121 protein-coding genes and 2 tRNA genes (1 of these 123 cut by a window edge) are annotated in these 108,622 nt (G+C 64.9%); 40 read left to right on the top strand and 83 right to left on the bottom strand.

Annotated elements, in window-relative coordinates:
* The first annotated feature begins 506 nt into the window (after positions 1-506).
* Positions 507-1,769, top strand: a complete 1,263-nt coding sequence (locus ACQR10_RS04835) for a methyl-accepting chemotaxis protein (protein WP_315799938.1) — start codon at positions 507-509, stop codon at positions 1,767-1,769.
* A gap of 351 nt (positions 1,770-2,120) precedes the next feature.
* Here the strand turns inward: ACQR10_RS04835 and ACQR10_RS04830 are convergent, their stop codons facing one another.
* Positions 2,121-2,594, bottom strand: coding sequence for a type II toxin-antitoxin system RatA family toxin (locus ACQR10_RS04830; protein WP_316236459.1), 474 nt, complete (start codon positions 2,592-2,594; stop codon positions 2,121-2,123).
* A 10-nt stretch (positions 2,595-2,604) separates the two neighbouring features.
* Positions 2,605-3,564: a lipoyl synthase gene (gene lipA, locus ACQR10_RS04825; RefSeq protein ID WP_434911870.1), complete on the bottom strand. Its 960-nt coding sequence runs from the start codon at positions 3,562-3,564 to the stop codon at positions 2,605-2,607.
* Between the two features lie 135 nt (positions 3,565-3,699).
* On the opposite strand from lipA, the gene ACQR10_RS04820 reads away from it, so the two are divergent.
* Entirely contained in the window at positions 3,700-4,338 is a 639-nt protein-coding gene (locus ACQR10_RS04820; protein WP_316215836.1) for a DNA-3-methyladenine glycosylase, read from the top strand.
* 80 nt (positions 4,339-4,418) lie between these two features.
* Here ACQR10_RS04820 and ACQR10_RS04815 read toward each other — a convergent pair whose 3' ends face one another.
* The 5 genes from ACQR10_RS04815 to ACQR10_RS04795 form a co-directional block, all read right to left on the bottom strand.
* The gene (locus ACQR10_RS04815; RefSeq protein ID WP_316215837.1) at positions 4,419-7,283 is read right to left on the bottom strand and encodes a valine--tRNA ligase; all 2,865 of its coding nucleotides are present in this window, start codon (positions 7,281-7,283) and stop codon (positions 4,419-4,421) included.
* A gap of 311 nt (positions 7,284-7,594) precedes the next feature.
* On the bottom strand, positions 7,595-8,350 hold the full coding sequence (locus ACQR10_RS04810; RefSeq protein WP_316215838.1) for a PopZ family protein: 756 nt from the start codon (positions 8,348-8,350) through the stop codon (positions 7,595-7,597).
* A 379-nt stretch (positions 8,351-8,729) separates the two neighbouring features.
* Positions 8,730-10,115 carry a TolC family outer membrane protein gene (locus ACQR10_RS04805; protein WP_315799932.1) on the bottom strand — a complete coding sequence of 462 codons (1,386 nt, stop codon included), beginning with the start codon at positions 10,113-10,115 and terminating at the stop codon, positions 8,730-8,732.
* A 281-nt stretch (positions 10,116-10,396) separates the two neighbouring features.
* Entirely contained in the window at positions 10,397-11,062 is a 666-nt protein-coding gene (locus ACQR10_RS04800; RefSeq protein ID WP_316215839.1) for a protein-L-isoaspartate O-methyltransferase family protein, read from the bottom strand.
* A 133-nt stretch (positions 11,063-11,195) separates the two neighbouring features.
* Positions 11,196-11,381, bottom strand: coding sequence for a hypothetical protein (locus tag ACQR10_RS04795; protein WP_315799930.1), 186 nt, complete (start codon positions 11,379-11,381; stop codon positions 11,196-11,198).
* 258 nt (positions 11,382-11,639) lie between these two features.
* Between ACQR10_RS04795 and ACQR10_RS04790 the strand changes: the two genes are divergently transcribed.
* From ACQR10_RS04790 to ACQR10_RS04765, 6 genes are all read left to right on the top strand, one after another.
* Positions 11,640-11,714, top strand: a tRNA-Asn gene (locus tag ACQR10_RS04790).
* A gap of 164 nt (positions 11,715-11,878) precedes the next feature.
* Positions 11,879-12,382 carry an NUDIX domain-containing protein gene (locus ACQR10_RS04785; RefSeq protein ID WP_315799929.1) on the top strand — a complete coding sequence of 168 codons (504 nt, stop codon included), beginning with the start codon at positions 11,879-11,881 and terminating at the stop codon, positions 12,380-12,382.
* A gap of 15 nt (positions 12,383-12,397) precedes the next feature.
* Positions 12,398-13,243: an EamA family transporter gene (locus tag ACQR10_RS04780; RefSeq protein ID WP_316215840.1), complete on the top strand. Its 846-nt coding sequence runs from the start codon at positions 12,398-12,400 to the stop codon at positions 13,241-13,243.
* Positions 13,244-13,471: 228 nt separating this feature from the next.
* Complete coding sequence (locus ACQR10_RS04775; RefSeq protein ID WP_315799927.1) at positions 13,472-13,936, top strand: response regulator; 465 nt, start codon at positions 13,472-13,474, stop codon at positions 13,934-13,936.
* Positions 13,914-14,318 (top strand): response regulator, encoded by a 405-nt coding sequence (locus tag ACQR10_RS04770; RefSeq protein ID WP_315799926.1) that lies wholly within the window; start codon positions 13,914-13,916, stop codon positions 14,316-14,318. Before ACQR10_RS04775 ends, ACQR10_RS04770 begins: the two co-directional genes overlap by 23 nt.
* A gap of 371 nt (positions 14,319-14,689) precedes the next feature.
* Positions 14,690-14,869 carry a hypothetical protein gene (locus tag ACQR10_RS04765; RefSeq protein ID WP_316178689.1) on the top strand — a complete coding sequence of 60 codons (180 nt, stop codon included), beginning with the start codon at positions 14,690-14,692 and terminating at the stop codon, positions 14,867-14,869.
* Positions 14,870-14,989: 120 nt separating this feature from the next.
* On the opposite strand, the gene ACQR10_RS04760 is transcribed toward ACQR10_RS04765, so the two are convergent.
* Complete coding sequence (locus ACQR10_RS04760) at positions 14,990-16,732, bottom strand: methanol/ethanol family PQQ-dependent dehydrogenase (protein ID WP_316215841.1); 1,743 nt, start codon at positions 16,730-16,732, stop codon at positions 14,990-14,992.
* Positions 16,733-16,823: 91 nt separating this feature from the next.
* Positions 16,824-17,399, bottom strand: coding sequence for a ubiquinol-cytochrome c reductase iron-sulfur subunit (locus tag ACQR10_RS04755; RefSeq protein WP_316178685.1), 576 nt, complete (start codon positions 17,397-17,399; stop codon positions 16,824-16,826).
* A gap of 606 nt (positions 17,400-18,005) precedes the next feature.
* Between ACQR10_RS04755 and ACQR10_RS04750 the strand changes: the two genes are divergently transcribed.
* The 3 genes from ACQR10_RS04750 (at position 18,006) to ACQR10_RS04740 (ending at position 19,858) form a co-directional block, all read left to right on the top strand.
* On the top strand, positions 18,006-18,269 hold the full coding sequence (locus tag ACQR10_RS04750; protein ID WP_434911869.1) for a hypothetical protein: 264 nt from the start codon (positions 18,006-18,008) through the stop codon (positions 18,267-18,269).
* Between the two features lie 82 nt (positions 18,270-18,351).
* The gene (locus ACQR10_RS04745; protein ID WP_434911868.1) at positions 18,352-18,837 is read left to right on the top strand and encodes a hypothetical protein; all 486 of its coding nucleotides are present in this window, start codon (positions 18,352-18,354) and stop codon (positions 18,835-18,837) included.
* A gap of 283 nt (positions 18,838-19,120) precedes the next feature.
* A complete protein-coding gene (locus tag ACQR10_RS04740; RefSeq protein ID WP_434911867.1) occupies positions 19,121-19,858 on the top strand; it encodes an SOS response-associated peptidase in 738 nt (245 codons plus the stop codon).
* A gap of 30 nt (positions 19,859-19,888) precedes the next feature.
* Here ACQR10_RS04740 and ACQR10_RS04735 read toward each other — a convergent pair whose 3' ends face one another.
* The 3 genes from ACQR10_RS04735 to ACQR10_RS04725 form a co-directional block, all read right to left on the bottom strand.
* Positions 19,889-22,183 carry an AAA family ATPase gene (locus ACQR10_RS04735; protein WP_434911866.1) on the bottom strand — a complete coding sequence of 765 codons (2,295 nt, stop codon included), beginning with the start codon at positions 22,181-22,183 and terminating at the stop codon, positions 19,889-19,891.
* Positions 22,184-22,358: 175 nt separating this feature from the next.
* Positions 22,359-22,742, bottom strand: coding sequence for a hypothetical protein (locus tag ACQR10_RS04730; protein WP_434911865.1), 384 nt, complete (start codon positions 22,740-22,742; stop codon positions 22,359-22,361).
* An 87-nt stretch (positions 22,743-22,829) separates the two neighbouring features.
* Positions 22,830-23,078 (bottom strand): hypothetical protein, encoded by a 249-nt coding sequence (locus ACQR10_RS04725; protein ID WP_434911864.1) that lies wholly within the window; start codon positions 23,076-23,078, stop codon positions 22,830-22,832.
* On the opposite strand from ACQR10_RS04725, the gene ACQR10_RS04720 reads away from it, so the two are divergent.
* From ACQR10_RS04720 to ACQR10_RS04705, 4 genes are all read left to right on the top strand, one after another.
* Positions 22,971-23,342: a helix-turn-helix domain-containing protein gene (locus tag ACQR10_RS04720; protein WP_434848905.1), complete on the top strand. Its 372-nt coding sequence runs from the start codon at positions 22,971-22,973 to the stop codon at positions 23,340-23,342. The genes ACQR10_RS04725 and ACQR10_RS04720 overlap by 108 nt on opposite strands.
* Positions 23,343-23,485: 143 nt before the next feature.
* Positions 23,486-23,782: a hypothetical protein gene (locus ACQR10_RS04715; protein ID WP_434841068.1), complete on the top strand. Its 297-nt coding sequence runs from the start codon at positions 23,486-23,488 to the stop codon at positions 23,780-23,782.
* Complete coding sequence (locus ACQR10_RS04710; RefSeq protein ID WP_434841069.1) at positions 23,779-24,006, top strand: hypothetical protein; 228 nt, start codon at positions 23,779-23,781, stop codon at positions 24,004-24,006. Before ACQR10_RS04715 ends, ACQR10_RS04710 begins: the two co-directional genes overlap by 4 nt.
* On the top strand, positions 24,006-24,221 hold the full coding sequence (locus ACQR10_RS04705; RefSeq protein WP_434841070.1) for a hypothetical protein: 216 nt from the start codon (positions 24,006-24,008) through the stop codon (positions 24,219-24,221). Before ACQR10_RS04710 ends, ACQR10_RS04705 begins: the two co-directional genes overlap by 1 nt.
* A 3-nt stretch (positions 24,222-24,224) precedes the next feature.
* On the opposite strand, the gene ACQR10_RS04700 is transcribed toward ACQR10_RS04705, so the two are convergent.
* Complete coding sequence (locus tag ACQR10_RS04700; RefSeq protein WP_434911863.1) at positions 24,225-24,557, bottom strand: HigA family addiction module antitoxin; 333 nt, start codon at positions 24,555-24,557, stop codon at positions 24,225-24,227.
* Between the two features lie 31 nt (positions 24,558-24,588).
* Positions 24,589-24,867, bottom strand: a complete 279-nt coding sequence (locus ACQR10_RS04695) for a type II toxin-antitoxin system RelE/ParE family toxin (protein ID WP_434911862.1) — start codon at positions 24,865-24,867, stop codon at positions 24,589-24,591.
* Between the two features lie 306 nt (positions 24,868-25,173).
* Between ACQR10_RS04695 and ACQR10_RS04690 the strand changes: the two genes are divergently transcribed.
* Positions 25,174-25,380, top strand: a complete 207-nt coding sequence (locus ACQR10_RS04690; protein ID WP_434844260.1) for a hypothetical protein — start codon at positions 25,174-25,176, stop codon at positions 25,378-25,380.
* Between the two features lie 113 nt (positions 25,381-25,493).
* On the opposite strand, the gene ACQR10_RS04685 is transcribed toward ACQR10_RS04690, so the two are convergent.
* The 8 genes from ACQR10_RS04685 to ACQR10_RS04650 form a co-directional block, all read right to left on the bottom strand.
* A complete protein-coding gene (locus ACQR10_RS04685) occupies positions 25,494-25,694 on the bottom strand; it encodes a hypothetical protein (RefSeq protein ID WP_434911861.1) in 201 nt (66 codons plus the stop codon).
* A 2-nt stretch (positions 25,695-25,696) separates the two neighbouring features.
* Positions 25,697-26,227, bottom strand: coding sequence for a hypothetical protein (locus ACQR10_RS04680; protein WP_434911860.1), 531 nt, complete (start codon positions 26,225-26,227; stop codon positions 25,697-25,699).
* 14 nt (positions 26,228-26,241) lie between these two features.
* Positions 26,242-26,418: a hypothetical protein gene (locus ACQR10_RS04675; protein ID WP_434911859.1), complete on the bottom strand. Its 177-nt coding sequence runs from the start codon at positions 26,416-26,418 to the stop codon at positions 26,242-26,244.
* A 60-nt stretch (positions 26,419-26,478) separates the two neighbouring features.
* Complete coding sequence (locus tag ACQR10_RS04670; RefSeq protein WP_434911858.1) at positions 26,479-26,883, bottom strand: hypothetical protein; 405 nt, start codon at positions 26,881-26,883, stop codon at positions 26,479-26,481.
* A 98-nt stretch (positions 26,884-26,981) separates the two neighbouring features.
* A complete protein-coding gene (locus ACQR10_RS04665; protein ID WP_434911857.1) occupies positions 26,982-27,467 on the bottom strand; it encodes a hypothetical protein in 486 nt (161 codons plus the stop codon).
* The gene (locus ACQR10_RS04660) at positions 27,467-27,856 is read right to left on the bottom strand and encodes a hypothetical protein (protein ID WP_434911856.1); all 390 of its coding nucleotides are present in this window, start codon (positions 27,854-27,856) and stop codon (positions 27,467-27,469) included. The genes ACQR10_RS04665 and ACQR10_RS04660 overlap by 1 nt, the downstream gene beginning before the upstream one ends.
* Positions 27,857-27,858: 2 nt before the next feature.
* Complete coding sequence (locus ACQR10_RS04655) at positions 27,859-28,059, bottom strand: hypothetical protein (protein WP_434911855.1); 201 nt, start codon at positions 28,057-28,059, stop codon at positions 27,859-27,861.
* 20 nt (positions 28,060-28,079) lie between these two features.
* Positions 28,080-29,030, bottom strand: a complete 951-nt coding sequence (locus ACQR10_RS04650) for a glycoside hydrolase family 19 protein (RefSeq protein WP_434911854.1) — start codon at positions 29,028-29,030, stop codon at positions 28,080-28,082.
* A gap of 27 nt (positions 29,031-29,057) precedes the next feature.
* On the opposite strand from ACQR10_RS04650, the gene ACQR10_RS04645 reads away from it, so the two are divergent.
* Positions 29,058-31,223, top strand: a complete 2,166-nt coding sequence (locus tag ACQR10_RS04645; protein ID WP_434911853.1) for an acyltransferase family protein — start codon at positions 29,058-29,060, stop codon at positions 31,221-31,223.
* Positions 31,224-31,229: 6 nt separating this feature from the next.
* Here ACQR10_RS04645 and ACQR10_RS04640 read toward each other — a convergent pair whose 3' ends face one another.
* From ACQR10_RS04640 to ACQR10_RS04620, 5 genes are all read right to left on the bottom strand, one after another.
* Positions 31,230-32,672: a hypothetical protein gene (locus ACQR10_RS04640; protein WP_434911852.1), complete on the bottom strand. Its 1,443-nt coding sequence runs from the start codon at positions 32,670-32,672 to the stop codon at positions 31,230-31,232.
* Positions 32,672-33,055 (bottom strand): hypothetical protein, encoded by a 384-nt coding sequence (locus ACQR10_RS04635; RefSeq protein WP_315774851.1) that lies wholly within the window; start codon positions 33,053-33,055, stop codon positions 32,672-32,674. Before ACQR10_RS04635 ends, ACQR10_RS04640 begins: the two co-directional genes overlap by 1 nt.
* A gap of 88 nt (positions 33,056-33,143) precedes the next feature.
* On the bottom strand, positions 33,144-33,377 hold the full coding sequence (locus ACQR10_RS04630; RefSeq protein WP_434841085.1) for a hypothetical protein: 234 nt from the start codon (positions 33,375-33,377) through the stop codon (positions 33,144-33,146).
* Positions 33,374-34,405 carry a hypothetical protein gene (locus ACQR10_RS04625; protein ID WP_434911851.1) on the bottom strand — a complete coding sequence of 344 codons (1,032 nt, stop codon included), beginning with the start codon at positions 34,403-34,405 and terminating at the stop codon, positions 33,374-33,376. Before ACQR10_RS04625 ends, ACQR10_RS04630 begins: the two co-directional genes overlap by 4 nt.
* Positions 34,406-34,411: 6 nt before the next feature.
* Complete coding sequence (locus ACQR10_RS04620; RefSeq protein WP_434911850.1) at positions 34,412-38,269, bottom strand: host specificity factor TipJ family phage tail protein; 3,858 nt, start codon at positions 38,267-38,269, stop codon at positions 34,412-34,414.
* Between the two features lie 98 nt (positions 38,270-38,367).
* Here ACQR10_RS04620 and ACQR10_RS04615 point away from each other — a divergent pair, with 98 nt between their 5' ends.
* The gene (locus ACQR10_RS04615) at positions 38,368-38,604 is read left to right on the top strand and encodes a hypothetical protein (protein ID WP_434911849.1); all 237 of its coding nucleotides are present in this window, start codon (positions 38,368-38,370) and stop codon (positions 38,602-38,604) included.
* A 9-nt stretch (positions 38,605-38,613) separates the two neighbouring features.
* Here the strand turns inward: ACQR10_RS04615 and ACQR10_RS04610 are convergent, their stop codons facing one another.
* The 18 genes from ACQR10_RS04610 to ACQR10_RS04525 all read right to left on the bottom strand — a co-directional run bounded on the left by ACQR10_RS04610 (position 38,614) and on the right by ACQR10_RS04525 (position 51,309).
* On the bottom strand, positions 38,614-39,036 hold the full coding sequence (locus ACQR10_RS04610; RefSeq protein ID WP_434911848.1) for a hypothetical protein: 423 nt from the start codon (positions 39,034-39,036) through the stop codon (positions 38,614-38,616).
* Positions 39,023-39,235, bottom strand: coding sequence for a DUF7336 domain-containing protein (locus ACQR10_RS04605; RefSeq protein ID WP_434911847.1), 213 nt, complete (start codon positions 39,233-39,235; stop codon positions 39,023-39,025). The genes ACQR10_RS04610 and ACQR10_RS04605 overlap by 14 nt, the downstream gene beginning before the upstream one ends.
* Positions 39,236-39,243: 8 nt before the next feature.
* On the bottom strand, positions 39,244-39,768 hold the full coding sequence (locus ACQR10_RS04600) for a DUF1833 family protein (protein WP_434911846.1): 525 nt from the start codon (positions 39,766-39,768) through the stop codon (positions 39,244-39,246).
* A 66-nt stretch (positions 39,769-39,834) separates the two neighbouring features.
* Positions 39,835-40,209: a hypothetical protein gene (locus ACQR10_RS04595; protein WP_434911845.1), complete on the bottom strand. Its 375-nt coding sequence runs from the start codon at positions 40,207-40,209 to the stop codon at positions 39,835-39,837.
* A gap of 10 nt (positions 40,210-40,219) precedes the next feature.
* Positions 40,220-42,343 carry a phage tail tape measure protein gene (locus ACQR10_RS04590; protein ID WP_434911844.1) on the bottom strand — a complete coding sequence of 708 codons (2,124 nt, stop codon included), beginning with the start codon at positions 42,341-42,343 and terminating at the stop codon, positions 40,220-40,222.
* A gap of 3 nt (positions 42,344-42,346) precedes the next feature.
* Complete coding sequence (locus ACQR10_RS04585) at positions 42,347-42,658, bottom strand: phage tail assembly chaperone (protein ID WP_434911843.1); 312 nt, start codon at positions 42,656-42,658, stop codon at positions 42,347-42,349.
* Between the two features lie 50 nt (positions 42,659-42,708).
* Complete coding sequence (locus ACQR10_RS04580) at positions 42,709-43,155, bottom strand: branched-chain amino acid ABC transporter (RefSeq protein WP_434911842.1); 447 nt, start codon at positions 43,153-43,155, stop codon at positions 42,709-42,711.
* A gap of 10 nt (positions 43,156-43,165) precedes the next feature.
* Positions 43,166-44,392 carry a phage tail tube protein gene (locus ACQR10_RS04575; RefSeq protein WP_434911841.1) on the bottom strand — a complete coding sequence of 409 codons (1,227 nt, stop codon included), beginning with the start codon at positions 44,390-44,392 and terminating at the stop codon, positions 43,166-43,168.
* A 12-nt stretch (positions 44,393-44,404) separates the two neighbouring features.
* Positions 44,405-44,890: a hypothetical protein gene (locus ACQR10_RS04570; protein WP_434911840.1), complete on the bottom strand. Its 486-nt coding sequence runs from the start codon at positions 44,888-44,890 to the stop codon at positions 44,405-44,407.
* A 1-nt stretch (position 44,891) separates the two neighbouring features.
* Positions 44,892-45,362: a hypothetical protein gene (locus ACQR10_RS04565; protein ID WP_434841096.1), complete on the bottom strand. Its 471-nt coding sequence runs from the start codon at positions 45,360-45,362 to the stop codon at positions 44,892-44,894.
* On the bottom strand, positions 45,362-45,661 hold the full coding sequence (locus ACQR10_RS04560; protein WP_434911839.1) for a hypothetical protein: 300 nt from the start codon (positions 45,659-45,661) through the stop codon (positions 45,362-45,364). The genes ACQR10_RS04565 and ACQR10_RS04560 overlap by 1 nt, the downstream gene beginning before the upstream one ends.
* The gene (locus ACQR10_RS04555; RefSeq protein ID WP_434911838.1) at positions 45,661-46,050 is read right to left on the bottom strand and encodes a hypothetical protein; all 390 of its coding nucleotides are present in this window, start codon (positions 46,048-46,050) and stop codon (positions 45,661-45,663) included. Before ACQR10_RS04555 ends, ACQR10_RS04560 begins: the two co-directional genes overlap by 1 nt.
* A 3-nt stretch (positions 46,051-46,053) precedes the next feature.
* A complete protein-coding gene (locus ACQR10_RS04550) occupies positions 46,054-46,329 on the bottom strand; it encodes a hypothetical protein (protein ID WP_434911837.1) in 276 nt (91 codons plus the stop codon).
* Between the two features lie 13 nt (positions 46,330-46,342).
* Entirely contained in the window at positions 46,343-47,017 is a 675-nt protein-coding gene (locus tag ACQR10_RS04545; RefSeq protein WP_434841100.1) for a hypothetical protein, read from the bottom strand.
* 3 nt (positions 47,018-47,020) lie between these two features.
* Positions 47,021-47,422: a hypothetical protein gene (locus tag ACQR10_RS04540; protein ID WP_434841101.1), complete on the bottom strand. Its 402-nt coding sequence runs from the start codon at positions 47,420-47,422 to the stop codon at positions 47,021-47,023.
* 103 nt (positions 47,423-47,525) lie between these two features.
* The gene (locus tag ACQR10_RS04535; protein ID WP_434911836.1) at positions 47,526-47,951 is read right to left on the bottom strand and encodes a hypothetical protein; all 426 of its coding nucleotides are present in this window, start codon (positions 47,949-47,951) and stop codon (positions 47,526-47,528) included.
* A 181-nt stretch (positions 47,952-48,132) separates the two neighbouring features.
* Positions 48,133-49,512 (bottom strand): phage major capsid protein, encoded by a 1,380-nt coding sequence (locus tag ACQR10_RS04530; RefSeq protein ID WP_434911835.1) that lies wholly within the window; start codon positions 49,510-49,512, stop codon positions 48,133-48,135.
* Positions 49,513-50,589: 1,077 nt separating this feature from the next.
* A complete protein-coding gene (locus tag ACQR10_RS04525) occupies positions 50,590-51,309 on the bottom strand; it encodes an HK97 family phage prohead protease (RefSeq protein WP_434911834.1) in 720 nt (239 codons plus the stop codon).
* A gap of 112 nt (positions 51,310-51,421) precedes the next feature.
* On the opposite strand from ACQR10_RS04525, the gene ACQR10_RS04520 reads away from it, so the two are divergent.
* Positions 51,422-51,835 carry a hypothetical protein gene (locus ACQR10_RS04520; RefSeq protein ID WP_434911833.1) on the top strand — a complete coding sequence of 138 codons (414 nt, stop codon included), beginning with the start codon at positions 51,422-51,424 and terminating at the stop codon, positions 51,833-51,835.
* A gap of 17 nt (positions 51,836-51,852) precedes the next feature.
* Here the strand turns inward: ACQR10_RS04520 and ACQR10_RS04515 are convergent, their stop codons facing one another.
* The 16 genes from ACQR10_RS04515 to ACQR10_RS04440 all read right to left on the bottom strand — a co-directional run bounded on the left by ACQR10_RS04515 (position 51,853) and on the right by ACQR10_RS04440 (position 67,348).
* Positions 51,853-53,124 (bottom strand): phage portal protein, encoded by a 1,272-nt coding sequence (locus ACQR10_RS04515; RefSeq protein WP_434911832.1) that lies wholly within the window; start codon positions 53,122-53,124, stop codon positions 51,853-51,855.
* Complete coding sequence (locus tag ACQR10_RS04510; RefSeq protein WP_434911831.1) at positions 53,121-53,327, bottom strand: hypothetical protein; 207 nt, start codon at positions 53,325-53,327, stop codon at positions 53,121-53,123. Before ACQR10_RS04510 ends, ACQR10_RS04515 begins: the two co-directional genes overlap by 4 nt.
* Positions 53,305-55,119 carry a terminase large subunit gene (locus ACQR10_RS04505; protein ID WP_434911830.1) on the bottom strand — a complete coding sequence of 605 codons (1,815 nt, stop codon included), beginning with the start codon at positions 55,117-55,119 and terminating at the stop codon, positions 53,305-53,307. The genes ACQR10_RS04510 and ACQR10_RS04505 overlap by 23 nt, the downstream gene beginning before the upstream one ends.
* Positions 55,119-55,613, bottom strand: coding sequence for a hypothetical protein (locus ACQR10_RS04500; protein WP_434911829.1), 495 nt, complete (start codon positions 55,611-55,613; stop codon positions 55,119-55,121). Before ACQR10_RS04500 ends, ACQR10_RS04505 begins: the two co-directional genes overlap by 1 nt.
* 68 nt (positions 55,614-55,681) lie before the next feature.
* Positions 55,682-55,810 carry a hypothetical protein gene (locus ACQR10_RS04495; protein ID WP_434911828.1) on the bottom strand — a complete coding sequence of 43 codons (129 nt, stop codon included), beginning with the start codon at positions 55,808-55,810 and terminating at the stop codon, positions 55,682-55,684.
* A gap of 409 nt (positions 55,811-56,219) precedes the next feature.
* Positions 56,220-56,897 (bottom strand): transcription termination/antitermination NusG family protein, encoded by a 678-nt coding sequence (locus tag ACQR10_RS04490; RefSeq protein ID WP_434911827.1) that lies wholly within the window; start codon positions 56,895-56,897, stop codon positions 56,220-56,222.
* A 17-nt stretch (positions 56,898-56,914) separates the two neighbouring features.
* Complete coding sequence (locus ACQR10_RS04485; protein WP_434911826.1) at positions 56,915-58,084, bottom strand: hypothetical protein; 1,170 nt, start codon at positions 58,082-58,084, stop codon at positions 56,915-56,917.
* Positions 58,085-58,222: 138 nt separating this feature from the next.
* Positions 58,223-58,618, bottom strand: coding sequence for a hypothetical protein (locus ACQR10_RS04480; RefSeq protein ID WP_434911825.1), 396 nt, complete (start codon positions 58,616-58,618; stop codon positions 58,223-58,225).
* Positions 58,615-60,354, bottom strand: coding sequence for an SNF2-related protein (locus ACQR10_RS04475; RefSeq protein ID WP_434911824.1), 1,740 nt, complete (start codon positions 60,352-60,354; stop codon positions 58,615-58,617). Before ACQR10_RS04475 ends, ACQR10_RS04480 begins: the two co-directional genes overlap by 4 nt.
* On the bottom strand, positions 60,354-60,734 hold the full coding sequence (locus tag ACQR10_RS04470) for a hypothetical protein (protein ID WP_434911823.1): 381 nt from the start codon (positions 60,732-60,734) through the stop codon (positions 60,354-60,356). The genes ACQR10_RS04475 and ACQR10_RS04470 overlap by 1 nt, the downstream gene beginning before the upstream one ends.
* Positions 60,734-61,060: a DUF2312 domain-containing protein gene (locus tag ACQR10_RS04465; protein WP_434911910.1), complete on the bottom strand. Its 327-nt coding sequence runs from the start codon at positions 61,058-61,060 to the stop codon at positions 60,734-60,736. Before ACQR10_RS04465 ends, ACQR10_RS04470 begins: the two co-directional genes overlap by 1 nt.
* Positions 61,061-61,107: 47 nt before the next feature.
* Positions 61,108-61,494, bottom strand: coding sequence for a hypothetical protein (locus ACQR10_RS04460; protein ID WP_434911822.1), 387 nt, complete (start codon positions 61,492-61,494; stop codon positions 61,108-61,110).
* Entirely contained in the window at positions 61,491-61,910 is a 420-nt protein-coding gene (locus ACQR10_RS04455; RefSeq protein ID WP_434911821.1) for a LuxR C-terminal-related transcriptional regulator, read from the bottom strand. The genes ACQR10_RS04460 and ACQR10_RS04455 overlap by 4 nt, the downstream gene beginning before the upstream one ends.
* Positions 61,907-62,380, bottom strand: a complete 474-nt coding sequence (locus ACQR10_RS04450; protein WP_434911820.1) for a hypothetical protein — start codon at positions 62,378-62,380, stop codon at positions 61,907-61,909. The genes ACQR10_RS04455 and ACQR10_RS04450 overlap by 4 nt, the downstream gene beginning before the upstream one ends.
* Positions 62,381-62,585: 205 nt before the next feature.
* Positions 62,586-63,284 carry a hypothetical protein gene (locus ACQR10_RS04445; RefSeq protein WP_434911819.1) on the bottom strand — a complete coding sequence of 233 codons (699 nt, stop codon included), beginning with the start codon at positions 63,282-63,284 and terminating at the stop codon, positions 62,586-62,588.
* Positions 63,281-67,348, bottom strand: coding sequence for a DNA methyltransferase (locus ACQR10_RS04440; protein WP_434911818.1), 4,068 nt, complete (start codon positions 67,346-67,348; stop codon positions 63,281-63,283). The genes ACQR10_RS04445 and ACQR10_RS04440 overlap by 4 nt, the downstream gene beginning before the upstream one ends.
* A gap of 47 nt (positions 67,349-67,395) precedes the next feature.
* On the opposite strand from ACQR10_RS04440, the gene ACQR10_RS04435 reads away from it, so the two are divergent.
* Positions 67,396-68,079, top strand: coding sequence for a hypothetical protein (locus ACQR10_RS04435; protein WP_434911817.1), 684 nt, complete (start codon positions 67,396-67,398; stop codon positions 68,077-68,079).
* Between the two features lie 2 nt (positions 68,080-68,081).
* Here the strand turns inward: ACQR10_RS04435 and ACQR10_RS04430 are convergent, their stop codons facing one another.
* The 7 genes from ACQR10_RS04430 to ACQR10_RS04400 form a co-directional block, all read right to left on the bottom strand.
* A complete protein-coding gene (locus ACQR10_RS04430) occupies positions 68,082-70,025 on the bottom strand; it encodes a DNA cytosine methyltransferase (RefSeq protein ID WP_434911816.1) in 1,944 nt (647 codons plus the stop codon).
* Between the two features lie 67 nt (positions 70,026-70,092).
* Positions 70,093-70,605, bottom strand: coding sequence for a DUF7220 family protein (locus ACQR10_RS04425; RefSeq protein ID WP_434911815.1), 513 nt, complete (start codon positions 70,603-70,605; stop codon positions 70,093-70,095).
* Positions 70,602-72,023 carry an MT-A70 family methyltransferase gene (locus ACQR10_RS04420; protein ID WP_434911814.1) on the bottom strand — a complete coding sequence of 474 codons (1,422 nt, stop codon included), beginning with the start codon at positions 72,021-72,023 and terminating at the stop codon, positions 70,602-70,604. The genes ACQR10_RS04425 and ACQR10_RS04420 overlap by 4 nt, the downstream gene beginning before the upstream one ends.
* Before the next feature lie 10 nt (positions 72,024-72,033).
* Positions 72,034-72,510 (bottom strand): HNH endonuclease, encoded by a 477-nt coding sequence (locus ACQR10_RS04415; RefSeq protein WP_434911813.1) that lies wholly within the window; start codon positions 72,508-72,510, stop codon positions 72,034-72,036.
* A gap of 15 nt (positions 72,511-72,525) precedes the next feature.
* Entirely contained in the window at positions 72,526-72,753 is a 228-nt protein-coding gene (locus ACQR10_RS04410; protein ID WP_434911812.1) for a hypothetical protein, read from the bottom strand.
* 26 nt (positions 72,754-72,779) lie between these two features.
* Positions 72,780-73,169 (bottom strand): hypothetical protein, encoded by a 390-nt coding sequence (locus ACQR10_RS04405; protein ID WP_434911811.1) that lies wholly within the window; start codon positions 73,167-73,169, stop codon positions 72,780-72,782.
* Entirely contained in the window at positions 73,166-73,378 is a 213-nt protein-coding gene (locus ACQR10_RS04400) for a helix-turn-helix domain-containing protein (RefSeq protein ID WP_434911810.1), read from the bottom strand. The genes ACQR10_RS04405 and ACQR10_RS04400 overlap by 4 nt, the downstream gene beginning before the upstream one ends.
* On the opposite strand from ACQR10_RS04400, the gene ACQR10_RS04395 reads away from it, so the two are divergent.
* The 11 genes from ACQR10_RS04395 (at position 73,377) to ACQR10_RS04345 (ending at position 78,640) form a co-directional block, all read left to right on the top strand.
* Positions 73,377-74,096: a S24 family peptidase gene (locus tag ACQR10_RS04395; RefSeq protein WP_434911809.1), complete on the top strand. Its 720-nt coding sequence runs from the start codon at positions 73,377-73,379 to the stop codon at positions 74,094-74,096. The genes ACQR10_RS04400 and ACQR10_RS04395 overlap by 2 nt on opposite strands.
* An 8-nt stretch (positions 74,097-74,104) precedes the next feature.
* Positions 74,105-74,812 (top strand): type VI secretion system-associated protein TagO, encoded by a 708-nt coding sequence (locus tag ACQR10_RS04390; RefSeq protein ID WP_434911808.1) that lies wholly within the window; start codon positions 74,105-74,107, stop codon positions 74,810-74,812.
* A 74-nt stretch (positions 74,813-74,886) separates the two neighbouring features.
* Complete coding sequence (locus ACQR10_RS04385; RefSeq protein ID WP_434911807.1) at positions 74,887-75,009, top strand: hypothetical protein; 123 nt, start codon at positions 74,887-74,889, stop codon at positions 75,007-75,009.
* 43 nt (positions 75,010-75,052) lie between these two features.
* Positions 75,053-75,298: a hypothetical protein gene (locus ACQR10_RS04380; protein ID WP_434911806.1), complete on the top strand. Its 246-nt coding sequence runs from the start codon at positions 75,053-75,055 to the stop codon at positions 75,296-75,298.
* Positions 75,295-75,516, top strand: a complete 222-nt coding sequence (locus ACQR10_RS04375) for a hypothetical protein (protein WP_434911805.1) — start codon at positions 75,295-75,297, stop codon at positions 75,514-75,516. The genes ACQR10_RS04380 and ACQR10_RS04375 overlap by 4 nt, the downstream gene beginning before the upstream one ends.
* A 70-nt stretch (positions 75,517-75,586) precedes the next feature.
* The gene (locus ACQR10_RS04370) at positions 75,587-75,973 is read left to right on the top strand and encodes a hypothetical protein (RefSeq protein ID WP_434911804.1); all 387 of its coding nucleotides are present in this window, start codon (positions 75,587-75,589) and stop codon (positions 75,971-75,973) included.
* A gap of 43 nt (positions 75,974-76,016) precedes the next feature.
* The gene (locus ACQR10_RS04365) at positions 76,017-76,451 is read left to right on the top strand and encodes a hypothetical protein (protein ID WP_434911803.1); all 435 of its coding nucleotides are present in this window, start codon (positions 76,017-76,019) and stop codon (positions 76,449-76,451) included.
* Positions 76,448-76,657, top strand: coding sequence for a hypothetical protein (locus ACQR10_RS04360; protein WP_434911802.1), 210 nt, complete (start codon positions 76,448-76,450; stop codon positions 76,655-76,657). Before ACQR10_RS04365 ends, ACQR10_RS04360 begins: the two co-directional genes overlap by 4 nt.
* A gap of 117 nt (positions 76,658-76,774) precedes the next feature.
* Positions 76,775-77,104, top strand: a complete 330-nt coding sequence (locus tag ACQR10_RS04355) for a hypothetical protein (protein ID WP_434911801.1) — start codon at positions 76,775-76,777, stop codon at positions 77,102-77,104.
* A 70-nt stretch (positions 77,105-77,174) separates the two neighbouring features.
* Complete coding sequence (locus tag ACQR10_RS04350; protein ID WP_434911800.1) at positions 77,175-77,417, top strand: hypothetical protein; 243 nt, start codon at positions 77,175-77,177, stop codon at positions 77,415-77,417.
* A complete protein-coding gene (locus ACQR10_RS04345) occupies positions 77,417-78,640 on the top strand; it encodes a hypothetical protein (protein WP_434911799.1) in 1,224 nt (407 codons plus the stop codon). The genes ACQR10_RS04350 and ACQR10_RS04345 overlap by 1 nt, the downstream gene beginning before the upstream one ends.
* A gap of 115 nt (positions 78,641-78,755) precedes the next feature.
* Here the strand turns inward: ACQR10_RS04345 and ACQR10_RS04340 are convergent, their stop codons facing one another.
* A complete protein-coding gene (locus ACQR10_RS04340) occupies positions 78,756-79,778 on the bottom strand; it encodes a P63C domain-containing protein (protein ID WP_434911798.1) in 1,023 nt (340 codons plus the stop codon).
* Positions 79,779-80,006: 228 nt separating this feature from the next.
* Here ACQR10_RS04340 and ACQR10_RS04335 point away from each other — a divergent pair, with 228 nt between their 5' ends.
* From ACQR10_RS04335 to ACQR10_RS04325, 3 genes are all read left to right on the top strand, one after another.
* Positions 80,007-80,294, top strand: a complete 288-nt coding sequence (locus ACQR10_RS04335; RefSeq protein WP_434911797.1) for a hypothetical protein — start codon at positions 80,007-80,009, stop codon at positions 80,292-80,294.
* A gap of 138 nt (positions 80,295-80,432) precedes the next feature.
* The gene (locus tag ACQR10_RS04330; protein WP_434911796.1) at positions 80,433-81,242 is read left to right on the top strand and encodes a DUF3800 domain-containing protein; all 810 of its coding nucleotides are present in this window, start codon (positions 80,433-80,435) and stop codon (positions 81,240-81,242) included.
* A 448-nt stretch (positions 81,243-81,690) separates the two neighbouring features.
* A tRNA-Cys gene (locus ACQR10_RS04325) sits at positions 81,691-81,764 on the top strand.
* 48 nt (positions 81,765-81,812) lie between these two features.
* On the opposite strand, the gene ACQR10_RS04320 is transcribed toward ACQR10_RS04325, so the two are convergent.
* Genes ACQR10_RS04320 through ACQR10_RS04295 form a run of 6 tightly spaced genes read right to left on the bottom strand, consistent with a single transcriptional unit; the run spans position 81,813 to position 91,986 of the window.
* A complete protein-coding gene (locus tag ACQR10_RS04320) occupies positions 81,813-81,986 on the bottom strand; it encodes a hypothetical protein (RefSeq protein WP_315799923.1) in 174 nt (57 codons plus the stop codon).
* Positions 81,987-82,036: 50 nt separating this feature from the next.
* Positions 82,037-82,774: a tRNA-uridine aminocarboxypropyltransferase gene (locus ACQR10_RS04315; RefSeq protein ID WP_315799922.1), complete on the bottom strand. Its 738-nt coding sequence runs from the start codon at positions 82,772-82,774 to the stop codon at positions 82,037-82,039.
* Positions 82,775-82,813: 39 nt separating this feature from the next.
* Complete coding sequence (locus ACQR10_RS04310; RefSeq protein WP_316215842.1) at positions 82,814-85,918, bottom strand: efflux RND transporter permease subunit; 3,105 nt, start codon at positions 85,916-85,918, stop codon at positions 82,814-82,816.
* A complete protein-coding gene (locus tag ACQR10_RS04305) occupies positions 85,918-89,046 on the bottom strand; it encodes an efflux RND transporter permease subunit (RefSeq protein ID WP_434885608.1) in 3,129 nt (1,042 codons plus the stop codon). The genes ACQR10_RS04310 and ACQR10_RS04305 overlap by 1 nt, the downstream gene beginning before the upstream one ends.
* 29 nt (positions 89,047-89,075) lie before the next feature.
* A complete protein-coding gene (locus tag ACQR10_RS04300; RefSeq protein ID WP_316178679.1) occupies positions 89,076-90,473 on the bottom strand; it encodes an efflux RND transporter periplasmic adaptor subunit in 1,398 nt (465 codons plus the stop codon).
* Positions 90,463-91,986, bottom strand: a complete 1,524-nt coding sequence (locus tag ACQR10_RS04295) for an efflux transporter outer membrane subunit (RefSeq protein WP_434863643.1) — start codon at positions 91,984-91,986, stop codon at positions 90,463-90,465. The genes ACQR10_RS04300 and ACQR10_RS04295 overlap by 11 nt, the downstream gene beginning before the upstream one ends.
* 295 nt (positions 91,987-92,281) lie before the next feature.
* Here ACQR10_RS04295 and ACQR10_RS04290 point away from each other — a divergent pair, with 295 nt between their 5' ends.
* From ACQR10_RS04290 to ACQR10_RS04275, 4 genes are all read left to right on the top strand, one after another.
* Positions 92,282-93,595 carry an NAD(P)/FAD-dependent oxidoreductase gene (locus tag ACQR10_RS04290; RefSeq protein WP_434911795.1) on the top strand — a complete coding sequence of 438 codons (1,314 nt, stop codon included), beginning with the start codon at positions 92,282-92,284 and terminating at the stop codon, positions 93,593-93,595.
* Between the two features lie 7 nt (positions 93,596-93,602).
* Complete coding sequence (locus ACQR10_RS04285; protein WP_434911794.1) at positions 93,603-94,448, top strand: DUF1365 domain-containing protein; 846 nt, start codon at positions 93,603-93,605, stop codon at positions 94,446-94,448.
* Positions 94,449-94,557: 109 nt separating this feature from the next.
* A complete protein-coding gene (locus ACQR10_RS04280; protein WP_316178952.1) occupies positions 94,558-95,790 on the top strand; it encodes a cyclopropane-fatty-acyl-phospholipid synthase family protein in 1,233 nt (410 codons plus the stop codon).
* A gap of 81 nt (positions 95,791-95,871) precedes the next feature.
* A complete protein-coding gene (locus ACQR10_RS04275) occupies positions 95,872-96,906 on the top strand; it encodes a cysteine synthase A (protein WP_316178672.1) in 1,035 nt (344 codons plus the stop codon).
* A 68-nt stretch (positions 96,907-96,974) separates the two neighbouring features.
* On the opposite strand, the gene ACQR10_RS04270 is transcribed toward ACQR10_RS04275, so the two are convergent.
* From ACQR10_RS04270 to ACQR10_RS04255, 4 genes are read right to left on the bottom strand one after another with little or no spacing between them, the layout of a single operon-like run.
* Positions 96,975-97,718: an amino acid ABC transporter ATP-binding protein gene (locus ACQR10_RS04270; RefSeq protein WP_315799914.1), complete on the bottom strand. Its 744-nt coding sequence runs from the start codon at positions 97,716-97,718 to the stop codon at positions 96,975-96,977.
* A 22-nt stretch (positions 97,719-97,740) separates the two neighbouring features.
* Entirely contained in the window at positions 97,741-99,261 is a 1,521-nt protein-coding gene (locus tag ACQR10_RS04265; RefSeq protein ID WP_315799913.1) for an amino acid ABC transporter permease, read from the bottom strand.
* Positions 99,258-100,463, bottom strand: coding sequence for an amino acid ABC transporter permease (locus tag ACQR10_RS04260; protein WP_434886140.1), 1,206 nt, complete (start codon positions 100,461-100,463; stop codon positions 99,258-99,260). Before ACQR10_RS04260 ends, ACQR10_RS04265 begins: the two co-directional genes overlap by 4 nt.
* A gap of 28 nt (positions 100,464-100,491) precedes the next feature.
* A complete protein-coding gene (locus ACQR10_RS04255) occupies positions 100,492-101,508 on the bottom strand; it encodes an amino acid ABC transporter substrate-binding protein (protein ID WP_434911793.1) in 1,017 nt (338 codons plus the stop codon).
* Between the two features lie 316 nt (positions 101,509-101,824).
* Here ACQR10_RS04255 and metC point away from each other — a divergent pair, with 316 nt between their 5' ends.
* Positions 101,825-103,018, top strand: coding sequence for a cystathionine beta-lyase (gene metC, locus ACQR10_RS04250; protein ID WP_316215847.1), 1,194 nt, complete (start codon positions 101,825-101,827; stop codon positions 103,016-103,018).
* Between the two features lie 123 nt (positions 103,019-103,141).
* Positions 103,142-104,836, top strand: coding sequence for a Na/Pi cotransporter family protein (locus ACQR10_RS04245; RefSeq protein WP_316215848.1), 1,695 nt, complete (start codon positions 103,142-103,144; stop codon positions 104,834-104,836).
* 156 nt (positions 104,837-104,992) lie between these two features.
* Here ACQR10_RS04245 and ACQR10_RS04240 read toward each other — a convergent pair whose 3' ends face one another.
* The 4 genes from ACQR10_RS04240 to ACQR10_RS04225 all read right to left on the bottom strand — a co-directional run.
* Entirely contained in the window at positions 104,993-105,331 is a 339-nt protein-coding gene (locus ACQR10_RS04240) for a lipid-A-disaccharide synthase N-terminal domain-containing protein (RefSeq protein ID WP_315799908.1), read from the bottom strand.
* Positions 105,325-106,068 (bottom strand): glycosyltransferase family 2 protein, encoded by a 744-nt coding sequence (locus ACQR10_RS04235; protein ID WP_315799907.1) that lies wholly within the window; start codon positions 106,066-106,068, stop codon positions 105,325-105,327. Before ACQR10_RS04235 ends, ACQR10_RS04240 begins: the two co-directional genes overlap by 7 nt.
* A 94-nt stretch (positions 106,069-106,162) precedes the next feature.
* Positions 106,163-106,954, bottom strand: a complete 792-nt coding sequence (locus ACQR10_RS04230) for a phosphatase PAP2 family protein (RefSeq protein ID WP_315799906.1) — start codon at positions 106,952-106,954, stop codon at positions 106,163-106,165.
* Positions 106,955-108,622: the 3' portion of an ArnT family glycosyltransferase gene (locus ACQR10_RS04225; RefSeq protein WP_316215849.1), read on the bottom strand. Its footprint extends 75 nt past the window's final position; only the last 1,668 of its 1,743 coding nucleotides appear in the window; the start codon falls outside the window, past its right edge; its stop codon occupies positions 106,955-106,957.

Raw genomic sequence — 108,622 nt, 5'->3', positions numbered from 1 at the left:
GGTGGGGAGGCGATGGCCGCTGGTTGCCGCAGCGCGTCTTGGACGTGCGGACGAACGGCAGTTGGCGGACGTGAAGTCGCAGCGTCCTGACACCCCGACGCTGGTGTCACGCCGGTGGAGATGATGATCCGCCGGTCACGGGGGCAAGACAGCCGGTCCCCGGGGAGACTGCGTATAAGCGTGAAGACCGTCGCGCGGGGAATGCCGGGATGTCTCGGCTGCACCTGTGGTACCTGCCGCCTGCATTTTTTTCCGCAGGCGGGCCATGGGGGCGGCGAGCTCCCGGCATTCCCTGCGCCCTCGTGATGTCAGAGGGCCCGTCGAGATGCACAGCCCGGGCGTGATCGCGCCGCGGAGGATGCGGCTGCCTGTCCGCTGGATGCCGCTGGCCGTCCGGATCGCGTTCGCCGACGATTATCGTCCGCGCCGCGACGGCCTAAAGGTTTTGGTTAATTTTGTCCTGCTACGTCTCGCGCATTCTTCTCTGACAGTGGATTCGGGACCCCATGGCTTTCTTCTCCGGCAAGTCGGCTGATCGCACGCATAACCTGTTGATGACCGAGCTGTTCGAACGCCATCGCGACGCCATCCTGGTGATGTCCGACGGCAAGATCATCGCCTGCAACGAGACCGCGGTCCGCTTCGGCGGCTTCCGCAGCAAGCAGGACCTGCTGTCGCGTTCGCCGGCGACCATGGCGCCGGAGTTCCAGCCCAGTGGCAAGCGCTCCGCCGACGTCGTGAAGGAGATGGATGCCAAGGCGAGGCGCGAGGGCCACGCGACGTTCGAGTGGACCACCAAGCGCGCCGACGGCAGCCCGGCGCTGGTGCAGATCACGCTGGTGCCGACCCAGGTCGAGGGCCAGACCTACGTCATCAGCTTCCGCCGCGATCTCTCCGACCTCATTGCCGCGCGCGAGGAGAAGAAGCGCGCGCTCGACCGGATCGCCAAGGATTTCGAGACCTCGGTCGGCGCCATCGCCAATGCGATCTCCGGCGCCTCGCGCGAGGTCGAGACCACGGCGGCCTCGCTGACCACGACCGCGGATCAGGCCGCGCAACGCGTGGCGCTGGTGGCATCGGCGTCCAACTCCGCCTCCTCCAACGTGCAGTCGGTGGCTGGCGCGACCGAGGAGCTCTCGACCTCGGTCAGCGAGATCAACCGCCAGGTCGCAACCTCCTCCACCATCGCCGCCGAGGCCGTCGAGGCGTCCTCGCGCACCAACGACCTCGTCAACAGCCTGGCGGACGCTGCGGCCAAGATCGGCGCCGTCACCGACATGATCAACGCGATCGCGAGCCAGACCAACCTGCTGGCGCTGAACGCAACCATCGAGGCCGCCCGCGCCGGCGATGCCGGCCGCGGCTTCGCCGTGGTCGCCTCGGAGGTGAAGAGCCTGTCGAGCCAGACCGCGAAAGCGACCGACGAGATCAGCGCCCACATCAGCGCGATGCAGCGCGCCACCAGCGATACGGTGGCGGCGATCCAGGGCATCGGCGGCACCATCGGCCAGATCAGCGAGATCGCCAAGACCATCGCGACCGCGGTCGACCAGCAGGGCCACGCCACGCAGGAAATCGCGCGCTCGGTCAGCCAGGCCGCCAGCGGCACCCGCGAGGTCGCCACCAACATCGGCTCGGTCAGCCAGACGGTGGAATCGGCCGGCGGCGCCGCGCGGCAGATGCTGGGTGCAGCCGGCCAGCTCGCCAAGCATGCCGACGAGCTGCGCGGCAAGGTGAAGGACTTTTTGACCGCCGTGCAGGCGGCGTAGGTTCGATCGCAGCAGTTGACGCCGGCGATCAGGACGGCTCCGCGACCATGTCGCGGAGCAGCTGTTTGAAGACGTGGATAGGAAGGAACTTGCACGCTGCCGTCTCTGCGGTGAGAGGCACGCGGCCAACCGCGCCCTCCGCTGTCGTCCCGGGCAAGCCGGAGCGGCGCGGAGCGCCGTGGAGGCGCCGACCCGGGACCCATACCCCGCAGCAGATGTGGTGAAACGAGATCGGAGTGGCGCGCGTGCGGCCACACGGCCCTCTGTGGCTATGGGTCCCCGCGTTCGCGGGGACGACAGCGGAGAGTGGAGCGCCGTCAGTGGTTGATCATTGGCGTGATCAAAAAAGCGCTATGTCGACGACACCGCGGGCTTGCGGCCGTAGATCGCGTCGGCGCGCTTCTCGAACGCCGCCGACATGCGCGCGAAGATCGTGTCGAACATCGAGCCCATCAGCATCGCCAGCATGCGGCTCTTGAACTCGTAGGCGATGAAGAACGTCACCTCGCAGGCGCCCTGCTCGCGTGACTCGAAGCTCCAGCGGTTCTCCAGGCTTGAGAACGGTCCGCTGACATATTCGACCAGGATCTTGCGCCCGGCGCGGTCGAGCGTGACGCGGCTGGTGAATGTCTCCTTGACCAGCTTGAACGAGACCGTCATGTCGGCGACGACGACCTCGGTGCCGTCAGGCTTCGGATTGCGCTGGCGCACCACCAGCTTCTCGCACAGCGGCACGAACTCCGGATAGCGCTCGACATCGGCGACGAGGTCGAACATCTGGTCGGCCGTGTGCGCGACGCGGCGCTTGTTGGAAAATCTCGGCATCTGGTCTCGATCAGCGCGCGAGCGCGTCGCGCGCGGCCTTCAGTCTGGCGAAATCCTCGCCGGCATGGTGCGAGGAGCGCGTGAGCGGGCTCGCCGACACCATCAGGAAGCCCTTGGTGTAGGCGACGGTCTCATAGCCGGAGAATTCCTCCGGCGTGACGAAGCGCATCACGGCGTGATGCTTCCTGGTCGGCTGCAGATACTGGCCGATGGTGAGGAAATCGACCTCGGCCGAACGCAGGTCGTCCATCACCTGCAGCACCTCGTGGCGCTCCTCGCCGAGGCCGACCATGATGCCGGACTTGGTGAAGATGGTGGGATCGATCTCCTTGACCCGCTGCAGCAGCCGGATCGAGTGGAAGTAGCGCGCGCCGGGGCGGACCGAGAGGTAGCGCGACGGCACGGTCTCGAGATTGTGGTTGAAGACGTCGGGCTTGGCCGCGACGACCTGCTCCAGCGCGCCGTCCTTGCGCAGGAAGTCGGGCGTCAGCACCTCGATCGTGGTGGTCGGGCATTTCGCGCGGATGGCGCGGATGGTCGCGGCGATATGGGCGGCGCCGCCGTCGGCGAGATCGTCGCGATCGACCGAGGTGACCACGACATGGGTCAGGCCGAGCTTGAAGGTCGCCTCCGCCACGTGCTCGGGCTCGCCGGCGTCGAGGGCGGCGGGAAGGCCGGTCTTGACGTTGCAGAAGGCGCAGGCCCGCGTGCAGGTGTCGCCCATGATCATGAAGGTGGCGTGCTTCTTGTCCCAGCACTCGCCGATGTTCGGGCAGCCGGCCTCCTCGCATACGGTGACGAGGCCGTTCTCGCGCACGATGTTGCGGGTGTCGGCATAGCCGCGGGTGGTCGGCGCCTTGACCCGGATCCAAGCCGGCTTGGCCGGCGAGACGGAATCCGGCCGGTTCGCCTTTTCGGGGTGGCGGGGGCGCAGCGGCGTGTTCGCGTTGATGTCGACGATGGTGACCATGGGATTCGCACAAACCTCTGTTGCGCCCTAGCTATTCCGTGCCGCGGCGCACCGCAACCGGCTGGCCGAGGATACCAGGGCATGGCAGATATGGGCAGCGCGGAACAGCGCTCACCACGGCGGATTTCCTCGAGAATGGCGCAAAAACCGGCAAAAATCCCCGGGGTTTCACGGCTCCGGCGCAATGCTGCGGCCAAGCGGCTGACGCGGGCGTTCTTTGCCCGCGAGGTGCTCGCGGTGGCGCCGGAGCTGATCGGGGCGACGTTTCTGGTCGACGGCGTCGGCGGGATCATCGTCGAGGTCGAGGCGTATCACCACACCGATCCGGCGGCACATTCCTTCCGGGGACCGACACCGCGCAACCAGGTGATGTTCGGCCCGCCCGGCTTCGCCTATGTCTACCGCTCCTACGGCATTCATTGGTGCGTGAACTTCGTCTGCGAGGCCGAGGGCTCGGCCAGCGCTGTGCTGATCCGGGCGATCGAGCCGACGATGGGGATGGAGGAGATGCAGCGGCGGCGTGGGCTCGAGGACGTCCGTGCACTGTGCTCGGGGCCAGGCAAGCTGACGGAGGCGATGGGCATCACGATCGCGCATAACGCGCTGCCGCTCGATGCTCCGCCGATCGAGCTGTTCGCGCGGACAGGCGATGTCGAGGTCGTCACAGGCATCCGCATCGGCATCACCAAGGCCGTCGAGCTGCCGTGGCGTTTCGGCCTGAAGGGCTCGCGGTTCCTGAGCAAGCCATTTCCGCCGTCATCGCGAGGAACGTAAGCGGCGAAGCGATCCAGGGCTGCGCGTGAGACTCGGGATTGCTTCGCTTCGCTCGCAATGACGGAGGAGAGAGCGTCGTGTCAGACGCCCTGCAGCCGCGACAGCGCCTCTTGGAACTTGGCCTTGCGCGCCAGCGCCGCCTCGCGCTTCTCCTTCTCCTCCTCGACGAGCTCCTCCGGTGCGTTGGCGACGAACTTCTCGTTGCCGAGCTTCTTGTCGACGCGCTCGATGTCGGCCTCGGCCTTGGCGATCTCCTTGCCCAGGCGGGTGCGCTCGGCGGCGAGATCGACGACGCCCTTGAGCGGCAGCGCGGCGACCTCGCCGCGCACGACGAGCTGGGCGGAGCCGTCAGGCGCGGCGTCGGCGAAGCTGATGTCGGAGAGCCGCGCGAGGCGCTTGATGACCTCGGTCCAGCGCGGTGCGCGCTCCCTCGTCTCGGCGGAGGCCCCGACCAGCGCGAGCGGCATCAGAGTCGCCGGCGGAATGTTCATCTCGGCGCGGACCGAGCGGATCGCGGTAACGAGATCGACCACCCAGCCGATCTCGGCCTCGGCCGCCTCGTCCTTGAAGCTGGCGGCGTCGAACGAGATCAGCAGCGGCGGCACCAGGGGATCGCCGAAGCTGGCCGCGGACAGCGCGGCGATCTCGGCCACCGTCGGCCTGTCGGTGCGGTGCGGCCAGGGTGACAGGGTCAGCAGACTGTCGCGCTTGGCGGTGGACTCCCACAGCGCCTCGGTGATGAAGGGCATGAAGGGATGCAGGAGCTTGAGGATCTCGTCGCGCGCCCAGGCCACCATCGCGCGGGTCTCGGCCTTGGCGGGGCCGTCCTCGCCGAGCAGGGTCGGCTTGGAGAGCTCGACATACCAGTCGCAATAGACGTCCCAGACGAAACGGTAGATCGCGTTGGCCGCGTCGTTGAAGCGATAGGCCTCGAGCGCCTCGGTGACCTCGCGCGTCGCCGCGGCCGCCTCATGCGCGATCCAGCGGTTGAGCGTCTCCTTGGCGGAGGCCGGGTCGAAGCCATCCGGCACGGTGCAACCGTTCATCTCGGCGAAGCGGCTGGCGTTCCAGAGCTTGTTGGCGAACTTGCGGTAGCCGTCGACGCGCTGCGTAGACAGCTTGATGTCGCGGCCTTGGGCTGCCATCGCCGCCAGGGTGAAGCGCAGCGCGTCGGCGCCGTGCTCGTCGATCAGCGCGAGGGGATCGATGACGTTGCCCTTCGACTTCGACATCTTGGCGCCCTTCTCGTCGCGGACGAGCGCATGGATGTAGACGGTCGAGAACGGCACCTCCTTCATGAAGTGCAGGCCCATCATCATCATGCGGGCGACCCAGAAGAAGATGATGTCGAAGCCGGTGACCAGCACGTTGGTTGGATAGTAGCGCTTCACCTCGGGTGTATCGTCGGGCCAGCCGAGCGTGGAGAACGGCCACAGCGCCGAGGAGAACCAGGTGTCGAGCACGTCCTCGTCACGCGTGATGAAGCCTTCGCGCTTGTTGCGGTCGAGCGCCATCTCGCGCCCCTGCTCCGCCGTGATGACCTCCTGCTCGACGTAGTAGCCGATGGCGTGGCCGACGGCCTCCTCCTCGGTTTCGGCGACGAAGACCTTGCCGTCAGGGCCGTACCAGGCGGGAATCTGATGGCCCCACCACAGCTGGCGCGAGATGCACCAGGGCTGGATGTTCTCCATCCAGTCGAAATAGGTCTTCTCCCAGTTGCGCGGCACGAACGTCGTCGCGCCCGACCTGACCGCCGCGATCGCGGGCTGCGCCAGGGTCTTGGCGTCGACATACCACTGGTCGGTCAGATAGGGCTCGATCACGACGCCGGAGCGGTCGCCATGCGGCACCATGTGCGTGTTCGGCTCGACCCGCTCGAGGAAGCCGAAGGATTCCAGCCGCTCCAGGATCTTCTTGCGCGCAGCAAAACGCTCGATGCCGTGGAACTCCCTGGCAAACTCCTCGGAGCCCTCGGGAAGGCCGCGCAGATAGTCCTCGTTGTCGACCAGCGCAATGCAGCCTTCGCGATCAAGAATGCTGATCTGCGGCAGGCCGTGGCGGCGGCCGACCTCGAAGTCGTTGAAGTCGTGGGCCGGCGTGATCTTGACCGCGCCGGTGCCCTTCTCCGGATCGGAATAGGTATCGGCGACGATCGGAATCTCCCGGCCGACCAGCGGCAGGATCACGCGCTTGCCGACGAGATGCTGGTAGCGCTCGTCATCCGGATGCACGGCGACTGCGCTGTCGCCGAGCATGGTTTCGGGACGCGTGGTCGCGACGACGATGAAACTCGTGGGATCCTCGGGGCTGAACGTCTTGCCTTCGATCGGATAGCGCAGGTACCAGAGGTTGCCCTTGACCTCGATCTGCTGGACCTCGAGGTCCGAGATCGCCGTCAGCAGCTTCGGGTCCCAGTTGACCAGCCGCTTGTCCTTGTAGATCAGGCCGGCGCGATGCAGCTCGACAAACACCTTGACGACGGCCTTGGACAGGCCCTCGTCCATCGTGAAGCGCTCGCGGCCCCAGTCGCAGGAGGCGCCGAGACGCTTCAACTGGTTGATGATGGTGCCGCCGCTCTCGTCCTTCCACTGCCAGACGCGCGCGAGGAACTTCTCGCGGCCCATCTCGCGGCGACCGGGCTGCTGGCGCTCCATCAGTTGGCGCTCGACCACCATCTGCGTGGCGATGCCGGCATGGTCGGTGCCGGGCTGCCACAGCACGTCGCGGCCGCGCATGCGCTCGAACCGGCACAGGATGTCCTGAAGCGTGTTGTTGAGCGCGTGCCCCATGTGCAGCGATCCGGTCACGTTCGGCGGCGGGATCACGATGGTGAAAGGATCGGCATCGCGGCGATCGGGGCGACCGGCGGAGAACGCCCGGGCATCCTCCCAGACCAGGGACATGCGACCTTCGAGATCGGTGGGCTGATAATTCTTATCGATCATGGCATTTCCAGCGGCGTGGGGCCGGCTGTCCAATTCGGGATGTCGCGGAACTCGTCCGGGCCTTTTGTGACATGACCTGAAAAAGCTCACGCAAGCTGTTGGTGCTTGGGCTGTTTTCGGACTGATGTCCGACCGCGGACCGTGCTCCCGGAGGAGCCCTCTCGATCCGTCCGGCAGGGATCAGCTTGACAGGGCTAGAAAGCCGCCGCGGCGCGCCAAGTCAACAGCAGCGGCGAACATTGACGGAAAGGGCCTACCGCCCGCCGCGGCTCGCTCCAGAACGGAATGCGAGTTCGTGCCCCCTCTCGGCGTCAGCGGCCGCGCGAGACGCGCTCGATCTCGGCCTTGACGATGCGCTCCACCAGGGCCGGAAGATTGTCATCCAACCACGATTTCAGCATCGGACGCAGCATCTCCTTGACGAGGTCCTCAAGCGTCCGGGCGTTGTTGCTCAGCACGGTGTTGGCCAGCGCATTGAATGCCGATTCGACGGCGTTGACCGTGGACGGCGCCAGGATCGGCTGTTTCGGCGTGGCCTGCTCGAAAGACGACTCGAAGTTCGCGGCCTTATGGTTGAGCCGCCCGGACTCGATGAACTCGATATCGTTCTGCGGATCCACCTTTCGGAAGGATGCCGCGGCGGGGGCTGGCGCTGGAGCGGGAGTCGGTGGGGCCACTGCCATGTCGTCCGTCAACTCAAGTACTTCAGGTTCTGGATCCGGCTCGGGTTCGGCCGGCCGGACCTCTGCCGCCGGAGTCGTTTCATCCAAACCCGCCAGCAATGCGTCAATGTCATCCTGACTGTTGGGCGCCGCAGCCGCCGCGGGCGGCGGCGCAGATGGTGGTGGCGCGGGCTTGGCGGGGGCCGCAGCAGCGATCTTCGAAGGCGGGATGTCGTTCATCACCGGCTTCGCGGCCGGGGCCGCCGGCTTCTCGGCCTTCACCGGCTCCGGCGCGGCAGCCTTGTCCGCCGCCGGCGGCTTGCCCTCGTCGTCGGCAATGATACGCCGGATCGACGCCAGAATCTCCTCCATGGAGGGTTCTTGGACCTTCGCAGGCTGCGTCATTTCCGACTCCAAATCAGCAACGCCGCCCTACGTATCGGCGCGGCGCAAAAGTCCCGGGCGCCGGATCCAAGAGGCTCGGACTTCTCAACGGACATGCCAACTTGTCTCCGGACAAGGCCTGATCGATGCAAAACAACAGAACGATACTGCCCATGTCGGAGACTATTCTTGGAAGAACTTCCGACGCAGTCCGAATCGTTCGGCGGCCATTTTGAGGCTATGTCATGGCAACAAATGAATGCAAGCAACGCCGGCCGCGAACCCGGTGGAGCACGGAGGTCGCCTGTCAAGCGTCGCCCATTCGTCACAACCACAGCATGTGCCACAAAAAAATCCCCCGGCCAAGGACCGAGGGATCAGGGTCGATATTAAGAATGTACTAACGACCATCCGGCGTCCGTACACCCGCCCAGTTATCCCGGACCTGCTGGTAGTGAACGCTGGGATCGTAGGTGGTCGTCGGCAGGTTCAGCACCTGCGGCGACAGCCGACCGACGGTCTGAAGCACCGAGTAGGACGCCACCACACGATCGTGCTGTGCGTTCACCAGCGAGTTCCGCGCATTGACCAGCGCCTGCTGAGCGTTGAGGACATCCAGCGTGGTCCGCTGGCCCGCCTTGGCTTCCTCGCGCACGCCGTTCAAGGCGATCTCGGAGGCCGCCACCTGGGCCTGCGCCGACTGCACCTGAGCCTTGCCCGCGAGCAGCTTGCCCCAGGCAGATACCACGTCGGAGCGAGCCTGATCACGCGTCTGCTCCAGGACCAGACGCTGCTGTGCCAGCGACTCCTTGGACTGCCGGATCAGCGAATATTCCGCCCCTCCGTTGTAGATCGGAACGTTCAGCGAGGCGACAGCCGACGCGCTGAACCCACGATAGGATTGCAGGCTCGACTCATAACCCTGCTGAGCCTGAGCCTGGACGTTTACGGACGGCAGCAGCGCACCTTCCTTGATCTTCGTGTCAAGATACTGGACGTCGATGCCGTACATCGCCGCGGTCACGCTCGGGTTTTCCGTCAGGGCCGTTTCGACCGACTGCTGGAGGCTCGGCGGCAAGTAACGATCAACAGGAGAGCCCGGCGCCAGATTCTGGGGATCGTTGCCGATGATTCGGCGGAAGTTCGAGCGGGTCGCCGTCAGCTGGGCCTCTGCTGTGAGCTGCTGCGTGCGGCCGGCGGCGAGCTGAGCCTCGGATTGCGCGACGTCGGTGCGGGTGACCTCGCCGACGTTGAACCGATCCCGAGTCTGCTTGAGCGTCTGCTCCAGCACTCGCGTGTTGCTGCGCTGGACCTCGACGATCGCCGCATCGCGCAGATAGTCCATATAGATCGTGGCCGCGGCTAGCAGCACCTGCTGCTCGAGAATACGGAGAGCCTCTCGTTGCGCCGAGACGTTCGCCTCGGCCTTGCGCACGCCGTTTGCCGTCTGCTGACCGTTATACAGATTCTGGTTGACCGTCAGGCCGACGCTTCGCGGCCTCTGCACGCCGCTGACGGCCGGCGTCGCGGGTGCCGCTTGCAAATCCGTATACTGAATGCCCGCCGTCGCAGTCAGATTGACCTTCGGCCGATACCCCGAGAGTGCCTGCGGAACGCCTTCGTCGACCGCACGAGCCTGGGCCCGCGACGCGTTCAGTTGCGGGTTGTTCTGATAGGCGCGCACCAGCGCAGCCTCGATCGTGTCGGCCAGCGCAGGCGTCGGGCCTGCACAAGCCATCACGAGGACCACAGCCGCCGCTGCGGTGACGAGCTTCACCCCAAACATCCCTGTTCCATTCATTTGTTACCGGCTCGAACGCCAGAGCCGGGCCGTAACCTGTTGAAGAGACTCCCGCGCACCTCGCACCTTATTCCCCATGCAAGCGCAACGGAACCACCCAAGCCTGGAACCCGTATCGAAAACTGTCAACGTGCAGCATCCAGGCCACACTTCTGATTTAAAACAGAATTTTGCCCGCCCGCAGCCGCGAAGACAACGCACCAAGCCGTACTGCGCGACGGGATGCCGGCAGTTCAGAGGGGTCGCCAAGAACTTCGTCTGACGACTTAAAAAACGAACTCGGGGACCCGTTCGAGGCCGGAAATGACCGGCGCCGCGGCATCGAACAGAACCCTGCTGCCGATATCACCATGCGATCGCGTAAAGATCATGGCGCGGGCGGGTCGCGAGGTGGCGAAGACGCCGACCAGGCGGCCGCCCTCTTTCAATTGACGGCAAAGACCGTCAACAGCGACCTCGGTCGCTCCATTGAGGAGAATCACGTCGAAGCGGCCGTCCGCCGGATCACCCTCCGCAGCCGGCGCGACTCGAATCGTAACCGGGCAGCCATCGACGGCGGCAAGCAGATGCTTGGCGCGACCTTCGACCGCCGAATCGACCTCGGTCGCCGTCACGTTGCCCGCAAGCCGGGCGGCCAACGCAGCGAGATAGCCCGTCGCACATCCGACCACCAGCACGCTGTCGGTCGGCTTGATCTCGGCAGCCTGCAGCAGTTTTCCCGTCAGCATCGGTTTGATCAGATACCGCTTGGTCGAAGCGGATTCGGAGACGTCGAGATCCAGGTCGAGATAGGCCAGCGCCTGCCGATCTGTGGGAACGTAGACTTCCCGCGGCACGGTCAACAACGCATCCAGCACGCGGTGATCGGTGACGTCGTTGGTCCGGACCTGACCATCGACCATTTTCTGGCGCGCCGTCGCGAATGAAGACATGAGCAGACCTGCAAGCAAAGCGGATGGACCGCGGACGATCTGCGCAATCTTTTGGTACAAGGCCCTCGAAAAGGCAACATGCGGGTTTCAACGGAGCCGCTGGGACACCGCCTGTGAGGACGCCGACCGCCGGCTACTCGATCACCACGGCCAGTCGCCCGAGCAACTGCACGATCTCGTCAATATGTTCAGAATCACCGCGCGTCATCATGTCGGCCAACCGCGTGAGACATTCGTCGTCGCTGAGACGCTCGACCTGGTCGGGAATCAACGAGGGCGCGGAGACTTCTTCAGCGAATGGGATGACGGTGTTTGGCATCTACGACACTCCATGACCGCGGGGGACTGGCCGGTTCCAGCAAACTATCGGGGCCGGTTTGCTCCCCTCCAAGTGAATTTCCTGTCATCGAACTGTGGGCGGCCGCTGCCCAGCAAGCGTTCAAAATCAATCTAACCATATGAAATTTCGGTATTTTATTCCTGAGCCCGCAATCGTCGCAAAGATGCGATTTCGTTCTATGCAAGGCGAAACGGCTTTGTTATACGCAGCCGCATTCGCGAACATTGCTTCGCCTGTTCCTCGGTAGCTCAGCGGTAGAGCATTCGACTGTTAATCGAATGGTCGCTGGTTCGAATCCAGCCCGGGGAGCCATTCTGGCCATGCCGAATGGTTCTTTATCCTCCCAATCCTTCTTTCTTGTGACGCGGGACATCCGCCGATTGGCGGCGAACGTTCGCCGATCTTCACTGTCTTCCCTTGACCGCGCATGGGGCGTCGGGCAAGCGGGGGCACTCCTTCTGCAGTGACGACCAGCGATGCCGATTTCCGATCATCTGAGAGCCGTCCGCAGCAAGATCGGCCATGATCTGTTGGCGACCACGGCGGTTTCCATCTCCGTGTTCGACGACCAGGGCCGCATTCTGCTCGGGCGCGACGCGGAGACGGGCCTCTGGACGTTGCCCGGCGGCGCCATCGATCCGAATGAGCATCCGGCCGACGCCGCCACCCGCGAATGCTTTGAGGAGACCGGCCTCGTGGTCCGCCCGAAACGTCTGCTCGGGGTGTTCGGCGGCCCGGAGTTCCTCATCCGCTATCCCAACGGTGATCTGACCTACTATACGGTCATCGCCTTCGAAGCCGTCATCGAAGGCGGCGCGCTTGCGCCTGACGGCGAGGAGATCGCGAGCCTCCGATTCGTCGATCGTGGGGAATGGGACCAGCTCCCGGTGTCGCCATCGAGCCGGATCATCTCGCGTCAGGCGCTCCAGCACGACCCGGTCCCCTACTTCGCTGCCGCGAGCTGGCGGCCCGAGAGCTGAACCGGACTCGAGTCCTTGGATCCTGTCGCCGCAATTCTCATGCTGATGGCCGGTCTGCTTCATGCGAGCTGGCATGCCATCGTCAAGACCGGCAGCAGCCTCTCCCTTCTGGCTGGCATGGGTCTGGTGAGCAGCGCCCTGATCCTGCCCTTCATGTTTCTCGTTCCCGTTCCGGCGCTCTCGACCTGGCCGCTCATCGTGGCCTCGCTGGTCTTGCACGCGGGCTACAAGGCGAGCCTCGCAATGGCCTACCGTTCAGCCGAGCTTGGACGTACCTACCCGATCGCGCGTGGCACCGTTCCGCTGTTCGCAACGCTATTTGCCTCGCTGGGTCTGCAGCAACTGCCACGGAGCGGGCAGTTGATCGGAATCGCCGTCATCGTCCTCGGAATCACCGGCCTGGCACGCGACCGCATCCACGGTCCGATCGACCGCCGCGCGTTCTGGGCTGCGGTCTGCGCCGCCGCACTGGTCGCCGGCTATTCGGTCGTCGATGCGGCAGGCACTCGGCAGACCGAAGGCTGGGCTTCGTTCACGGTCTGGATGATCGTGCTCGACAATGTCGTGTTCTTTCTCGTCGCAATGATGTTGCGAGGACCTGCGCTGGTGTTGGAGATCCGAGACGCCCGGACTCCGGTGCTGATCGCAGGCACCCTGGGGCTGACGTCATTCGTGGTATTCCTTTGGGCCTTGAGCCGCAATCCGATCGCCAATGTGGTCGCGTTTCGCGAATGCAGCGTCCTGTTTGCGACGCTGATCGGCGTGCTGTTCCTGAAAGAGCGTGCAACGCCGCAACGGCTTTGCTGCGCGGCGCTGATCGCAGTCGGGCTGGTCATCGTCGCCTTGCTCAAGCCGGATTGAGATTCGTCAAACAGCCGGAGCCATCGACCCGGACATCATAGTTCCATCTTCATCGCATGATGCACAACAGAAGATCTGCCTGCGGTCCGGACAGGGAAGTTCCGTAAAACTCCTGGTTGCAGAATCGCAGTAACTAATTCAGTGTTAACTACTTTGCCATTTTTGAGCCTCAGCCTATTGTCCTTGTAGCGTGAGAGTCCTTCAGTCCCGCTGATACTGAGGTGGCCCATGCCTACTGTCCTCATTATTGACGATGATTGTGCCACGCGCGCTGCGCTGGAAACATTATTGAAGAAGAAGCGGTTCTGCGTGTTTCTCGCGCCGGATGGTCCGACCGGCATTCGATTGATCGGCAGCGTGTCCTTCGATGCCGTCGTGATCGACATGTTCATGCCGGGCATGGACGGCATCGCAACCATTCGCGAGCTCATCAAGCTCGATCCCACGGTCCCGTTCATCGCAATCTCCGGCTACGCGTTCACCGATAAGAAACTGGGAGCTCCAGACTTCCTCGGTATGGCAATCAAGCTCGGAGCAACGGCAGCGTTGCAGAAGCCGTTCGACATCCTCGATCTGCTCGAAGCGGTCGATCGTGCGATCGAGGTGCGGCAACGACTTCTGACCGAGGCGCGGCGCGTGGCTCCTCATCCACGTCTGTCAGGAAGGGCTCATGATGAACATCCTGGTCGTTGATGACGAAGTCGGCGTTTGCTGTGTCATCCAGCATCTTCTGGTTCGCGAGGGCTACGCGGTCACGGCCGTCACCGACGGTCGGCTGGCCATGGATGCCGTGTCCCGCGACGATTTCGCTGCGGCCCTGATCGATCTCAACCTGGCCGACATGGACGGCAACGACGTCATCCGGGCTGCGCGCGCGGCCCGGCCCACGATGCCCATCGTGATGATGTCGGGCATGGTGCTCGAGTCAGGACAGGGGGCGCCTGACTTGCTCTCCCCCTCGCCCAAAGTGGTCGGCCTTCATCGTTTGGCGAAGCCGTTCAAGCCGAAAGACCTGTCGCAGCTGATGCGTGACATTCTGGCGCAGGACACCGAGCTTCTCGCCGTGGCGGTCTGACTGCCAGCGATTCTGCTGCTTGCGTCGAGCCGGGCGTTTGGAGCGGGTCGCCTCTCTGGCCTTTGCCGGCAAGGCAGCCTGCGACGCGCGGCAGACGTTCTGGATCTCTTGCTCACGGTCGGCTACGGGCGGACTCGTGATCGCTGCAGGGCATCACCTGCCGCACGGGCAGACGGGTCGACGGACGACGAGAAGCCTTGGGATGTGAGCCCGTTCACACTGGAACGGCGCGGACCGCGGTATCTTTTGGAACGAAGGGCACCGGTAACCAATTAGGTCCTTCGTGCCCGATCGTTAGAATTTGAGCGATCCGCTCAATTTGAACAAAGTGGAATTTTGCCATCGTGGCTCGCAGTTTGTGCGAGGGCGAGATGAGCGAAGCCGAATACGAGTTGTTGATGGATGTTGTGAGAACCGCTATTGCGCCCGAGACCGAGACCGATTCCATGGCCCGTTTGTTCGCGATTCTGCATTTCCCCGCGGCAGCCAACGACAACCAGGGCGCCTGGCCGCTGATCCCGTTTCCGGACGGCTGGTTCGCGGCCTGTTGACGCGCGATCTTCTGTCGTCATGCAAGCCAGTGGATCGGCACGTCTTTGCCGGAACACTGCTGCGGTCTTCATTTTCTGAGATGGCGACGGCGGAGGCCGCCGCCCCTCAGATCGCCGGCGCTACTTCTTGACTGCGAACACCCAGACGACGCCGCCTTGCGGGACGTTGTCCTCCAGACCGATGTTGCCTTTCGAGAGCGCATCCTGGATGCGTTGCGCATCGACGCCCCAGCCGGACTGCACGGCGATGTACTGCGTGCCATCGACCTCATAGGCGACGGGCATGCCCATGATCCCCGAGTTCGTCTTCTGCTCCCACAGCAGCTCGCCGGTCTTGGCATGGAAGGCCCGGAACATCCGGTCGTTGGTGCCGCCGACCAGAACGAGATCGCCCGCCGTCGCGGTCACCGACCCGAACAGCTGGGATTTCGGGAAATTGTGCGACCACACCTTCTTGCCTGTCGCGGGATCCCAGGCCTGCAGCTCCCCGAAATGGTCGGCACCGGGCCGCACCGTGAGCCCGATGTCCTCGGCCTTGGTGCCGAGCCAGAGCTGGCCGGGAACGAGCGGCAGCTTTTCCCCGGTGAAGCCGCCGCAGAAATTCTCGTTCGCCGGCACGTAGACGAAGCGCGTCTTCTGGCTGTAGGCCGCGGACGGCCAGTCCTTGCCGCCCCACAACGAGGGACAGAAGTCGACACGCTTGCCGAGCGTCGGCTTGTGCGCGGGATCGACGATCGGCCGTCCCGTCTCGGGCTCGATGCCCTTCCAGACATCGGTGTGGACGAAGTTCCAGCCATTGACGTAGTTGATGCGCTCCGGCGTGCGCTCGAGCACCCAGAAGATGGCGTCGCGTCCGGGATGGATCAGGCTCTTGAAGCTGCGGCCGTCGCGCTGCAGGTCGACCAGCATCGGCGCATCGACCTCGTCCCAGTCCCACGAGTCGTTCTGGTGATACTGGAAATGCGTCTTGATCTTTCCGGTCGCAGGATCCAGCGCGATCACCGAGCTGGTGTAGAGATTGTCGCCGGGGTGCAGGCCCCCTGGCCAGGGCGCGGCGTTGCCGACGCCCCAATACACCGTCTTGGTGTCCTTGTCGTAGGTGCCGGTCATCCAGGCCGAGCCGCCGCCGTTCTTCCAGTCGTCGCCGCTCCAGGTGTCATGCCCGGGCTCGCCTTCGGCCGGGATCGTGAAGGTGCGCCAAAGCTCCTTGCCGTCCTCGGCGTCATAAGCGGCAACGTAGCCGCGGACGCCGAACTCGCCGCCGGAGCCGCCGACCATCACCTTGCCGTCGACGATCAGCGGCATCAGCGTGAGATATTGTCCCTTCCTGTAGTCCTGGACCTTCTTGTCCCACAGCACCTTGCCGGTCTTGGCGTCGAGCGCGACCAGATGATCGTCCGTCGTGGCGAGGTAGAGCTTGTCCTGCCAGAGGCCGACGCCACGATTGGTCGGATGCAGCTGGAACAGATCCTCGGGGAGCTCGCGCTTGTAGCGCCAGTACTGATCGCCGGTCTTGGCATTCAGCGCGATCACCTGCCCCATCGGCGTCGTGATGAACATGACGCCGTTGTTGACCAGCGGCGGTGCCTCGTGCCCCTCGACCACGCCGGTGGCAAAGGTCCAGACCGGCACCATGTCCTTGACATTCGTGGTGTTGATCTGGTCGAGCGGACTATACCCCTGGCCATCATAGGTCCGGCGGTAGAGCATCCAGTTGCCCGGTTCGGGATTTTCGAGCCGCGTGGGCGTGACGGGACTATAGTTGTCGATCGGGCCGGCCACGGCTGCCGGTGCGGCGAGACAGGTGAACGCCACGGTGCTCGATAGCAGCCATTGCTTGATCGCGGTGGACGTGATGGACATGGACAAACCTCCCCTGCTTCGTTTTTCGATTCACTTGTTGTCGTGACGGGTGTCGAGACGATGCGAGTTCCGATAGGGACATGGGATCTCATCAGCCCTGTTGGCCACCTACCTTCCCAATGAAGGGCCCGGCGATCAGGAGCGTGCCGTCCTTGATCGCGAGGGGAAGCGCGGCAAGCCGCCGCGGCGCGGGGCCGAACACGACCTGCGCCCCGCGCCTCGGGTCGTACTCGGAATTGTGGCACATGCATTTGAAGACATCGTCGTTGCCCTCGGTCGCCTTGATCCAGGCCGTGACCGGGCATCCCGCATGCGAGCAGATGGCCGAATAGGCCACGATTCCTTCGGCTGCGCGCTGACGCGTGTCGTCGTCCAGTTCGTTTGGATCGAGCCTGACGAGCACCACCTCGTTCAATCGCGATCCGTCACGCACGATCGCATTCGCTGGATCCTTCGGCCACGCGTGAACCGGTGGCTCGCCGAGCTTCAAGTCGTCAGGCGTGATCGTCTGCCCTTCGCGCTCCCCTTCCGAGAACACGATCAGGTCGCCTTTCTGCGGCCGCTTCTCCTTGCGAGGATCATCGTCGTCGGCCGCTGCGCTGGCGACTGTTGCGCATGCGGCAAGCGTGCCGAAAACCACCGAGCGGCGTGTCGGGTGATCATCCATGACAGATCTTTGCGTGTGAAGTTGTGTGCTTGAGTCGTGGGAATGCTGCTCTAAAGTCCGGCGTCCCGCAGCGCACCCTGACATAGAACAATTAGAACAACACAACCTGACGAAATCAAGGCGCGTTGCGCGATTTCGCCGCGATGTTTTCAACTATCGTCGCTGCTGCGCGTCATTGCCGATGCAACAGTTCGGCGAAAGCTGCTGGTGATCGGCAGCCGCCGCATCGCCTGCTCCGTCTGGAATTTTCGACCACGCGAGATGTGGACCAGGGTCGGGATGAGAACGGCGCGACAACACCCCTACGCGCTGCCGAGCCCGATGCCGACCAGTTCGAAACGCGGCTCGGCGGATCGAACGTCCGGCTGGCTGAGGGCCCGGATCGATGGAGTCGGCTTCGCGACGAGAGTGGTTGCCTAAGCGACCGATTGCCTATATTGCTCCGCCCACAGGGGCCACGTGGCGGAGTGGTTACGCAGCGGTCTGCAAAGCAGATTGGTTCCCTCGCCTTTTCAACCAAAGTTCTGAAGCTGCTTGCGGATTTCCGAGTGGAATCCCGTGGAAACCGCCGCTTTTGTTTCTGAAACTCGGTTTTCAAAGCTTCCCATGAAATTCGCCTCTTCCCGCCCCTACGCCGATCCCGAGACCGCCGCGCGCGAGCTGGTCAGGATCTCGGCGGGGCTCGAGCCGGTGCAGGACGGCCGCATCCACATCGAGAAGATCAACTGGCCGATGCTGGCGGAGCTCAAGGCCACGCCGGCCGAGTACAAGGCCGGCCTCGACCTGGCCGTTGAACGCGGCTGGCTATGGCTGCACGAGAGCGGAACCTATGTGAAGCTGACGGATGCCGGTAAGCAGGTCCTGGCCTGAGGCCCTCTAGCGGCTCGGCTGCTCGGCTGGGCCCCAGACCTAGCGGCTTCCCTCGGCAGCCGATCTCGGGAATCAATGGGCGATGTCCCCGCGCGTCATCCAGATTCCGCTGTCCGGCGGCGACCGCAAGGCCCAGGCCAAAGGCTTGCGTGCGGCGCACGGCCTGCACGACAGCTATTTCGCGCAATCGCAGCTGATCCGCAGCGCGGCCGTCGAGAAGCTGCGCGAGGCAGACCGGCTGGAATGCGAGGCGTGGAACGCGATCATGTGGGCCGGCGGCCCGGCGATGCCGGCGCCCGGCGAGCCGCAGGCCAACCCGACCATCGGCATAGCGCTGAACGCCGGCTACGACCTGCTCGAGGCCAAGTGCAACCGCTGCCGCCGGATCTCGCTGGTGAGCCTGCGCGCTCTCGACCGGCCGCCCGCGACACCGATCTGGAAGCTCGAAGCCGCACTCTATTGCGAGCCGTGCAGCGAGAAGCGACGCTGGGGCCGGCAGCGCGCGCACATTCTCCGGCTGACATGCGCCAAGCCGGATCCGGAGCCCACCCGGATCAAGACGCCCTGAGCGGCGCCCGCGCAATCGACGTGGAGAAAGGCAATGGTGGAGACGAAGGTCAAACGGGGGTCAGTCAGTTGGGCTTACATCTACGTCGCGTTGGCTTTCGCAATTTCCATCGAGGGGCAGATTATCTCAATGATCGAACCTCTCCCATGGCTCTGGAAGATAATCGCCTACGCCTTATTGGTCGTCGTCACGTGCTGGATATTCCTTTGGTTCGACTGGGTGCCTAATAAGCTGATTAGACTGAAGAATTGGTACGAAAATCGCTACCGCTAAGAATCGGCTTATGTGCAACCTATACTCCATGACCAGGAACGTCGACGCGATCCGCCGCCTGTTCGGCATCGCGCCGGATCATGACCGCACCGGCAACCTGCCGTCGCTGCCCGCGATCTTCCCGGACTACCCGGCGCCGATCGTGCGCAACGGCGATGGCGGCCGCGAGTTGGTCATGGCGCGCTGGGGCATGCCGTCGTCGCAAAAAGCACTGATGGACGCGGCCAGGCGGCGTGCAGCGAAGCTCGAGGTTAAGGGAAAGGCGGTCGACTTCAAGGAGCTGCTGCGCTTGGAGCCCGACAGCGGCACCACCAACATCCGCAACGTCAACAGCGCGCACTGGAAGCGATGGCTCGGTCCAGCAAACCGCTGCCTAGTGCCATTTACATCGTTCAGCGAGTACGACACGGTCGACGGCAGCAAGGTGCCGGTGTGGTTCGCCGCTAGCGATGATCGCCCCCTGCTCTGCTTTGCCGGCCTGTGGACCACCTGGACTAGCGTCCGCAAGGTCAGGGAAGGTGAGGTGACCTGCGACGTCTACGGCTTCCTGACCACCGAGCCGAATGCCGTCGTTGCGCCCATCCACCCGAAGGCCATGCCGGTGATCCTGACGACGGCTGAGGAACACGACCTCTGGCTGCGCGCCCCCTGGGACGAGGCGAAGGCGTTGCAACGGCCGCTACCGGACGGCGGGCTGAAGATCGTCACGCGCGGCGAGCGCGAAGACCCAGGACGAGCCCAAATGTGACTCGTAGTCTACCTGTGTAGAGGATCCGCCCTACGGTCGGCGAATAAAAGCGAGGGTCCTTTGGGTGAAGTCCGCCAGCTCCGCATCGTTAATTAGCTCAGTCGCGTAGGCCGTGTTCGTATCGTGGTGAAACCGGTTTGCGTAATCTAGCAGCGCGCGAAACTCCCGGGCATTGGTTGCGCTCATAATCTCTTGCGGGGTGCCGGCTCGCGTCTCGCAAAGGTCCTGAAACCGCCCAAGCATACTGCCGGGAGTAAAAATGTTCGGATAGGCAACGCGGCAGAATGACTCCATCATCGGTCTCAGCGATTCAGCGACTCGTCGTTCGATGGTCGGGTCAGCCTGTTCCAGATACTCTACCGCTGCCGCATACCGTCGATCGTGTTCTGTCATCATCGCCGCGTAAATGTTCCAAGCAGCGAGAGTTGAGCCAGCCCCCGAACGTCGGACCTCTAGGGCGACTTTCTGCAACTGTTGGCACTTGTCCCAAACGCCGAGCAGGAACGGCTTCGAGTGCGAAAGAACTACCAGACCGGCCACATCACGCACCAGACGGTCCATCTCCTGCAATGTGTGCAGTGTGCGGTGCTCATCCAGACTTGTCATCGGGTCATCGATGACTACAATTCTCTGAGCGCGCAGCGGATCATTTTGGAGGCTCGCAAAGAAGAAGGCGAGGGCTAGCGTGTTGCGGTCTCCGGCGCTGAGTGTATTGCTGAAGCTTGGCGATCCAGGATCGGCCGTCAGCGGGACTGGATTTCCATCGATCAAAAGTGTGTAGTTCGCCGCCGACCCACCACGTGTGTTCGCAGCGTCAACAGGTCCAACCCGGAAGTTAGCATTGAAGCGCTGAAGGAAGTCGTTGATGGCGACCCCATAGGCAGGAAACGCAGCTTGCCGGTGTTGGTCGAGCGCAGTCCGGGCAACTCGCCGCCGTTGCTCCGTGGCGGCTTTTGCAGCCCTTTCCGCCAAGTATGCATCGCAGAGCGGCGCAATCGCGGGATCGTGTCGCGCTTCAACGGCACGCAGATTTGCTAAATCGTTAGCCAACGTCGCCTCATTGGCCTCACGCGCCTGCTCTTTCACTGTTTGCAGCCGGGTGTTAGCCGCGTTTAGCAGGTCCGAGACTTCCCGAATCCTATCGCAATTGGCGTTGTGTTCGGCGACCGCACGCTCGACTTCGGCCGGTACGCTCATTGGTTCCAGCGGCGCGGACATCTTGGCTTCAAGCAAACGCTCAACCGATTCTCTAGCTAACTTCCATGTTCGCGCGATCACCACTGTGTCGATCCCAACGGCCGGAACCCTGGCGAACGCCTTCCAGAATGCCTGACGCTCTACGGTTTCGCGTATGCTGCGCTCGAACGCCGCCGGAACATCACCAGATTGAACCGCCCGGAAGTTGCGCGCCGCTTCCGTGATCAGCAACTTCAATTCCTTGTAGGCGTGCCCAAAATGAGCACGGTAGTGAGCAAGTACTGGTGAGCCCGCCAAGTCCTGGGCGCAGAAGGGGCATTCGCCATGTCCATGCTCGGCAAGACGGCCAACAAACCCCATTCCCTCTCCCACCCACGCCTCGCCTCCCCTACCCAGCTGGCTAAGATGCTCCTGCACTCGCTCTAAGGCGCTCGCGTCGAGATCTGGGAGGCTCTTTGCAAGCAGTTCCCGGAGTGCATCGAGATCGACCTTTGGCAGCGAAAGCTGTGGCAAGGTTGGCGTTTCGGCAACTCTACTCGCGTCGCGAGCCGCCGCGAGACGACGCTCCGCCTCCTCAATCGCCTGCGGTAAGTGGGGCATGGGCGCTAGGGCACAGAACGCATCAACGGAGAGGCCACTCCTCAGCCGCGCCGGTATAGCGCTTTCCTTTTCTCGGAGCTCGGCATTATGAACCTCGATCTTATCGACCTCGGCCTGCAGGGCCCGCGCCAGAGCTATGCCCTGACTTCCGACGATCAATTCGTGTAGATTCTGCCGGTGAGTGACGCCAACTTCCATGCCAGAGTAGACATTTTCCGCGACGAACGTGTCATCGAAAATGACGATTTCGGGAGCCGTACGAGTCCATGCGCCGTTCTGGAAAACGGCGGGCGCGCCGGAGCCGGTGTCAATGACCACATGCGGCAGGTGCACGGCGCCAAGCCGCGCTCGCTCGGTAATGAGCTCGGTCCGACCGCTTGCAAGCGACCGCAGGATTGCGGCTAGCGTCGTCTTGCCGCGAGCATTTTCAGCATAGATGACCGTCAGGCGGCTGAATGGAAGTTGAGCGCCGGCAACTACGTTGTCGAACTTGCCGATATTGCGCAGCAGCTTGAGCCTTCGGACCACTAGCCACGCCCCCCCTAAGCGCCCCCGCAGATCGGAATGGTTGTGTTTTGCGGGGTGCACACTTCCTGTACATGGGCCCGATTGAAGAATCAATTTCCGAACCGACCGCATCAAACTCGCGGCAATCAAACAGAGAGGGCTCACTGGAAAACTTGGGTCCGGATGATCTCCGGCATCACCCCTGTGGCTTCATGCCCAGCCGCTCGCCGCACATGCTGCCATATGCGCCCATCACGCCGAGCAAACCATCGCCGGCGTTCGGGTCCTCCGTGTTGAGCTGCTCGATGGTGCCCGTCGGCGACGCAATCACGTTGACCTTGCAGGCGTAGGTCTTCGCGCTCCGATCGCTGGTCAGGGTGGTTTCGGTCGCCAGCTGCCAGACGTAGGACGACTGCCCGCTGTTCATGCGGAAGCTGCTGGTTGGCGGCCCCCACTTCATCACCAGCGTGTCGACATTCCTGCCGACATATTCCTGCCCGAGCCGCGCCCGCACCTCCGGCGCCGACGCCGCGCAGCCGCCCACCATGGCGCAGAGCGCCAGCACCCCCAGGACACGCATTTCAACCCCTCCACGCCCCAGGCACTCAAGCGCAGCCCTGGCGCGATTGCAACATGGTTGCCCGTCGCGCGTGCCGCGCAATGACGATCATCCCCAGTCAAGGGCGCGAGCGCCGGCCACGCCCGGAGAGGGCTGCATGTCGAGAAGCACGACGTCTGGCTTCGCGCATGCGCCATGATGCTGGCCTTTTCTGCCACTCTGGTGGCGTAGTCCCTCCCCCAACCGGCACTGATTCTGCGATCCCGGCTGCACATTCTTGCTGCGCTCTGGATCGACCTCGGACGGCAGCTTTCCCAGCTCGATCACCCCCGGGCCGAGACCGACCACGGCGCCCATCTCACCGATCTGCTGATCACGCTGGCGGTCTATGTCGGCACGACCGCGGACCGGCCGATGACGGCCTCGCGCCTGGCCGCCACCGTCGGCCTGCCGCGCACCACCGTGCTGCGCCGGCTGGCGCTGCTCGAGCGCGCCGGGCGGGTCGAGCGCCGCGGCCAGGCGTGGCGCACCCCGCTGGCCCATCACCTCGCTCTTGAACAGGGCAACCTCGCTGCGATCGCCGCGCTTGTCGCCGCCGCCGCAGCCGAGCTCGCGCCATGATGGCAGCGGCGGCTTTTTCCACTGCACTGTCCAAAATGGACACACGTCCCCATGGCGCAATCCGGAACTCCATATCACACTACCTCTGCGCGCAGCCCACCTCCACACATCCTTAAATGTTTCCGAGACCGGAGTTGCTGGTCATGTTGTCCTATGCGTCCACGCTCATTGCCCGCCGTCACGTCCTGGTCCGCGCGCTCGGCATCACCGCGACAGGCGCGGCGCTGCCGCTCCCCCTGATCGTCGCCGACACGCCCGAGGCCCGCATCGCCCACCACCTGCGCGAGGCCTGCACCGCGCTCCAGGAGCTGTATCCCGAGGCCGCCTTTCAGTCCGCATTCCGCCGGCGCGCGGCGTTCGATTGGGTCAGCGCCGGCGACATCGTTGCCGTGATCAAGGCCGCGGAACGGAATCCGCCGCCGGGACTCGAATCGTCATGAGGTTCTGTCTGCGTTGTGACGACACCGGCTTCGTCTGCGAAGCCCATCCCAGCCTCCCCTGGAGCGACAGTCCGCGCGGCTGCCGCTGCGGCGCACCCGGCGATCCCTGCCCGATCTGCAACGGCGCGCTGCGCGAGGCCGAACCGCCTGCGATCAATCCAGCCGAGATGGACGACGCCGAGCAAGAGCTGATCGCGCTGCGCGCCCGGCGGCGGAGGCACTGATGCCGCGCCGCCCGATCGAGCTGCCGCCGAAGGTGGCACGCGAATTCATGGCCGACCTCGAGGCCTATCGCGCAGCGTCTCCCGGCCTTGCCAAGGACGAGATCGCCGCGCGGCAATGCCGGGCGTTGCGGGAATATCTGCGGCCGTCCGATGGCAAGCTGAAGCTGCCCGACGTGCGCAAGCTAATGGATGCGATGGCGGAGGAGATGGAGTGAGCCTCAGTCCGGCCGGCCGGCGGCCGGGCCGCGCGGTGCCGGCTTGATCTTCGCCAGATCGTCCCTCAGCCTGGCGCGCGCGTTCCAGAGGTCGACGTCGGCCTGCAGCCCCATCCAGATCTCCGCCCCGTTGTCGAAGAACTTGCCGAGCCGCAGCGCCATGTCCGGAGACACCGCCGACTTCTCGGCGATGATGTTGCCGAGCGCCATCCGCGTCACCCCGATCAGGGGCGCGGCGGCGTAGACCGACAGGCCGAGCGCATCGAGCTCACGCTTGACGATCGCGCCCGGATGCGTCGGCGGCCGCCGCCGCGGCCCTGCCTTGTGCTCGGTCATTGGCTCTCCGCAAGGGGCGCGCGGCCCCCTCTCAATGGTACTGCTCGAAATCGACACGGTAGGCGTCTCCTTTATCCCACTCGAAGGTGATCCGCCAAGCGCCGCTGATCCAGATCGAATAGCGCACCGGTTTGAACTGCTTCAGTTGATGCAGCCGCAGGCTCGGCAGGTTCAGCGCCCGAAGGTCGGCAGCGCGGTTGAGCACGTCCAGGGCCTCAAGGCAGCGGCCGTGGAATTTGGCGTCGATCCGGGCGGTCCTGCCGCTCTCGAATAGCTCTTTCAGTCCGTTGTGTCGATATGTCCTGATCATGAAATTAGTATAGTAACACTATACTAATTCGTCAAGTGACGATTTACGTTTCCGCGCGAGAAAAAATCCGCCTTATACGTAAAGTATCGCTTTACTAACGTATAGTGATACTTTACTATCCCTTGCATAGAGTGAAGTCCACCGGCGTCCCACCTAGGCCGTGTCGGAATTGCCCTTCGAAACAAAGGGGCCGACACGGGGGAACGTCAGAGGGTTTCCGGCGAGGGAGTTTCCCTCCGCCGCCTCCACCGGTCCGGTGGGCTTCACTCACCCATCTCTCAACGACGACCTGGAGGAACATCATTCATGGCCAATTTGCTTGCGAAGCGCATCCCGGACGGAACCGGCATCTATTCTCACACTCAGTGCACATACACGCTGCTCGGCCCGCGGTTTCCCCGCAAACGCGGTTTGCTCGACTTCGCATCCGCCCTCAATGATCCCGATGCACGGAATGACGAAGACACCTACGAACGCGTGTGCATCCTGATGACCGGCGGATTTGCTGACTGATCGCGAAGGAGGCGAAGTCCCGTGAACAAAAAGCCCGGCCCGCAGGCATGCGGACCGGGCCAGGCGTTGAGCAACTTGGTTTGTGAGAGGCCTGGGGGGCCTCTACCCTTCCGTCATACCATCGCGCGCCAATGATCTCGCTGAGCGCGCCGCCTCTCATCCCACGCCGCCACCCGGCTGAGCAGCCACAGCCCGACGACGACGGCCCCGGCAACGCGCCAGAAGCCAAACGCATCGACGGCGTGATCCATGACGACGCAGACGATGAACAGGATCAGGCAGCCGGCGACGAAGTGCAGGAAGTCGTCGTACATGGTCAGGCTCCGCCTGGTTGCACGTAGCAGAACACGTAGCGGTTCCGGCTGAGGAAGATCACGCCGTGGCCGGTGGGGTTGCCGCGGTCCCATTTCAGCTTGTTCTGTGGCACCTCGATCTCGGTCCCCATGGGCACATGCGGCCGGCCGCGCGGCTCATCCGGGCGATCGTCGGTGATGATCACATAGGTCCTGCCGTCGCGGACGTGGATCTCGTCGGCGAAATAGGCATCCGCCTCGCCGCAGCAGGACGCCGTCGGCACGTCCGGCTGCATCAGGCTCTCATACCAGGCGCGTAGCGCCGGATCGCTGCTCTGCCACTGGCCGAGGTCGCGCGCGTGCGCCGGCCGCGCAATCGAGAACAGCGCGGCGGCGGCGATGATGGCGGCGAGGCCGATCGCGACGAGCAGCACGCGGATGGCCACATGGCCGCCGGCGCCAGCACCCGCGCGCGGCGCATCCCAGCCGAACAGGCCGATCATGACGATGATGAGCGCGACGGTGGCGAGCAGAACGGCGATCGCGGAGAGCATGATCGTCTCTCCCCTTACCAAGGCAAGCCGTGCGACAGCGCGATCACCAGCGCGATCAGGCAGCCGCCGGTCAGCACCGGAAAGGGTGACACGCGGTTTCCGCCCGCGGAGCTCATGCCGTTGCCGTAGGCCGTGACAGCCGTCGCCAGCAGGGTGAGGACGAGCACGATTGCAGCGAGAACCAGCGCCATGGCGACGCCTCCTTCGGGGTTCGGGGTGATGGATGATGGACGGACGGATGGCGAACGTTGTCAGGCCTTGCCGTCCATCTTCTCGGCCAGCCGCTCGAGCCGCTTGTCGATGCGGTCGCCGAGCTGGTCGAGGCTCTTCTCGACGCGCGCGATTACGGCCTCGAACGAATTCTTGCGCACGAACTCGTCCCTCGCCCAGGTCTCGATCTCGTGCACCTTGGTGCGGATCGCCGCCACCGCCTCGCCAATCTCGCGGCGGGCGATGTCGAGGTCGACGACGGCCTGCTTTTCGATCGCGGCCATCTTGACCGTGAGCGTGGCGATGTCCTGCTTGAGGACCTTGGTTTCCTCCGCGATCTTGTCGCGGATGTTGGTTTCGACGCGGGTCAGGCGCCAGACCACGCCGGCGCCGCCGCCGGCAATCATGATGATCAATGTGATCAGTTGATAGTCCAGTCCGGCCACCTGTCATTCCCACCTGTTGGCGCCCGTCATCGCGCGCGCTTGCCTCCGATGACGCAAACTCAACCCGCTGCACGAACGCCCGCGGCGACCTGGTCCGGTCACCCGCCCTCGCCCTTCTGCTTGATTGTCGCGGCGCGGGCGTCGGCGAACACGGTGCCCTTGCCGGGCCCGGCGCGCAGGATCAGCGGGCCGCCGCCGCACAGGAAGCCGATCAGCAGATAGGCCCATTGCACGAGATCGCCGTTCGACGGATAGGAGCCGCCGAACATCCAGATCAGGAATGGCACCGCCCATTGTGCCCAGGACAGCACGAACACCTGGGACATCAGCGTGATGAACCAGCCGAGGCGGATGATCCGCGACGATTTCATCGCGTCGACGAAGGCTGCATAGGTCTTGGCGAGCGCCTCGGCATGCGATACCTCGATGTCGCGCGCGGCCTGCTCCATGACCGCGAGCAACTTATCGACCGCCTCCTCCTTGCTGACCTGCTTGTTATTGTAGGAGACGAAGATGCTGGCGGCGGTGTCGAAGAACTTGTTGATGAAGGGCAGGCCGATCGCGCCGATGATCGAGGAGAACATCAGACGTCTCCCCGCTTCTCCGCCAGCGCGCGGAAGTAGTTGAGCAGCAGCAGCAGCAGAACCACGCCGATGCCCCAGAACTTCTCCGGCACATAGCCCGCGATCACGCTGGTGATCGGCGTGGTGTCGACGCCGACCAGCATCGGCGCCAGCATGTCGTGCATGTAGACGACGCCGACCGCCATGGTCACCACCGCCGCCGTCAGCTTCTGCTTGAGGCCGGCGAGCTTCTCGGACACGGCCGCCAGCATGCCGGCTTCGCGGGTCCACAGCCAGGTCAATGCCGGCGTGCGCTTCAGCAGGGGCCCGATCCAGACGACATAGACGAATGCGATCACGGCGCCGTTGAGCAGCCAGAACGCCACCCACTTCAAGACATCCTTCAGCATGGTCAGTTCCTTTCAGGGGTCGGGAGCACGGAGACGAATTCGGCGCGGTCGACCACCGCGCGCAGCAGCCAGGCGCCGGCGCCGAGACAGGCGGCGGCGAAGACGAGGCAGAGCAACAGGCCGAGCGCGAGCTCGCCGCGGCTCATCGGTCCGGGGCCGCATCGCCGCGGCGCCGAAGGCGGCAGGCCGAAATGGCGGGGCATGACAGGGCCCTCCGCGGCGATCAGAACCAGTTGGCGATGACGGCCGCGCGCTTGCGCGCCAGCAGGATCGCCGCGGCGATCGCCAGCGCGATGGCGAGGCCGGCGACGGCCGCGACGGCCGCCGGCGGCAGCGGCGTCGGCGCGTCCGTGCCCTGCCGCGCGCCCTCGTGGCCGGCGCCGGCGGCCACCGTGGTGCCGGCCGCCCCGGTCGCGACGGTGCGCAGGCGGCGCTCCTTGGCCGTGGCGGCGTCGACGACTTCCTTGGGCGGCTTGGCCGTCGGCGGGCTGCCCGGCATGCTCTTCGCCACCGGCAGGATCCGGTCGACCGAGGCCATGCGGGCGATGATCGGATCGTTGCCGGCCATCAAATGCAGGCGGTCGGCCAGGCCATTGCTGCCGCCGTTCCACAGCTTGACGCAGCCCTTGAAGTCGCCGGCGTCGGCCTTGGCGTTGAGGCCCTTCCAGTCCCAGAACGCGGCGCAGATCTCCGGCTGCCGCTCGAGCTGCGACACCGCCTCGGGACGATCGACCGCCGGCACGCCGGTCCGCGCCTCGCATTCCCGGTAGGCGCCGAGGCCGGTCCATTGCGGGCCGCCGTGGCCGATATAGGTCGATCCGTCATGGGTGCCCGGGCGGTTGCCCATGCGGCCGCCATAGATGTCGTCGAATGCCTTGAGCTGCCAGCCCGGCGCGGTGCCGAACCGCGCCCGCACCGCTGCGGCCGAGGCGAAGCGGTTGGGCCAGACCTGCGCCATCCGCTCCGGCGTGTACGCCAGGCTCTCGGTGAGGCCCTTCAGCGCGAAGCCTCCACATTCGTGCTCGAGGTTGGCGAAGAAGTACGACAGCCGCGTCCGCGTCGCGTTGACGCCGACCTTGGTCAGCACCTCCTGCCTGGTGACGAACGCCTCGATCACGGCCTCAGGCGCGCGCGGGAACACCGCGCGCAGGGTTTCGCGCGTCAGCTCGATCATGTCAGGGGCTCCGATGTTGCGAAAACGGTGCAGGTCGCCGGCTCCAATCCAGGATCGGTCGACTTTCCAGAGGTTGTGGTGTTAAAAGAGATCGCCTACTCGGCGACCGCCGGAGGCCGGGGCAAGGGGGCATCCGAGGTGCACGGGACAGACAAACACTCCGGCATCGATGGCCGGGTCATCGATCACGCAACTCACTATCGTGCTGATATCGACGGGCTCCGCGCTATCGCGGTGTTGTCCGTCGTCACGTTCCACGCCTTTCCAAATCTGCTCCGCAGCGGCTTCGTCGGCGTCGACATCTTCTTCGTGATCTCAGGCTACCTGATCACGTCCATCATCCTCACCGACCTTGCCGCCAAACGCTTCACGCTGACGAACTTCTATGCCCGGCGCGTGCGCCGCATCTTCCCGTCGCTGATCATCGTGCTGACCTGCTGCCTAGTCGCCGGCGGCCTCTTGTTCTGGGCGGATGATTTCGCCCGGCTCGGAAAGCACACCGCCGCAGGTGCGGGATTCGTTGCCAACCTCGCCCTCTGGCAAGAGGCCAACTATTTCGACGTCGCATCTGACACCAAGGTCCTGCTGCATCTGTGGTCGCTCGGTGTCGAGGAGCAGTTCTATCTGGTCTGGCCGGCTCTCATGTTGCTCGCCTGGCGAAGTCGCCTCAATCGCTTCGTCCTGATCGCGGCCATTCTGGCGTTGTCCCTGGTCTACGGCATCAAGGCGACGTCGACGGACCCGGTCGCCGCGTTCTACTCGCCGGCATCACGCCTCTGGGAGCTCGCGGCCGGCGCAAGCCTCGCGAACCTGACCCTGTTCCCATCTAGAGCCGCGGCCTGGATCGAACGCACGATCGGCATTGCGCTGACAACGATCTTCTTCCAACGCGACGCCAACACCGATCCCGATCGCGCCTACCGCCATGTCATCTCAACACTGGGCATGGCTCTCGTCCTCTCATCGGTCGTCGTGATCACACGGCGACATGAGTTTCCCGGCTGGTGGGCTCTGTTGCCGGCGACCGGCGCCTATCTTCTCATTCTCGCCGGCCCCGAGGCGTGGCTCAATCGCTGGGTGCTCTCCAGCAGGATCCTGGTCTGGTTCGGGCTGATCAGCTACCCTCTCTATCTCTGGCATTGGCCCCTGCTGACCTTCGCACGGCTCCATTTCGGCAACGTCGCGCCGCCACCACAGCTCGTGCTCGCCCTTGTCGCAGCCTCCGTCGTGCTGGCGTGGCTTACCTATCAGCTGGTCGAAAAGCCCATCCGGTTCGGGCAGCGCGCGAGAAAGGCTTCGATTCCCGCCCTGGTGACAGCAATGGCCGCGATTGGCGCGTTCGGGATCGTCGACGTCCTCGGCAAGGGCTTTCCGGGCCGGCTCGAGCAGGACAAGGCTGCCTACGCTGACTATTTCAATGTGGGCTCACCGAGGCTGCAGGCTGAGTACATCAATTACATCTCGCAGAACCAGTGCAACTTCTACGCCTGGGACTCCAAAATTCCGACGATTGCTCCGCGCGCCGCCATTGATCCGAACTGCTATACTCGCCATTCCGAGCAGAGCATCATGGTCCTCGGAGACTCGAACGCATCCGATCTATACTACGGTCTCAGCGAGGTTCTTCCGAAGACCGTTTCACTGCTCTTGATCTGGAGTTCCGGGTGCCAGGTGAGTGAGGTGATCGAGCGCATCATCGATACCCATCACTGTCATATGGCGAACTATTTTGCGATACAGCGTATCAAGATCGATCCCCCAAAGGTGCTGCTGCTGTCATCGAACAATTCGTTCGACATCGCCTACATCCGCCAGTTCACGAGGACCGTAAAAGGCTACGGCGTCAAGCATGTGCTCGTCTTGGGGCAACGGCCGCACTGGAAACCCTTCCTCTATAAGGTCGTTCTCGATAACTACTGGCCTGAGATTCCACGCTATATCAAAGGCCACCTCGATGATGATCTGATGGCCTTCACCAAAGCGTTTCAGTCGCAGATCCGGCCTGACGAACCGTTCGAATTCGTCGACGAGATGAAGCCGTTCTGCAACGCGGAGGGATGCTTGAGCTATCTCGGCAACGATCCGAAAGAGGGTCTCATCACTGCGGATACTGTGCACTTGCGACCACACGCGTCGATCTGGCTGGCGCGGCAACAGCTTGCTCCGCTGATCATGAACCGCCTTGGCGAGTGATCCGAGCTAATAGGCATAAGCGCCATGAGCGCCTGTAGCCGTGACACTCGCAGGCAGCGCTGTTCCGTTGTACTTGAACGTATGACCGTCATCCACCAGGATGTTTCCTGGTGTGCCCCAGGCCGCCGCGTTGCCCGTGATCGCTGTTCCGACCGTCGTGAGGCCCGGACCGTACAACTCCATGAAATTCGTGATGGCCATTCCGCCGGTCGGCTGAATGCCCGGGCCAAGCGAGATCTGACCGCCACGATCCGCCCGGATGATGTTTTTGAACGTATTGTTGAAAGTCATGATGTTGAAGATGGCGAAGATGCAGGCGCCGTTATCGAGGTATACGCCGACATCGTTCGCTCCGCCGCCGCCATTGATGCGAACATTGGCAAAAACATCGACGACGCCGTTTCCGTGCAGTTTGATGGCGGCCTTACCGAAGACGTTGTTCTGCGAATTCAGCGTGACGTCCTGCATGATCAGCTCGGCATTGTCGCCGACCGACACGAGGTCCACGCCGCTGCTCGGCGATTGGATCGTAGCAGTACCCCCATTTCCCTTCAGGTTGATGACGTTTGATCCAAGGCCCTGGCCGCCGAGGCTAAGCGTCTGCGCGAAGGTCTGGCCCGCCGTCAGCGCGATCGTGGATGACGACCCCTGCATATCCGAGTCATAGTAGATGACCGAAGCCGCGTCCTGAATGTTGACAAAGGCGCTCGCGCCTGACGCCAACCCGTCGACCGTTCCGCGCGCACCGGTGCTGCCGGTATCGCAGCAGAACGTCACATTCCCTTGCGCCCATCTCTGCTTCTTCGGAAACCAGTCCCAAACGGGTCCAGATCCATCATTGGCACTGAAGATCTGGACATTCTGGCCGGGGTAGAGAATGAAGGTTGTGCCGTTCAGATTGATCCGCTTTCCGCGTCCCGTGCCGACGCCGGAATATGAATCCGTGTTGCGCACCATCACCGAGAAGTCCGATTGATAGCTCGACGCGGCGCCGAACGTCAGTTCGAAAAAGGCGTTATTTCCCACGTGCAGGGTCGAGCCGGCGTCGCCAGTCACAACCGAATATGCGGCGGTCTTTGCTAAGGTCTGTTTGTTGCGCCAGCCGGAAGTCGGGCTAAGCGCGGCAATGCCAATCGAGATAACCCGCCACACACCGTCGCCGAGCGGCAGCGCCCAGCAGGAATCGCCGGGCGAGAACGTGTAGTTCTGCGATCCCGGCATCAGCAGCTTCGAGGAGTGCACGAAGGTCGGGTTGCCGACCAGATAGAGGTGGATCGGCGGGCCTTTGGGCCAGGTTGGCAGGCCGCGGACGGTGCCGGTGCCCTCGACCCAATAGGCGTCGCCCATGGCGCTCATGGCGAGCTCGGGATTCGAGGCGAGCACGCCGCCATAGCGGTGCAGCGGCGGCAACTGCGGGGTCGCCGGGAACGACGAGGCGTGGTTGGTCATCAGAGGTCTCCGCCCTGCGCGAACACCTTGAATGCCTCGCCGTTGTGGGTGGAGGCCATCAGCGACCAGCCGGTCGGCAGCACCAGGCCGTTGGCGAAGCTGACATCGTCCTCGAACACGGCGATCGTCGCCGATGGCGTAATCGCGGTCACCAGCCGCTCCTTGAGGAGATACTTGTTGGTGCCGTCATTCAGGAAATACCGGATGACGCCGGCCGTCGTGGTGCCCGAAGCGACGGCGCGCAGGCTGTCGATGCGCGAGCCCGAGCCGCCGGCGCTGACCACCGTCACTAGCGTGCCGGTGCCGTCGCGATTGGTGTTGGCGGCCGACAGCGCGGCCTGCCAGGTCTTGGGGGTACCGACGAAGACGGGAGCCGATGCCATGGGTTGGATCCTTGTTGCGAAGAGGATGGATGGCCGGGTCAAGCCCGGCCATGACGGAGGAGAGCGTGGCGCCCGCGTCGTTCGCCGGTCAGGTGCAGGTCGACCACTGCAGGAAAGCGTTGGCGCCGGCGCTGACGCCGGCGATCGCGGTGGTGACGAACGCTTCACTGGCCATCGCGACCTTGTTGCCGGCTCCAGTGCCGAGCATGACGACAACTCTCTGGTTGTCGGTGTCGTAGACCGGCTCGAATTGCAGTCCGGTGTAGCCCCCGATCTGCGCAGCTGTGCCGAAGCCAAACCCGAATTGCGTATGCGTCGTCATGCGATGGACCCACAGCTGAATGTTGCGATGACGGGATCGGCAATCGACCCCATGCTGAGGACCGGCACGCTGGCGCCGATCGGCGTCGGCCCGGCCCAATCAGCCGAGGTATTGGAGGCCTTCACCCAGAGCCGGAACGGCGACACGTCGGTCTGCAGGAAGGCATAGCCGGTGGTCTGGCCGTCATAGTTGGCGCGCTCTGCCAGCGTGCCGGATGCATCGTAGCTGAGCCCCTGCCCTTGCAGTCCTTGGACGCCCTGGGCGCCCTGCTCGCCCCGCGGGATGCCAAAGGCAAGGCTGGCCGCCGAGGACGTGCCGAGATTGGTGACGGTCGCGTTCGAGCCGGCCGGCAGGGTCGTGGTCGAGCTGATCGTGATCGTGGCGGCTGTGCCGGGCGCGCCCTGGGGCCCCTGACTGCCTGGGTCGCCCTTGGCAGCGACCAGGTCCCAGAACGACGGGTTGCTTTCCGGCGGCTTGTTGGTACTCGGCGCTTTGGCGATGTAGCTCGAGCCGAGCCGCGAGGCCATGTCGGAGGCGATGTAGTCCGTGGCGCTGTCCCAGGCGCCGCGGTTGGTCGAGGTGCCCGCGGGATTGCCCTGCGCCACCCAGACGCCCGCCACCTTCAGCCACAGCTTCCACAGGCCGGTGTTGGTTTTCAGCGCATACTGTCCGTCCTCGCCGATCGACGGATCCGGCGCCTCGCCCGTGACCGCGTAGATCGTGCCCATGCCATTGAGGATCGCGACCAGCGCGGAGACGTCGGCCATCGCCTGGCCGCCGACGAAGCGCAGCGGCGAGCGCTGCACGATCTTGTAGGCCGCGCCCGCCGTGACCGTGGTGTAGGGCCAGGCGTCGATGACGAGATGCGTCTCGTCGGTGACGTCCTCGATGATGACGGTGTGGCCGGCGATGACGATGTCGTCGCCGGGGCGGACATTGACGCCGGACCAGATCGTGCCGGTGCCGTCGATCACGGTCGCGCCGTTGGCGACCGCCACCGTGCCGGTCGCGTAGCTCGGAAATGCCATGCTGATCTACCTGCGGAAATCGGTGATGTAGACCTGGCCACCGGCCAGCGAGAACCGCGCGCCGGTCGAGACCACCCGCATCCGGAAATTATGCGCGCCGCTCGGCAGGCCGGACTGGGTGTGGCGGATGGATATCGGCAGATACAGCTCGAACACCGGCGAACCGCCGCCGAACGGGTTGAGCATGTGGATCCAGCTCCACGACTTCACGACCACGCCGTCGACCAGCAGGTCGATCTGCGAGAACGGCCGCGAGCCGCCATAGTTGAACGAGCCGTTCGACCATTGCGCCTCATAGGCGACGGTGGCCTTGCCCGACTTGATGACGGTGGTGATGTTGAGGAAGTCGGAGAAATCGTCCGTCTTGGCCGGCGTCGCGAACACCTGGGTCGAGGACACCGCGCCGTCGATGATGTTCGGCAGGTCGACGCCGCCGACCGCGATCTGGTTGGTCGAGATCGAGCCGGCCTGGATGTGCACGGCCTGGATCGCGCCGGCCTGGATCATCGAGGCGGTGATCGTCCCGTTGAGGATCAAATTGCCGTTGATGCCGACCGACGGCACGGTGCCGACCAGTCCGGTCGAGAACAGATCGTAGGGCGCGCCGCCGTTGACCGAGGGCAGCGAGATCTGGACGTGGTCGGCGGCGAGGTTGATGACGCTGTCGGTGTTGCTGCCGTCGATCAGCCGGATGCCGGAGATGGCGCCGTTGACGTTGACCGTCACGCTCCACGACGCCGCCGCGTAGCCATCGAGCTGCGCGATCGCCGTCGACACCGTGTTGGCCGAGGAGAACGCCGGGCCGAAGGTCGCCGACACCTCGGCCTGATAGGTGGCGAACGCCGTGTCTTGGTCGACCATCGCCTGCTGCAGGGTGGCGATCTCGGCCTTGGCGTCGCCGGCCATCGCGAACAATTGCGTCCGCACCGCCTTCTTGTCGGTCCAGTTGCGCGCATCCTGATTGGCGGCGATCGCGGCGATGCGTTGCGTGACCTCGTCGGTGGCCGCCTTGATCTGATCCTGCAGGGTCGTGACCTGGTACTGCAGGCCCTCGATCAGCGAGGTCAGGGCGACCGATTGCGGGATCGCTTCGATGGTCGGCGCCGCCACGTTGACGGTCGAGTACGGCCCGCGCACGGCGGTATTGACCGCCTGCACCCGCAGCTTCACCGCGGCGAGCGAGACCACCGCCGAGAACTGGTTGTCCTGGCCCTCATAGACCTGCTGCCAGTGCACGCCGTCGTCATAGGAGACGTCGGCGATGTAGTAGAGCGCGCCCGCCGCCGGAAACCACGACGCCGACAGTTTTGGTTCGATCGCGCCCTGACCGAAAGTGGCGTTGAGGCCCGCGATCAGCGGCACCTTGTCGTTCGCCGGGAACTGGCCGACCGGCAGCAGCGGTGGGCTGCCGAGGTCGGTGGCGTGCACGCGCTCGTCGTCCACGACCAGGCTCAAGGTGGCGTAGTCGCCCGAGGGCGTGCCGTTGAGCACGACGCACAGCTTTGACGACGAGGTGCCGTTGCCGAACTCGAACGACGGATCCTCGGCCCCATCGGCGCGCGTCAGCACGGCCGACAAGGTCGTCGACTGCGCGGTCTCCGCGCTCGCCAGGCTCGCCGCGTCGAGCACGGCGAGGCTCGCGTCCGCGCCCTGCGTCGCCACCACCGGGCCGAACCATGTGCCGTTCGGACGGCGCAGCCGGATGTAATACGGCCCGGTCCCCCAGACGGGCGCCGGGTCGAGCTTCAAGGTTCGGACCGCGACCGAGGTCACGGCGCCGCCCTGGCCGTAGGCCTCCGGCAGCTCGGACTGCAGCCGCAGCACCGAGCCGAGCGTGATCGCGCGGCCCTCATACTCGACGCGGACGCTCGGCGTCTCCCTGCGATAGATCGAGGCGAGGTAGTAGAACGCGGCCTCCCGGAACGCCTGCGCGCGGGTGACGATGCCGTCGATGCGGCGCACCTCCGGGAACGTGGCCGTGAAGGTGAGATCATCGGGCGGATACTGCACCGAGGCCGGCAGCCAGGTCTGCTCGTCGACATACTCGATGGTGACGGCGTCGGGATCCTCGTCGCCGAGCATCTGGAAGCCGATCGAGGTGGAATCCCGGACCACCTCCCGGTCGGTCAGCAGCAGCGACGGCACGTCGCGCCATTCGTCGCGCACGATCGAGACGGTGTCGCCGAGCCAGAAATGGCGGGCGCGCGCCGGCGTCAGGATCTTGTCGAGCGCCTCGGGCACCGCGACCGCGATGTCGAAGCGGTAGTCGAACTGGTCGCCGCGGCTGGCGCAGCCCGTGGCGAAGGCGACCACCGCGTTGAAATCGACCTTGGAGATTGACAGCCCCGAGCCGTAGGTCGCGTTGACGACAGCGTCGAGGAACGCCCAGCCGGGGTTGCGCGTCGCCTGGGTGGCGAAGGCCGCCCCCGTCCACACTGGCAGCTTGCGGGTGCCGAGCACGCCGAACTTGTAGCTGCCCTGCGTCGACTGCGAGGCCTTGATGCGCAGCGCCACCGTCGAGACGTCGGCGAAGGAATTGGCGCCGGCGAGGAAGGTGCGCAGGCCGGCCCAGATCACGGCGTTGTTGCCGTCCTGGCCGGAGAGCTCGGCATCCTCGCGGCGGAAGCGGACGAGATAGCGGCCGGGCGCGACGTCAACCTTGACGCTGTCGCGGATCGGCGACTGTGCGGCATAGGAGCGCTCGATCGCGAACAACGTCACATAGGGCCCGGTCGCGATGCCCAAATCGTCGCAGGGCGCATATTCGGCCGTGAGACCCACGGTCGAATAGCCGATGTTGCCGTCGTCCTTGTTGTAGGTGTAGCAGCCGGACGGAAACACGAAGTCGATCGCGATCGCCTGCGCGTCCGTGCCGGCCGGGTTGGCCGCGAAGCCGCCGAGCCAGGCGCCGGGCGAGCGGCCGAACGGCGGGAAATGGACGCCGGCCGGACCGTAGAAGCCGCCTGACGTGCCCGAGCCCGATGGGAGCTGCTGGCCGGAGACCTCCGCCGACTGGTCGACATTGACCGGAAATAGCGTGACGGTCTGGCCCGGCTCGTAGAATGCGAGCTGGCAGTCGAAGCCGGGCTCGATGCCGGTGCCGGCATGCCAGAGCAGCGTGTCGTCGATATAGAGCGCCTCCGGCTCGAGGCTGCCCATCGTCGTCGCCAGCAGCACGTTGAGATACTGGTCGTTGGCGACGAACTCGCCCCAGGGCGTCGCGGCGAACTCCGGATAGCGCTTGAGCCGGCCGTACCACACCGGCAGCGGCTGGCCGAGGCGCGCGGTGTTGCCCTGCGCGGCGACTGAATAGATCTGGTCCTGCGTCGCGGAGGGCGTGTTGGTGGCCCCGGCCTTGGGCGCGGTCAGCGCGTTGATCAGCAGCGAGCCGCCGAGGCCGATCGCCGCCCCCAACGCCGCCGCGCCAAATGTCCCGGCGCCGAACGACGCGCCAAGCAGCGCCGCGGCGCCGCCGCCGGTGATGAAGGTCGCGAACGCCGCGACCGCGATCAGCGCGACCAGGCCGATGACGCTCTTGCCCTGATTGCGGCCGCCGCCGCCCCCGCCGCGCGGGACCGACAGGAAGCGCACGGCATCGGCGGCGCCGATGCGGCGCCGGCGCCAGTCGGCGCGCAGCACCGCCTCGCCATTGATCTCGAGGATGGTCGGCAAGCCCCTCGCGAACTTCCAGCCGTGCTGACTGTCACGGCGCGCCCAGCCGGTGCGGCGCAGGAAGGCCGCCACGGTTTCATCAGGCCGCGGCACCGCGCTGGCGACCTCGAGCCCCGGCATCACCAGGTGCACGACGGGCCGCATCACCACCGCCGGCGCGCGCGCGCGCCGGGCGCGCGGCCGCGAGCGCAATCGCGCATCTCCAGCGGTCTTGCGTGCCTGATCAGATGTATTCCGTGCAGTGCGGGCCATGCTATGATGCACCCGAGCCAACAAACGAAAGCATTGCGATGTCGCCCCTCAGCCACAGCGTGACGAAACAGGTCAGCCGCAAACTGAGCGGCCTACATCGGGATATTCTGTCCAAAGCTGCGGAACTCGGCGAAGCGCTGATAGATCCAGATCAGGTTCCGGAGTGCGGGGATCTGATCAGATGGGGCTATGCCCAGGTCGAGAGTAACTATGGCGAACTCTCTTTGAGGCCGACCCAGCAAGGCCTTGCAGCGCTCAAGGACGCCAACGAGTAACAGCTGGAACTACTCGGCTTGTTCGTTCGGCTCCCAGAACGAGATGCTCACCCAGCCCTGATGCTTCAGCGACTGGACGTCCTCGCAGCACACGCCGTTGCGGCGGTCGCAGTGGATCACCTTGCGCTCCGCCGCGAGCCAGACGCCGATGTGACCGGCGCCGGCGAACCGCCCCATCAGCACAAGCGCGCCGTCGGTGGCCGTGATCAGGCCATGCGGCCCCTGCTCCACCTCGCGCCATCGGGCGCGCTCCGGATTGCGGCCGATCTCGGCGATCATCCAGCGCCATTTCGGCTCATCCGGCACGGCCACGCTGGGCAGCGCGCGGCCGAACAGCTCGCGCTGGACATGCGCCGCGAACTCCCAGCAGTTGCGCGCCTGCCACGACCAGGGCTCGCCAATCAGGGGCGCGAGGAAATCAGAACGGTTCACCGAGCTTCCCATCATGCACGGGCCAAGATCTGCCTGTCGGCTCATCTGCATCGAGCCGGAATTCAGTCACCACGAAGGGGCGGCTGCGACGATAGGACGACACATTTGCTGCTGCAGCCGCGGCCTTTTCCGGCGAGCTGTAGACCCCCTCTGCATAACCCGCGTCGTAATCGTTCTCGGAAAGGACGTAGACCGTCATGCCGTCGCTCATGGCAACAGGCTCGGAAACTGCTGATAGTCGTAGTTCTTGTCGCGCTTCGGAAAGCGCCTGTTCATCAGGTTCTTGACCATCACGGTGCCGGTCAGCTTGGTCCCGGTCATCTCGACGGTGCGCAGCTCGAACTCGACGGGGCCATAGGCCGGCTCGGTCAGGTCGGAGCCGAGATATTCGCGATAGATCACCGTGATGTACTCGCGCACGGCCTGTGCGGCCCTGATCTTCGGCACCAGCTCGCGCGCGACGTTGTCGATCGTGATCCGGCTCGCCGGCGGCTGGCCCTCGCGCTGCTCGGGATATTCAGCCGTGAACGGGCACGCGATGAAGGTCACCATCTCCCCGGCATTGCGCACCGCGCCCGGCTCGATGCCGAACGTCATGTCGTCAGCCACATTGGCGACGACCCGCGCCGGCTGGTCGAACGACGACTGCCAGATCTCCAAGGTGATGTAGACGTCCTCATTCGGCGGACAGGAGGCGTAGGCCTCGAGCAGCGCCTCGCTGTGGGTTGGCATCGGTCAGTGTCTCTTCTGGCGCGTGGCCTGCTCGCAAAACCGGTGCCCACTTTTGCGGGCCACGCGCTACACACCGTAGACGCGCAGCGACATGGTGACCGCGACGACGTCGGTGGTCAGATAGGCATAGGTCAGCTGCGTTCCCGGCTTGATGAACTGGCAGGTCTTGCTGACAAAGCCACTGCCGAGCCAGACATTCATCGTAAACCGCCCCGTGCCGTTACCGAGTGTCGTCTTGACCCAGTCGACGAACGTGTCGTGCTCGGCCATCGTCATCCAGATCGTCTGCGTCAACGTGCCGACGTTGTCGCCGGGGCGCTTCCGCTGCCTGGTGTTGCCGCCTTCCATGTCGGTCGCGAGCGGATCGCGCATGCGCTGGATCGGCTGGAAGCTGTCCTGCTGCGGCGCATAGGTCGCGATCGGCCAGACGGGTAAGGTCATCGCCCCGCCCTCATTGTCCGGTGAACGGCTTCACGCCGTACTGCGCATTGAGCACGCGGCGGCCGGTGCCGGTCGACAGCGAATCGCCCACGGCATCGTCGACGGCCTTCTTCAGGGTCACGGTGACGTCACCGTTGCTGCCCACCGCGACCTGCGGCTTGGCGTCGGTGTGGTTGTTGATGATGACGTTCGGCGCTCGGCTGTTGCTGTTGGCCGCGCCAAGCGCCGCCATCTGGCCGCGGGTGAACACCGCCTCGCCCTTCTGCAGGATGGCCGGCACCTCGTCGCCGGCGACGCCGCCGCCATGGAAGCGCGGCGCTCCGGAAAACACGCTGGCTGCCACGGCCCGCATCGCCGTCGGCTCCGCGCCGACGATGCCGCCGGAGTGATACAGCCCGCCGGTCGAGGTGAGGCTGAGGCCCGTGCCGCTGCCGCCACCTCCACCGCCGAAACTGAAGAGACCGCCACCGCCGCCGATGCTCGATTGCAGGCTCTTCATCAGCGGATCGATGATCGTCAGCTTGATGATCATCTGCTCGATCGAGCGGATGATCATCTTGGACATGTCCGCGAAGGCATCGCCAGCCGATTTCGAGCCGCTGACGATATCGGTCAGGCCGGAGGTCAGCTCGCTCTCGACGGTCGAGGACACCTGACGGAAGGCCTCGTTGGTGCGCAGTGCCGCGGCCTCGGTGCTGTTGAGCGCACGGGTGACGTCGTTACCATAGATGCCCTTGAGCTGGTTGGCGATCTGCACGTCCTGCTGCGACAGCAGCGCCGTCCGCTGGCCGAACTCGATCTGCGAGTTGACCTTGGCACGCGCCAGCGCATCCGCCGCGGCGGCCGCCTGCTCGCGCAGCGCCGCGAACTTGGCTGCCTGCTCCGCCGTCTCCTTGCCGCCATTGGCCTGCACCGCCGCCGTCTCCGCCGCCTGGGCGCGAAAGCGCGCCAGCGCCGCATCGCCGAGGCCGATCGCCTGGGCGTCCGCGAGCTGGCGCTCGGTGTGCTTGCGCAAGGCATCCATCGCCTTGTCGACCGCGTCGGCCTGGCCCATGTAGGGCAAGGTGGTCGAGCCGTCGCCGCTCGGGCTGATCGGGATCCGCTGCGCCCGGTCGTCGCGCAGCTTCTGCAGCTTGCTGATGTAGGCATCGACGTCGCTGGTCGAGAGATCTTCGGGCAGGCCGAGCGAGCCCGCCAAGGTCCGCGCCCGGAAGCTCTTGAAGCTGTCGCCGCTCGCCGAGCCTCCCAGTCCCTCGACCATCTCGCGCAGCCGCTTGGCCTCGCCGATCTGGTCGCTGAGCTGCGCCGTGGTCATCTGGTCGGTCGGCGTCAGCCAGCGCCCGACGGTGCCGGAGACGCTGCCGATGGTGTCGATGATGCCCGTGGCGATCTTCGCCATCTGCGTCAGCAGCGGCAGGATGCTGTTCGCTGAGGCCTTGAACTGCAGATCCCAGGTCGCCACCGCTTCCTTCCACTGGCTGTTGAACTCCTTGGCCTTGCTGATCGTGGAGTCCTCGATGATGACGCCGAGATCTGCGGCGCGCTGTTTCTGCCGCTCGAACTCGTCGCTGCCGGCGCGCAGCACCGGCAGCCAGGATTGCGACAGGCCGACGATGCGCGCGACCTGCTGCTGCACGGCCGGCGAGGCGTTCTGGACCAGCCCCATGATGTCGCCGAGCGCCTGCTTGGTCGTTTTCAGCTCGCCGTTGGACTGCCGGATCGACAGCCCGTTGGCCTCGAACAGTTTGGAGAACTCGGTCGCGTTCTGGCCGGCCTGCTGGAGGTCGGCGGCGATCTTGTCGAAACCGGAGACGAAATCCTTCTCCGTCAGTCCCTTCGAGCGCGCGGCGAACAGGTCCTCCTGAAACTCGCGGACGCTGACGCCGGCCAAGGTGGCGTGATCCTCGAGCTCGACCAGCGACTGGGTCTGGTTGCCGACATAGTCGACGAAGCCGCGCAGGCCGGCGACGGCGCCGACAGCGCTGACGCTGACGCCGGCGATCGCGAGCGCCACGCCCTGCGCCGACGACAGCCCCTTTCCCGCGGACTCCGCGACCTGGTCCATCGCCTGCGAATAGCGATCGGCGCCGGCGGTGTCGGCGTCGATCGTCAGCTCGGTCACGACCTGGGACATCGCTCACTCCGGCTCCGCATGAGCCTTGTTGGTCTCGGCGCGATAGAGATCGTCGAGCTGCTCGATCAGCCGGATCTCCCACGGCGCCATGCGCAGGCCCGACAGCCGCAGGAAGGCATCGATATCGGGCCAGCCGATCGGATTGATGGAAAACCCGTTGCCGCCGCGCCGCGCGCTGAGGCGGCTGAAGGCCGTCCAGACGTGCCCCAGCGCCGCAGGGAACGGCGGACAGGCCAGCATGGCCTGGTACTCCGCCCGGCGCCGCGGGTTGCGGGCGCGGCGCGCGAGGCCCTGGTAGAGCTCCCGCACCGTCACGCCATTGGCGCCGACGGCATCGAGCGCGAAGGTTCTGGCGGCGTAGGCCCTCAGCTCGTCGCAGAGGGCTGAATAAAATTTTCCTCGGCCTTGAGGAAGTTGATCACCTGGTCGAGCAGCCAGTCCTTCCGGCGATCGGACAGCAGCTCCGTCGCCGCCTCGGCGCTAAAGGCGATCACGGCATCACCGAGCTTGACCGGCGTGAACGACTTGGTGCGGGCGACGATGTCGGCGATGGTCTGCGCCCGGTTCTGCTCCGGCGTGCGCGCCTCCTCGTCGAGCCATTCGCGGCCATTGGCGCGCGCCTGGCGCTGCTCGGCGAGCTGCTTCAGCACTCGCCGCGAGGCGCGGTCGGCAACCTCCTGCGTCCGCGGGTGACCGGGGCCGTAGAAGGTCCAGATCCAGGTGGTCGGCTCGCGCGTCTTGGGATGGCGGATGACGAGTTCCGCCTCATCCTGCGCCTCGAGCTGCGACAGGTCGATGTCGATCGCGTCCATGCGAGATCCTTCAGGAGTTGTTCGAGATCTGGATCGACACCGTGGTGTCGTCATAGCCGGCGCCGGTGCTGTCGTGACCGATCAGCGCGGTGGGCACCGGGATGGTCACCGTGCGCGCACCGCCCTCGGTCGAGCGCGCGGAATCGTCGGCGCCGCCGAGCGTGAAGTTCGGCACGTTGATCGAGATGAAGTCCTTCGGCTCGGCGGCATTGGCCGCGGCCAGCAGCGACAATGAGAAGCCGTCCTCGTTGAGGAAGGACGTCATGTAGGCATGGTCCTTCTTCAGCAAGGTGATGTTCATGCTCGCCTGGAACTGGCCCGGCAGCACCGTCGGGCTGATCTTGCTGCCGACCACCGCCGGCGCGACCGCGTTGTTCTCGATCGTCAGGTCCCAGGACACGATGTCGGCGACGTCGGCGCCGCCGAACCGCAGGGTCGAATCCAGCGCCGCGAGCGGAATGCTTGCCGTCAGGGTCGGCGCGGTCAGCACCGGCGACGACGATGTGCTGTCGACCTCGGTCTGGCCCGTGCCGACCCAGCTCGCCTCGAACATGATGATGCCGTTCGGCGCCATCGAGAACTTGCCGGTCTTCCAGAAGCAGTCGGTGAACACCTTGCTGCTGTCGATATCGGCGTCGTACTCCTCGCCGGTGAAGTAGCGGTTGACCAGCGAGCCGGCCGGCGGGTTGATCACCTTGCGGCCGCGGCGGATGATCGAGCAGCTGGTATCGGCCACGGCATCCACCGTCAGCGTCTCCGCCACGGTGATGGTGGTCGACGACAGGCCGGTGATGCGCAGGTTGCGGGCATTGTTGCCGGCATCGGTCAGTCCCGTGCACTGGATCACGTCGTTGACGCGGAAGCCCATGGTGATCGGGTTGCCGCTGGCGAGCACGATGGTATGCGCGCCCGTGGTCAGCGAGGTGAAGTCGGCCTGCGTCTTGGTGATCTCGCTGTCCCAGGTGCCGCGCAGCAGCGCCTGGAGCACCAGGTCGAAGGTGCCGAGCGACAGCTCGCCCGAATACGGACCGCCGGTCGAGGCCTGCTGGCCGTGGCGGCCGCGCACCGGCTGGGCATCCTGGCGGATCTCCTTGGACTGAATCGCGGTCTTGGACAGCTTGCCCGGCTGGCCGCCGGTCTGGCGGTAGACGATGCCGCTCGAGCCGGTCGCCTGCGAGCCGAGGCCCGATTGTTCCTTGAACGCGAAATAGCCGGCGAAATTGGACTGGTAGGTCATGACGGGCCTCGCTCAGGCGCGGTGGAAATATTCGAATGGGGTGGTTGCGGTGACGCGGTAGAGACTGCCGGCGGCGACGCCCTCGACCTCGGCGCTGCCGCCGCCATCCGGCGGATAAGGCGCGATGGTGCGCACATAGGAGCCGTTGGCATCGGTGTAGAACGTCGCGGCGCGGAAGATCTCCGAGGCGTCGACCGCGTATCGCGTGGCCCTGGCCTTGCCCTCGTCGATCGCGACCAGCGCATGCAGGATGATCAGGCCGTCGTAGCGAAAGAAGCGGTTGCCCGGCGCGCCGAAGGTGTGCGGCTTGCTCGAGGTACCGACGACCTCGCAGATCAAAAACGGCGCCGGGTTGCCGGTCACCGCATCGATCGGCGGGAACGGCGGATCCGGCCGCTTGTTGCCGAACACGATCAGCGATTTCGGCGTGGCACCGTCGACCCATTGCGCCGTGAGCCGCGCGCCGATGGCCTCCTCCGCCCCTGCATAGTCCGGCATGTCAGCGCGCCCTGATGATGATCGCCGGCTGACGGACCAGCCAGTCCTGCCGCGCCTTGCGGCTGCCGCCGCGGCGGCCGCCCGCCGCCTGCCCGGCCAGCGACTGGCTGTAGGCCTGGACCGAGCCGAACTTGACCGGCATGAACACGAAATTGACGCTGACGCTGTTGCCGTAGCGCGCGGAGATCAGCGGCGCCGACTCCTCATAGACGTGCGGCGGCGCGCTGACCTTCATGCTGCCGAGCTCGATCTTGCGCGCATAGGGCACCGGGTTGGAGAATTCGAGCTCCTGCCCCGGCTTCCAGCCCTTGGCGTCCGGCACGTTGTGGCCGTTGATGAACAGCATGTGGCTGTCGCGGTAGAGCCCCGGATGCGGATCGTCGCCGGAGCCGACCGGCGAGCGCTCGCGCAGCGTCTGGAGGACGAACTGCGCGATCTCATTCATGTCCAGCAGGCGATAGACGAAGCGCATCAGGGCAGCTTCACGAGCTCGTCGCCCGAGGTCTCGGTCCATTCGGTGATGTCGACCGGCAGGATCGACTGGCTGCGGATGCGATCGTCCTCCTGGCGCAACCGCTTCACCAGCTCCTTGCGGGCGCGGCGCAGCGCGTCCTGCTTTGCCGTGATCATCGTTCTGCGCGCATCGACGTAGTTGAGCCCTTGCCCAGTGGAAGCGCCCTTGAGGATCAGCCGCAGCTCCTCTCCGGTCGACAGATCGTCGGCCTGGTCGAGCCGGCGGCGATAGTCGGCCACATCGAACACGCGCGTCATCAGCCGCTGACCCTCAGCTCGATCCGAACCAGCTCGCCGCCGACGAAGAACGGCTTGCAGAACAGGATCTGGCGCAGCACGCCGCGAATGATCACCTTGTCGGCGCCGTTCTCGCGCGGGATCCGCGGATCGACGTTGAACGGCGCCGGCGTCGGATCCGTCGTCCCTGGCCACCCCGCCGCATTGATCTGCGTCGGCGACAGAATGACGTTGAGATCGCTCGCCTTGATGCCCGCCGCGACCTGCTCGACCGTCGCCGCGTCGATCCGCCCGCGGCAAGTGACGTCGGTGTTGGTCACTGACGCACCAGAGCCGGTCGCGCGACGGAGGACGAAGTCCTCGCCGCGATCGGCCAGCGCACGGTCGAGCGCAGCGATCAGGTCGGACATTCGTCAGGTCCGCGCGCCGCGCTGCCTCTGCGAAGCAGGCGGCGAAGCTGATGCCGTCGGCGCCGCGACCGAAGACGCGACATCGCTGCGGTTGACCACCGACAGCTCAAAATCCGGCTGGACGACCATCACGCGGCTCTGCAGCCCGAAGCGATGCGCAATGCGGGATTCCAGCTCAGCCGCCGAAACGGCCGTCAGGATGCGGCTTGACCTCAAGACGAGAATATCGTCCGGCCCCAAGGCAAGCTTCGCGATCTGGAATTCCAACTCATCCGACATGTCTGCTCCGGGATCAGGCGACGGCAATGACCGGCCGCCGGAACTGCGACAGTGAGGCCAGCACACGCGGCGGCAGCAACTCCGGGTCGCCGACGGCGCCGACCCAATATTCCCGGCGCATCACGCCCGGGATGTCCTCGGCGCGCAGCGTCGGATCGCGGCCCTTGCTCGCCCAATAGGACGACACCAGCGCGACGACGGCGCCCTCGATGCCCGGCGGCAACGTCCGGCCGGTCTCTCCCGGCAGCACGAAGCCGCCCGTATATTCGACGACGACCGACTTGCAGAACCGCCAGGCGCAGGGATAGCCGCTCGAAAGACGGTCGAGCAGACCGGCCTCCGGATCGAGCCGGACATCGGCGGGGTCGAGAGCGACATCGTCCATCGTCACCGAGGTGATCGTCGTGGCCGGCGTGCGGCTGAGGAACAGCGTGGTCTCGGTCGGCAGCGCCCGGCGATAGGCCTGATGCGGATGCACCGCCTCGTCGTGCCAGAACGTCTCCCGCACGACCTCGGATGGCAGCCGCTTGCCGACCGCGGCGGCGATGTCCGACGACGCCTCGTCGATCTTGGCCAGCAGGATCACGTCGCTCGCCGTGCCGGTGATATCCAGCTCGCCCTTGACGCGCTCCAGCGTCGTCAGCCGCTCGCTGCCCGTCGGCGACAGCACCTCCACCACCGAGCGCATGGATCAGGTCCCGATCGCGATCCAATTCACCTTCTTGCCGAAGGTGGTCGCCGCCGCCGGCGTCGGATCGGTGCCGGTCGTGTTCTGCCAGGTCTTGATGATGATCGAGCCCGCCGCCGGCGCGCCGGCCTGGTCGCCGATCTGGGCAGACACCATGAACGGATTGTCGACCGGGTCGGACTCCAGTGACGCCACGACCGAAACGACGGTCGCGAGGCCGGTTACGACCGTATCGGCGGCCGTGACCGTGGTGAGTTGACCGCGGGCAAACTTCAACGCGACGCCTCCCTGCTTCAGGGCGCCGCCGGCCTCGATGTCGAGCTCTCCGCCACTCTTGACGAACAGGCGGCTACCGCCCTGCTCGATGCCTACCTTGACGTTCTGGCTGTTGGACTGCGTCGTCACTGCCATCTCCTGATTGGTTCAGAACCAGGATGCGCAGATCTGCGCATCCACCCATCCACGAAACCGGGCCGCGCCCGGCGTTGCCAAAAGAGACGACGCCGGATCAGACCGGCGGGTTCGGTGTCGGCGTCAACAGCGGCCGCGTGATCCAGACTCCGGCAACGAAGGCATTGCCGGTATTGTTCGCCGGCGTAATGGTCACGCGCTTGTAGCGTTTGCCGCTGGGGCGGAAGCCGAGCTTGAAGACCTTGTTGTCGGCCGAGAAGTCGAAGCCTGCCGCGGTTTCCAGCCCGACCAAGTCCTTGTCGTCGACCGCGGTATTGTCCGAGAGGTTGGCCTGCTCGCCCTCCTCCGCCAGGACGGCGAAGGTCGCATCGACATCGGCTAGCGAACCGCAGAGGATGACAAACTCGGCGCTGTAGATGCCCTGCGTGTCCAGGATCTGCGACACGAAGGCCGTGTTGTCAGTTGTCGCCGCGGCCGGCGAGATGCCGCGCTTGACGTCGATGTTATCGTGAAGCTCGCGCATGCTTGCGCTCCCTTTGTTTCGATCTGAACGGGGGTAGCCGCCTGCGCATCCGGCGCCGCCTGCGCAAATTTGCGCAGGCCGGGACAAGAATTTGCGCAGGCGATGGGGTCGAGGTCGGGGCTCGCGCCTCGCGCAATGCTTCGCATTACGCAGGGCGCGCGTGCGAAGCTCTCGCTTCGCACTAGGTCGCGAGGATCTTGATCGCCTCGAAATTCGTGACGTCGCCACCCACCCGCTTGCGGGTGTAGAACAGCACGAACGGCTTGGCCGAGAACGGGTCGCGCAGGGTCGACATGCCGATCCGGTCGACGATGGTGTAACCCATCTTGAAGTTACCGAACGCAACCGGCAGCTTGGAGGCGCCGACGGCATCCATATCGGCCGCTTGGCGCACCTCGTAGCCGAGCAGAATGCCAGGCTTGCCGGCCTGCTGGTTCGGCTGCCAGATGTACTTGCCCGAGCCGTCCTTGAGCAGCATCGCCTTGCCGACGGTCGCGCGCTGCATCAGCCAGTTGGCGCCGGACAGATAGTACTCCTTGAGCGCCGTCATGGTGTTGATGAAGTCGTCCCAGCCGACATTGCCGCCGGTTCCGGCCGCAACCTGCTCGAGCTTGCCGGAGCTGCCGGCGACATAAGTGCCGCTGGCATAGGTCAGGAAGCCGCGCGGCTTCTTCACGCCGTTGCCCGACACGAACCCCGTCGCCTCGACGCGGCCGAACTTGTCGCCGATCTTGCGGCCGAGATAGTTCTCGATGTCGAAGCTCGCATCCTCGAGCAGCTTCTGGCTGACCTTCGGCATCGCGTACATCTCGTGCACGGGGATGCGCTGCATGCCGGCCTTCGGCGCGCCGGTCTCGGGCCGATCCTCCTGCTCGCCGACCCAGCCGGCGGACGCTTCGTCGTCGTCGCGCGGATACTCGATCGAGTCAGTCGAGATGGTCTCGACGTTGCAGATGTCGCGCATCGGCGAGGTCTCGAACACCACGCCGGTGATCATCCGCCCCATCGCCGGCGTGACGAAGTAGCCGCCCTCCGGATCGGAGCCGACCGACATCGCCTTCATGTCGACGCCCTGGCCGTCCTTGTCGCGGCGCAGGTACATCGGCAGCGCGCTCTTGTAGGCGTCGAAGCTCGCGACGTCGACCTTCTCCTCGTTGAAGGGCACGCCGACCTTGAGCTCGCCGCGCGCGGCCATGCCGATGCGGGTGAAGTCGCGAGCATCCTTCAGCTCGGTCTCGACGTCACCGCCGCCGCCGAGACGGCCGCGGTTGAACTTCTTCTCGAGCTGGTCCATGCGATCCTGAGCGTCCTTGAGCGCCTTCTCCTCGATCGCCTTGACCTGCTTCGCCAGCGCATCGTGCTTTTCGAGCACGCCCGCCGTGATCGCCTCCATGTCCTTCTTGAACTCGGACGAGCCGATCACGTTCTTCGGGGCGTCCTCCGCCAGCTTGCGCACGACGGCGAGGTCCTTCTCCATGCTGTCCTTGAGCTTGGCGACGTTGTCGCCAATTGCCTTGATCTCGCGCTGGGCAGTCTCCAGCACGTCCTCGATATCAGCCATTGGTAGTGCCTCTCTGAGAGATGAGGGTTGCGTTAGGCCGCAAATCGCGGCCGCTCTTGCGTCATCCTCATCCCGAGGGTCTGACAGGTGGTCCGGCCGGCCTCCTCCCGAGGATCCGGTTTAGTCTCGTTGAGCTTTTTACCTGGTCAGGCCGACGCTACATGTCGGCTATGCCTCCCGACATTCTTGAGACTGGCCTGGGAGTTAGCTGTTGGGAAAGAAGCATACCGGCGGTGATCGTCGCCCGGAAACCCAAGACCGGTTCCTTCCTTGCGGCCGCAACTCGGGCCCAATAGTGCCCGCTGTGCGAGAGGGCACCTGCCCCCTTTACAACCTCCTGGCATCGTCTTAGCCTTGTTCGCCTCGAACGCGAGACCAACTACTTCGCGAATGCCCTGTAATCGGTCATGTTCATACTGGCTTTCAGCCTGGGAGGTCGCCGTATGTCAGCAATTTGGGGACCAAATACTCAAGCACGTGGAACCGATCTACGCTGGTCCGTCACGTATAATGGGGGGCAGATCATACTCACGCCGTCCCCATCCTCGCCGGATACCGTGATGAGAAGTCACGACGCAGGAATGTACCAGCCGAGGCTGGATAGGCCGAATCCCTACCCAGATTACTTTGCGAGCATTGTTGTCGAGCGCTCGGCCTACGACGTGCCTCGGTTCTACCTTGTTGGTAACGGCGGCTGAGAGGATTCAAAGATGAGGGTAGCGGTGCTCGCCGATGATGACGGATACATAGTCGCTATGGGCGTCTGTCAAATGTCTCGCAGTGGTCAGATCGGAACATTGAACGAGCCTGCTGAAGTTCGGGCTGAGATACGTCGATCTGAATTGGATCGGCTGCGAGGGCGGCCTCACTCCAGCGCATCGGGTTCTACCGACGACATTATAAGCTCGACAATAATCGATCTGCCCGCTGAGCTAAACGATACCCCTCTTGAGGAAATTCAGCGGACCATGATCCTCGACCGGAGCGGTGCGTCTCCCCGACTAACCTTGGCAAACAAGGGGCCTTGATGGCGTTTGCTCTGAGTAGGCCGATCGTGCTAGGCCAGCTCAACGAACTCTAGATCGCGCGGCGAAGATCACGAAGGGACGCGGCGAACGCTTCGATGCCGGCCGGCTCGTTCTCGGCTGACCTGAAGCCGCGTGTCGCGATCGACTTGGCGGCGGCATGTGAGAAGCCGCCGACCTCGCGCAAGAAGTCCTCGAAATCACGGACAGTGCGGATGTCCGATGCCTTTACCGCGCCGGTGCGTGCCAAGTCGTTCATCGGGAAGGTGACCAGCGAGACCTCCGGCAGGTCCTTCATCGTCTTGATGGTGCGGCGCGGCTCGTTCGGCTTGGTACCGCGCACGAAATCCCCAACGCGGTAACCGATCGAGAGGCCGTCCAGCGCCTTCTCCTTCATCGCGCCATAGATGCGCTTGCCGCACTCGGTGTCGAGGTTGATCAAGCGGCCCTTGCACTGCAGGCCATGGCTGTCCTCGCTCATGCCGCTCCAGCAACCGATCGGGATGTCCGACATCGGATCGGCGCCGCCGAATAGACCCCCGCCCATGCTGCCGTGATTGAGCAGCATCTTCGGCATCGTGCCCTTGGCGGCATGCCGCGCAAGCACGCCGGTGAAGGCGCCCGGCAGGATCATGTCGCCGCCGTCGTCCTCGTTGTTGAAGACGGAGCCGTAGCCTTCGAAGGTGCCGGCCGGGTTGCCGTCCTCCACGAACTTGTACTGGAAGCTGACCGCGCGGCGCGCTGCTAACGCCGCACCCTTCATCGCTTGCATGTGACTTTCTCCAAAACCGAGCCTCCCCACATGGGGAACTGCAAGATCTCCTTGACTAGGCAGTGGACTGGCGCGAGCATCTGCCCATTTTTCAACCTTATGGAGAATAACTATGTTTTTCAGACTTTTGCTCGCCGTCAGCTGCTTGATCTTCGTTTCGGCCGATTATGCCAAAGCTGAAGCGGTCGAAGAGCACGTGGAGTGGTGCGTAACCAGCGACTCCGCGAACAGCACGATCGAAGAACAAGCCCGGCCTTGGCCACGCGAATACTGCAAAGCAATATACGCCGGGAAGATGTTTTTCGGTTTGCCGCTCGATGGCAAACAGCGAGATTGGGGACGGCGGGCCGTCGGTCATGCTTGCAGTGCCGATTACAACAACCAAGCTGCTGCAATTGGCCTGATAGCTGCTTGTCAGTGTCACCGTAATGATGCGACCGAACAAGTCATGAGAGAGCGAGTTTCTGTGATTCACCGCTTGCGCAAGTTTGGAAACTGCGACGATCTTGGACTACCAATCTACTAGCTGATCAGAAAAAGCGATTACTCAGACTCTCCTCGTCCGGCGGAACTTTTCGCGGCTACCCGAGGAATTCCATCAGGTCCGATGGGGCCGGCATTGACGGGCGCGTAGATGTGGCCCCCGCCATCGTACTCGTCCATGTCGTCCCAATTGCGAACGTCGTTGATGGTGGCCCAGCCGGGATTGCCGCCGCCGCCGAGCGCAACCTTGTTGTACTCGGCGCGGTCCTTGGCGGTCGCGCGCAGGAACTCGCCGTCGATGAACTTGGTGTAGTGCCCGGCGCGGCGCTCCTCGCGGGTCAGCAGCTGACGGTCGAAGGCCTTCTCGAAGCGGCGATGCCAGGGCCTGATCGTGTGCACCAGGTGCATCGCGATCAGGGTCTCGGCGGCCGCACGCGCGGCCATCTCCGCGGGATGGCCGATGACGATCGGAAGCACCCCCATCCCGTGGCAGATGCTCTCGATCTCATGCGTGCGCAGCTGGATGTGCTGCGTGTCGACGCCCTTCATGTCGAACGGCGTGAACTTGGCGTCGTTATCCAGGATCATCACGCGGCTGACATTGTCGAGGCCGCTGTAGTGCTTCTTGACCCAGGCCGCGAGCCGGACGAGCTCCTTCTCGTCGAGGTTCTTGTTGACCGACACGATGCCGGAGGGCCGCGCGCCGTGCGCATGCAGCATCGCGTGGGTCTGCTCGGTCGCGAGCGCGAGGCCGAGCGGCTCCTGCAGCAGCTGGACGGCATCGAGGCCGTTCAGCCCATCCCACGACAGCCCGCGGATGTGCAGGATCTCGTCATAGCCGAAGGACTCCTGCGTCCCGTCGGGCGCTGTCACGACGTAATAGGGCGTGCGCTCCGGCGACCATTTCGGCTGCACATGCGTCGGAACGATCGGGATCAGCTCGACAAGCTTGCCGCGCACCCTGTTCTTGAACGCATAGGCGTTGTTGGTGACGGCGCAGTGCACCGCCATCATCTCCTTGAACTGCAGAGGATCCTGCCACTCGTTCGGCTCGGAGCCGAGCAGCTCATACAACGGATGGTCGTAGGCCTCGGTGCGCTGGCCGCCGCGCGGCTTCAGATAGACCTTCGTCGGCACCGTCGAGACGGCTTCCGAGATGCGGCGAACGCAGGCCAGGAACGTCGTCACGCGCAGCGCGGTCTTCCATCCGACGGCGATGCCGGAGCGGGACTGGTAGCTGCCGAACAGGCCCGCCCACAGGTCGTTGATCTGTCCCCATGACAGGCCGTCGGTCGCCTTGAGCTCGCGGCCGATCGCTCCGAACAGGCTCATTCGCGGACCTCGAGGCGGCGGCCGAACAGGATCGACAGCACCAGCATCAGCGTGCCGCCGACCAGGAATCCCGCAGGCACATAGATCAGCCAGGCGCCATAGGCGATGGAACCGGCGCCGGCGAAGCCGCAGAGGTCGATCAGCAGATGCGGGACGCGGCGCGTCACGGCGCGAATGCCGCTACGCAGGCCTGCCAACGCCATGGAGAACTTTCCCGCCACCGTTCGCATCCTCCAGGGCCATCTGCTCGGCTGCGGCATCGATCTTGGCCATCAGCGCATCGAGATCGTCGGTGTTCCAGCCGGAGTGTCCTCCGACCGGTTGCGGATTGCGCACCATCAGCGCCACCGCGTTCATCAGCGCCGCCCACGGATCGATCTTGGCGTCGCCGGCGTTCTGCTTGGTGGCGCGGATCGCGGTCGCAGTCGGCTCGATCTTGACGTTGCCGACGCACCAATCCATCTGTGCCGACTTCGCGTGGCGCATCGACAGATCGGCCTTGCGCTGATCCTCCGGCACGCATCCATTCTCGAGCCGGCGCTCCGCCGTCTTGATCGATGTCATCATGCCGAAGCCTTGGGGCGCGCCGACCAGCAGGCCGTTCTCGACCGTGATCTCGATCGCGGCGAGCGCCTCGACCATCTCGCCGAGCCCGGCCGGATCGACCGAGACACCGGCGAGCAGGCCGCGGTCCTTGATGATCCTGATCAGCTCGACGATGTCGGCGACGTCCTCGCCAGCGTGTTCGCAGATCGTCAGCTCTCCGGCGGCCTTGAAGTCCTCGAGCCGCGAGGCGATCGACTGCCGACGCTCCAGCACGCTCTTGTGACACCAGGCGCGCGCCCAGGCGAGCCACTCTTTCGTCACCCTGTGGCGGCCCAGGAAGGCGCCGCCGTAGAGGTCATCGAGGCCGCCGCCGTCGAGGCCCGCGACGATCACGTCGCAGACCTCCAGGAGCAGCTCAAAGGTGATCGTCTCGTCTTCCGATCCGGCCCAGAACTCGGCGCCGGCCCAGGCATCGGTCTTCAGGCCGATGCCGATCTCGATGTTGAGGTGCTGCGAGGCCCAGACGCGGATGGCCTTCTCACCCTTTGCCTTCTCCGTCTCCCAGTCCGGCACCAGCGTTGACAGGTGCACCGAACGGCCGAGGTTCGGCATCACCATGTGCCAGTTCGCCGGATCCTGCCACTTCGCCGGATTCTTGGCGATGTCGTCAGGGAATTCGTAGAGGACCGGCAGCATCGCGCGGATGGTCTTGCCGCGATAGTGGCCGTCGCGGATCTTGCGGGCCATCATCAGTTCGTCCTTGAACGCGCCGGCGGGCGCGTCGTCGGACTGCGTCGTCGTCATCAGGAACAGGCCTTCGGGCGTCTTGTCGAGACCGCCACGGACCTGGCGCAGCACCTTGGTGGTGTGGACGTTGCGGCCGAGCAGATGGAGCTCGTCGAGCAGCGCGAAGATCAGGATGCCGCCGGTGAGGATGTTGAGGTCGAAGGTCTTGACCCGCATCTCGGCATCGTTCGACAGGTCGACGATCGTCTTCAGATGCTCCTTGGCGGCGAACCGGCTCTTCAGCACCGGCGAGAGGTTGATCATGCCGACCGCCTGCTCATAGGCACGGTCGGAGATGGATTGCGTCGGGCCGATGAAGACGCCCTCGGCGCGCGGGCGCTTGTTCATGAGCATCAGGGTCAGCGCGAGACCAGCGCCATAGGACGTCTTCGACGATCCCTTCGGCGCGAGCGCCAAGATGTCCCTGATGTAGCGGACCTGCGTGGCCGGATTCCAGGAGCCGAACGCCGCGCGGACGATGTCGCGAAACCAAGGGCCGGCCGCCTCGCCGAGCCGCGGCGTACCGGGAACGTCCGGCAGCTGCAGTTCGTCGAAGATCGCGAGGCCCATCTCGGCCTCGCTGTCGATCAGCGGCAGGTCAGGGACCAGCGACCGGCCGTCGCGCAGGCGATCCGCCCAGTCGACGCAGCTCAGGTCCCACATCAGTTAGGACGACCGCCGCCCTGGCGCTGCGCGATCAGGTCACCGAGGGCCGAGCCGCGATCCGGGTTCTGCGCGGCGGCGATAGCCGCTTCCTTCTTGCCGAGCTTCGGCTGCTTGGCTTGCTTCGCTGGCTTGCCGCTCGACGGCTGGGCGGCGTGGCCGTACAGCATCAGGTCGTTGCGATCGAGCATCGCGCGGAATTCCTTGATGGCGCCGACGTTGCCTTCCTGCACCTGCTCCCACAGCTTCATGAATAGCCCGGTGGTCAGCCGGTCACGTGCGACGGCCCGATAATGCAGCTCGGAAAAATAATGCTTCCGCAGCGTCGGCACCGTAATGAACAACGCCGCGGCGATCCGTCCGTTGCCCCATCCGAGCGCAACTAACATGCTGACACGATTCCGATTTTGCTGCGTCGGAATGTGTCCGGGCCGCCCGCGCTCGCCCCAGTTGGCCGGCACGGGGTCGCCGAAGAGGTCAAAAACTTCGGCCATGAAGAAAAAAATCCCTGAATGAGGAAACGTGCGGTTGGTAAAGCGGGGGATGAGAGGAATTTAACCCCCTACCCCCTTCGTGCGCGGCGGGCCTGGATGCCCTTCTTGGTGTTGTGGGCGACGCAGAGGCATTGGCCATTGGCGTCATCGTAGAGCGCGCCGCGGTCGGCCCGCTCGATGATATGGTCTGCGACCATGCGCTGGCCCGTTGCGCGCGACGCCTCGCAGCGTCTGCCTTCCTCGATCCATTCGCAGCGCCAGCCTGCGCGACGACACACGCGCTCGGCCCAGGCCCTGTGCTCCGGCGTCAACAACTCCGGATCCGCGCGCTTCGGAGCGACGGCGACGGTTCGTCCGTCGCCCTTCGGCACCAGCGGTGAAAGCTTCCTGATACGCACCATCACCAAACGACAACGCCGCCAGCGCAGGGTGCCGGCGGCGTTGTGTCCTGATCAACTCGGACGAGGTCGAGGGAACTGACCGCTTCCCAGTGGTTCGGTACCCTCACATAAGCGAAAGCCCCGGACGGTGCCGGGGCTCTCGGTACGCAATGAGGGATTGATGAAGCGCGCTTTTCGCTTCAGTCCACCATCCCGGATACTGCGCTCAAACACCATTACCGAGCGTCGGCTGCGACGGGAGGCTCAACGCTGCGAGCAATGTCTGATTCCGTTGTTCGGAGTCAATGCTCATCAATCCGTCCCTGAACGCGTCCCAGCACCGCCATGTGAGCACGTCGCCAACCATGATGTCGGGCGTTTCCGCTTGGTGTTTCCTGCCCTTGCGCTTCTCGTTGCGCCTCCTCTTGCCGCCGACGATATCAGCCATGGCGATGAGTGGCCGCTCGCTGTTTTCCACAGTTCGGATGTAATCGATCAAGCCATCGGGCATCACGAGCGGCCGGGTGAAGCCGTCCTCCGTCGTCATCGTCATGATGTGGGCGACACCAGGAATGCTTCGGATCCTGTTCCAGTGACGGCCGATGTCCCAAACGAAGACGAACACATAGCCGGGAAACATCGGCCTGGTGACATGCAGCTTGCGTCCGCGACGGATGATATCGTGCTCGGTCTCCGGCACGTAGATGCCGAAGCGGCGCCCGATCAGATGGCCGGCCGCGATCTGCTCTTGGTTGGGATGCGTCTCGAGCACGTGCCAGCTTGCGCTGACGCCGGCGGGGATCTCCGCCATTCGCGGATCGACCGGATGCGGATCGACGAAGTCGACCACCTGCCCGACCTTGACACGCACTTCGCTCAGATTGCCCTTGCTCGTCACCAGCATTTTCCCTGCTCCTGCCGTCACCTGAAATCCGCCGCATCCTGCTCGCTCATCGCCGGCTGCGGCGGGCCGGTCGTGGTGTAGATCGTGCCGTCGTGGCTTGGTGGCCACGGCCATGGCGCGCGCGCGCCTTCGCGGAGGTGGGTACGCACCTGAACCGTGACGATCTCGCGCAGCAGGCCTTCCCAGGCGGCGGCCTGCTGACGCGTCAGCACCGGCCAAGCCTCGCGATCCCTGGGCGCGTCAGCGAGCGCACGCAGCCGCGGCGTGATCGGCCTGTGGTAGTTGAGCAGCTTGTTGCGGATCATGAACCCGTGCAGCGCCTGCGATGCCCCGGCGATCTGATAGGCCATCGAAATCGCCCGCGCCTCGACGCTGTCCAGCTCGTAGGCGCCGACGAGCGCACGTCCAGCAGCACCATCACCCTTGGGAACAAACGGCAGCCACTGCGCCCAGCCGGCGGCGTCGCGGATGAACGATGCAGCGGCGACTTCCGCAGGCCGCTTGGACTGCGCAGCAATCCATGCCCGATAGCCGCGTGCCGCCGCGATGCAGGCTGGCCGCTGCTCGCTCGGCGTGCGCTCCCAGGCCGCCTGTGCCGGCGCCATCTTCGGGATGACGCCCCAGACCTTCGCAAACTCATCGAAGCCATCGGCGGCGGACGGCCCCCCGCAAGGGGGGTTGGGGGGAATCTTAGATTTGGAATCAGATTTGGAATCCTCTTGCATTCCCACGATTGGGAATGGATCAGTCCCACCAGTGGGAATGGCTTTTCCAGTCTCATGGTGAGACTGGCGCGCGTCGTCGTCGAATTCACCGTCCAAGCCGTTGTCGTCATTGACGATTTCAACGCCGTCTAGATCGTCGTCAGCGCCAGTCTCACCATGAGACTGGTCCCGCCGGTGGGAATGACTGGCCTCGTGATCGTCGATGTCGAAGGCCATCGCGAGGTTGAGCCTGATGATCGGACGCCGCGCGCCGTCGGCCAGCACCATCATCTGGCGCTCGCACAGGCCGAGCTCGATCATCGTGTTCAGGTGCCGGAACAGGCTCGACTTCGACAGCCGCGTCTTGTCGACGAGATACGTCCACCAATGCTCACGCCCGCGCCATTGCGCGAACGCCACGCCTTCCGGATCGGCGCAGTTGGCCAGCACGAGCAGGATGAGCTGCTCGTGCGGCAGCTTCATCCGTTGCTTGCTGGCCCAGGTCACAGCTTCCCAGCTCAAGGTCTCACCTGTTTGAAGTCAGATCAAGGACACGTCTGCCGCCTGAAGCCGCCGAGATGCACGCCACGCCACATGGAACGCGATCGAAGATGTCGGCCGTCAGCGCCTGATGTCGCCACCGCGCTGATCGAGCGCCGAGTAGCCCGGCGGTGGATCGTTGAGCCAGGCCGAGATGCTGGGCTGCTGAGCGCGTGCCCGCAGCAGCGCGTCACGACTGGCGGCGACGGCGGGATCGAGCCGGGCCATCGATTGCGCCTGGGCGCCGGCCAAGCGCGAGACGTAGCCGACGCCGCAATCGCGGTAGCGGTCCTTTACCGCCATCGCCGAGCGGCCGATGGCCTCCCCGATCGCGGCCCATGCTGCGGCCTTGCACTTGCGCGAGCCGCGGCCCTCAATGTCGGTCACCATCTCCTTCCATATCCGCGCCGCGGTCGCCACCTCGGCAGCCGTCCACGGCTTGCCGCAGGGCCGCGCGCCCTCTTTCTTCTTGGTCATGCTGCCCCCTTCTCCAGGTACATCCTGGCCAGCGCCTTGATCCGGCTGTCGTCGCTCGCGGCGGCCGCGAGCGTCTTGCCGGGATCGATGATGCCGTGCGCCTGGCTGGCCTTCAGGCCCTGCACGGATGCGATCAGCGGATCGCTGCCGCCGTCGGCGATCAGGTAGATCGTCGTGATCGGATCGGTGCGCGCGTGCGGCCGCAGACGGCCCTCGAGCTGCTTGTGCACCTCGCGCGACCAGTCGAGCTCGCCATGCACGACGGTCGAGCAGCGATGCTGCAGCCCGTCGAGGCCGGCGCCCGAGCGCAGGCTCATGATGAAGCAGTTCGTCTCGCCCGACATGAAGGCCGCCTTGGCACGGTCCTTCTCGCGCGTGCTCTCGCTGCCGGTGTAGAGCACCGGGTGATAGTCCTTCAGCTCCTCGAGCCAGATGTCGTAGACCTCGCGGTGCCAGCCGCCGAGGATGATCGGCGTTTTGGCATCGAGCAGGATCTTGACGAAGGCCGCGACGTGGCGCGCCTTGGCGACGCCGGTCTGATGCCGCGCCATCATGTCGAGCTCGCGCGCCGCCTGGCCGCGCTCGGTGAACGACCCCGACAGCACCTTCTGCGCCAGCGATTTTGCCAGCGCCGCATCCGCCGCCGCTGCCTCCGTGTCATAGGGCACGTCGTGAATGATGCGGTTCGGCGGCGGCCCGGAGCCCACCTCGCGGATCATCAGGTTGAGGTCGCGCAGGTGCGCGCCGAGCGCCTGCGGATCCCGGATGATCATCTTGCGCTCGTCATTGGTCGTGCACCACTCGCGCACGAACTCGTCGCGGGTGCCGAGAATGCCGGGATCGATGATATCCAGGATGTTGAAGATCTCGCCGCCATAGTTGAACACCGGCGTCGCCGACAGCCCGATGCGCAGGCCGCCGGCATTGCGCGCGAACACGTCGGCCGCCGCGCCCTTCTGCGTCACCCGTCCATGCCGGAGGTTCTGGCACTCGTCGAAGATGACCGAGCGGAAGCGCCCGGTCTCGGCGATGTTCACCCAGCCATGGGCGATGGAGTACGGCACGATGTAGATGTCGCGGACGGGCAGCACGTAGGGCGCGACGGTCTGCATCACATGGCTCGTGAGCGTCGTGAACTTGCCGACGAACTCATCCTGCCACTGGTTGGCGACGTGTTTCTCGACCAGCACGGCCGCCGGCAGGAAGCGCTCGTCCATGACGGCCGCCAGCGCGCCGAGCGTCTTGCCGAGCCCGACGTCGTCGGCGACCAGCAGCCGCGATGTCCGCCTTGCGACCTCGACCACCCGTGCCTGGTTCGGCCGCAGCGTGGTGCCATCCCGCAGCCGCGCCGGCTGGCCGCTCGGCTGCCATTGGCCTGACAGCACTTCGTCGATCTCATGCCGCATGCGCGTGAAGCGCAGCCGGCCTTCAGCCAGCCGCATGCGGTCTGCCTCCGAGATGACCAGCGGATAGCGCCCCATGAACCATTCCAGCTCGGCGCGCGTCTCGTCATTGTCGGCGAAGGTGTAGGAGCCGACCTGGGTCGAGGCGATCCGGGCGAAGATACGCTTGGCGCGGATCGCGACCTGCGGCGCCAGCTCGGTGATGACCCAGCGCGACGCCTCGGCATCATAGGCCAGCCGGCCATAGGTGCGCTCGGCGACGGCATCGTCACGCCAGGCGAGACGCGCGGCCGCGGCGAGCAGGTCATCGGCTACGAAGCTGGGCGATGACATCAGAGCCACGCCCTCCCGAGCTGCGCGATGCGCGCCGGTTTCCCCTTGATCGTCTCCGGCAGCGCCATCGCCACATTGGTCGCGAGCACGATGCCGGCAACCCGCGGATGGCCGCAGTAGCGCTCGAGCTGGCGATAGATCGCACGGCGCTGGCCTTTGATCTTGACCTCGATCGCGAGGCCCGACAGCACGAAGTCGCCGTCAAAGATCATGAAATCCACGATGTCGCCGGCGTCGAGCCTGATCTCGCGGCTGGCATCGAAGCCCTCGCGTTGCAGCAGCGCGTGCAGCTCGGCTTGCAGCTGCTTCTCATCCGAGAGCGGCAACGGCGCACGTTCGAGCAGCGTGACGATGCGCGAGGCCAGGTCTGGCGCGGCCATTACAACATCCCCAACGCCTGCATGTAGGTTTCGAGGATGCTCTCGACCTCCTCGTGCGCAGCCTTCTGCGAGGCATCCATGGCGCGCAGGCGGACGATGCGGCGGATCGCCTTCGCTTCGAAGCCGTTACCCTTGGCCTCCTGATAGATCTCCTTGACGTCGTCGGAGAGCCCCTTCTTCTCCGCCTCGATCCGCTCGATGCGCTCGACGATCGACGTCAGCTGATCGACCGCGACGTTGGTACCGGTGTTGCTGCTCACGTCCGCCTTCTCCCTGTTGCGCCGGACAATCTCCGCCGTGCGCGCGCGAAACTGCTGTTCTGTCATCGTCACCGGCGGGTGGCCGGCAACGCTCAATGTGATCGTGCTCTCGCTCATCGCTGCTCGCTCACGATCGGCGTGATGGTGAGGCCCGCCTGTTGCAGCGAGCTCAGGATCTGGGCGACGACAAGATCGTCCGGGCCGATATTGCGGCCCGGCATCCACTGCGTCGCCGTCAGAACGGCGGCGATGATGATACGGGCCTGGCGCGGGCCACTGTGGCGAGGCGCAACGGACCAGCCTGCCTCTTCCAGAGTCGCCAGGACCTGATCGACCACGGGATCATCAGCCTCGATGATCCGGCCGGGTTGCCACTGCGTGGTGGTCAGGACCATCGCGATGATCTCGGCCGGCTCCACGGTCGGCGCCGCCGTCGGCTTGCGCAGGATGGTGGCGAGATCGTCGATCAGGTAGCGCCGCGCGCGGGGCCTACGGCTCATGGCACGACCTCCGGATTGCCGAGCACGTGCATCACCAGCGCCGCGGTGCCGCTGATGCCGAGCTTGCGGAAGATGTCCCAGCGATGGGTTTCGACCGTCCGCCCGCTTAAGCCGAGCCGCTCGCCGATTTCCTTGCAGGTGCCGCCGCGCACGATTTCCAGACAGACATCGCGCTCACGCGGCGACAACTGCGGACAGCGCTCGCGGATGCTGAGGGGCCTTGTTGGCAGCGGGGCGCGTCGATTCCACGCTTCCACGGCTTCATGCTCGCGCATGTCGGGACAGTCGAACTGACCGAGCGGGCAATCCTGTCGACAGGAAATCGTGAAGCCGCCCAGCGGGCGCTGCTCACTCATGTCCCAGATTCTCGGCAGCGTTCCGCAGAGCGGACACGGAAGCGGCTCGGGCGCACTCATGCCAGTGCTCCATGCTTGAACACCTCGGCGGCGAACAGGCAGATGCGATCGGCGGCGACGTCGCGCGCGCCGTCCCATGCGCCGGCGAAATCAGGCCCAGCGTGGCGCGTGCCGGTGTGGAAGCTGACCTGGCCGGTCGGCAGCTCGACGTAGAGGATGTGGTGATGCGGATCGAGCCGGGCCTGCAGCTCGCCATCGACGCCCCAGCCCCACACCAGGCCATGATCCACGTCGCCGGCGAGCGCGGCAGCGAGGTTGCCGATGCTCCAGTCCTTGCGGCGATAGGCCTCGGTGCGATAGCCCGGGCCCTTGCGATAGGTCTTGGCGCGCTCCGAGCATTTGCAGGCGCGCAGGAGGTTGAGCGCGATGACGCCCATCGGCCCGAGCCGCTCCAGGTCGCGGTACAGCATCCGCGTCGCGTCGCCGTCCGAGCCGTCATAGATGCGGCGGATGATCGCGAGGTCGGTCATGCGCAGACCTCACGCGCGAAATTCAGAACAGCCTTCGATCCGTGAAGCGCCCGCGCGATCCGATCATATGCGAGCGCCGCACCCACGGCCGTCGCACACCGTTCGGAGTAGACCTCGCGGTCACCGACCTTCACGCGTGCGAAATAAGGCTTTGCCCGCCAACTATCCCGGCTCTTACGGACACCTCGGAAGCCCGTCGCGTTCCTCATGCGGCACCCTTGAAGAAGTCGGTCTGCTCAGGCTCGATGCGATCAGACCACGCCCGATTGCATTGGACGGCATCGAGCCGCCGCGCCATCCTTTCCGGGTCCACCCCGTAGTCCTTGAAGTTTCGGGCAACGTTGACGGAGTCGACCGACGCGAACGGCCATCGCTCACCGCACACCGCCATGCCGCGCAGCATGTGAATCCAAGGCAGGTGGCGCCGCGTGCGCGCGAGCGCGTTGAATGCCTCATCGGCGCGCCGGCGCCACAAATCGGAGCCGACCTGCCAAAACTGCGCGGTCGAGCCGAAGCAGATCCGTGGCCAATTGTCAGCCAACTCGATCAGCCATTCGATCGAAAGACCCATGTGCCAGACCGGGGCACTCAGCTGGCTTGGGAATGGCCAGGACGCCAAGCCGGCACGCTGCTGCTCCACATCGCCATCAATGACATCCGGCGGGATTGCCCAGTGCGGCTGCATCAATCGCGTGTCGAGAAAGGCAAGATAGCCTCGCACGTCGAGCGGCTTGCCCTTGGTGAAGGCCGAGAATGCCCCGTTGTCGAACATCACGGACTGACCAATCGCCAGACAGACATCGGCATCACGCGCGTCCGAGAACGGCACACAAAAGCATTTTCCGGCCATCTTCATGAGATCGGAGCGCGGCGTCAGCGGCGTGCCGTGATAGTGGAGCGTCATGCCACCACCTCATCACCATCCGGCAGCACGATCGACCGGCCGCCCATCAGCGCGAACAAATCAGGCGTCGCCATCTGCTCCTCGGCCATGCGCAGATAGTGCACGCCGTCCATGAAGTAGGTCGCCGACAGCTCGGTCGCGGCGCCCCGGCGCTTCAAGAGCAGCGCGCGATAGGGCACGGTCATCAACCCGCCGAACGGGTCGAACACCAGCTCGCCCTCGTTCGAGAACCGCCGGATCAACCGGTCGACGATGTCGAAGGCCAGCGGGCACAGATGCATCTCCGCGCCCTTCCGCTGCTGCAGCAAGTTGAGGGTGCGCATGCGGTTGACGTCGTGCCAGATCTCGCCGCAATGACTACCCGGCGCGATCGACATGAAGGTCGCCGGCAAGGTGCCCTGGCGCTCCAGCACCTCGCCGATCCGGACATGCGCCTCGTAGTCATAGATCCGCTCGGCCGAGACTTTTGCGAACAGCCGTGCGTGGTCGCCAGCATCGAGCCCGGCGAACTCCTCCGGCGTGAGGAAGCGGTTGCCGCTCGAGCGCCAGAACGCGTGGGCGTCGAGCTGCCAGCGCGCGCGGGAATAGCAGCCGTCATCGGTGCCGTTGACCTTGGTGACCGGCACGTCGGCATAGGAGCGCGAGCGGTCGGTCTGGCGCTTGCGGAACAGCAGCACGTATTCGGGCATGCCGACGCCCATCTTGGTGGAGTCCTTGGCGTTCTCGCTCCAGCCGAGCCGGTAGGTCTGGTTGTTCTCGCGGACCACGTCGGTGTTGACCGTGATCATGCCGCAGTACTGAAAACCGTGGGCGCGGTAGTGCATGATCGCCTCGGCGTGGAAGGGCGAGATGGTCGGCACACCCTCGCCGGTGACGGCGCCGAACAGCACGCGGTCCTTGACGTGGATGCAGGCGAGCCGCCCGGGCTTGAGCATGCGCAAAAGCTCCGAGGACAGGAAATCCATCTGCGCCCAGAAATGCCCGCTGTCGTCGGAGTGGCCGAAATCGTTGTAGCTCGCCGAATATTCGTACTGGTTGCCGAACGGGATCGAGGTCACGACAAGGTCGACGCTGTCGGCGGGCCAGGCCTGACACTCGGCGACAGCGTCATTGTTGATCGCGACCCAGCCCTTCCCGGCGATCTCCACGCGCTGCACGCCGATCGAGCGCAACAGCGCGTCGCGCAGCGGCAGCGTGTTCAGCCCGTGCCGGGCGATGATCTCGCTCATCCTGTTACGCATCTGGCCGTCGAGCGCCCACTTCTCCTCGAGCGCCGCGCGTCCCGCGCGCTCGTCCTCGGCATAGATGACGTCGACGATCACCTGATGCTGCTGGCCGAAGCGCAAGAGGCGATGCAGGGCCTGGATGAAATCGTTGAACTTGAAGCCGAAGCCGGGCAGCGCCACGAAGATCATGCGGTGGCAGTGATACTGGAAGTTCGAGCCGGATCCGGACAGCGTTGGCTTGGTGCCGAAATACTTGGTCCGCCCCTCCTCGAAATCGGCGAGCCTGATCTCGCGCTCCTCAATGGACATGCCGGAGCCGGTGATGGTGACGACCTCCGGCAGCGCCTGCTCGATCGCTTCGCGCTCGGCCTCGAGGTCGTGCCAGATCAGAAAATGCGCATCGGGATCCTCGCCAATGATCTCCATCATCTTCGCGATCCGCGCGGCTAAGCTGTCGCGCCGCGCCTTGGCCGCCTCCTGCAGGCTGGTGGCGACGTTGCGCAGCAGCACACCTTGGCCGTCGCGCTCCGGCAGCGCCTTGGCGTGATCGGCCGGCACTTCGTGCCAGCGCAGGTCCAGCGGCGGCAGCTCGTAGCCATCGTCGGAATGACCGAGTTCTGACGGCTTCTGCAGGAAGGCGGCCCAGGAGTGCACCCACATCCAGAACTCGTCTTCCTTGTGCGGATAGAGCGTGAGGTCGCCCGCCTTCTCGCTGTTGCGCTGGAACCAGCGTGTCAACGCCAGCCCCGTATCCATCACGTCGAGGAAGCCGGCATAGTGGATCAGCTCCTTGTAGCGGTTCGGCGACGGCGTCGCGGTCGCCACCAGCTTGAACGGCACCTTAGCGAACAGCGGCAGGAATTCCTGGAACGTCTTGGAGCCGTAGCTGCGCAGCACGCTGGCCTCGTCGAGGCTGACGGCTTCGAACGCGTTCGGGTCGAGCTTGCCCTCGCGAATGCTCTCGTAGTTGGTCAGGAAGTGGCGCACCCCTTCGCAATAGAGGTCATCGAGCTCCGCCGTGATCCGGATGAAGCGCACGTCCATGCCGAGATTGAGCGCCTCCTTGATGAAGCCGTGGCGCACGCCGAGCGGCACCACGCTCAAGGTCGGCTGCCCCGTGTGGCGGGCGAGTTGCCGGCACCATTCCAGCTGCATCGCGGTCTTGTGCAGCCCGAAACTGGCAAAGATCGCCGCGCAGCCGAGCCGCAACGCCCAAACGGTGAGGTCCTTGCAATGCGGCTTCAGATACGGATGCAAGCCATCGCGCGGCACCTCGATGCCCCTGAGAGGCGCGACGACGATCTTGTCCTCGAGGAACTGATCGTAGGACGGCCAGTCGATGGTGAGGTCGTCGGACTCGATAAGAAACTCCGGCGGTGCGTGCCCGCAGGCCCCCTCGACAGATGCCGGTTCACCTGGCGCAAGCCATGCCGGAGACACCGCAGCGCTTGCGCCCGCCACTGGCGTCTCCCCCGCCTCGAGCTTCCCCGCTTGCTCCGCCACCATCGACGGGATCAATACCCCTCCGGTGACGGCCTGGTCGGGATCGCAGCCTTCGGCAGGCTCAGGGATTTCGTCGCCTGCGCAAATTTGCGCAGGCCTGGCCAGGAGCTTGTTCCTGGTCTCGTCAAGGTCGAACAGGTGTTTCAGCGCGTCGACGCGCGCTACGCCCTGCTTGGTCGGGTTGTAGCCGCGCGATCGATCATTGGGATCGATCGCGAAGACAAGACCTCGCGCGACCATATCGGCCGCGACAACATCATCGACCGGGGTCTGCCAGGCGACGGCCCAAAGCCCCTCCCAATAGAGCCGCTCGGCTTCCGACGGCGCACGGGCACTCCGCGTGAGTTCGCTGTCTCCGATCGCTCCCAAATGCGACGATGGCTCGCCGCCGGCTGAGCCGGTTTCACCGCTTGCGCGATGTGGGCCAGTGCGTTGCTCCGGTTGATTTTCCCCGCCGCCGTCAGAACTGCTTGCGGTCGTCAGCAGTTCCGGCGCGTCCGCCGCCCTGACCTTACGAGACCGCGATTTCTTGACTGCCTTCGCGACCGGCTCCCCGCGGCCATCGATGGTTGGCTCGTGCGCGAACTGCCGCCAGTGCGCCTCGATCGCGGCGTTCATGCGCAGCTGATCATTGGAGCCGAACCGGAAGACCTGCTTGCACGCACAGGTCGCGACCGACACGACGCGGCCCTCGGCGATCTCCGTCGTCCTTGAGAAGATGTGCCTGGCCGGAAACTGCTTGCGCAGGCCATGCTGCGCGACCAGATAGCGCACGACCGGGTCGCTCAATTCCGCGCCGGCGTCGCTGGCCTGATAGCCCGCAATGCTCAGCTCCTCGCGCGCCATCTGGTCGGTCAAGGCACCGCACCAAGATGCGACTGCCGGCGCCGGGCTGGTCTCCTCGGCAATATCGCCGCTGCCAGGACTATTTTCGGATGTATTGTTCGCAGGTTTTGACGTTGTCGCCGGCTTCAGCGACAGCGCCCACTCGATCACCCGCCCCGCATAGCCTTCGCTCCACTGCGTGCCCTGGCCTTCCGCGTTGCGCATGTACCTCCGCGCCCGGCGGACCAGCGCGGCGATGCCGGAGCGCAGCGCGGCGTCGCGGCTGGGATATTGCGGCCGGCTGACATGCAGCGACGGTGGCGACGCCAGCCAGGCGCCGCCGTCGAGCGCCAGCACGACGATCGTCGTCGACGGCGTGCGATAGCGCGGATTGTCATGGGCCAGGATCTCGCCCTGCTCGGGCAGGAAGAACTCCCCACCCCGGCCGAGCGGCGGCTCGCCGGCGATGGTGCGGAGGATTGGCGTGATGTGGGCGAACGGCACGGTCATGCAGCAGCCCTCTCGACAACGTCAGCGTGCGGGGGCATTTTCCGTCCATGATCAGGCAGCGCTTTGACTTGGCGGCGATCGCCGCGCTCATATTGACGGTCGTTCTCACAGTCTGGCTGGGGCTCTGGGGACCGTTCGAAATCTCCAAGCTGCAGCAATGGCAGACCGTCATGGCCGCTATCATTGCACCGACCCTCGCGCTGATTCCGGCTACAATCGCCTACAAGGGCGCAATGGCGAAGGTTGACCACGACCGCCAAGAAGCTGAGCGGCGTCGCAACAACGAAAGACTTGGGCTTTATCTCAGACTCCGCGCGTCGCTCCGTCGAACGCACGCAGACGCGTTTAGTCGCGTCGAACTGATCGAAGATAAGCAACTCTCGCAGATCCTTTGGGGTCTCAGGATTAGTCCAAACATGATCACGGTATACAATCCCCCCGAAGTCCAGGAGGCTTGGCAGGCTCTTCACCTCATACCACCGTCCGTGATCGTGAATATTGAGGCTCTCAAGCAGTTGCTGCCGCAGATTGAGCAGGAGCTGTCCAAATTTGCCGACCGAACATGGGATATCAAACCCAAGTTGATCGTGAACGATCTGCCCGTCGGCAGGATTCTCGACGACTACTTGCGTCTTCACGCGACCCGATGCTCTGCGATCGTGGTCGACTGCGAAGCCATCATCGGCGAGTTGGAAAGGGAAATCCCATTCTTGCAGAACCGCTTCAAATAGCGTCACTCGGCCGCCTCCATCATGTCCGAAACCCGCTGCGCCATCTCCGGCCGATAGTTCGCACCCACCAGCGCCGCCGCGATCGGCGGGCAGACGCTATTGCCGCACTTGGCGACCTGCTCGGTTTTGGAGATCAGCGAGCCGTCCGGCTTGCGGTCGATGACGTAGCTCTCGGGAAAGCCCTGCGCCCTGAACAGCTCGCGTGGCGTCAGCATTCGCAGGCCGAGGTCGACGATCACGAGCACAACGCCATCGATCTCGACGGTCACGAACTCGCGGTCATCCCACAGCCCGTGCGACCGCAGCAGGTCGGCAACGGCGCGCGCCCGCTGATGATGCTCCGGTCCGAACGGCGGCGCCTGCAGCAGCACCTCGGTCAGGCCGAAGCGCGCCTTACTGGTCGCCGTGTGCAGCGGCTCGGCAAGATCGGGATCCTGGTCGGCGCCGTAGTACTTCGTGAGGAAGGCGCGCGTCTCCGCGATGTGACCGCCCTGCGCGGTCGACGTCGGCGCCGGCAGCTCCACGTCGGCATCGCGCCGGTCGCGCCCCTTGAGGATCGTCAGCCCGGCCGAGACGGCCGCCTGGGTCGATCCCTTGGCGACGATCGTCGACACCGGCTTGCGCGCATCATGGCCCGGCTCGAGGTAGTTGTTCTGCGCCAGGAACGCCGCCACGACGCCGATATGCGCGCCGCCCGCCGTGACCGTATGCGCCGGCCGATCCGCGCCCTGCTGCGGCTTGTCCGCATTGCGCATGGTCGTCAGATGCGCCGCGAACAGCGAGCCGCCGTTGCCGGTGGCGACCACGACCGGCGCCGGGATGTCGACCGGACGCGTCCGCGGCTCCTGGCCCTGCCGCTCGCCATAGCGCGGCACCAGGTATGGTGCGACCAAGCCGAGCGGCGCGGCTGCGCCCGGACGCGTCTCGGAGTGCGCTGCGGTGATCGTATGCAGCGGATCACCGACAGCGTGGCCGGTGGCGCCCGTGTTGAACTTGGTGACATAGGGCGCGACCAGCGCCTGCTCGCCGCGATGCGCCGAGGTGATCGTGCACAGCGGCTGCGTCGCAGCCTGCCCGCGCTCAGCGTCTCGCGTGTGAGTGATCGGAACGATGAAGGGATGCGCCGCATCCAGCACGTAGCGCCGCACGCCCTTGGCGATGCGCGCCAGGGTCGCCGGCTGCAGCGGACGGATGGCGCGAATGCCGAGGCCTGCCCGGATCTCCGCCGAGGTCGCGAAGATCGACGGACACGCGATCGACCAGTCGATGATCTCGGCTGCCGTGCGCCACGGCTTCAACCTCCCTTCGCGCACCGCCTCCGATGCAGGATCGCCGTGCGTCGCCTCCGGCCACACGACGTCACGGCCGTCGCGGCGGGCGATCAGGAACAGCCGCTTGCGAATGGTCGGCGCGCCGTAGTCGCAGGCGCGCAGCTCACGCCATTCGACGGCGTAGCCGAGCCGTTCGAACTGCGCGATCCAGCGCGCAAACGTCTCGCCCTTGCGCCTGGGGCACGGCTGGTCGTCGTCGCCGAGCGGCCCCCAATCCTGGAATTCCTCGACATTCTCCATGATGATGACGCGCGGCGAGACGACGTTGGCCCAGTGCACCACGACCCAGGCGAGCCCGCGGATGTTCTTGTCGCGTGGCTTGCCGCCCTTGGCCTTGGAGAAGTGCTTGCAGTCCGGCGAGGCCCACAGCAGCCCCACCGGCCGCCCCGATGTCGCCTGCTTCGGGTCGACCTTCCAGATGTCGCTGGTGAGGTGCACCGTCTGCGGATGGTTGACCGCGTGCATCGCCAGCGCGACCGCGTCATGATTGATCGCGACCGCCGGCGACCTGCCGAGCGCCTGCTCCATGCCGGTCGAGGCCCCGCCGCCTCCGGCGAAGTCGTCGACTTCGATTTCTTCTTCGAGATCGCCGATGAAGTCGCTGCGCATCTTCATCGGACCACCAGTTGCCGGCCGATGCCGCGTTGCGTGCGGACGTCCAGGCCAAGCTTGGAGTCGGCGCTCACAGCCCCCTCCCCCGCTTGCGATCACGATCGAACTTCTCGCCCTCGGCGACGATCAGCGCGAACGCGCGCACCAGGTCGCGGCGCCGGCCGGCCGGCTTCCACCACTCGCCGGGCCATGGCCAGTCGTGCGGCGGCGTCGAGGACGAGGTGCCGGCATAGAGCGCATACATCGCGCCGGCGTGGCCGAGCTCGCCCGGCGGATAGCGGTCGTCATGCTCGACCGAAAAACCTTCCTGCTCGATCTGGCGGAAGCGCTCGGCGATGCCGGCCTGGACGAACGGCGACAGCGGCCGGCGAATGTGCAGCGCCTCGAAGACGCGCCGGAGCAGGTATTGCCGCGCCAGCGAGGCCACGGTCATGACGGCGGCGAAGGCGAGATTGACCGTGAACGTCACGGCATGGCCGAGCAGCAGCGGCAGCACGAGCCATTGCAGCAGCAGCGACAGCGCGAAGCCGGTCGCGGTTGACGCGATGGTTTCGATCGCGGACATCAGGCGGGACTGTTTCACCTGCTGCCCTCCTCGCTGCCGTCGCAGTCCGGAACTGGCGCATCTCGCGACAAAGCTTCCGCCTTCGCGCTCTGCGCTTCGGCGGACGCGTCGCTTTGCGCTGCCGGCTCCTCCGCCGATGCACCCGGCATCGGCGGAGCCTCGTTCCCCCATGCGATCCAGCCCGGCCGCGCGCGGCGGGCGTTCAACTCGATCTTCGGCAAGGTCGGGAAATACGCCTCGATGATCTCGTATTGCGCATCGGGCTTCTCCGAATGCTCGCCGCGCGGCGCGTCGATGACGCTGCGGAATTGCTGGCCTTGCGACGGGCACATGATCTTGCCGCGCACGCCGATCAGCAGCAGCTCATGCGCGTCACGCACCCAGAAGCCGGTGCCGAGGCCGGGCTTCACCCAGACGAACTGCGACACGTAGGTGAAGCCCTGCAGCTCCATCACCCGATGCGCGATCTTGTCGAAGCACGCCGGCGCCCACATGAAATGCACGCAATCATCGGCCGAGACCGACATCCGCTCGCGCTGCCGCTCGACGATCGCCTCGGCAGTGTCGCACTCGGCGGCGGTCAGGTAGTGGTTGGCGGCGTGCCGATCCATGCCGGTCTCGGCGCTGCGCACCTTGTAGTGCCACTCGAAATCCGACAGCACGACGCCGGCCTTGACGACCGGCAGGGTCGCGATGCGCTCGCCGAGCTCGCGTTCCTTGGCGGCGCGCTTCTCGCGCTTGGCGGCCTGGTCCTCGGCGCGCACCTCCTTGGCGATCGCGCGCACCTGTTTCTTGGCCTCCGGCGTCAGCTTGCCCTCGGCGTCGCGCGGCAGCTCGGCGAGCAACGCGGCCTGCTCGTCCTTCGGCCGCGCCGCGATCTCAGCCGCGGCCGAGACCGCGACCGTACCGGCCTCGACCGCGGCGATGATCTCCGGCACCGCCTCGTCCCGCACCTTCTCGGCGCTCTGCACCAGGCGGCGGCTGACGTTGAGCGTCGCGGCCGCCTCGCTCTGCGAGATGTCCACGCGGGCCGCCGGCGGCGCGACCGGCGCCAGCAGGTCGGGGCCAGCTTGCGCAGATTTGCGCAGGCTGTGCTGGTTGTCGCCGAGCCTGAGCGTGGCGAGCTTGGCCGCGACCATTGCGCGCTGGCTCTCGTTGAGATGCCGCCGCTTCAGGTTCTTCGAGATCACCCAGTTCAGCGCGGTGCGATCGTCGCTCTCGAACACTTCGGTGCGCACGCCGAGCCGCTTGAGCGCGCAGGCCGCATAGCGGTTGCGGCCGTCGAGGATCATGCCCTTGTGCAGCTTGACCGTCTCGGCCTGGCCGTTCGCGGCGATGTCGTCGGCGAGCTCGGCGAGCTCGGCATCCGACAGCATCGGAAATAGATTGGCGAACGGATGCGGCCTGAGCGGCGCGTGGCCCGGAGCGAGAAACATCAGCGCCCCCTCAGAACGGAATTTCCGCTAGTCCCGGCGCGGCGTACTCCGGCAGTGACGCGAGGAGCTGGCGCAGGATCTGGTCGAGAGGCGGAATGAAGGCGCGCACCTGGCGGTTGGCGGCGTTCTGCGCCGGCGTGGCCCAGCGCAGATTGGCGCGGCGATTGTCGAGCGCATTGCCGTTGATGTGGTCGACGTGATGGCACGCCATGAACCTGACCGAGCGCGGCTCGGCCCGGATCATGATCTCGCGATGCATCCGCACCGTCGCGCGGTCCGGCCCGATATTGCGCTTGGCGTAGCGCTTCCAGCGGCCGCGCGCGCCGCCATGCCAGACGTTCCAGGTCCACTGCGACAGAAAGGCGTGATCCTGCGCATCGACCAGCGTCCAGACGTCCTCGCGCGCCGACAGCAGGATGATGCGCCAGGGCGTTGCGGAGAGGCCGAGCGCCGCAGCGGCTTCGATCGTGCGAATAGCGGCGGTCATCAGCGGACGCTGCCATCACAGCACCCCGTCCATCCGCTCGAACCGGGCACGGGCTGCGAGGTGCTGCTGCTCCGCCGGCGTGGGGATCTCGCCGAGATCGGCGGCAAGCACCGGCTCCTCGCCGGGATGCATCTCATGCGCGGTGTCCCACAGCACCAGCGCGATCCCGACCAGCGTCGGAACGATCAGATAGGCCAGCATCAACAGATGAAACGTCGTGTCATCGAGCCGATCGGTCAGCATCGTCCCCCCTCCCCTCGTCCAGCCCGTCAAGGGCTGCCGAGCGCGGCCAGGCGCCGCTCGATCTCTTCGCGTTCGCGCAGCAGCCTGGCGCGCGCGAGCTCGGCGCGGCGGGCCTGTGCCCACGGCGTCTGCACGTTCTCGATCAGCGCGGCATGCAGGCGGTCGCCAATGTCGGAGCACAGCAGCCGCGCCAGCGCCTCGCCCTGCGGCGCGGTCTTGGCCGCCAGCCAGCGCTCGGCCGTTGAGATGTCGACGGCGGCGCGGAAGGCGGTTTCGGCCGCAACCTTGCTGGTGAAAATATCCCTGAGCTCACAGGCGATTGGCTCGAACCAGGCGATGGCGCCGGACGAACCGCCCGCATCCGTGCGGGCGGGTCTGTTTGACGCTGCGCGATCGGCGGATAGCTTGCCAGTCATGACGCAGACACCTCATCGGCGGCCGGCTCCGGCACAGGCCGCGGCCCGACACCGACCCAGTCGTTCGGTGTCACCAGCTCGCCGGTCACCTCGAAGATCAGCCGCATCACCTTCTGGTCGGGCTCACGCTCACCCGCCCGATAGCGGCGCACCGATTCCGCCGACTTGCCGATCTTCTCGGCAAAGGCCGGATTGGTGGTCCCGGTCATGATCATCCAGTCGTCGAATCGCATGACCCGTAGTCATCACCATTTTGGTGATGATTCGCAAGGGGTCATCACCACAATGGTGCTGGGCAACCTCACCAGATTGGTGCCACCTGTGAACATGAAGGGGAAATATCCAAACGGGCTCGCCGCAGCGATGGAGGAGCACCCGGACATCACACAGGCCGACCTGGCCCGTGCCATCGATACCAGCCCTCAGCAGATCAGCCGGCTGGTCAAAGGCGAACGCGAGATGACGGCGCTCTGGGCCGAGAAACTTGCGCCCTTGCTTGAGGTCGCACCGGAAGTGCTCGTCTTCCCCGAATTGCGCACTTTTCGCGCGCCGCTATTGTCGTGGGTCAGCGCCGGTCGCCTCGCGATGCAGGAAACAGTGCGCAAGGCCGACATCCGCAAGTACATCATGCTCGCCGGACTACCGAAGGGCAATTGGGTGGTGCTGGAAGCGCAAGGAGATTCCATGGACCGGATCGCCCCGGACGGCGCCTACATATGCGTGAACCGGCACGACCAGCGCCTGTTGAACGACAAATTCTATGTCTTTACCCGTCCGGATGGCGAATCCACCTTCAAGCGTTACAGGTCAGGCAATCCGCCGCGCCTGCAGCCATACTCGACCAATCCCGACCACGAAACGATCCAGATGAGCGGCGACCTATTGGTCCTCGGCCGCGTCGGAAGGATCATCAACGACCTAAGTTGAGGGCGCCCATGGCCAGGACAGCACGTCCCGCAGCCTGGCTATCGGCCATTGTCCTTGCCACCATCCCGTCGGGAGCTCTCGCCCAGGCAGAGATCTTGATGATCGGACTTTGCAAGAAAATCGCCGACGATACCGCCCGACTGAAATGTTACGACGCCATTCCCGGCCCCTCCTCCGAGCCGACCACGCCGAAAGCGGAAGCTCCGCCTGTCAAGCAGGAATGGAAAACGCTCGAAAGCAAATCACCCATCGATGACAGTCCTCAGTTCGCAGCTGCGCTTCTGAGCGAGGACGGCCGGAGCCGGCTTGTGATACGATGCGCCGAGCACAAGACGGAGGCCTATATCGAGCCGAACGGCCTATTCGCGTGGAAACGGGGATCGGTGCTGATACGGGTCAACGATCTCCCCGCCGTGAGCGCGACATGGCCCGCGTCATCTGACAACAAAGCGCTTTTTGCTCCGAACGGGACCAGCTTCATCAAGATGCTGCCCGAGGACGGCACGCTCTTCATCCGCGCTACGGGCCACTCCAACCGCGCCGACGACGCCACCTTCAAGCTCGGCCAAGTCTCGTTGGTTCGGGACCGGCTCGGCGCTGCGTGCAGCTGGTCAGAGGCTCGACCGGCGCCGATCGCGCCGCCGAGCAAACCCAAGGCGAAGCAAGCGCCTGCGGCGGCCCCGCCAAAAGACCCAATGTCGCTCGCGCCAAAGTAATTATCACCATTTTGGTGTTGACTCGTCACCAAAATGGTGACACTCTTCTCCCATCACCAGACGGGAGAACGGTCATGACCCAAGACCAGATCGACGCCCAGATGCAGCGCCTGATGACCGCGCTGGACGGCGGCCAGATCACCCAGGCGGAGTTCGAGGCTCACCTGGACGCGCTGCGGAAGGAGATCCCGGCCTGAGGGCCGGGACCGGTCTTCCCCCACCGCATCCGGGACACCTGCCATGGACCACCGCACCCAGTCAGCCCTCGATCTGATCACCAAGCTGCTCGGCGGCGACGCGCCCGACCATCGCGCCCATGTCGATGCCCGCCTTGACGACCGCATCCGCCGCGCCCGTCAGGCGCCGCCGCTGGACTGGCCGGGGCTGGTCATCAGCTTCCCGTCGCGCGCCACGCCAGCGCAGATCAAGCTGCACGCCGCCGACACCCACGCGCTGGCGCCGCAATTGTCGGAGCCGGGCCTGTGAGCGGCGACTTCGACGGCGCCCGCGAGCCGATGCGCGCGATCCGCGACCTCATCGTCTGTTGTGAGGCGAACTCCGGTTTCGAGGGCGTCGAGCCGGGCAGCAAGCTGGCCCGCGCCCAGGCTGCCTTCACCGCGCTGCACGGCGACACCAGACCCGCCGAGGACATCGCGGACGCCGCGATGATCGAACCGTCATCCGCCGCAGCGACGCGGCGCTGAGTTCCTCCCTGACTGGCGGCCGGGCTTCTCCCAGGACAGTTCGGCCGCCGCCTTTTCCGAGGATCTGCTCATGACTCCGCAGCAGCACGCCGACAATCTTCTCAGGATCTGGCAGGGCCAGCGCGACGTGCCGCCGGCGCAGCGCGATCTCGATCGCCAGCTCACCGCGGTTGCCGGCGCCATGCAGGAGCCGCGCATGCGCCGCTCGATCGCCGCCATTCCGCTCATCGACGGCTCGCTCAGCTCGCCGCCCTGCACCGATGGCTTCACCGCCGCCAAGGTGGAGATCATGGCGCAGGACCTGGTGCAGTCGGGCGCGTTCGGCTGCGAGCAGCGGGCGATCCTGACGCTATCCGACCGCGGTCATGGATACCGCGACATCACCCGCCTGGTCGGCCGCGCCAGGATCCGCGCCCGCCAGCTGCACGCCGCCCAGCCGAAGGGGATCAGCCGATGATCTCGCGCCTGTTTCTCATGCTTGCTGTCGACGAGGTGAGCACATGAGCACGATTGATCTGCACGCCCTCGATCGCGCCAAGCGAGCCGCCGCGCTGCTCGAGCTCGCGCGGGCCTGTGCCATCGCCGACGGGCCAAGCGAGGCGCTCGACGATGCGATCTCGACGGCATCCGATTGGGACCCGATCGTCATCCGGGCGCCCTTCACCTATTCGCTCGACCTGGCGCGCCGACTGATCCCGGCCGGCCATTGGTGGGCGGTTGCGCAGACCGCCGCGCCCGACAGCCCGTTGAGGCATTTTGGCGCCACCGGCAACGGCATCTTCCTCGCCCAGGTCGGCGACTGGCGGGCGCCGCAGCCGCACACGGCGCGCAACGACGATCCGGTGCTGGCGCTGTGCGCCGCGGCGCTGAGGGCCCGCGCAGCGCTGGTCGTCATGGTGACGGCGCCCGATGCCGCCGGACGAAGCGCGCCATGACCTACCGCATCCACCCCAACTACATCCGCCTGCTCGAACTCAGCCCCTTCGAGCGTGGCCCGCGTGGCGGCTGGCGTTTTGGCGCCAAGCGCATCTCCGATGCGGTCGTCGACCGCCTCGTCGCCAGCCGTCGCGCCGAGATCCGGAACGGCCGGGTGATCCCGGCCAGCCCGCCCACGACCGATGGAGGCGCCATGGCCCCATGACGAGCGGGAGAGCGAGGCGCTGATCCCTCGCGATGGACTGTAACGCAACGACTTCCAGCCCCGGACCGCCGCCCGGGGCTGCCCCATCCCAACCATCGAAGACCGGAGAGCCAGCTCATGCGCGTGAATATCTACGCCGAGGAGATGCCGGACGAGCCGCGTATCGAGATCATCACCAAGGAGATCGAGGGCCACGCCTTCACCGGCCTGCGCATCTATCTCGAGCTGCCGGCGACAGTCGACGGCCAGCAGTATCAGGGCCCCTTCATCCACCGCCCCGGCGACGACGACAGCGCCGCGATCACCTTCTGGGGCAAGCGCGACCTGCGCGTGACCCTGCGGCGCGCGCTGGAGCTGCTCGATGCGCATTACACGCCGCGCCATCCGAGCTACCTCACGCGACCCACCGCCGAGGCGCAGGCCGGCACCACGGAGCCGCGAGGATGATGTCCCCCATCACCCATTCCGCCTGAGAGCCTGCGCAAATCTGCGCAGGCGCGATCGCGTGAGACCGAGCATGACCCGCCCCATCGCCTATCCCTCCGGATCCTGGCCGCCGCGCATGCCGGCGGACCTTGCCGCCGCCTATTGCGGGGAGGCGTCCGTTGATGTCTTCTTGCGCCAGGTCAAGGCCGGGTCCTATCCCCAGCCTGTCGTGAAGCAAGGGCGCCGGCAGATATGGGCGAAGGCGGACCTCGACCGGGCGATCCAGCCCACCCCAGACCACGACATCGCGGCGGACGTCGCGCTGGATCTGTGATGATGGCCCGCCCCCTGCCGCGCTTCGTGACGCAGAAGCCCGTGGGCGATGGCCTCCGGTTCTATTGGACGTTGCCGAGCTACTACCGCAAGCTCGGCTGCACCCTGCATCGCGAGCACGACACCGCGCTGGGCGCCGACTACGATGTGATGATCGGCAGGGCCAAGGTCCTCAACGGCCTGTTCGACGAATGGGACCAGGCGCGCCGCGGGGCCCCGGTCATCGCCGGACCGAAAGCCGCGACCGGCACCGTCGATTGGCTGTTCGAGACCTACAAGGCGTCGAATGACTGGCGTGAGCGCGTGTCTCCGCGCACCGCGCCGGACCATGAGCGCACCATCCATCTGCTGTGCGACATCCGCGGCAAGAGCGGCACCCGCATCGGCGACCGCCTGATCACGACGATCACGCCCGATGGCGCCGACAAGCTCTATGCCCGGATCCGCGACACGCCGGTCCGCGCCGGCAAGTCCGCACGCCCGCGCACGGCCGAAAAGGCGGTCGCGATCGCACGCCACGCCTGGAAGGTCGTGCACCGGCTGCACCCCGGCCTATTCCGCGACGGCGTCTGGAATCCCTGGGAAGGCGTCGCGATGACCCGTCGCCGCAAGGCGACGAAGCCGGCGGCGACCCGCGAGGAGGTCTACACCTTCGCCTGGGGCGCGCTGGCCGCCGGCCATCCCGATGCGGCGGCCGCTGCGGTGATCTGCTTCGAGTGGCTGCAGCGGCCGGAGAACGTTCTGGCGGGCTACGTGACCTGGAACGACTACCGAGGCCCACGGGCGCCGATGCAGATCCGCATCGAGCACCACAAGACCGGCGAGATGGTCCTGCATCCGCTCGAGGAGACCACTGCCGACGGCCGTACGCTGTTCTACGAAGAAGCCGAGGCCGTGCTGGCCAAGGCGCCGCGCCTGGGCCTGGGGATCGTCATGCGCGACCGCCCGGCGCCGAGCGGCCCGCGCAAATGGGACAACATGAGCATGGCACGCCTGGTGCGGTCGCTGCGCGAGCGGCTCGGCCTGCCCGCGACTTTCACCCTCGACGCCTGTCGCCACGGCGGCATGACCGAGCTCGAGGAGGCCGAGCTTACCGACGGCCAGGGCCGCGCGCTGTCGGCGCACAAGTCGAAAGCCTATGACGGGTATGCGAAGCGGACGGAGAAACGGGCGCTAGCGGCGACGCGGAAGCGCTATGCGCACCGGATCGGGTCCATAGGTTGATGACCATACTCCAGTCGAGGTGGTGATTTTCGCCGGCCAGTACCCCGGCTAATAGCTCGGAAGCGCCCTTAAGCACAGGACCACTGCGAGATATTGGTCAAAACCGCACTTCGCCTCAGGTGGCTAGCTGTTTCGAGTCGGGCTGCGGCGGAATAATAAACTCGAACTCCTCTTGGCCACCGAATCTTTCGACGATCTTCCGCTCGTAGGACTCCTTGTTGGGCGACGATTCCGCCATTTCAAGCACGCGACCCAGTTGAATGCGCAATGCGCGCGCTCCGATCTTGTTTAGGAACTGAAAAAGCTTGGCTTTTTGATCTCCACCCTTTGCTTTGAGCGCGCGTAGCAGTTCAAGAACTTTTCCATTGCTCTCCGCGAGGGGATGATAGATGTGATTCACGGTCAGGTACTTAAAGTGCCAAGGTTTTCCGCGCTGCAATACGGGGATGTTATATAGCCGATACCATGCGGCATAAAGCTCGTTCGGAAACTCTGGCTCGTACCTCTTAGCTTCCTCCTGCACATAGAGCTTGAAGGCCGCAATAACTTCTTCGGCTGTGGGATTGTAGCCAGCTAGGGAATAGACAAGATGCTTTATGCCTGACTTCGCAGACGCTCCAACGATGATATGGGCCTGCTGTGCAATGCGATCGTATCGACCGGGTATAAACTTCTTCTCTGATTCTGCTTTGATTATTGCTTTGCAGATGTCTATCAGCAGCGTGACATCGTATCCGTGCACGATTGTCGACGGAGGCGCCCCGATGCCGCCGGAGGGGCTTTGAAACTTCAAAGGATTTTGGGTCTTTTCTCGTTCCTCGGTGCCGAGCGTTTCTGACATCGCCTTGTTGCCGAGGAACCGGGGAAAAGCACCGCCGCGTGACGGTAGCCCCAATGCTCGCGCCATGCCGGTCTGGCTAATAACTGCGGTCTTGTTGGCATCATCAAGAACGTAGCATTCGACATCGATCCCGAACTCCTCTTTGAAGCTGCCCTTGTGAGTCGCTTGCGGCAACTTTCCCCACCGCGTGAGCGCCGCCTTCTGAGCGATTTCGGTACGCCGCTCCGGCGACAGCACCTCAGCCCGTTTGGCGCCACCAACCTTGCCCGCCTCTCGTTTGACTTTGCTGCCGTCCATTCTAAGCTCCATGCTTGGCAAACACCAAGATGCTTGACAGAGTGAATGTTGTCAAGCATGCTGACATTCTGCCAAGCATATGAGCGCTTGTAGCTGCGCCACCGGTGAAGGCGTGGCATGCTGCACGGAAGCCCCGAGAGCATAAGTCGCGACTTCGGCTTCGATGTAGTTTGCACTTGTCGGAGCAGGTGGTATATGAACCCAGGCCACAATTCAGGGATGCATAATATGTCCGGTCCGCTAGAGGATTACATTGCGCATTTCAACGAGGCAGAAGCGGCTTTCCGAAAGCTGAAATCTGCGCTTCACGATCTAAATATGAAGGTTTCTCAGGCAAGTCAGGCCCCGCTTTCGCTCGTGCATGCTGGTGCAGCTCATTGGCCAAGCAAGGACGAGCTTGTTGGGCTGGCGCTAGATGTTCAGACAAAATCTGTGCCCCTCCAAGCAGAATTCAGCAGACTTCCGGAGGAGTATCGGAAATATGCTCCGCAGCCGCAAAGCGTCGGTCGTGGTTGAGTTGTCTCTTACAACAATCCTTCGCATATTTCTTTGTTTGCATCGGCTTTCGCCGTGCCCATAGCCGTCCGCTTCTATGTCGCGGCCGGGCTGCTGGTACTATCGATCTAAGTTTGCCTCGTCATGACGGAACCTACCTTGTATCGCATCTACATCGATGACAGTGGCAACGTTGATGCCAGCACTACAAACGCGCCTGAGATAAGGTATGGATCGATCACTGCGGTTGCATTCGAGGCGAAATATCTGGATTTGACTTTCAACAACAGCTTCGTCGAACTCTCAAAAAGGCACTTCGGATCGAGAGAAGATGGCACTCCCCATAATCTACACAGGCGCGTATTAGCGAAGCCTCCAGATCATGGTCCCTTCTCGGTTTTAAAAGATGCAAAGAAGCGAAAAGCTTGGGATGCAGACTCCTTAAGTATGTTTGATCGAGCTAGCTATTCGGTAATCACTGCCACCGTAGATAAAGTTGCTTGGTACTACCTGTATCCCACTTGGGAGGGAGATTTCTACGAAGTGCTGGTGCAAGCCGCCCTGGAGCGAGCTTTTTACTTCCTTCACAATCGGAACGGCGTTGCTGAAGTGAACATTGAAACGAAGGGGCATCGAGATCAGCGCATCAAGGAAAAGTATCGGCTCGGATGGCTCGACGGGTACCCCTACATAGGAGCCCAAAAAATTCAGTCCGCCTTCAAATCGCGTGAACTGAATGTTCTGAAGAAGGGGGATGTAAAACCGGGCTGCCAGATGGCTGACCTTCTCGCCGCACCAGCGATGCGACACACCATCTATCAGAATACCGGGCGCGAGCGTCCGAGCGGCGAATATACCGTGAAGCTTTGCGACATCCTTGAGACCAAGAAGTTCTATCGAGAAGACCGCGGCGGCAAGATATATGGGCCGCACAACTACGGTCGCATCTGGCGACCTAAGCTGAAATAAAACAACCCCCAGAGCCGGGGGTTGCCCAAGCATAGCTTGTCCCTCCAACCGACACGCAAGCATGTCTCTGGATTACCCGAAATATAGCGATTCGCGGTTAGGAGTAAAAGATCTGGGCCAACTCTTGATTTGGCACGACGAGGGTTCTTTAGCCATTACTAGGCCACCGGTAGGACACTCGCTTGCTCGTCGCCAGTCGCGGTAACAAGCTTGAGAAGGATTGCCCGGGGGGCAATCCTTCTAGCCTGGGAAGTTCATGTGACGATGCAGGTTGCATCCCGCTTCGCCGCTCTCCGTTCCCGATGACGGGGAGGTGCGCATGTGCGAGAACGGATCATAAACCTGAGTTTCAGAACTCAACCGGAAGCATAGTTTCAGAACTCCGTTGAAGAACGGATCGAGGCTGTTGCGTAAGCCATTGATCTCCGATATCGATCTGCCTCGTTGGGGCCACGTGGCGGAGTGGTTACGCAGCGGTCTGCAAAACCGTTTACACCAGTTCAATTCTGGTCGTGGCCTCCACTCAATCAAGATCAAGCGGGTTGGACCACCCATTGGCCGCGGCCGGCGCTAGATGGGCAGATCGTCGATGCCGCCGGGATAGCTGACCTGCGCGCGCGGCCAGGTCAGAATTGCCCCTCGTTCACCGGCCGAGACGCCGCCCCGATCCGAGCCGGACCTGCCGGCCAGCCGGGGCGCGTAATCCCGGAACTGCACCACATTGGATTTTTCTGCTTCCTGCATGGCTCTGATCCTCGTTCCATGCTGCAATGCAAGAAGCGTACCCCCGGTTCCTAAACCCGGCGTTTACGGCCGCGCCAATCCGGCTTGCGGGCCTTTGGGCGGGGCGTGAGCTCCGGTTGCTCTTTTTCCACCTCCCGATACCGCGCCAGCATGCGCTCGAAGCTGGCGTCGAGGGTCGTGGCGATCTCCGGCCGGCGTTCCAGCGCGGCCATCAGCATCCCCGCCGCCTCGATGGTCGACAGCCCGTCGCGGCGCGGCTCGCGGCGCAGCCGGCCGTAGCGCGACGGCTGCCGCGGCCCGAGGATCACGCGCTGGCACTTCAGCATCCACGGATTGCGCCACCACAGCGCCTTGGCCTGGCTCCAGGTGCCGTCGAGCAGGATCACGCCCTCGATCGACTTGAGGATGGCGCGCTGGTTGTCGGCCACCTCGCCCTTGCGGGTCAGCGCGACCACCTCGGTCTCAGGATCGAGCTCGGCCGCCTTGGCCGAGCCGAGATAGAGAATGGCCCAGCGCGCGGGATCGGCAACCGGCCGTCCCAGCGCCCTGGCGAGGCTCGGCCAGGACAGCCCGACCTTGACCACCGCGTTCTTGAAATGCTGGGCGGCGAGCCGCGCGGTGCCGAGCGCGCGGTCCTGTTCCTGCGGGTGCTGCAGGATCAGGAGCCCCAGCCGGCTTTCCAGCGGCGTGACGCTGTCGCAGATGCACAGCGGCAGCGGCTTCTGGCAGCGCGGGCAGTCGGGTGGCGCCTCGGTGGCAAGCGGCGGATGGTTGTGTGTCTCTGGCATGCCGCGCCTATACGCGCCGCTGAACGTCGCGACAACGGCTCATTCGGCAGGAGCTGCGAGCGGCTCCGGCGCCGAGCGGCGGCGCAGCCGGTCGATCAGCAGATAGATCACCGGCGTGGTGTAGAGGGTGAGGATCTGCGACACCAGCAGCCCGCCGATGATGGTGATGCCGAGCGGGCGGCGCAGCTCGGTGCCGGGACCGGTCGCGATCACCAGAGGCAGGCCGGCGAACAGCGCGGCGAGGGTCGTCATCAGGATCGGGCGGAATCGCACCCGGCAGGCCTCGAAGATCGCATCGGCCGATGACATGCCGCGCTGCCGCTCGGCTTCCAGCGCGAAATCGACCAGCATGATGCCGTTCTTCTTGACGATCCCGATCAGCAGGATGATGCCGACGAAGGCGATCACCGTCAGCGGCGTGTTGGTAACCTGCAAGGCGAGCAGCGCGCCGAGCCCGGCCGACGGCAAGGTCGAGATGATCGTCAGCGGATGCGCCAGGCTCTCATAGAGCACGCCGAGCACGATATACATCGCGGCCAGGGCGAACAGGATCAAGAGAGGCTGGCGGCCGCTGCTCTTGTTGAAGTCCCCGGCATTGCCGTCGAAGCTGCCGCGGATGCCCTCCGGCATGTGCAGCTCGTCGACGGCGCGCTGGATGTTGGCGGTCGCGGTCTGCAAGGGCACGTCCGGCAGCAGGTTGAACGAGACGGTGGTCGAAGGGAACGATTGTGAATGATACACCGCCAGCGGTGACAGACCGCGCTCGGCCTTGACCAGCGCCGACAACGGCACCTGCGCGTCCCCTGCCCCGGCCACATAGATGCGGTCGAGATTGGAGGGATCGGTCTGGAACTTCGGGTCGATCTCCAGCACGACCATGTATTGGTTGCGCTGGCTGTAGACGATCGAGATCTGGCGTTGCGCGAAGGCGTTGTTGAGCGCGTTGTCGATATCCTGGACGCGGACGCCGAGGCTCGCCGCCGTTTGTCGGTCGATCCGCAGCGCAAGCTGCAGGCCACCGGGATCGCGGTCGCTTGAAATGTCGGTGATGCCGTCGACCGACTCCAGGCGCTTGGCGACAATCGGCGCCCATTTCTGCAGAAGGTCGAGATCGGGACTGCTCAACGTGTACTGGTAGTCGGAGTCGCTCTGGCGGCCGCCGGTGCGCACGTCCTGCGCGGCGAACATGAAGAGCCGAATGCCGGGGACCATCGCGAGGCTCCGCCGGAGGCGGTTGATCACGAGCTCAGTCGAGACGCCCTCGCGCTCCGCCGGGGACTTGAGGTTGATGAACATGGTGCCGCGGTTGGACGTCGCGCCGCCCGGCCCGCCGCCGCCCCCGACCGTCGAGCCGATACCGGCCACGGCGGGATCGGCCATCACGATGTCGGCGAGCCGCTGCTGCAGGCCCAGCATGGACTGGAACGAAATGTCGGCCGAGGCGCGCGTCGCACCGATGACGAAGCCGGAATCGTCGGTCGGGAAGTAGCCCTTGGGCACCTTGATGTAGAGCGTCACCGTGAGCGCGATGGTGGCGAAGAACACGATCAGGGTGAGAAACGGATAAACCAGCACGCCGCGCAGCGTCCAGGCATAGAAGCGGACCATGCCGGACAGCGCGCCTTCGACGATACGGTCGAACCAGGTGGCACGATCGGACAGCGTCTCCTTGATGTAATGCGCGCAGATCATCGGCGTCACCGTCAGCGATACCAATGTCGACACGACGATCGCGAAGGTCAGCGTCAGCGAGAACTCACGCAGGAGACGGCCGACGACGCCGTCCATGAAGATCAAGGGCACGAAGGCTGCAATCAGAGAAAGGCTGATCGACAACACGGTAAAGCCGATCTGGCGGGCGCCATCGAGCGCGGCGCGCATCGGCGACAGGCCATGCTCGAGATTGCGGTACATGTTCTCGATCATGACGATGGCGTCGTCGACGACGAAGCCGACGGAGATCGCGAGCGCCATCAGTGACAGATTGTCGATCGAGAAGCCTGCGAGCCACATCGCCGCGCAGGTACCGGCAAGCGCCAGCGGCACCGAGACGCCGGCCGCGACCGTCGGCACCAGACGGCGAAGGAACAGGAACACGACGATCATCACCAGCACGGCGGTCGCGAGCAAGGTCCACTGCATGTCATCGACCGAGGCGCGAATGGTCCCGGTGCGGTCGACCAGCGTGGAGATCTCGATCCCCGCCGGCAGCCATTGCTTGAGCTCCGGGATCAGCGCCTTCACCCGGTCGACCGTCTCGATCACGTTGGCATCGCCCTGCTTGGCGATCTGGATCAGCACCGCCGGCTGCTTGTTGAACCAGGCGATCGAACGCACGTTGCGCACGGAATCCTCGACGTCGGCGACATCCGACAGCCGTACGAAGCTGCCATTGCTGCTCTTGATCAGGATGTCGCGGAATTCGGCCGCGCTGCGCATCTGCCGGTTGATGGCGATGGTCTCGCTCTGGCGGCCGCCCTCGAAGATGCCGACAGGCCCGATCGGATTGGCATTGATGATCGCCGTCCGGACATCGTCGGTCGAGATGCCGGCATTGGCGAGCGAGACCGGATTGAGCGCGATGCGCACGGCGGGTTGATCGGCGCCGCTGACCGTGACGTTACCGACGCCGGGTACCTGGAACAGCCGCTGCGCGAGCACGGTGTCGGCGACGTCATACATCGCGCTCGTCGTCATCGTCTTCGAGGTCAGCGCCAGAACGAATACGGGAGCCGCGGCCGTGTTCGCCTTGCGGAACCGCGGCAGCGCCGGAAGGTCGCTCGGAAGGTCCGACAGCGAGGCATTGATGGCCGCCTGCACGTCGCGCGCGGCCTTGTCGATGTCGCGGCCGATCGAGAATTGGATCTGGATGTTGGTGGTGCCGAGCGAGCTCGTCGAGGTGATCTGGTTGACGCCCGCGATCTCGCCGAGTCGCCGCTCCAGCGGCGCCGCGACCGTCCCCGCCATGACGGACGGGTCCGCGCCCGGGCGCGACGCGCTGACGAAGATCGCCGGGAAATCGACGTTCGGCACCGGCGCGACCGGAAGGAAGATGTAGGCGACGATCCCGACCAGGAACAGGCCGATCGAGAGCAGTGTGGTGCCGACCGGCCGGCGAATGAACGGCTCGGAGATCGAGGCCATCACTGGACGCCTTCGGTCGCACCTGCAATCGGCGGCGACGGCAGGTTCGGCGCCGGCGGCAGCGCGCGCTCGAAGCGACGATTGATGCGGTCGAGCGCGAGATAGATGACCGGCGTCGTGTACAGGGTCAGCAATTGGCTGAGCAGCAGGCCGCCGATGATGGAGATGCCGAGCGGAAAGCGCAGCTCCGAGCCGGTGCCGCTCTCGATCGCCAGCGGCAGCGCACCGAACAGCGCGGCCAGGGTCGTCATCATGATCGGGCGGAAGCGCAGGAGACACGCTTGCACGATCGCGTCGTAAGGCGTGCGGTTCTCGTGACGCTCCGCCTCGAGCGCGAAGTCGATCATCATGATCGCGTTCTTCTTGACGATGCCCATCAGGAGGATGATGCCGATCAAGCCGATGACCGAGAGATCCTGGCCGAACAGCATCAGGGCCAGGATGGCGCCGACGCCCGCCGACGGCAAGGTCGACAGGATCGTGATCGGATGGATGTAGCTCTCATAGAGCACGCCGAGCACGATGTAGATCGTGACCACGGCCGCCAGCAGCAGCCAGGGCTGGCCGGCCAGCGACTTGGCGAATTCGGCGGCATCACCCGAGTACACGCCGATGATGCTGCCGGGCATGCCGATGCGGTTCTCGGTCGCATGGAGCGCGTCGACCGCCTCGCTCAGGGCCACGCCGGGCGCGAGATTGAAGCTCAGCGACACCGCCGGAAACTGCGCCTGGTGCGAGATTGCCAGCGGCGCGGTGGTGCGCTTCAGGCTTGCCACCGCCGAGAGCGGCACTTGGCCGCCGGCGCCAGGCAGATAGAGCTTCGACAGGATCGAGGGATCGCGCTGATACATCGGCAGCGCCTCCAGCACGACGCGGTACTGGTTGGCCTGGCCATAGATCGTCGAGATTTGCCGCTGCGCAAAGGCGTCATTGAGCGTGTCGGTGACGCCCTGCAGACTGACGCCGAGCTGGCCGGCGCGCTGACGGTCGATGGTCAGCTCCGCGCGCAGGCCGCCCTCCTGGGCTTCGGAGGAGACGTCGCGGAACAGAGGGGCGCGACGCATTTCTCCGACAAGCTGCCTCGCCCATTTCGACACCTCGGCGGCATCGGCACCGGTCAGCGTGTATTGGTACTGCGAGCGGCTCGCCTGCGTCGAGATCTGCACATCCTGGACCGGCTGGAAGTACACGGTCATGCCGGGCACGCCCGAGGTCTTCTGCTTCAGCCGGTCGATCACCTCGGCGACGCCATCCTGCCGCTCGCCGAGCGGCTTCAAGGTCATGACGAGACGGCCGACATTGGTGGTCGGGTTGACCGATCCGGCGCCGATCACCGAGACGACGCCGACGACGTCGGGATCAGCCCGGATCGCGGCGGCGACATCCGCCTGGCGCTTCTGCATTTCGGCGAACGACACGTCAGCGCCGGCTTCGGTCACCGCCGTGATCGAGCCGGTATCCTGCAGCGGCAGGAAGCCCTTGGGCGCGACGACGTAGAGCGCCAAGGTCGCCGCCAAGGTCGCGAAGGTCACGACGAGCGTCTCGGTCTGCCGGTCGAGCACCCAGAGCAGGCTGCGGTGATAGACCGCCACCGTGCTGTCGATGAAGCGGCTGATAGCGTTCAGCCCCGGCAGCACCCACTCCTCGCTGGCATGCTTCAACAGCCGCGAGCACATCATCGGCGTCAAGGTCAGCGAGACCACCGCCGACGTCACCACTGCGATCGTCAAGGTCAAAGCGAACTCGCGGAACATGCGGCCGACAAGCCCCGACATGAACAGCAGCGGAATGAACACCGCGATCAGCGACACGGTCAGCGAGATCACTGTGAAGCCGATCTCGCGCGCACCGCGCAACGAAGCATTCATCGCGCTCTCGCCATTCTCCATGTGGCGCACGATGTTCTCGATCATCACGATGGCGTCGTCGACGACGAAGCCGGTGCCGATGGTGAGTGCCATCAGCGAGAGATTGTCGAGACTGAAGCCGGCAAAGTACATCACGCCGAAGCTCGTGATCAGCGACAGCGGCAGCGCGACGCCGGCGATGATCGTGGCCCGCAGCGAGCGCAGAAACAGCAGCACGACCAGCGTCACCAGCACCACGCTGAGCACCAGCGTGAACTGCACGTCGTGCACCGAGGCGCGGATGGTCACGGTGCGATCGCTGACGATGGCGAGCTTCACGCCGGCGGGAAGCGTGCGCTGCAGCTTCGGGATCTCGGCACGGATCTGCTTGACGACCTCGATGACGTTGGCACCCGGCTGGCGCTGGATGTCGAGGATGACCGCAGGGACACCCTGGTACCAGCCGCCGGTCCGATCGTTCTCCAAACCATCGATAATCGTCGCGACATCGCCGATCGTGACCGGCGAGCCGTTGCGGTAGGCAATGATGATCGGCTTGTAGGCGTCGGCGGCCGCGATCTGGTCGTTGGCCGTGATCAGATAGGCCTGCTGCGCCCCGTCGAGCGATCCCTTGGGACCGGAGACGTTTGCGCCTGCGATGGCGGCGCGCAGGTCCTCCATCGAGATGCCATAGGCGGCGAGCCGCGCCAGGTCGGCCTGCACGCGCACCGCGGGCTTGAGCCCGCCGAGCACCGAGACACGGCCGACGCCCGAGACCTGGCTCAGCCGCTGGGCCATGATCGTGTCCGCCATGTCACTCATCGCGCGCAGGGAGATCGTGTCCGAGGTCAGCGCGAGCGTCATGACCGGTGCGTCGGCCGGATTGACCTTGGCGTAGGTCGGCGGATAGGGCAGCGACTTCGGCAAGACGCCGGCGGCGGCATTGATTGCCGCCTGGACGTCCTGCGTGGCGCCATCGATGTCGCGTCCGAGATCGAACTGCAACGAGATCTGGCTGACGCCGAACGAGCTCGTCGAGTTCATCGCCGAGAGCGACGGGATCTGCCCAAGCTGGCGCTCCAGCGGCGCCGTGATCAGCGAGGCGATCACATCGGGGCTGGCGCCCGGCAGTTGCGTCGTCACCTGGACGGTCGGGAAGTCGACCTGCGGCAGCGCCGAGACCGGCAGCGCGAGATAGCCGAGCAGGCCGCCGATCAGCAGCGCGACGCCGAGCAGCGAGGTCGCGATAGGACGGCGGATGAAGGGTTCGGAGACGCTCATCGCGACTGCTCGTCACTCTTGCGGTCGCGTCATGGCTGCGCCTTCGCGCCGCGACCTGCCTCACTCCCTCCCTGGGGCGCTGCACCGGCATCGGTCTGGCCCGCGGCCTGAGGCCTGCGACGCCGCTCGCCGTCCTTCGGCGCGCCGTCAGGCGGCGCTCCGCCCTCCTTCGCCTGGTCCTTGCCTTGATCCTTTGCTTGCGGATTGCGGCCGCGTTTGCGAGGCGCCAGATCGGCCTGCGGCGTCTGCTCGGCGCGCCCGACCACCACTTTGACGCCCTCGGCGAGGTTGGCAAAACCTGTCGTCACCACACGGTCCGAGGGGCTCAAGCCGCTCGCGATCACGGCCTCGCTCTCATTCTGCTGCACGACCGCCACCGGATGCGCGGAGACGATGTCGCCCTCGCCAATCACGTAGCTGAACGTACCTGCCGGCCCACGCTGTACGGCCGACGTCGGCACCGTGATCGCCTGCGACAGGGTCTCGACCTTGAGCCGGACATTGACGAACTGTCCTGGCCAGAGCTGGAATTTGCCGTTGGGGAATTCGGCTTTCAGCTTCAGCGTGCCCGTCGTCTGATCGACCTGGTTGTCGATGCCCCGCAACGTGCCGGTGTCGATGACGGTGACGCCGTCATTGCCGAACACGTCGACGGCGAGCGGTCCGTTGGCGGCGGCCGCATTGACGCGCATGATCTGCTGTTGGGGCAGGCTGAACTGAACCGCAATCGGCTGCAGCTGCGTGATGACGACGAGGCCGGTCGCGTCAGAGGCATGAACGACGTTGCCCTGGTCGACCTGGCGCAGACCGGCGCGGCCGGAGAGCGGCGCCACGATCTTGGTGTAGCTCAAGGTCGTCGCCGCGTTGTCGATCGCGGCCTGATCCGCCTTGATCAGCGCCTGCTGCTGCGCCACCACCGCGCGCTGCGTGTCGGCCTGCTGCTTGGTGCCGGCATTGCTGGCGGCGAGCTGCTCGTAGCGGGCGAGGTCGAGCTTCTGGTTGGCGAGCTGCGCCTCGTCCTGCGCCTTCTTGGCGACGGCCTGGTCGTACTGCGCCTGATAGATCGCCGGATCGATCTCGGCGAGCACGTCGCCCTTCTTGACGTCCTGCCCTTCGACGAAATTGACCGCGATCAGCTTGCCGTCGACCTGGGAGCGAACCGTGACGGTATTGAGCGCGCGGACCGAGCCGACGCCGTCGAGATAGACCGGCACGTCCTTGATGGCAGGCGAGGCGGCCAGGACCGGAACGGGAAGGTCGGGCCGCGCGAAGCGGTTATTGGCCTGCTGCTTCTGCTGCATCGCCGACCAGCCGATATAGCCGAGGCCGCCTAGGATCAGCAGCGTGATCGTGATCGACACCAGCCGCCGCGCCACGCTGGACCGCGCGCGCTTCACTGCTCCCTTCTCGTCCGGTTTAAAGAGCATCGGCCGACTTCTCCATGCGCGGCTCCCAGCCGCCGCCGAGCGCCTGATAGAGGCTCACGAACGCCTGCAGGCGCGCCAGTTGCGCCTGCCATAGCGCGTCCTCGGCCTGGAACAGCGTCAATTGCGTATTCAAGACTGTCACGATGTCGGCAGTTCCCGCGCGCAGTTGCTGCTCGGACAATTCGAACGCACGACGCGAGGCGGTAACGACCTGGCGCTGCAGTTGAAGCCTGATCGTGGTCTGCTTGATCGAGAACAGCGCATTGTCGACGTCGGTGAAGGCCTGGATCACGGTCTTGCGGTAGGTCTGCAGCAGCTCATCCTGGCGCGCTTTGGCATTCTCGAAATTGCCGAGAATCCGGCCGCCGTCGAAGATCGGCTGGGTCAGGCTGCCGGCCAGGCTGAAAAACGCCGCATGCGGCTGAAACAGCGAGGTCAGCGCTGCACTCTGATAGCCTCCGTTTCCGGTCAACTGGATGCTCGGAAAGAATTGCGCCCGCGCGCTGCCGACATTGGCGGTGGCTGACGCCAATTGGGCCTCCTGCCGGCGGATGTCGGGACGCTGCGTCAGGATCTCCGACGGCAGACCAGGCGTGACCCGCGGAGTCCTGATCTGGTCGAGCGAGCCGCCAATGACCCGAATGCCTTCGGGCGATCGCGCGACCAGCACAGCAAGCGCATTGACGTTCTGATCGAGCGTCTGGCGCAGCGGCGGCACCGCCGCCTTCTGATTGGCGAGCACGCTCTCCTGCTGCGCGACGTCGAGATCATTGCCGGTGCCCGCCTTCTGCCGCTCGCGGATGGCATCGAGCACACGCGTGGCGCTGGCGATGTTGCGCTCCGCCGTCCGAATCCGATCCTGGGCGGCCAGCACCTGGAAATAGGCATTGGCGACGGTGGCGAGCGTCGTCAACTGCGTGACGTCGCGGTCGAAGCGGTTGGCCACCGCGGTCTCCTCGGCCGCCTGCAGCGCGTCGCGATTCTGGCCGAAAAAGTCGAGCTGGTAGCTCGCAGAGAGCGAGGCCTGGTAATTGACGACCTCACGGCCGCCATTCGTGAGCCCGCTGGAGCTCGACCCGGACGTGCGCGAATAGGTCTCCTGCCCCGTGCTCGACAGGCTCGGCAGCAGTGCCGCGCCGGCCTGCCGCGCCAGCGCATCGGCCTGCCTGAACCTGGCCACAGCAGCGGCAATATCGAGGTTGACGCTCTGCGCCTCCTCCATCAACTGGGTCAGCTCGCGTGATCCGAAGCCGCGCCACCAATCGAGCTGCGGTGGCGCCGCCGTGTCGGAACCGGACGCCGCTTTGTAGCGCCGTGGCATGTCGAGGGCCGGGTCGGGAATATCCTGCGTCAGCAGGCAGCCGGCCGAGCTTACCGCCAAGCCGACCGCGGCGATCCAGCGGACGAAATGCCGCAGGCCCGCCGGAGCGCGGTTCTCCCGCGTCCCGGCAACGATCCGCGGGTCAGCGGACGCGCGGCAAGGCTCGTCGACGGCAATCGGCACGGTGGACACTGGCGTGATGCTTCCCTGTAGTCTTGGGAATCATTCTAGCCGCAGCCCACGGCGCCGGACAGCCCTGCAGCCGCCGTCTCCCCGGCAGCGATGGTGCCGATAAAGTCCGCCGAATCGACAAATCTCCCGTAAATCAGCAGAGTTTCGTGCAGGCGCGGCCCCGGACCACGGCTGCCGCCTTACCAAGATTTCATCTGTCCAATGCTGTTTTAGGCGGGGTGTGACGCGGCGAGCGCGCCCGTGAAACCCTTTGGCGGGGACTCCGTAACTTGCACGTGAACTTCAGGGGGCACTTATGCGAATTGCGGTGGTCGGAACGGGTATTGCGGGTAACGCCGCGGCCTGGTCCCTGGCGAAGCGTTATCCGATCACCGTCTACGAGCGCGATCTCCGTCCGGGCGGCCACAGCCACACCGTGACGATCGACTATGACGGCGCTCCGGTCTCCGTCGACATCGGCTTCATCGTCTACAACGAGCTGAACTATCCAGAGCTCACCGCCTTGTTCGATCATCTGGGGGTCGAGACGGTCGACAGCAGCATGAGCTTTGCCGTCACCGCGGATGCCGGCCGCTTCGAATGGAAGGGGGGCGGCAATACCTGGCTCGACACCGCCAAGGGGCTGTTCGCGCAGCCGAGCAACCTGCTGTCGACATCCTATCTCTGGATGCTCAGGGACATCCTGACCTTCAATGAGCAGAGTACAGCGGACTTCAAGGCCGGCCGCCTGCATGGCCTGACGCTCGGGGACTATTTCCGGCGCAACCATTTCGCGCCGCGACTGCTCACCGACTATCTGGCGCCGATGGGTGCCGCGATCTGGTCGGCCCCGGCATCCGAGATGCTGGACTTCCCGGCCGAGAACTTCGTCGCGTTCTTCAGCAATCACAGGTTGCTGCAATATGATCGCCCGGTCTGGCGCACCGTCAAGGGCGGCAGCCGCCGCTACGTGGAGAAGCTGACGTCGAGCTTCCGCAACCACATCAGGCTCGGCAGCGCTGTGACGAGCATCGAACGCACCGGCCACGGCGTCGTCGTCCAAGATAGCAGCGGACGTCGGGATACCTACGATCATGTGGTGATTGCCGCGCACAGCGACCAGGCTTTGTCGATGCTCACCGACGCGGACGAGCGGGAGCGCGGCATCCTCGGTGCGATCAAATATTCGCCCAACACGATCTATCTGCACCGTGACAGCCGGCTGATGCCAAAGCGCCGCCGCGCCTGGGCTTCGTGGAATTTCCTGCGCTGGCAGCGCGAGGGCGTTCCCATGAACGATGTCGCCGTCACCTATTGGATGAACAATCTGCAGGACATCGACGACGCCAGGCCGCTGTTCGTCAGCCTCAATCCACCCTTCGCTCCGGCTCCGGAGCTGACCTTTGGCAAATATATCTGTGAGCACCCACAATATACGGCTGCCGCCTTTGCGGCGCAGAAGCGTCTGGCAGCGATTCAGGGGCAGCGCCATACCTGGTTCTGCGGGGCCTGGACCGGCTACGGCTTCCATGAGGACGGGCTGCGCTCGGGTCTCGCCGTGGCAGAGGCGCTCGGCGCGAGCGTGCCATGGCGCGGGTTTCCAACCGAGCTCGCCGAGGCTGCGGAATAGGCGCGATATGGGCATGGATCACTCGGGGCCGGAAGATCGAACGGAAGCGGCCGCGCTCTATGTCGGAGAGGTCATGCACGCCCGCATGCGGCCGACCACGCATCGCTTCCGGTATCGCGTGATGAGCCTGCTGATCGATCTCGGCCGGCTCGACCAGGCGGACCGGCAGACCTCGCTGTTCGGGGTCAATCGGCGCGCGCTCTACAGCTTCCACGAGGCCGACCACGGTCCGCGCGACGGCTCGTCGCTGCTGGCCTATGCGCAGACCTGCGCGGCGGATCAGGGGATCGATCTCAGCGGCGGACGCGTGCTGCTGCTGTGCTATCCGCGGCTGCTCGGCTACGTGTTCAATCCGCTGTCGGTCTATTTCTGCTATCGCAGCGACGGCGCCCTGGCGCTGATGATCTACGAAGTCCGCAACACCTTCGGCGAGATCAAGCCCTATGTGCTGCCGGTCAGGTCCGATCAGCTGTCCGCGGCGGGGCTGCGCCAGACGCAGGACAAGACCTTCTACGTTTCGCCGTTCATCGACATGGCGATGCGCTACCATTTCCGCATCATGCCGCCGGGCGACAAGGTCAAGTTGCGGATTCTGGAAACTGGCGCCGACGGGCCTCTGCTGGCTGCAACCTTCTCTGGCCGCCGTCGCGGGCTGACGTCCGGCTCCCTGCTCGCTGCCTTCGTCTCGCTCCCGCTGGTGACCGTCAAAATCTTCGCCGCGATCCACTGGGAGGCAGTGAGGCTGTGGGCCAAAGGCATCCGCCTCGTGCCGCGCGGCGAAATCAGTGCAAGCCCTGGAACCAATACCGGCTTGGCGGGGAACGGCAGCCACGCTTATATATCACGACGCTGACCGGAAACGGCCGGCTCGCTCTGCGTCCGTGATTCCCTGCCCGCACAGGTGCCACACCGGCCAGCCGACGGGGACGTGGGCTGGAGCCGTTTGCGTGAGTGGACCTGCCATGCCGGACGTCATCCCAGTCACCCCTGATACCATCGACAAGGTGCTTGCCGATCTTCCCCGCCTGCCCCGCCTTGCCCTGGGCTTCGGATCGCGGTTGCGAAAAGGCACGCTCGACGTGACCCTGCCGGACGGACGGGTGATCCGGCTCGGCGGCGTTGAGCCCGGGCCGGCCGCCGCAATGATCCTGGCCAATTACGGCTTCGCATCGCGCCTTCTCAATGGCGGCGACATCGGCATCGCCGAAGCCTATCTGAACGGCGACTGGGATACGCCGGACCTGACGCAGTTTCTCTATCTGTTCTGCGTCAACCAGCACCTGCTGCAGTCGATGCTGGAAGACAAGCCGCTGATCCGGTTTGCCCAGCTGGTCCGGCACTGGTTCAACCGCAACACCAAACGTCAGGCGAAGCGCAACATCTACGCCCATTACGACATCGGGAATTCGTTCTACTCGGCCTGGCTCGATCCGAGCATGACCTATTCCTCGGCCTTGTTCGAGGAGCACACCACCGACCTCACCGCTGCGCAGACCAACAAGTACAAGCGGCTGGCCGAGGCGATCGATCTCAAGCCCGGGCAGAAGCTGCTCGAGATCGGCTGCGGCTGGGGCGGCTTTGCCGAATATGCCGCCAAGACGTTCGGCACCAAGGTCGTTGGGCTGACGATCAGCCAGCAGCAACGCGATTTTGCACAGCGCCGCATCCACGAGGCCGGGCTCGCCGAGAAAGTCGAGATCCGCCTGCAGGACTATCGCGACGAGCGCGACCGCTACGACCGTATCGCCTCGATCGAGATGATCGAGGCGGTCGGCGAGCAGTTCTGGCCGAAGTATTTCTCGCAACTGCGAGACCGTCTGCTGCCGGGCGGACTGGCCGGTGTCCAGGCCATTACCATCCAGGACAGCCTGTTCCAGCACTATCGCCGCGAGGTCGACTTCATCCAGCGCTACGTTTTCCCGGGGGGCATGTTGCCAACACCGCAGATCCTGAAGTCGCTTGGCGACCGCTTTGGCATACCCGTCATCCGCGAGCGCATCTTCGGGGAAGATTATGCCAGGACGCTGGCGATCTGGCGAAATAACTTCCGAGAGGCTTGGCCTGACCTCACGCCCGCCGGATTCGACGAGCGCTTCAGGCGGCTCTGGGAATATTATCTGTCCTACTGCGAAGCAGGTTTCCTCTCTGGGAACATCGATGTTCGCCAGGTGGTCTTTGCGAAATCAGGGGGCTGATCCAGCCGGCTTACGCTCCCCTGGATATCAGGCTAGGGTCCTCTTAAGTGTGCTCGAGGAAACTCCTACGGTATCTGCAAAATGACCATTCATAACGACGTCGTCGCGGCGATCGGCAATACGCCGCTGATCAAGCTCAAGCGCGCCTCGGAGGCGACGGGCTGCACCATTCTCGGCAAGGCCGAGTTCATGAACCCGGGCCAGTCGGTCAAGGACCGTGCCGGCAAGTGGATGATCCTGGAGGCCGAGAGACGTGGCGATCTCAAGCCGGGCGGCCTCGTGGTGGAGGCCACTGCCGGCAACACCGGCATCGGTCTGGCCGTGGTCGCCAGCGCGCGCGGTTATCGCACGCTGATCGTGATTCCGGAGACGCAGAGCCAGGAAAAGAAGGACATGCTACGGCTGTGCGGCGCGGAGCTGGTCGAGGTGCCGGCGTTGCCGTTCAGCAATCCCAACAACTATCAGCATGTCGGCCGCAGGCTCGCCGACGAACTGCGCAAGACCGAGCCGAACGGCGTGCTGTTCGCCGACCAGTGGAACAACCTCGACAACGCCAAGGCGCATTATGAGTCCACGGGACCCGAGATCTGGGAGCAGACCAACGGCAAGGTCGACGGCTTCATCTGCGCGGTCGGCACCGGCGGCACGATTGCCGGCACCAGCCGCTATTTGAAGGACAGGAACAAGGATATCGTCACCGCCTGCGCCGATCCGCACGGCTTCGCCATGTACGAATGGTTCAAGAACGGCGTCGTCAAGTCGACGCCCGGCGACTCCATCACCGAAGGCATCGGCATCGGTCGCGTGACGCCCGTGATCGAGACCGCCAAGGTCGACGACGCGTTCCTGGTGTCCGACGAGGATGCCGTCAACACGATCTACGACCTCGTGCAGCATGAAGGCCTGTGCCTGGGCGGCTCGACCGGCGTCAACGTCGCCGGCGCGGTGCAGCTCGCCCGGAAGCTCGGCCCCGGCCACACCATCGTGACCATCCTGTGCGACTCCGGCACGCGCTATCAGTCGAAGCTGTACAATCCAGAGTTCATGCGTTCGAAGAACCTGCCGGTGCCGGCTTGGCTCGAGAAGCGCAGCGGGATCAAGCCGCCGTTCATGTAGGACGCGAAAGACGAGTAGCGAACGAGAAACGACCTCTATTCGCTATTCGCATCTCGCAATTCGCCCCATCAATGCCGCAGGATCTGGCTCAGGAACAGCTTGCTGCGCGCATGCTGCGGATTGGCGAAGAACTCCTGCGGCGTGTTCGATTCGATGATCTGGCCGGCGTCCATGAACACGACGCGGTTGGCGACCTCGCGCGCGAAGCCCATCTCGTGGGTCACGACCAGCATGGTCATGCCCTCCTTCGCGAGATCGACCATGGTGTCGAGCACCTCCTTCACCATCTCCGGATCGAGCGCCGAGGTCGGCTCGTCGAACAGCATGACCTTGGGGTTCATCGTCAGCGCGCGCGCGATGGCGACACGCTGCTGCTGACCGCCCGACATCTGGCCCGGGTATTTCTGCGCCTGATGCGGGATCTTGACCCGCTCCAGGAACTTCATCGCGGTCGCCTCGGCTTCCTTCTGCGGGATGTTGCGCACCCAGATCGGCGCCAGGGTGCAGTTCTCCAGCACGGTCAGATGCGGAAACAGGTTGAAGCTCTGGAACACCATGCCGACCTCGCGGCGAACCTCGTCCACGCGCTTGAGGTTCGGACCGAGGTCGATGCCGTCGACATTGATCTCGCCCTCCTGGAATTCCTCGAGCGCGTTGATGCAGCGGATCAAGGTCGACTTGCCTGAGCCCGAAGGCCCGCAGATCACGATGCGCTCACCCTTCCCGACCGAGAGATTGATGTCGCGCAAGACGTGGAATTCGCCGTACCACTTGTTGAGGGCGGAAATGCTGACGATCGAATTTGCAGTCATGGATCTCTCGATGATCTCTGGCTCAATGGCGCCGGTGCGCGTTGACGCGGCGCTCGACCAGCAGGGAGTAGCGTGACATGCCGAAGCAGAAGGCGAAGTAGATCAGCCCCGTGAAGGCAAAGCCGGTGAAGGCCGTGGTCGGCGTCGCCCAGACCGGATCGGCAAACGAGGCCTTGAGGCTGCCGAGCAGGTCGAACAGCGCCACGATGGACACCAGCGAGGTGTCCTTGAACAGCGAGATGAAGCTGTTGACGATGCCGGGGATCACGTGGCGCAGCGCCTGCGGCAGCACGATGAAGCTCGTCGTCTTCCACCAGGACAGGCCGAGCGCGCTCGACGCCTCCGCCTGGCCGCGCGGAATGGCCTGCAGGCCGCCGCGGATCACCTCGGCCATGTAGGCGCCGGAGAACAGCGCAACGCCGATCAGCGCCCGTACCAGGCCATCGACCCTGGCATTGCCGGGCAGGAACAGCGGCAGCATGTAGGTGGCGAAGAACAGCACGGTGATCAGCGGCACGCCGCGGACCAGCTCGATGAAGGCGATCGAAAAGATGCGGATCAGTGGAATGGTCGAGCGGCGGCCGAGCGCAAGCGCAATGCCGATCGGCATCGACGCAACGATGCCGATCACCGAGACGACCAGCGTCACCAGCATTCCGCCCCACAGCCTTGTGTCGACGATGGGAAGGCCGCCGCGATCGAGGCCCATGATCGCAATGACGACGGCAATGCCAGCGAAGGTCGCGGCCGTGGCGATGACGCTGCGCAGCGCCCTGCTCCCGCCGCCGACGATGAACACCAGCGCGGTGACAATGATCGCCGAGAGCGCGAGATCATTCCACACGGGCTGGTGAGATTGCTGCAGTTCGTTGCGGATCCAGACCAGTGGCCAGATCACGAGCGATGCGAGCGTTCCGATCAGAACGACCAGCTTGCCGAGCAGCCACAGCAGCATGCCGACCACCGGCACGTTGTCGCCGGCGCGCATCAGCGCGTTGCCGGCCGTATCGATGCTCTCGACGAACACCTGGAGGGCGCCTGTGGTCCAGCTCACGCCGAAGCCCTCCAGCCCACCGCCATAGAGCAGGAAGAACGCGACCACCGGCAGCGCGAAGAAGAACAGGCCCGCGTTCAATCCTTTGGCAGGCAGGCGCGGAATCAGCAGCGGCACCAGCAGCACCACCGCCAGCACATAGGTCAGATTGACGCGCCAGCGGTCGGCCTCCGGGTAGAAGCCGTACATGAACTGGCCGAACTTCGCCGAAATGTAGGGCCAACAGGCGCCGACCGGATGGCCGGCGTTCTGCGCCAGGCATGCTTCGCGGTCCTTGCCGACCCACACCGCGTCGACCAGCAGGAACTTGACCGCCGGGATCACGGTGAACCAGATCAACAGCGCGCTCACCAGGGTGAGCAGGATATTGGTCGGCGAGTTCAACAGCCTCGTGCGGACGAAGCCGACGAAACCCGTCGTCTTGATGGGCGCCGGGCGTTCTCCGGCCATGTCCTGACGGATGAAGGTTGAGGCCGTGATGTCGGTCATGCGCCAAGTCTCTTCCCAAGCCGCCAGCTGTAGAAGCTCATCATCGCGCTCGTGATCAGCGACAGCGACAGATAGACGCCCATCGTGATTCCGATGATCTCGATGGCCTGACCCGTCTGGCTCATCGTCGTGCCCGCGAACACCGACACGAGATCGGGATAACCGATAGCGACCGCGAGCGAGGAGTTCTTGGTCAGGTTCAAATACTGGTTCGTCAGCGGCGGCAGGATGACGCGAAGCGCCTGCGGCACGACGATCAGGCGCAGCACGGTGCCTCGGCTCAGTCCAAGCGAGAGCCCCGCTTCCATCTGTCCCTTGTGGACCGAGAGAATGCCGGCGCGCACGACCTCGGCGATGAACGACGCCGTGTACATGGTCAGCGCCAGGGTCAGCGCGACGAGCTCTGGAATGATGCGCGAACCGCCGGCGAAGTTGAAACCCTTGAGCGCCGGTACCTCGAACGAAATCGGCACGCCGAACACGAGCGCTGCAATCAGCGGCAGGCCGATCAGCAGCCCCAGCACCCAGGGCCAGATCCGCATCACATGGCCGCGGAGGAACAGCTCGCGCCGCGCGTAATAGTGCAGACCGACCGAGACCACGATCGCCACACCGAGCGCGATCACGAACGGCATGAAGCCGGGCTCCTCAATCGGGCGCGGAACGATGAAGCCGCGGTTGTTGAGAAAGAAGGTCGAGAAAAGAGAGATGCTCTGTCGCGGTCCGGGCAGAGCCGCCAACACCGCAAGATACCAGAACAGGATCTGAAACAGCAGCGGCAGGTTGCGGATCAGCTCGACATAGGCGCCGGAGACTCGCGACAGCAATGCGTTCGGTGACAAGCGGCCAAGCGCAACCAGAAAGCCAAGGATGGTCGCCAGCACGATACCTATGACGGAGACCAGCAGCGTGTTCAGCACGCCGACGATCAGCACGCGACTGTAGCTGTCGGAGCCGGAGTAGCTGATCAGGGTCTGGTTGACGTCGAAGCCGGCCGTGTTGTTGAGGAAACCGAAGCCCGACGTGATGCGCTGGGCGGCGAGGTTGCTGCGTGCGTTGGCCACGATCTCGTAGCCAACCCACACCAGGACTGCGACGAACAGGATCTGCAGGATGATGCCGTTCCATCCTGCCTTGCCACCCAGCATGCGCTTCAGCCGAAGCCCATATTGCGCAGGCGGTAACCTCGCTTCGATACTCATTCGCCGCAGCCCCGCTATCGTGCAGTGATCAGCGGATCGGCGGCGCGTACTGCAGGCCGCCCTTGTTCCAGAGCTGGTTCAGACCGCGCGCGATCTGCAGCTTGGAGCCCGCGCCGACGTTGCGGTCATACATCTCGCCGTAGTTTCCGACCGCTTTCACGATCCGGGAGAACCAGTCCTTGGTGAGGCCGAGCTGCTCGCCGAGATTGCCATCGGTGCCGAAGGCGCGCTTGAAATCAGGCTTGTCCGACTTGGCCATCTCGTCCACGTTCGCCTGGGTGACGCCCATTTCCTCGGCCGTGATCAGCCCGAACAACGTCCACTTCACGATGTCGAACCACTGGTCGTCGCCGTGGCGCACCATTGGGCCGAGCGGTTCCTTCGAGATCACCTCGGGCAGCACAACATGGTCGGCCGGATTGGAGAGCTTCAGGCGCTCGGCATAGAGGCCGGAGACGTCGGTGGTGAACACGTCGCAGCGGCCGGATTCATAGGCTTTCACGGTCTCGTCGGCGCCGGCGAACGCGATCACCTCGTACTTCATCTTGTTGGCCTTGAAGTAGTCGGCGAGGTTTTGCTCGGTCGTGGTGCCAGTCTGCACGCAGACCGAAGCGCTGTTCAGCTCCAGCGCCGAGTTCACCTTGAGGGCCTTCTTCACCATGAAGCCCTGGCCGTCATAATAGGTAATGCCGGCGAAGTTCGCGCCGAGCGAGGTGTCACGCGACAGGGTCCAGGTGGTGTTGCGCGACAGCACGTCGACTTCGCCCGATTGCAGCGCGGTGAAGCGATCCTTGGCGGAGAGCGGCACGAACTTGACCTTGGTCGGATCGTTGAAGATCGCGGCGGCAATGGCGCGGCAGACGTCGACGTCGAGCCCGGTCCAGTTGCCCTTGTCGTCCGGGTTCGAGAAACCGGGCAGGCCCTGGCTGACGCCGCAGGCGAGCATGCCGCGATCCTTGACGGTCTTGAGCGTGTCGGCCTGGGCGCCGACGCTCGCCAGCACCGGGGCGAGAGCAAGAGTGAGAGCCAGAGTGACGCGTTTCATAAATACAGCCTTTCGCGGTCGTCCTTGGGGAGCGATGAAATCTCAGCGCGAAGATGGGGCCGACCTGAATCCGCCTTTGCAAACGCCATACCAAGAATCTGGCGCACGCAATGCACAACGGAGCCGTGCATGCGAGATGAAGCGGGAATCGCGGCAAGCCCCTCAACGTGCAGCGATCGAATTGCGCCGGCATCACAGAACGACTGGCGGTCCGGGTCAAGGGGTTGACGGGCCTGTTCTGCATTCTGTTATTAACGACCGCAGTGCAGCCTGATTTCCAGCTATCCCGGCAGGCTCAAAGAGAAAAGACACGCGAATGGCATTATCGAACGACCCCGCTGCGGCGGTGCGACAAAACGTCGAGACACGGCTGGTCACGGCGGGGCGGGACACGAAAGCGCAGCACGGATTCGTGAATCCTCCGGTCGTTCATGGGTCGACGGTCCTGTATCCAACGGCTGAAGATCTGCATGCACACCGCGGCGAATTCCAATATGGCCGCCACGGCACGCCGACCACCAAGGCATTGCAGCAGGCGCTGATGGCGTTGGAGGGCCCGCAATGCGCCGGCGTCGGCATCGCGCCGTCAGGTCTCGGGGCGATCTCGACGACCCTGCTGTCGGTGCTCAAGGCCGGCGACCACGTGCTGGTCTGCGACAGCATCTATCGCCCGACCCGCAATTTCTGCAACGGCATGCTGGCGCGCTACGGCGTCGAGACGACCTATTTCGACCCATTGATCGGCACAGGAATTGAGCAACTGCTCAAACCAAATACACGCGCGGTAGTGGTCGAGGCGCCCGGCTCGCAGTCGTTCGAAATGCCGGACATCCCCGCCATTGCGGCGGTTGCGCATGCGCATGGCGCACTCGTCATCGACGACAACACCTGGGCGACGCCGCTCTACCACCGCTCCCTCGATCAGGGCGTCGACGTCAGCATGCAGGCGGCCACCAAATATATCGGCGGCCACTCCGACATCATGTTCGGGACGATTTCGGCCAATGCGAAGGCGTGGCCGCTGATCTCCGAGGGCATCCGCCTGCTCGGCGTCTGCGCCGGGCCGGACGACGTCTTCCTGGCGCTGCGCGGCGTGCGGACGCTCGGCGTGCGGCTGGCGCAGCATCATCGGTCCGGCCTGGAGATGGCACGCTGGCTCGCCGCCCGCCCCGAGGTGATCGAGGTCCTGCATCCTGCGCTGGAGAGCCATCCGGGGCATGCGATCTGGAAGCGGGACTTCACCGGCGCCTCCGGCCTGTTCAGCATCGTGCTGCAACCAAAGCCGCAAGCCGCGGTTGATGCGATGCTCGACACGCTGACGCTGTTCGGAATGGGCTATTCCTGGGGCGGCTTCGAGAGCCTGGCGATTCCGTTCGACTGCGCGAGCTATCGCACGGCCACCACCTGGGCGCCCGGCGGCCCCACGCTGCGTCTGCATATCGGCCTGGAGAATGTGGAGGATCTCAAGGAGGATCTCGACCGAGGCTTTGCGGCGTTCAACGCATCTTAGCCACATCTTGGGCAGCCCATGGAACGCCCTGCGATCAGGCACGCAGGGCCGACAAAATAGCGTTGATCCCCAGCCGATTGGGCGTAGCCTTCGCGGCAGAGGTCGCGGAGACGAACGGAAATCATGGTTCTGCTCGATCTGATGGGCGGCGTGGCGTTGCTGCTGTGGGGCCTTCACATGGTCCACAGCGGCATTCTTCGCGCCTTCGGCCCGGATCTCCGGCTGCTGCTATCGCGGGGGCTGCGTAACCGCTTCAGCGCCCTCGCCGCCGGGCTCGGCCTGACCGCTCTGCTCCAGAGCAGCACGGCGACCGCGCTGATCACGACCTCCTTCGCGGCGGAAGGCCTGGTCGGCCTGATCCCGGCGCTGGCGATCATGCTCGGCGCCAATATCGGCACCACGCTGATCGTGCAGGTCCTGTCGTTCAACGTGGCGGCGATCGCCCCCATCCTGTTCGTGCTCGGCCTGGTGGCGTTCCGCAGCGGGCCGCGATCGCGCATCAAGGACCTGGGGCGGGTGTCGATTGGCCTCGGCCTGATGCTGCTGTCGCTGCACATCCTGATCGACACCCTGGCGCCCGCTGAAGAAGCGCCGGCGATGCGCGTGTTCATGCAGGCGATCACGGCCGATGTCACGCTGTGCATCATCTTCGGCGCCGTCGTCACCTGGATCGTGCATTCCAGCGTCGCCAGCGTGCTGCTGGTGATGTCGCTGGCCTATGCGCACTTCATCACGGCCGATGCCGCGTTGGCGCTCGTGCTTGGCGCCAATCTCGGCAGCGCCGTCAATCCGGTGTTCGAGGGCGCGCGCCGTGACAACCCGGCGAGCTATCGCCTGCCCGTCGGCAATCTCCTCAACCGTGTCATCGGAGTCGCGCTGATCGCGCCGTTCCTGCATCCGCTCGCAGCGCAATTGCAGCAATTTCAGCCCGATCTGTCGAAGCTGACGGCCCAGTTCCACATGGCTTTCAATCTCGGCACGGCCGTGGTGTTCATCGGCCTGCTCGGCGTCATGGAGAAGCTGCTCGTCAGACTGTTCCCCGACCGCCCGGCGGAGGTCGATCCGGCCAAGCCGCGCTATCTCGACGAGACCGCGCTGGAGACACCGTCGCTGGCGCTTGCGGACGCCGCGCGCGAGGCGCTGCGAATGGGCGATCTGGTCGAGACCATGTTGCGCAATGTCATGACCGCGATGATGACCAACGACCGTGGCCTCGTGGATCAGGTGTCACGCGCGGACAATGTCGTCGACCGGCTCGACGAAGCCATCAAGCTCTACATCACCAAGCTGACGCGGGGCAGCCTGGACGACCGTGAGGGCAAGCGCGCGATGGAGATCATCTCCTTCGCGATCAACCTCGAACACATCGGCGACATCATCGACAAGAACCTGAGCGAGCTCGCGACCAAGAAGATCAAGCGCAGGTTCCAGTTCTCTGCGGAGGGCGCCGACGAGCTGCAGGCCTTTCACCGCCAGATCATGGAGGCGCTCCGCGTCGCGTTCGGCATCTTCATGTCCGGCGATGCGCAGCAAGCCCACCAACTGCTCGATCAGAAAGCCGAGCTCCGCAACGCAGAGCTCGGCGCGACCGAGCGGCACCTCGAACGTCTGCGCGAGGGCCGCTCGGAGACGCTCGAAACCACCTCACTGCATCTCGACGTGCTGCGTGACCTCAGGCGTATCCACTCCCACATCTGCTCGGTCGCCTATCCCGTCCTGGACGCGGCCGGCGAAGCGGCCAGCCGCCGCAGCGAGGCGGCAGACAGCGGGGCCACCGTCGCCCTGCCCGCATCCTCTGCAAAGCCGCTGCCGCGCTGAGCGTAGGACGGCGCTACGAACCGGTTGTTCCGCATGCCCGCGCCGGGGCCGAAGCGCCTTCGGCGCGGAGAGAGCTGGGCGCGAACTGCGATGGGAGAGGCAATGCCTGTCCTGCGCCAGCGAACATCCGCCCTGTGAACCTGAAGACGGCCCCGATCAATTGCTCAGCGTCTGGGATTCCCGCTGGCGGTTCTTGAAGATCAACATCACGTTGCGGACGTAGATGATGTTCGACAGCAGCTGGCCGAAGATGATGACCGGCTCGCGCTTCACGAGACCGTAGATCAGCGTCATCAGCCCTCCCCCGATCGAGAAGAACCAGAAGGCGATCGGCACCACGCTCTTGCCCGCGCGCTCGCTGGCGATCCACTGCACAAGGAAGCGCGCGGCGAAGGCCAGCTGGGCGGCAAGGCCGAACACCAGCCAGAAATCGAATTTGGCGACGAAGATGTCATAGAGATAGTTGCTGAACGCCTGCCCGAATTGAATCAGCATGACTTCACCTCGATCGCAACCGGCGTCGGCTTCTTGCGGCGGATCAGCCACCACACGCCGGCGAGATCCATGATCCCGATCCACAGCCGGTCGAAGAACCCGTAGTTCGACACGCCCGAATGCCGGGGACGATCGATCACGTCGATATAGGCGATGTCGTAGCCCTCGCGCCGCACCAGGGCGGGAAGGAAGCGGTGCAGACCATCGAAATACGGCATCATCAGGAACACGTCGCGACGGACCGCCTTGAGGCCGCAGCCGGTATCGCGGGTGCCGTCATGCAGCACCGCATTGCGGATCTTGTTGGCCAGCCGCGACTGTAGCTTCTTGAAGCCGGTATCCTTGCGGCCGACGCGCTGCCCTGCGACGAGGCCGACGCCTGCACCGCCCTTTTCGAGCGCGGCAATGAGGTCGGGCAAGAACGCGGGATTGTTCTGGCCATCGCCATCCAGCGTGGCCACCATGGCGCCATGGGCCGCGCGGATGCCGCTACGAACCGCAGCCGATTGGCCGGTCGATTTCTCATGCCGCAGCACACGCAGGTTCGGCCGCCGTGCCATTTCCTCGGCGAGCCGCTGCGCGGTGTCATCGGTCGAGCCATCGTTGACGTAGATGATCTCGTAGGACCACAGACCATCGAGCGCCGCCGCGATCTCGGTGATCAGCGGAACGATATTGCCGGCCTCGTTGCGCACGGGAACGACGATGGAGACGGCAACGGGGGTTTCGGTCGACAAGATGAGAACTCGTAATGGCGTGACTGGACCGGTTGCTGCCCCGGGCGCTGCGGCGGAGGCTTCTTATGGGGCTTGGGGCCGCCTATCAACCCCTTTAGCGCGGTACGATTTGGCCGTCCTTGCCCAGGCGGAAACCCAGCCGCCGGGCTGCGAACCAGTAGCGGACCAGCATGGCGCAGGCCAATCCGACCACGGCGCCGGCGACCACATCGCTTGGATGATGGGCCAGCAGCACCAGCCGGCTCAGGGCGATCACGACGGCATAGATGAACGCGGGAACGCGCCATCGCGGCCAGACGGCGGCAACGGCGAAGGCCAGCGCAAAGGCCGTCACCGCATGCGCGGAGGGCATGCTGAAATAGGCAGGTGTGCCGTTGAACGGGTCGAAGTTGAAGGCATTCGCCTTGCCGCCGACGAAGGGGCGGCCGCGGCCGATGATGTATTTCAGCACCTGAGCCACGAGCACCGAGCCCAGCACCGCGAAGAAGGCGTACTGAACGTGGGTGGCGAAATTCAGCAGGCGGCTGCGCGTGGCCTCGGGCCATAGCGGCGCGATCAGGATCGTCACGATGACGCCGACTGCCAGCAGACCCAGCACGTATTCATCCTGGCCGAACTCGGTGACGATGCGCCATGGCCACATGCTGGGGGTGCCGCGGGCGGGCATCAACCCGATCTCATAGGCATCGAAGGCAACCATCAGGATCACGATCGCGCCCAAACCGATGCCAATCAGCAGGAGAAGTTCGCGCCATAGACGCTGCCGGCTCGCTGCATCGGGCGCCGTCTGCGGCCGGCGCACCAGCCGTCCCAGCGAGAATTTGCCGACCAGCGCGAGCTGCGAGACATAGCCGGAGGAAGACGGAGAGGTGTCGGGCGCCGACATCTATTCGGTGCCCTCCGAGCGATAGATCGCGATCGAGACCGGGCGGCCCTGCGAGATGTTGTAGCCGTCGATCCGCTTGGCGACGTTGTAGCGCAGCCCGATCGCCTCGGCGCGCTGCACGAAGGCGCGCTCGGTGCGCTGCTCGACAAGCGCGAAGCGGCACGTGCCGTGGTTGAGGAAGTCGGCCGCCCCCGAACCGTCGGTGAGCTGGGTCGAGGTTCCCGTCATGAACACGAGGCTCGGCTCGTGGAAACCTGCCGCCGCCGCCTTCGGCCCGACGCAGACCACGTTGCGCAGCGCGCGCGCAATCTCCGCGCTGGGAAAAAGCGGCGTCAGCGCCGGCAGCACGGCGCCATACACCACGAACGCCAGGAACATCGCCGCCACGCCGGCATTCAAGAGCGAGCGCTCGGCACGGCCGTCGTCATAGAGCCACCAGGCGAACAGGCCGAAGATCAGCGACGCCGCCACGAATGGCCAGGCCAGGAACACCGGCTGGTGCGTCACGATGATGGCGCCGATCACGGCCACCACCGAGGTGATGGCGGGAATCGCGAACCACCAGGCGGCGCCGCGGCGCAGCCACGAGCGCGATAGCACCCGCCGCTCCAGCGCGCCCACGGTCAGGATGGCGATCGCCGGATACAGCGGCAGCACGTAGTGCGGCAGCTTGGTCAGCACCGCCTCGAAAACGATCCAGGACGGCACCAGCCAGGCCAGGAGGAACTGCGCCCCGGGCTCGCGCCGCGCGCGCCACACCGCGGGGGCTGCCATTGCGGCCAGCGGCGCGCCCGGCCAGAAGGTGATGAACAGCAGCAGCAGATAAAGTCCCGGCGGTGCGCCGTGCGACTCCTGGGCGCCGATCTTGCTCAGCATGTCGCCGCCGACGGAATCGGCGAAGAAGGTGTCGCCGGCGCGCAGGAAGATCAGCACGAACCAGGGCAGCACCAGCACCAGCATCCACATCAGCCCCCACAGAGGGCGCAGACGCGACAGCCAGCCGGCGCCGCGATCCATGATCGCCAACGCCAAGATCGTCAGTCCTGCGAACATCAGGATCAGCGGGCCCTTGATCAGGATGCCGCCGGCGAGCGCCGTCCAGAAGATCGCAGGCGGTCCCCACGGCGGATGCACCGGATCCTCGCCGCGCTGCCACGACAGATAGACGCGCGCCAGCGCGCCCATCGCGGCCACCACGGTGAACAGCAGCATCGCGTCGGTCTTGGCGAGCCGGGCTTCCACCCCGAGCAGGACCGAGCAGCACATCAGGAGGGCGGCGAACACCGCGCCGCGCCGTGTCACGAAGGAGAGCGCGGTCCAATAGGTCAGCAGCACCGCGCCGATCGCGCCGATCAGCGAGGGAATGCGGTAGACCCAGATGCGGAGCTGCGCACGCGGCAGCCCGATCGCCGACGCCGTCTCGACCGCAGCCGATTGCAACCAGTAGATGCCGACTGGCTTCTTGTAGCGCACGTCGTCCTGGAAGCGGATGTCGACATAATCGCCGCTCTCGACCATCTGCTTGGTCGCCTGGGCGAAGCGCGCCTCGTCACGATCGATCGGCGGGATGGTGAAGAAGCCCGGCAGGAACAACAGCAGCCCGCAGACGAGCAGGAACGCCACCGCCCTGGTGTGGCTCACGGTGACGGCATCGATCATCCGCACCAG

It is taken from the genome of Bradyrhizobium sp. HKCCYLRH2060, from assembly GCF_051168135.1.
Lineage (GTDB): Bacteria > Pseudomonadota > Alphaproteobacteria > Rhizobiales > Xanthobacteraceae > Bradyrhizobium.
This window is presented reverse-complemented; position numbering and strand designations above follow the sequence as displayed.

Excerpts from the sequence above, each read along its gene's own strand:
- ACQR10_RS04835 (WP_315799938.1), top strand. The coding sequence starts at position 507 with ATGGCTTTCTTCTCCGGCAAGTCGGCTGATCGCACGCATAACCTGTTG.
- ACQR10_RS04830 (WP_316236459.1), bottom strand. The coding sequence starts at position 2,594 with ATGCCGAGATTTTCCAACAAGCGCCGCGTCGCGCACACGGCCGACCAG.
- lipA (WP_434911870.1), bottom strand. The coding sequence starts at position 3,564 with ATGGTCACCATCGTCGACATCAACGCGAACACGCCGCTGCGCCCCCGC.
- ACQR10_RS04820 (WP_316215836.1), top strand. The coding sequence starts at position 3,700 with ATGGCGCAAAAACCGGCAAAAATCCCCGGGGTTTCACGGCTCCGGCGC.
- ACQR10_RS04815 (WP_316215837.1), bottom strand. The coding sequence starts at position 7,283 with ATGATCGATAAGAATTATCAGCCCACCGATCTCGAAGGTCGCATGTCC.
- ACQR10_RS04810 (WP_316215838.1), bottom strand. The coding sequence starts at position 8,350 with ATGACGCAGCCTGCGAAGGTCCAAGAACCCTCCATGGAGGAGATTCTG.
- ACQR10_RS04805 (WP_315799932.1), bottom strand. The coding sequence starts at position 10,115 with ATGTTTGGGGTGAAGCTCGTCACCGCAGCGGCGGCTGTGGTCCTCGTG.
- ACQR10_RS04800 (WP_316215839.1), bottom strand. The coding sequence starts at position 11,062 with ATGTCTTCATTCGCGACGGCGCGCCAGAAAATGGTCGATGGTCAGGTC.
- ACQR10_RS04795 (WP_315799930.1), bottom strand. The coding sequence starts at position 11,381 with ATGCCAAACACCGTCATCCCATTCGCTGAAGAAGTCTCCGCGCCCTCG.
- ACQR10_RS04785 (WP_315799929.1), top strand. The coding sequence starts at position 11,879 with ATGCCGATTTCCGATCATCTGAGAGCCGTCCGCAGCAAGATCGGCCAT.
- ACQR10_RS04775 (WP_315799927.1), top strand. The coding sequence starts at position 13,472 with ATGCCTACTGTCCTCATTATTGACGATGATTGTGCCACGCGCGCTGCG.
- ACQR10_RS04770 (WP_315799926.1), top strand. The coding sequence starts at position 13,914 with ATGATGAACATCCTGGTCGTTGATGACGAAGTCGGCGTTTGCTGTGTC.
- ACQR10_RS04765 (WP_316178689.1), top strand. The coding sequence starts at position 14,690 with ATGAGCGAAGCCGAATACGAGTTGTTGATGGATGTTGTGAGAACCGCT.
- ACQR10_RS04760 (WP_316215841.1), bottom strand. The coding sequence starts at position 16,732 with ATGTCCATCACGTCCACCGCGATCAAGCAATGGCTGCTATCGAGCACC.
- ACQR10_RS04755 (WP_316178685.1), bottom strand. The coding sequence starts at position 17,399 with ATGGATGATCACCCGACACGCCGCTCGGTGGTTTTCGGCACGCTTGCC.
- ACQR10_RS04750 (WP_434911869.1), top strand. The coding sequence starts at position 18,006 with ATGAAATTCGCCTCTTCCCGCCCCTACGCCGATCCCGAGACCGCCGCG.
- ACQR10_RS04745 (WP_434911868.1), top strand. The coding sequence starts at position 18,352 with ATGTCCCCGCGCGTCATCCAGATTCCGCTGTCCGGCGGCGACCGCAAG.
- ACQR10_RS04740 (WP_434911867.1), top strand. The coding sequence starts at position 19,121 with ATGTGCAACCTATACTCCATGACCAGGAACGTCGACGCGATCCGCCGC.
- ACQR10_RS04730 (WP_434911865.1), bottom strand. The coding sequence starts at position 22,742 with ATGCGTGTCCTGGGGGTGCTGGCGCTCTGCGCCATGGTGGGCGGCTGC.
- ACQR10_RS04725 (WP_434911864.1), bottom strand. The coding sequence starts at position 23,078 with ATGGGCGCCGTGGTCGGTCTCGGCCCGGGGGTGATCGAGCTGGGAAAG.
- ACQR10_RS04715 (WP_434841068.1), top strand. The coding sequence starts at position 23,486 with ATGTTGTCCTATGCGTCCACGCTCATTGCCCGCCGTCACGTCCTGGTC.
- ACQR10_RS04710 (WP_434841069.1), top strand. The coding sequence starts at position 23,779 with ATGAGGTTCTGTCTGCGTTGTGACGACACCGGCTTCGTCTGCGAAGCC.
- ACQR10_RS04705 (WP_434841070.1), top strand. The coding sequence starts at position 24,006 with ATGCCGCGCCGCCCGATCGAGCTGCCGCCGAAGGTGGCACGCGAATTC.
- ACQR10_RS04700 (WP_434911863.1), bottom strand. The coding sequence starts at position 24,557 with ATGACCGAGCACAAGGCAGGGCCGCGGCGGCGGCCGCCGACGCATCCG.
- ACQR10_RS04695 (WP_434911862.1), bottom strand. The coding sequence starts at position 24,867 with ATGATCAGGACATATCGACACAACGGACTGAAAGAGCTATTCGAGAGC.
- ACQR10_RS04690 (WP_434844260.1), top strand. The coding sequence starts at position 25,174 with ATGGCCAATTTGCTTGCGAAGCGCATCCCGGACGGAACCGGCATCTAT.
- ACQR10_RS04685 (WP_434911861.1), bottom strand. The coding sequence starts at position 25,694 with ATGTACGACGACTTCCTGCACTTCGTCGCCGGCTGCCTGATCCTGTTC.
- ACQR10_RS04680 (WP_434911860.1), bottom strand. The coding sequence starts at position 26,227 with ATGCTCTCCGCGATCGCCGTTCTGCTCGCCACCGTCGCGCTCATCATC.
- ACQR10_RS04675 (WP_434911859.1), bottom strand. The coding sequence starts at position 26,418 with ATGGCGCTGGTTCTCGCTGCAATCGTGCTCGTCCTCACCCTGCTGGCG.
- ACQR10_RS04665 (WP_434911857.1), bottom strand. The coding sequence starts at position 27,467 with ATGTTCTCCTCGATCATCGGCGCGATCGGCCTGCCCTTCATCAACAAG.
- ACQR10_RS04660 (WP_434911856.1), bottom strand. The coding sequence starts at position 27,856 with ATGCTGAAGGATGTCTTGAAGTGGGTGGCGTTCTGGCTGCTCAACGGC.
- ACQR10_RS04655 (WP_434911855.1), bottom strand. The coding sequence starts at position 28,059 with ATGCCCCGCCATTTCGGCCTGCCGCCTTCGGCGCCGCGGCGATGCGGC.
- ACQR10_RS04650 (WP_434911854.1), bottom strand. The coding sequence starts at position 29,030 with ATGATCGAGCTGACGCGCGAAACCCTGCGCGCGGTGTTCCCGCGCGCG.
- ACQR10_RS04640 (WP_434911852.1), bottom strand. The coding sequence starts at position 32,672 with ATGACCAACCACGCCTCGTCGTTCCCGGCGACCCCGCAGTTGCCGCCG.
- ACQR10_RS04635 (WP_315774851.1), bottom strand. The coding sequence starts at position 33,055 with ATGGCATCGGCTCCCGTCTTCGTCGGTACCCCCAAGACCTGGCAGGCC.
- ACQR10_RS04630 (WP_434841085.1), bottom strand. The coding sequence starts at position 33,377 with ATGACGACGCATACGCAATTCGGGTTTGGCTTCGGCACAGCTGCGCAG.
- ACQR10_RS04625 (WP_434911851.1), bottom strand. The coding sequence starts at position 34,405 with ATGGCATTTCCGAGCTACGCGACCGGCACGGTGGCGGTCGCCAACGGC.
- ACQR10_RS04615 (WP_434911849.1), top strand. The coding sequence starts at position 38,368 with ATGTCGCCCCTCAGCCACAGCGTGACGAAACAGGTCAGCCGCAAACTG.
- ACQR10_RS04605 (WP_434911847.1), bottom strand. The coding sequence starts at position 39,235 with ATGACGGTCTACGTCCTTTCCGAGAACGATTACGACGCGGGTTATGCA.
- ACQR10_RS04600 (WP_434911846.1), bottom strand. The coding sequence starts at position 39,768 with ATGCCAACCCACAGCGAGGCGCTGCTCGAGGCCTACGCCTCCTGTCCG.
- ACQR10_RS04595 (WP_434911845.1), bottom strand. The coding sequence starts at position 40,209 with ATGACCTTACCCGTCTGGCCGATCGCGACCTATGCGCCGCAGCAGGAC.
- ACQR10_RS04590 (WP_434911844.1), bottom strand. The coding sequence starts at position 42,343 with ATGTCCCAGGTCGTGACCGAGCTGACGATCGACGCCGACACCGCCGGC.
- ACQR10_RS04580 (WP_434911842.1), bottom strand. The coding sequence starts at position 43,155 with ATGGACGCGATCGACATCGACCTGTCGCAGCTCGAGGCGCAGGATGAG.
- ACQR10_RS04575 (WP_434911841.1), bottom strand. The coding sequence starts at position 44,392 with ATGACCTACCAGTCCAATTTCGCCGGCTATTTCGCGTTCAAGGAACAA.
- ACQR10_RS04570 (WP_434911840.1), bottom strand. The coding sequence starts at position 44,890 with ATGCCGGACTATGCAGGGGCGGAGGAGGCCATCGGCGCGCGGCTCACG.
- ACQR10_RS04565 (WP_434841096.1), bottom strand. The coding sequence starts at position 45,362 with ATGCGCTTCGTCTATCGCCTGCTGGACATGAATGAGATCGCGCAGTTC.
- ACQR10_RS04560 (WP_434911839.1), bottom strand. The coding sequence starts at position 45,661 with ATGACGCGCGTGTTCGATGTGGCCGACTATCGCCGCCGGCTCGACCAG.
- ACQR10_RS04555 (WP_434911838.1), bottom strand. The coding sequence starts at position 46,050 with ATGTCCGACCTGATCGCTGCGCTCGACCGTGCGCTGGCCGATCGCGGC.
- ACQR10_RS04550 (WP_434911837.1), bottom strand. The coding sequence starts at position 46,329 with ATGTCGGATGAGTTGGAATTCCAGATCGCGAAGCTTGCCTTGGGGCCG.
- ACQR10_RS04545 (WP_434841100.1), bottom strand. The coding sequence starts at position 47,017 with ATGCGCTCGGTGGTGGAGGTGCTGTCGCCGACGGGCAGCGAGCGGCTG.
- ACQR10_RS04535 (WP_434911836.1), bottom strand. The coding sequence starts at position 47,951 with ATGCGCGAGCTTCACGATAACATCGACGTCAAGCGCGGCATCTCGCCG.
- ACQR10_RS04530 (WP_434911835.1), bottom strand. The coding sequence starts at position 49,512 with ATGGCTGATATCGAGGACGTGCTGGAGACTGCCCAGCGCGAGATCAAG.
- ACQR10_RS04525 (WP_434911834.1), bottom strand. The coding sequence starts at position 51,309 with ATGCAAGCGATGAAGGGTGCGGCGTTAGCAGCGCGCCGCGCGGTCAGC.
- ACQR10_RS04520 (WP_434911833.1), top strand. The coding sequence starts at position 51,422 with ATGTTTTTCAGACTTTTGCTCGCCGTCAGCTGCTTGATCTTCGTTTCG.
- ACQR10_RS04515 (WP_434911832.1), bottom strand. The coding sequence starts at position 53,124 with ATGAGCCTGTTCGGAGCGATCGGCCGCGAGCTCAAGGCGACCGACGGC.
- ACQR10_RS04510 (WP_434911831.1), bottom strand. The coding sequence starts at position 53,327 with ATGGCGTTGGCAGGCCTGCGTAGCGGCATTCGCGCCGTGACGCGCCGC.
- ACQR10_RS04505 (WP_434911830.1), bottom strand. The coding sequence starts at position 55,119 with ATGTGGGACCTGAGCTGCGTCGACTGGGCGGATCGCCTGCGCGACGGC.
- ACQR10_RS04500 (WP_434911829.1), bottom strand. The coding sequence starts at position 55,613 with ATGGCCGAAGTTTTTGACCTCTTCGGCGACCCCGTGCCGGCCAACTGG.
- ACQR10_RS04495 (WP_434911828.1), bottom strand. The coding sequence starts at position 55,810 with ATGGTCGCAGACCATATCATCGAGCGGGCCGACCGCGGCGCGCTCTAC.
- ACQR10_RS04490 (WP_434911827.1), bottom strand. The coding sequence starts at position 56,897 with ATGCTGGTGACGAGCAAGGGCAATCTGAGCGAAGTGCGTGTCAAGGTC.
- ACQR10_RS04485 (WP_434911826.1), bottom strand. The coding sequence starts at position 58,084 with ATGAAGCTGCCGCACGAGCAGCTCATCCTGCTCGTGCTGGCCAACTGC.
- ACQR10_RS04480 (WP_434911825.1), bottom strand. The coding sequence starts at position 58,618 with ATGACCAAGAAGAAAGAGGGCGCGCGGCCCTGCGGCAAGCCGTGGACG.
- ACQR10_RS04475 (WP_434911824.1), bottom strand. The coding sequence starts at position 60,354 with ATGTCATCGCCCAGCTTCGTAGCCGATGACCTGCTCGCCGCGGCCGCG.
- ACQR10_RS04470 (WP_434911823.1), bottom strand. The coding sequence starts at position 60,734 with ATGGCCGCGCCAGACCTGGCCTCGCGCATCGTCACGCTGCTCGAACGT.
- ACQR10_RS04465 (WP_434911910.1), bottom strand. The coding sequence starts at position 61,060 with ATGACAGAACAGCAGTTTCGCGCGCGCACGGCGGAGATTGTCCGGCGC.
- ACQR10_RS04460 (WP_434911822.1), bottom strand. The coding sequence starts at position 61,494 with ATGAGCCGTAGGCCCCGCGCGCGGCGCTACCTGATCGACGATCTCGCC.
- ACQR10_RS04455 (WP_434911821.1), bottom strand. The coding sequence starts at position 61,910 with ATGAGTGCGCCCGAGCCGCTTCCGTGTCCGCTCTGCGGAACGCTGCCG.
- ACQR10_RS04450 (WP_434911820.1), bottom strand. The coding sequence starts at position 62,380 with ATGACCGACCTCGCGATCATCCGCCGCATCTATGACGGCTCGGACGGC.
- ACQR10_RS04445 (WP_434911819.1), bottom strand. The coding sequence starts at position 63,284 with ATGACGCTCCACTATCACGGCACGCCGCTGACGCCGCGCTCCGATCTC.
- ACQR10_RS04440 (WP_434911818.1), bottom strand. The coding sequence starts at position 67,348 with ATGACCGTGCCGTTCGCCCACATCACGCCAATCCTCCGCACCATCGCC.
- ACQR10_RS04435 (WP_434911817.1), top strand. The coding sequence starts at position 67,396 with ATGATCAGGCAGCGCTTTGACTTGGCGGCGATCGCCGCGCTCATATTG.
- ACQR10_RS04430 (WP_434911816.1), bottom strand. The coding sequence starts at position 70,025 with ATGAAGATGCGCAGCGACTTCATCGGCGATCTCGAAGAAGAAATCGAA.
- ACQR10_RS04420 (WP_434911814.1), bottom strand. The coding sequence starts at position 72,023 with ATGTTTCTCGCTCCGGGCCACGCGCCGCTCAGGCCGCATCCGTTCGCC.
- ACQR10_RS04415 (WP_434911813.1), bottom strand. The coding sequence starts at position 72,510 with ATGACCGCCGCTATTCGCACGATCGAAGCCGCTGCGGCGCTCGGCCTC.
- ACQR10_RS04410 (WP_434911812.1), bottom strand. The coding sequence starts at position 72,753 with ATGCTGACCGATCGGCTCGATGACACGACGTTTCATCTGTTGATGCTG.
- ACQR10_RS04405 (WP_434911811.1), bottom strand. The coding sequence starts at position 73,169 with ATGACTGGCAAGCTATCCGCCGATCGCGCAGCGTCAAACAGACCCGCC.
- ACQR10_RS04395 (WP_434911809.1), top strand. The coding sequence starts at position 73,377 with ATGATCATCCAGTCGTCGAATCGCATGACCCGTAGTCATCACCATTTT.
- ACQR10_RS04400 (WP_434911810.1), bottom strand. The coding sequence starts at position 73,378 with ATGACCGGGACCACCAATCCGGCCTTTGCCGAGAAGATCGGCAAGTCG.
- ACQR10_RS04390 (WP_434911808.1), top strand. The coding sequence starts at position 74,105 with ATGGCCAGGACAGCACGTCCCGCAGCCTGGCTATCGGCCATTGTCCTT.
- ACQR10_RS04385 (WP_434911807.1), top strand. The coding sequence starts at position 74,887 with ATGACCCAAGACCAGATCGACGCCCAGATGCAGCGCCTGATGACCGCG.
- ACQR10_RS04380 (WP_434911806.1), top strand. The coding sequence starts at position 75,053 with ATGGACCACCGCACCCAGTCAGCCCTCGATCTGATCACCAAGCTGCTC.
- ACQR10_RS04370 (WP_434911804.1), top strand. The coding sequence starts at position 75,587 with ATGACTCCGCAGCAGCACGCCGACAATCTTCTCAGGATCTGGCAGGGC.
- ACQR10_RS04365 (WP_434911803.1), top strand. The coding sequence starts at position 76,017 with ATGAGCACGATTGATCTGCACGCCCTCGATCGCGCCAAGCGAGCCGCC.
- ACQR10_RS04360 (WP_434911802.1), top strand. The coding sequence starts at position 76,448 with ATGACCTACCGCATCCACCCCAACTACATCCGCCTGCTCGAACTCAGC.
- ACQR10_RS04355 (WP_434911801.1), top strand. The coding sequence starts at position 76,775 with ATGCGCGTGAATATCTACGCCGAGGAGATGCCGGACGAGCCGCGTATC.
- ACQR10_RS04350 (WP_434911800.1), top strand. The coding sequence starts at position 77,175 with ATGACCCGCCCCATCGCCTATCCCTCCGGATCCTGGCCGCCGCGCATG.
- ACQR10_RS04345 (WP_434911799.1), top strand. The coding sequence starts at position 77,417 with ATGATGGCCCGCCCCCTGCCGCGCTTCGTGACGCAGAAGCCCGTGGGC.
- ACQR10_RS04340 (WP_434911798.1), bottom strand. The coding sequence starts at position 79,778 with ATGGACGGCAGCAAAGTCAAACGAGAGGCGGGCAAGGTTGGTGGCGCC.
- ACQR10_RS04335 (WP_434911797.1), top strand. The coding sequence starts at position 80,007 with ATGTCCGGTCCGCTAGAGGATTACATTGCGCATTTCAACGAGGCAGAA.
- ACQR10_RS04320 (WP_315799923.1), bottom strand. The coding sequence starts at position 81,986 with ATGCAGGAAGCAGAAAAATCCAATGTGGTGCAGTTCCGGGATTACGCG.
- ACQR10_RS04315 (WP_315799922.1), bottom strand. The coding sequence starts at position 82,774 with ATGCCAGAGACACACAACCATCCGCCGCTTGCCACCGAGGCGCCACCC.
- ACQR10_RS04310 (WP_316215842.1), bottom strand. The coding sequence starts at position 85,918 with ATGGCCTCGATCTCCGAGCCGTTCATTCGCCGGCCGGTCGGCACCACA.
- ACQR10_RS04305 (WP_434885608.1), bottom strand. The coding sequence starts at position 89,046 with ATGAGCGTCTCCGAACCCTTCATCCGCCGTCCTATCGCGACCTCGCTG.
- ACQR10_RS04300 (WP_316178679.1), bottom strand. The coding sequence starts at position 90,473 with ATGCTCTTTAAACCGGACGAGAAGGGAGCAGTGAAGCGCGCGCGGTCC.
- ACQR10_RS04290 (WP_434911795.1), top strand. The coding sequence starts at position 92,282 with ATGCGAATTGCGGTGGTCGGAACGGGTATTGCGGGTAACGCCGCGGCC.
- ACQR10_RS04285 (WP_434911794.1), top strand. The coding sequence starts at position 93,603 with ATGGGCATGGATCACTCGGGGCCGGAAGATCGAACGGAAGCGGCCGCG.
- ACQR10_RS04280 (WP_316178952.1), top strand. The coding sequence starts at position 94,558 with ATGCCGGACGTCATCCCAGTCACCCCTGATACCATCGACAAGGTGCTT.
- ACQR10_RS04275 (WP_316178672.1), top strand. The coding sequence starts at position 95,872 with ATGACCATTCATAACGACGTCGTCGCGGCGATCGGCAATACGCCGCTG.
- ACQR10_RS04270 (WP_315799914.1), bottom strand. The coding sequence starts at position 97,718 with ATGACTGCAAATTCGATCGTCAGCATTTCCGCCCTCAACAAGTGGTAC.
- ACQR10_RS04265 (WP_315799913.1), bottom strand. The coding sequence starts at position 99,261 with ATGACCGACATCACGGCCTCAACCTTCATCCGTCAGGACATGGCCGGA.
- ACQR10_RS04260 (WP_434886140.1), bottom strand. The coding sequence starts at position 100,463 with ATGAGTATCGAAGCGAGGTTACCGCCTGCGCAATATGGGCTTCGGCTG.
- ACQR10_RS04255 (WP_434911793.1), bottom strand. The coding sequence starts at position 101,508 with ATGAAACGCGTCACTCTGGCTCTCACTCTTGCTCTCGCCCCGGTGCTG.
- metC (WP_316215847.1), top strand. The coding sequence starts at position 101,825 with ATGGCATTATCGAACGACCCCGCTGCGGCGGTGCGACAAAACGTCGAG.
- ACQR10_RS04245 (WP_316215848.1), top strand. The coding sequence starts at position 103,142 with ATGGTTCTGCTCGATCTGATGGGCGGCGTGGCGTTGCTGCTGTGGGGC.
- ACQR10_RS04240 (WP_315799908.1), bottom strand. The coding sequence starts at position 105,331 with ATGCTGATTCAATTCGGGCAGGCGTTCAGCAACTATCTCTATGACATC.
- ACQR10_RS04230 (WP_315799906.1), bottom strand. The coding sequence starts at position 106,954 with ATGTCGGCGCCCGACACCTCTCCGTCTTCCTCCGGCTATGTCTCGCAG.